Annotated in this window: 105 protein-coding genes (2 of these 105 running past the window's edge); 70 read left to right on the forward strand and 35 right to left on the reverse strand. The window is 60.8% G+C overall.

Annotated features, from left to right (window positions below; translation table 11 throughout):
- The 3 genes from LOY31_RS05280 to LOY31_RS05290 all read left to right on the forward strand — a co-directional run.
- Positions 1-329, forward strand: partial view of a transporter substrate-binding domain-containing protein gene (locus LOY31_RS05280; protein ID WP_085609147.1) — the final stretch only. 1,042 nt of this gene lie to the left of the window's left edge; only the last 329 of its 1,371 coding nucleotides appear in the window; its start codon lies beyond the left edge, outside the window; its stop codon occupies positions 327-329.
- Between the two features lie 118 nt (positions 330-447).
- Entirely contained in the window at positions 448-855 is a 408-nt protein-coding gene (locus tag LOY31_RS05285; protein ID WP_258712940.1) for a DNA-binding protein, read from the forward strand.
- A gap of 164 nt (positions 856-1,019) precedes the next feature.
- The gene (locus tag LOY31_RS05290) at positions 1,020-1,301 is read left to right on the forward strand and encodes a DUF3509 domain-containing protein (RefSeq protein WP_007954641.1); all 282 of its coding nucleotides are present in this window, start codon (positions 1,020-1,022) and stop codon (positions 1,299-1,301) included.
- A gap of 175 nt (positions 1,302-1,476) precedes the next feature.
- Here the strand turns inward: LOY31_RS05290 and LOY31_RS05295 are convergent, their stop codons facing one another.
- Positions 1,477-2,370 (reverse strand): TIGR02285 family protein, encoded by an 894-nt coding sequence (locus tag LOY31_RS05295; RefSeq protein WP_258712941.1) that lies wholly within the window; start codon positions 2,368-2,370, stop codon positions 1,477-1,479.
- A 13-nt stretch (positions 2,371-2,383) separates the two neighbouring features.
- On the reverse strand, positions 2,384-3,583 hold the full coding sequence (locus LOY31_RS05300; RefSeq protein WP_085609149.1) for a CaiB/BaiF CoA-transferase family protein: 1,200 nt from the start codon (positions 3,581-3,583) through the stop codon (positions 2,384-2,386).
- 146 nt (positions 3,584-3,729) lie between these two features.
- Here LOY31_RS05300 and LOY31_RS05305 point away from each other — a divergent pair, with 146 nt between their 5' ends.
- From LOY31_RS05305 to LOY31_RS05320, 4 genes are all read left to right on the forward strand, one after another.
- A complete protein-coding gene (locus LOY31_RS05305) occupies positions 3,730-4,272 on the forward strand; it encodes a YaeQ family protein (RefSeq protein WP_011332624.1) in 543 nt (180 codons plus the stop codon).
- Positions 4,273-4,326: 54 nt separating this feature from the next.
- Complete coding sequence (gene recJ, locus LOY31_RS05310; RefSeq protein ID WP_221532939.1) at positions 4,327-6,036, forward strand: single-stranded-DNA-specific exonuclease RecJ; 1,710 nt, start codon at positions 4,327-4,329, stop codon at positions 6,034-6,036.
- A 231-nt stretch (positions 6,037-6,267) separates the two neighbouring features.
- Positions 6,268-7,374, forward strand: a complete 1,107-nt coding sequence (locus LOY31_RS05315) for an NADH:flavin oxidoreductase/NADH oxidase (RefSeq protein WP_085609151.1) — start codon at positions 6,268-6,270, stop codon at positions 7,372-7,374.
- 91 nt (positions 7,375-7,465) lie between these two features.
- Complete coding sequence (locus LOY31_RS05320; protein WP_221532938.1) at positions 7,466-7,999, forward strand: GNAT family N-acetyltransferase; 534 nt, start codon at positions 7,466-7,468, stop codon at positions 7,997-7,999.
- 12 nt (positions 8,000-8,011) lie between these two features.
- Here the strand turns inward: LOY31_RS05320 and LOY31_RS05325 are convergent, their stop codons facing one another.
- A complete protein-coding gene (locus LOY31_RS05325; RefSeq protein ID WP_221532937.1) occupies positions 8,012-9,640 on the reverse strand; it encodes a glucan biosynthesis protein D in 1,629 nt (542 codons plus the stop codon).
- Positions 9,641-10,043: 403 nt separating this feature from the next.
- On the opposite strand from LOY31_RS05325, the gene LOY31_RS05330 reads away from it, so the two are divergent.
- Positions 10,044-10,229 carry a hypothetical protein gene (locus LOY31_RS05330; protein ID WP_007954656.1) on the forward strand — a complete coding sequence of 62 codons (186 nt, stop codon included), beginning with the start codon at positions 10,044-10,046 and terminating at the stop codon, positions 10,227-10,229.
- A 10-nt stretch (positions 10,230-10,239) separates the two neighbouring features.
- Here the strand turns inward: LOY31_RS05330 and LOY31_RS05335 are convergent, their stop codons facing one another.
- Both LOY31_RS05335 and LOY31_RS05340 read right to left on the reverse strand, forming a co-directional pair.
- Complete coding sequence (locus LOY31_RS05335) at positions 10,240-10,443, reverse strand: hypothetical protein (RefSeq protein WP_085609154.1); 204 nt, start codon at positions 10,441-10,443, stop codon at positions 10,240-10,242.
- A 99-nt stretch (positions 10,444-10,542) separates the two neighbouring features.
- Entirely contained in the window at positions 10,543-11,049 is a 507-nt protein-coding gene (locus LOY31_RS05340) for a Bro-N domain-containing protein (RefSeq protein WP_221532948.1), read from the reverse strand.
- A 488-nt stretch (positions 11,050-11,537) separates the two neighbouring features.
- On the opposite strand from LOY31_RS05340, the gene LOY31_RS05345 reads away from it, so the two are divergent.
- Complete coding sequence (locus LOY31_RS05345; protein WP_221532936.1) at positions 11,538-12,119, forward strand: ComF family protein; 582 nt, start codon at positions 11,538-11,540, stop codon at positions 12,117-12,119.
- Between the two features lie 5 nt (positions 12,120-12,124).
- Entirely contained in the window at positions 12,125-12,682 is a 558-nt protein-coding gene (locus tag LOY31_RS05350) for a hypothetical protein (protein WP_085609157.1), read from the forward strand.
- A gap of 58 nt (positions 12,683-12,740) precedes the next feature.
- Here LOY31_RS05350 and LOY31_RS05355 read toward each other — a convergent pair whose 3' ends face one another.
- The 8 genes from LOY31_RS05355 to LOY31_RS05390 form a co-directional block, all read right to left on the reverse strand.
- Positions 12,741-14,225 carry an APC family permease gene (locus tag LOY31_RS05355; protein ID WP_085609158.1) on the reverse strand — a complete coding sequence of 495 codons (1,485 nt, stop codon included), beginning with the start codon at positions 14,223-14,225 and terminating at the stop codon, positions 12,741-12,743.
- A 144-nt stretch (positions 14,226-14,369) separates the two neighbouring features.
- Entirely contained in the window at positions 14,370-15,794 is a 1,425-nt protein-coding gene (locus LOY31_RS05360; protein ID WP_007954662.1) for a gamma-aminobutyraldehyde dehydrogenase, read from the reverse strand.
- Positions 15,795-15,965: 171 nt separating this feature from the next.
- Entirely contained in the window at positions 15,966-16,790 is an 825-nt protein-coding gene (locus LOY31_RS05365) for an ABC transporter permease (RefSeq protein WP_085609159.1), read from the reverse strand.
- Positions 16,780-17,715, reverse strand: a complete 936-nt coding sequence (locus LOY31_RS05370) for an ABC transporter permease (protein WP_127797030.1) — start codon at positions 17,713-17,715, stop codon at positions 16,780-16,782. Before LOY31_RS05370 ends, LOY31_RS05365 begins: the two co-directional genes overlap by 11 nt.
- A 1-nt stretch (position 17,716) precedes the next feature.
- Positions 17,717-18,754, reverse strand: coding sequence for an ABC transporter ATP-binding protein (locus LOY31_RS05375; protein WP_221532935.1), 1,038 nt, complete (start codon positions 18,752-18,754; stop codon positions 17,717-17,719).
- Between the two features lie 216 nt (positions 18,755-18,970).
- Positions 18,971-20,122: a putative ABC transporter substrate-binding protein YdcS gene (gene ydcS / locus LOY31_RS05380; protein ID WP_221532934.1), complete on the reverse strand. Its 1,152-nt coding sequence runs from the start codon at positions 20,120-20,122 to the stop codon at positions 18,971-18,973.
- An 82-nt stretch (positions 20,123-20,204) separates the two neighbouring features.
- On the reverse strand, positions 20,205-21,692 hold the full coding sequence (locus tag LOY31_RS05385; RefSeq protein WP_258712942.1) for a gamma-aminobutyraldehyde dehydrogenase: 1,488 nt from the start codon (positions 21,690-21,692) through the stop codon (positions 20,205-20,207).
- Between the two features lie 99 nt (positions 21,693-21,791).
- Positions 21,792-22,706: a LysR family transcriptional regulator gene (locus LOY31_RS05390; protein WP_007954670.1), complete on the reverse strand. Its 915-nt coding sequence runs from the start codon at positions 22,704-22,706 to the stop codon at positions 21,792-21,794.
- Between the two features lie 176 nt (positions 22,707-22,882).
- Here LOY31_RS05390 and LOY31_RS05395 point away from each other — a divergent pair, with 176 nt between their 5' ends.
- The 15 genes from LOY31_RS05395 (at position 22,883) to LOY31_RS05465 (ending at position 39,351) form a co-directional block, all read left to right on the forward strand.
- Positions 22,883-23,605, forward strand: coding sequence for a tellurite resistance TerB family protein (locus tag LOY31_RS05395; protein ID WP_085609164.1), 723 nt, complete (start codon positions 22,883-22,885; stop codon positions 23,603-23,605).
- A gap of 259 nt (positions 23,606-23,864) precedes the next feature.
- A complete protein-coding gene (locus LOY31_RS05400; protein ID WP_085609165.1) occupies positions 23,865-25,487 on the forward strand; it encodes a methyl-accepting chemotaxis protein in 1,623 nt (540 codons plus the stop codon).
- Entirely contained in the window at positions 25,487-26,023 is a 537-nt protein-coding gene (locus LOY31_RS05405) for a chemotaxis protein CheW (protein ID WP_085748077.1), read from the forward strand. The genes LOY31_RS05400 and LOY31_RS05405 overlap by 1 nt, the downstream gene beginning before the upstream one ends.
- Positions 26,020-27,297, forward strand: a complete 1,278-nt coding sequence (locus LOY31_RS05410) for a protein-glutamate O-methyltransferase CheR (protein WP_221532933.1) — start codon at positions 26,020-26,022, stop codon at positions 27,295-27,297. The genes LOY31_RS05405 and LOY31_RS05410 overlap by 4 nt, the downstream gene beginning before the upstream one ends.
- The gene (locus LOY31_RS05415) at positions 27,294-27,977 is read left to right on the forward strand and encodes a chemotaxis protein CheW (RefSeq protein WP_127797036.1); all 684 of its coding nucleotides are present in this window, start codon (positions 27,294-27,296) and stop codon (positions 27,975-27,977) included. The genes LOY31_RS05410 and LOY31_RS05415 overlap by 4 nt, the downstream gene beginning before the upstream one ends.
- Complete coding sequence (locus tag LOY31_RS05420; RefSeq protein WP_221532932.1) at positions 27,974-30,265, forward strand: hybrid sensor histidine kinase/response regulator; 2,292 nt, start codon at positions 27,974-27,976, stop codon at positions 30,263-30,265. Before LOY31_RS05415 ends, LOY31_RS05420 begins: the two co-directional genes overlap by 4 nt.
- Complete coding sequence (locus tag LOY31_RS05425) at positions 30,262-31,272, forward strand: chemotaxis response regulator protein-glutamate methylesterase (RefSeq protein ID WP_007954689.1); 1,011 nt, start codon at positions 30,262-30,264, stop codon at positions 31,270-31,272. The genes LOY31_RS05420 and LOY31_RS05425 overlap by 4 nt, the downstream gene beginning before the upstream one ends.
- A gap of 48 nt (positions 31,273-31,320) precedes the next feature.
- A complete protein-coding gene (locus tag LOY31_RS05430; protein WP_258712943.1) occupies positions 31,321-32,322 on the forward strand; it encodes a PleD family two-component system response regulator in 1,002 nt (333 codons plus the stop codon).
- Positions 32,323-32,428: 106 nt separating this feature from the next.
- Positions 32,429-33,524, forward strand: a protein-coding gene (gene prfB, locus LOY31_RS05435) for a peptide chain release factor 2 (protein WP_102621447.1) whose coding sequence is annotated in 2 segments (ribosomal slippage) — positions 32,429-32,500 and positions 32,502-33,524 — 1,095 coding nt in all. Because the reading frame shifts where the segments join, the coding sequence is not laid out codon by codon here.
- A 69-nt stretch (positions 33,525-33,593) separates the two neighbouring features.
- Positions 33,594-35,096, forward strand: coding sequence for a lysine--tRNA ligase (gene lysS / locus LOY31_RS05440; protein WP_221532931.1), 1,503 nt, complete (start codon positions 33,594-33,596; stop codon positions 35,094-35,096).
- Positions 35,097-35,214: 118 nt separating this feature from the next.
- Positions 35,215-35,919, forward strand: coding sequence for a TetR/AcrR family transcriptional regulator (locus LOY31_RS05445; protein ID WP_011332647.1), 705 nt, complete (start codon positions 35,215-35,217; stop codon positions 35,917-35,919).
- 145 nt (positions 35,920-36,064) lie between these two features.
- Positions 36,065-36,619 carry a hypothetical protein gene (locus LOY31_RS05450; RefSeq protein WP_258712944.1) on the forward strand — a complete coding sequence of 185 codons (555 nt, stop codon included), beginning with the start codon at positions 36,065-36,067 and terminating at the stop codon, positions 36,617-36,619.
- 33 nt (positions 36,620-36,652) lie between these two features.
- Complete coding sequence (locus tag LOY31_RS05455; RefSeq protein ID WP_129974054.1) at positions 36,653-37,930, forward strand: flavohemoglobin expression-modulating QEGLA motif protein; 1,278 nt, start codon at positions 36,653-36,655, stop codon at positions 37,928-37,930.
- Positions 37,931-38,110: 180 nt separating this feature from the next.
- Positions 38,111-39,025, forward strand: coding sequence for an alpha/beta hydrolase (locus LOY31_RS05460; protein ID WP_258712945.1), 915 nt, complete (start codon positions 38,111-38,113; stop codon positions 39,023-39,025).
- Positions 39,022-39,351, forward strand: a complete 330-nt coding sequence (locus LOY31_RS05465) for a hypothetical protein (protein WP_085609172.1) — start codon at positions 39,022-39,024, stop codon at positions 39,349-39,351. Before LOY31_RS05460 ends, LOY31_RS05465 begins: the two co-directional genes overlap by 4 nt.
- A 67-nt stretch (positions 39,352-39,418) precedes the next feature.
- On the opposite strand, the gene LOY31_RS05470 is transcribed toward LOY31_RS05465, so the two are convergent.
- The 3 genes from LOY31_RS05470 to LOY31_RS05480 form a co-directional block, all read right to left on the reverse strand.
- Positions 39,419-40,213 carry an OmpA family protein gene (locus LOY31_RS05470; protein ID WP_085609173.1) on the reverse strand — a complete coding sequence of 265 codons (795 nt, stop codon included), beginning with the start codon at positions 40,211-40,213 and terminating at the stop codon, positions 39,419-39,421.
- Positions 40,214-40,268: 55 nt separating this feature from the next.
- Entirely contained in the window at positions 40,269-40,673 is a 405-nt protein-coding gene (locus LOY31_RS05475; RefSeq protein ID WP_007954708.1) for a DUF4398 domain-containing protein, read from the reverse strand.
- 377 nt (positions 40,674-41,050) lie between these two features.
- The gene (locus LOY31_RS05480; RefSeq protein WP_011332654.1) at positions 41,051-41,395 is read right to left on the reverse strand and encodes a hypothetical protein; all 345 of its coding nucleotides are present in this window, start codon (positions 41,393-41,395) and stop codon (positions 41,051-41,053) included.
- A 214-nt stretch (positions 41,396-41,609) separates the two neighbouring features.
- Here LOY31_RS05480 and ppc point away from each other — a divergent pair, with 214 nt between their 5' ends.
- The 7 genes from ppc to LOY31_RS05515 all read left to right on the forward strand — a co-directional run bounded on the left by ppc (position 41,610) and on the right by LOY31_RS05515 (position 48,921).
- Positions 41,610-44,240, forward strand: a complete 2,631-nt coding sequence (gene ppc, locus LOY31_RS05485) for a phosphoenolpyruvate carboxylase (RefSeq protein WP_258712946.1) — start codon at positions 41,610-41,612, stop codon at positions 44,238-44,240.
- Positions 44,241-44,528: 288 nt separating this feature from the next.
- Complete coding sequence (gene adk, locus LOY31_RS05490) at positions 44,529-45,179, forward strand: adenylate kinase (RefSeq protein WP_085609174.1); 651 nt, start codon at positions 44,529-44,531, stop codon at positions 45,177-45,179.
- Positions 45,180-45,273: 94 nt separating this feature from the next.
- Positions 45,274-45,948 (forward strand): tRNA (adenosine(37)-N6)-threonylcarbamoyltransferase complex dimerization subunit type 1 TsaB, encoded by a 675-nt coding sequence (tsaB, locus tag LOY31_RS05495; protein ID WP_007954718.1) that lies wholly within the window; start codon positions 45,274-45,276, stop codon positions 45,946-45,948.
- Positions 45,949-46,203: 255 nt separating this feature from the next.
- Positions 46,204-46,512 carry a hypothetical protein gene (locus tag LOY31_RS05500; RefSeq protein ID WP_007954720.1) on the forward strand — a complete coding sequence of 103 codons (309 nt, stop codon included), beginning with the start codon at positions 46,204-46,206 and terminating at the stop codon, positions 46,510-46,512.
- Entirely contained in the window at positions 46,512-47,372 is an 861-nt protein-coding gene (locus LOY31_RS05505; RefSeq protein ID WP_258712947.1) for a DUF72 domain-containing protein, read from the forward strand. Before LOY31_RS05500 ends, LOY31_RS05505 begins: the two co-directional genes overlap by 1 nt.
- Before the next feature lie 32 nt (positions 47,373-47,404).
- Positions 47,405-48,226 carry an oxaloacetate decarboxylase gene (locus tag LOY31_RS05510; protein ID WP_221532926.1) on the forward strand — a complete coding sequence of 274 codons (822 nt, stop codon included), beginning with the start codon at positions 47,405-47,407 and terminating at the stop codon, positions 48,224-48,226.
- Between the two features lie 2 nt (positions 48,227-48,228).
- Positions 48,229-48,921: an extensin family protein gene (locus LOY31_RS05515; RefSeq protein WP_258712948.1), complete on the forward strand. Its 693-nt coding sequence runs from the start codon at positions 48,229-48,231 to the stop codon at positions 48,919-48,921.
- A gap of 4 nt (positions 48,922-48,925) precedes the next feature.
- Here the strand turns inward: LOY31_RS05515 and LOY31_RS05520 are convergent, their stop codons facing one another.
- Positions 48,926-49,540, reverse strand: a complete 615-nt coding sequence (locus LOY31_RS05520; RefSeq protein ID WP_115076694.1) for an energy transducer TonB — start codon at positions 49,538-49,540, stop codon at positions 48,926-48,928.
- A gap of 93 nt (positions 49,541-49,633) precedes the next feature.
- Here LOY31_RS05520 and LOY31_RS05525 point away from each other — a divergent pair, with 93 nt between their 5' ends.
- Positions 49,634-50,416, forward strand: coding sequence for a class I SAM-dependent methyltransferase (locus tag LOY31_RS05525; RefSeq protein ID WP_129974048.1), 783 nt, complete (start codon positions 49,634-49,636; stop codon positions 50,414-50,416).
- Positions 50,417-50,461: 45 nt separating this feature from the next.
- Here LOY31_RS05525 and LOY31_RS05530 read toward each other — a convergent pair whose 3' ends face one another.
- Positions 50,462-51,097: a TetR/AcrR family transcriptional regulator gene (locus tag LOY31_RS05530; RefSeq protein WP_085609178.1), complete on the reverse strand. Its 636-nt coding sequence runs from the start codon at positions 51,095-51,097 to the stop codon at positions 50,462-50,464.
- 94 nt (positions 51,098-51,191) lie between these two features.
- Between LOY31_RS05530 and LOY31_RS05535 the strand changes: the two genes are divergently transcribed.
- From LOY31_RS05535 to LOY31_RS05545, 3 genes are all read left to right on the forward strand, one after another.
- The gene (locus LOY31_RS05535) at positions 51,192-52,292 is read left to right on the forward strand and encodes an efflux RND transporter periplasmic adaptor subunit (RefSeq protein ID WP_007954740.1); all 1,101 of its coding nucleotides are present in this window, start codon (positions 51,192-51,194) and stop codon (positions 52,290-52,292) included.
- A gap of 6 nt (positions 52,293-52,298) precedes the next feature.
- Complete coding sequence (locus LOY31_RS05540) at positions 52,299-55,367, forward strand: efflux RND transporter permease subunit (RefSeq protein ID WP_258712949.1); 3,069 nt, start codon at positions 52,299-52,301, stop codon at positions 55,365-55,367.
- Between the two features lie 503 nt (positions 55,368-55,870).
- Positions 55,871-57,265: a Fic family protein gene (locus LOY31_RS05545; protein ID WP_258712950.1), complete on the forward strand. Its 1,395-nt coding sequence runs from the start codon at positions 55,871-55,873 to the stop codon at positions 57,263-57,265.
- On the opposite strand, the gene LOY31_RS05550 is transcribed toward LOY31_RS05545, so the two are convergent.
- From LOY31_RS05550 to plsB, 3 genes are read right to left on the reverse strand one after another with little or no spacing between them, the layout of a single operon-like run.
- Positions 57,262-57,951, reverse strand: a complete 690-nt coding sequence (locus tag LOY31_RS05550) for a DUF4197 domain-containing protein (protein WP_129974044.1) — start codon at positions 57,949-57,951, stop codon at positions 57,262-57,264. The two genes, LOY31_RS05545 and LOY31_RS05550, sit on opposite strands and share 4 nt — an antisense overlap.
- Before the next feature lie 24 nt (positions 57,952-57,975).
- Entirely contained in the window at positions 57,976-58,374 is a 399-nt protein-coding gene (locus LOY31_RS05555; RefSeq protein ID WP_085605193.1) for a YbaY family lipoprotein, read from the reverse strand.
- Positions 58,375-58,425: 51 nt separating this feature from the next.
- On the reverse strand, positions 58,426-60,930 hold the full coding sequence (gene plsB / locus LOY31_RS05560; protein WP_258712951.1) for a glycerol-3-phosphate 1-O-acyltransferase PlsB: 2,505 nt from the start codon (positions 60,928-60,930) through the stop codon (positions 58,426-58,428).
- A 237-nt stretch (positions 60,931-61,167) separates the two neighbouring features.
- Here plsB and LOY31_RS05565 point away from each other — a divergent pair, with 237 nt between their 5' ends.
- Positions 61,168-61,377 (forward strand): cold shock domain-containing protein, encoded by a 210-nt coding sequence (locus tag LOY31_RS05565; RefSeq protein WP_007954750.1) that lies wholly within the window; start codon positions 61,168-61,170, stop codon positions 61,375-61,377.
- A gap of 132 nt (positions 61,378-61,509) precedes the next feature.
- Here the strand turns inward: LOY31_RS05565 and LOY31_RS05570 are convergent, their stop codons facing one another.
- The 4 genes from LOY31_RS05570 to LOY31_RS05585 all read right to left on the reverse strand — a co-directional run bounded on the left by LOY31_RS05570 (position 61,510) and on the right by LOY31_RS05585 (position 66,612).
- Positions 61,510-61,887 carry a hypothetical protein gene (locus tag LOY31_RS05570; protein WP_221532921.1) on the reverse strand — a complete coding sequence of 126 codons (378 nt, stop codon included), beginning with the start codon at positions 61,885-61,887 and terminating at the stop codon, positions 61,510-61,512.
- Between the two features lie 75 nt (positions 61,888-61,962).
- Positions 61,963-62,772 (reverse strand): putative RNA methyltransferase, encoded by an 810-nt coding sequence (locus LOY31_RS05575; RefSeq protein WP_007954754.1) that lies wholly within the window; start codon positions 62,770-62,772, stop codon positions 61,963-61,965.
- Positions 62,772-63,923, reverse strand: coding sequence for a succinyl-diaminopimelate desuccinylase (gene dapE, locus LOY31_RS05580; protein ID WP_085605201.1), 1,152 nt, complete (start codon positions 63,921-63,923; stop codon positions 62,772-62,774). The genes LOY31_RS05575 and dapE overlap by 1 nt, the downstream gene beginning before the upstream one ends.
- 97 nt (positions 63,924-64,020) lie before the next feature.
- The gene (locus LOY31_RS05585) at positions 64,021-66,612 is read right to left on the reverse strand and encodes a glycosyltransferase (RefSeq protein ID WP_074691288.1); all 2,592 of its coding nucleotides are present in this window, start codon (positions 66,610-66,612) and stop codon (positions 64,021-64,023) included.
- Between the two features lie 274 nt (positions 66,613-66,886).
- Between LOY31_RS05585 and tcdA the strand changes: the two genes are divergently transcribed.
- Entirely contained in the window at positions 66,887-67,705 is an 819-nt protein-coding gene (gene tcdA / locus LOY31_RS05590) for a tRNA cyclic N6-threonylcarbamoyladenosine(37) synthase TcdA (protein WP_039769652.1), read from the forward strand.
- A gap of 135 nt (positions 67,706-67,840) precedes the next feature.
- Here the strand turns inward: tcdA and LOY31_RS05595 are convergent, their stop codons facing one another.
- The 4 genes from LOY31_RS05595 to LOY31_RS05610 form a co-directional block, all read right to left on the reverse strand.
- Entirely contained in the window at positions 67,841-68,248 is a 408-nt protein-coding gene (locus LOY31_RS05595) for a SufE family protein (RefSeq protein WP_258712952.1), read from the reverse strand.
- Positions 68,245-69,450 (reverse strand): aminotransferase class V-fold PLP-dependent enzyme, encoded by a 1,206-nt coding sequence (locus tag LOY31_RS05600; RefSeq protein ID WP_258712953.1) that lies wholly within the window; start codon positions 69,448-69,450, stop codon positions 68,245-68,247. The genes LOY31_RS05595 and LOY31_RS05600 overlap by 4 nt, the downstream gene beginning before the upstream one ends.
- 148 nt (positions 69,451-69,598) lie before the next feature.
- Positions 69,599-70,633 carry a 2,3,4,5-tetrahydropyridine-2,6-dicarboxylate N-succinyltransferase gene (gene dapD, locus LOY31_RS05605; RefSeq protein WP_258712954.1) on the reverse strand — a complete coding sequence of 345 codons (1,035 nt, stop codon included), beginning with the start codon at positions 70,631-70,633 and terminating at the stop codon, positions 69,599-69,601.
- Positions 70,634-70,664: 31 nt separating this feature from the next.
- Entirely contained in the window at positions 70,665-71,027 is a 363-nt protein-coding gene (locus LOY31_RS05610) for an ArsC family reductase (protein ID WP_221532918.1), read from the reverse strand.
- A gap of 182 nt (positions 71,028-71,209) precedes the next feature.
- Here LOY31_RS05610 and LOY31_RS05615 point away from each other — a divergent pair, with 182 nt between their 5' ends.
- Positions 71,210-72,841 (forward strand): Na+/H+ antiporter, encoded by a 1,632-nt coding sequence (locus tag LOY31_RS05615; RefSeq protein WP_258712955.1) that lies wholly within the window; start codon positions 71,210-71,212, stop codon positions 72,839-72,841.
- 8 nt (positions 72,842-72,849) lie between these two features.
- Here LOY31_RS05615 and LOY31_RS05620 read toward each other — a convergent pair whose 3' ends face one another.
- The 4 genes from LOY31_RS05620 to map all read right to left on the reverse strand — a co-directional run bounded on the left by LOY31_RS05620 (position 72,850) and on the right by map (position 78,514).
- Positions 72,850-73,578 carry a M12 family metallopeptidase gene (locus tag LOY31_RS05620; protein ID WP_221532917.1) on the reverse strand — a complete coding sequence of 243 codons (729 nt, stop codon included), beginning with the start codon at positions 73,576-73,578 and terminating at the stop codon, positions 72,850-72,852.
- A gap of 167 nt (positions 73,579-73,745) precedes the next feature.
- Complete coding sequence (gene dapC / locus LOY31_RS05625; RefSeq protein WP_258712956.1) at positions 73,746-74,945, reverse strand: succinyldiaminopimelate transaminase; 1,200 nt, start codon at positions 74,943-74,945, stop codon at positions 73,746-73,748.
- Between the two features lie 43 nt (positions 74,946-74,988).
- Complete coding sequence (locus tag LOY31_RS05630) at positions 74,989-77,691, reverse strand: [protein-PII] uridylyltransferase (protein WP_007954768.1); 2,703 nt, start codon at positions 77,689-77,691, stop codon at positions 74,989-74,991.
- Positions 77,692-77,731: 40 nt separating this feature from the next.
- Positions 77,732-78,514, reverse strand: coding sequence for a type I methionyl aminopeptidase (gene map, locus LOY31_RS05635; protein ID WP_039769663.1), 783 nt, complete (start codon positions 78,512-78,514; stop codon positions 77,732-77,734).
- A 375-nt stretch (positions 78,515-78,889) separates the two neighbouring features.
- Between map and rpsB the strand changes: the two genes are divergently transcribed.
- From rpsB to ispD, 23 genes are all read left to right on the forward strand, one after another.
- On the forward strand, positions 78,890-79,627 hold the full coding sequence (gene rpsB, locus LOY31_RS05640; protein ID WP_008052780.1) for a 30S ribosomal protein S2: 738 nt from the start codon (positions 78,890-78,892) through the stop codon (positions 79,625-79,627).
- A 190-nt stretch (positions 79,628-79,817) separates the two neighbouring features.
- Positions 79,818-80,681 (forward strand): translation elongation factor Ts, encoded by an 864-nt coding sequence (gene tsf, locus LOY31_RS05645; RefSeq protein ID WP_011332682.1) that lies wholly within the window; start codon positions 79,818-79,820, stop codon positions 80,679-80,681.
- 211 nt (positions 80,682-80,892) lie between these two features.
- Positions 80,893-81,636: a UMP kinase gene (gene pyrH, locus LOY31_RS05650; protein ID WP_003222124.1), complete on the forward strand. Its 744-nt coding sequence runs from the start codon at positions 80,893-80,895 to the stop codon at positions 81,634-81,636.
- On the forward strand, positions 81,633-82,190 hold the full coding sequence (gene frr, locus LOY31_RS05655) for a ribosome recycling factor (RefSeq protein ID WP_007954771.1): 558 nt from the start codon (positions 81,633-81,635) through the stop codon (positions 82,188-82,190). Before pyrH ends, frr begins: the two co-directional genes overlap by 4 nt.
- 14 nt (positions 82,191-82,204) lie before the next feature.
- On the forward strand, positions 82,205-82,960 hold the full coding sequence (gene uppS / locus LOY31_RS05660; RefSeq protein WP_007954779.1) for a polyprenyl diphosphate synthase: 756 nt from the start codon (positions 82,205-82,207) through the stop codon (positions 82,958-82,960).
- The gene (locus LOY31_RS05665) at positions 82,960-83,766 is read left to right on the forward strand and encodes a phosphatidate cytidylyltransferase (RefSeq protein WP_007954781.1); all 807 of its coding nucleotides are present in this window, start codon (positions 82,960-82,962) and stop codon (positions 83,764-83,766) included. The genes uppS and LOY31_RS05665 overlap by 1 nt, the downstream gene beginning before the upstream one ends.
- Positions 83,763-84,953, forward strand: coding sequence for a 1-deoxy-D-xylulose-5-phosphate reductoisomerase (gene ispC / locus LOY31_RS05670; protein WP_085605215.1), 1,191 nt, complete (start codon positions 83,763-83,765; stop codon positions 84,951-84,953). Before LOY31_RS05665 ends, ispC begins: the two co-directional genes overlap by 4 nt.
- A gap of 53 nt (positions 84,954-85,006) precedes the next feature.
- A complete protein-coding gene (gene rseP / locus LOY31_RS05675) occupies positions 85,007-86,359 on the forward strand; it encodes a sigma E protease regulator RseP (RefSeq protein WP_258712957.1) in 1,353 nt (450 codons plus the stop codon).
- Positions 86,360-86,433: 74 nt separating this feature from the next.
- On the forward strand, positions 86,434-88,809 hold the full coding sequence (bamA, locus tag LOY31_RS05680; protein WP_007954787.1) for an outer membrane protein assembly factor BamA: 2,376 nt from the start codon (positions 86,434-86,436) through the stop codon (positions 88,807-88,809).
- 45 nt (positions 88,810-88,854) lie between these two features.
- Complete coding sequence (locus LOY31_RS05685) at positions 88,855-89,358, forward strand: OmpH family outer membrane protein (RefSeq protein WP_003222140.1); 504 nt, start codon at positions 88,855-88,857, stop codon at positions 89,356-89,358.
- A 3-nt stretch (positions 89,359-89,361) separates the two neighbouring features.
- Positions 89,362-90,417, forward strand: a complete 1,056-nt coding sequence (gene lpxD, locus LOY31_RS05690) for a UDP-3-O-(3-hydroxymyristoyl)glucosamine N-acyltransferase (RefSeq protein ID WP_085605219.1) — start codon at positions 89,362-89,364, stop codon at positions 90,415-90,417.
- 105 nt (positions 90,418-90,522) lie between these two features.
- Positions 90,523-90,963: a 3-hydroxyacyl-ACP dehydratase FabZ gene (gene fabZ / locus LOY31_RS05695; RefSeq protein ID WP_003222142.1), complete on the forward strand. Its 441-nt coding sequence runs from the start codon at positions 90,523-90,525 to the stop codon at positions 90,961-90,963.
- A complete protein-coding gene (gene lpxA / locus LOY31_RS05700; RefSeq protein ID WP_007954792.1) occupies positions 90,960-91,736 on the forward strand; it encodes an acyl-ACP--UDP-N-acetylglucosamine O-acyltransferase in 777 nt (258 codons plus the stop codon). Before fabZ ends, lpxA begins: the two co-directional genes overlap by 4 nt.
- Positions 91,737-91,738: 2 nt before the next feature.
- Complete coding sequence (gene lpxB, locus LOY31_RS05705; protein WP_011332691.1) at positions 91,739-92,869, forward strand: lipid-A-disaccharide synthase; 1,131 nt, start codon at positions 91,739-91,741, stop codon at positions 92,867-92,869.
- A gap of 11 nt (positions 92,870-92,880) precedes the next feature.
- On the forward strand, positions 92,881-93,507 hold the full coding sequence (rnhB, locus tag LOY31_RS05710; protein ID WP_007954798.1) for a ribonuclease HII: 627 nt from the start codon (positions 92,881-92,883) through the stop codon (positions 93,505-93,507).
- A 76-nt stretch (positions 93,508-93,583) separates the two neighbouring features.
- A complete protein-coding gene (gene dnaE, locus LOY31_RS05715; RefSeq protein ID WP_258712958.1) occupies positions 93,584-97,105 on the forward strand; it encodes a DNA polymerase III subunit alpha in 3,522 nt (1,173 codons plus the stop codon).
- Positions 97,106-97,244: 139 nt separating this feature from the next.
- Positions 97,245-98,192 (forward strand): acetyl-CoA carboxylase carboxyltransferase subunit alpha, encoded by a 948-nt coding sequence (locus LOY31_RS05720; RefSeq protein ID WP_007954801.1) that lies wholly within the window; start codon positions 97,245-97,247, stop codon positions 98,190-98,192.
- A gap of 146 nt (positions 98,193-98,338) precedes the next feature.
- The gene (gene tilS / locus LOY31_RS05725) at positions 98,339-99,667 is read left to right on the forward strand and encodes a tRNA lysidine(34) synthetase TilS (protein ID WP_258712959.1); all 1,329 of its coding nucleotides are present in this window, start codon (positions 98,339-98,341) and stop codon (positions 99,665-99,667) included.
- Between the two features lie 274 nt (positions 99,668-99,941).
- Positions 99,942-101,573, forward strand: a complete 1,632-nt coding sequence (locus tag LOY31_RS05730; protein WP_007954805.1) for a CTP synthase — start codon at positions 99,942-99,944, stop codon at positions 101,571-101,573.
- Positions 101,574-101,578: 5 nt separating this feature from the next.
- Positions 101,579-102,424 carry a 3-deoxy-8-phosphooctulonate synthase gene (kdsA, locus tag LOY31_RS05735; protein WP_007954807.1) on the forward strand — a complete coding sequence of 282 codons (846 nt, stop codon included), beginning with the start codon at positions 101,579-101,581 and terminating at the stop codon, positions 102,422-102,424.
- Positions 102,425-102,580: 156 nt separating this feature from the next.
- Entirely contained in the window at positions 102,581-103,870 is a 1,290-nt protein-coding gene (gene eno, locus LOY31_RS05740; protein ID WP_007954808.1) for a phosphopyruvate hydratase, read from the forward strand.
- 171 nt (positions 103,871-104,041) lie between these two features.
- Positions 104,042-104,320 (forward strand): cell division protein FtsB, encoded by a 279-nt coding sequence (ftsB, locus tag LOY31_RS05745; RefSeq protein ID WP_003222158.1) that lies wholly within the window; start codon positions 104,042-104,044, stop codon positions 104,318-104,320.
- Positions 104,317-105,024: a 2-C-methyl-D-erythritol 4-phosphate cytidylyltransferase gene (ispD, locus tag LOY31_RS05750; RefSeq protein ID WP_085605225.1), complete on the forward strand. Its 708-nt coding sequence runs from the start codon at positions 104,317-104,319 to the stop codon at positions 105,022-105,024. The genes ftsB and ispD overlap by 4 nt, the downstream gene beginning before the upstream one ends.
- On the opposite strand, the gene LOY31_RS05755 is transcribed toward ispD, so the two are convergent.
- Positions 105,021-105,917 carry a LysR substrate-binding domain-containing protein gene (locus LOY31_RS05755; protein WP_007954817.1) on the reverse strand — a complete coding sequence of 299 codons (897 nt, stop codon included), beginning with the start codon at positions 105,915-105,917 and terminating at the stop codon, positions 105,021-105,023. The genes ispD and LOY31_RS05755 overlap by 4 nt on opposite strands.
- A gap of 115 nt (positions 105,918-106,032) precedes the next feature.
- Here LOY31_RS05755 and LOY31_RS05760 point away from each other — a divergent pair, with 115 nt between their 5' ends.
- The 8 genes from LOY31_RS05760 (at position 106,033) to rpoS (ending at position 113,239) form a co-directional block, all read left to right on the forward strand.
- Positions 106,033-107,145, forward strand: coding sequence for an S-(hydroxymethyl)glutathione dehydrogenase/class III alcohol dehydrogenase (locus LOY31_RS05760; protein ID WP_007954819.1), 1,113 nt, complete (start codon positions 106,033-106,035; stop codon positions 107,143-107,145).
- A gap of 55 nt (positions 107,146-107,200) precedes the next feature.
- Positions 107,201-108,046 carry an S-formylglutathione hydrolase gene (fghA, locus tag LOY31_RS05765; RefSeq protein ID WP_258712960.1) on the forward strand — a complete coding sequence of 282 codons (846 nt, stop codon included), beginning with the start codon at positions 107,201-107,203 and terminating at the stop codon, positions 108,044-108,046.
- A gap of 43 nt (positions 108,047-108,089) precedes the next feature.
- On the forward strand, positions 108,090-108,563 hold the full coding sequence (gene ispF / locus LOY31_RS05770; RefSeq protein ID WP_007954821.1) for a 2-C-methyl-D-erythritol 2,4-cyclodiphosphate synthase: 474 nt from the start codon (positions 108,090-108,092) through the stop codon (positions 108,561-108,563).
- Positions 108,560-109,618, forward strand: coding sequence for a tRNA pseudouridine(13) synthase TruD (gene truD / locus LOY31_RS05775; RefSeq protein ID WP_011332702.1), 1,059 nt, complete (start codon positions 108,560-108,562; stop codon positions 109,616-109,618). Before ispF ends, truD begins: the two co-directional genes overlap by 4 nt.
- Entirely contained in the window at positions 109,606-110,355 is a 750-nt protein-coding gene (surE, locus tag LOY31_RS05780) for a 5'/3'-nucleotidase SurE (RefSeq protein ID WP_258712961.1), read from the forward strand. Before truD ends, surE begins: the two co-directional genes overlap by 13 nt.
- A gap of 41 nt (positions 110,356-110,396) precedes the next feature.
- On the forward strand, positions 110,397-111,032 hold the full coding sequence (locus LOY31_RS05785; protein WP_170844894.1) for a protein-L-isoaspartate(D-aspartate) O-methyltransferase: 636 nt from the start codon (positions 110,397-110,399) through the stop codon (positions 111,030-111,032).
- Between the two features lie 211 nt (positions 111,033-111,243).
- Entirely contained in the window at positions 111,244-112,125 is an 882-nt protein-coding gene (locus LOY31_RS05790) for a peptidoglycan DD-metalloendopeptidase family protein (protein ID WP_085605229.1), read from the forward strand.
- A gap of 106 nt (positions 112,126-112,231) precedes the next feature.
- Positions 112,232-113,239, forward strand: a complete 1,008-nt coding sequence (gene rpoS, locus LOY31_RS05795; protein WP_007954831.1) for an RNA polymerase sigma factor RpoS — start codon at positions 112,232-112,234, stop codon at positions 113,237-113,239.
- A gap of 489 nt (positions 113,240-113,728) precedes the next feature.
- On the opposite strand, the gene fdxA is transcribed toward rpoS, so the two are convergent.
- On the reverse strand, positions 113,729-113,961 hold the 3' portion of the coding sequence (fdxA, locus tag LOY31_RS05800; RefSeq protein WP_007908827.1) for a ferredoxin FdxA. The gene runs 91 nt beyond the window's last position; 233 of the gene's 324 nt are visible here — the last part of the coding sequence; its start codon lies off the right edge, out of view; it ends in the stop codon at positions 113,729-113,731.

The raw sequence follows: 113,961 nt of genomic DNA on the forward strand, positions 1-113,961 counted from the left end.
ATCTGCAGGGCCGGTTGATCATGTGCAACCGCAGTTATGAAGATGCGCTGTCGGTCCGGCTGGAGCAGGTGCAGGGCCGGATGCTGTTCGAATTCGATGCACTGCCACAGGCCACGGCATTGATGCTGCATGACGAATTCATGGCGCAACTGGGTACGCGTAAAACACGCTTCAGCAAGCGGCAACTGATGTTCAAGAGCGGGCCCCGTCAGATCTATCAATGGACGGTGCCGTTTTACAGTGTCGATGGAAAACTGCGCGGCCTGCTCGGGGGCTGGACGGACATCACCGAGCGGCGGAAGGAGAGCGGGTGTCGATGTCTGCATTAAAGATGGGAAAAGTCCTATAAAACGCGGCTACTTTTCTGATGGGAGGCTTAGGACGAACACCCTAGAGTGACAAGCCACTGCGGCGTGAATCCGCGATTGTCGTTCCAGAGGTCGTCCCATGCGCTCGCTCAAGATCCTGATTCTCGAACCCAACCCGTTCCAGTTGATGGCGTTGCACCAGATGCTCAACGCCATCGGTATCTACGATGTGCTGACCGCGCCGTCGCTGGGTTCGGCAAAGCGTTCACTGGAGCGCCGCGGGGCTGTCGACATCGCCGTGTGCAATCCACAGTTGCAGAGCGGCGACGGGTTGGCGCTGATCCGGCATCTGGCCGACCGGCAAGCAGCGCGGGCACTGATTATGGTGGGGGCTGTGGCGCCCGCCATGCTGGATGATCTGGAAACCTTGCTGGGCGAGCACCGGATCACCTTGCTGGGGCGTCTGCACACGCCGGTCTCGGCGGTATTGATGAGGGCGTTGCTGGACACCTACATGACCATCCCCCGGCATTCCGTCGACGCTTGAGCCCCATGGTTATTTTTCTGTCATCTTCACCATGCATGCTCCGATAGGCCGGTGACGCTCCGGGAGAGGCCGGCGACGAGCAGAACTTTCCTCTCGGGCCGGTGGTCATTTACTGTGAACACGCCCCAGACACTGTGTTTTCGGACTATTGAGTGGAGATCGAGATGGAAAGTATCAGTCTATTGCTCGGTGAGGCTCTGAGCCCGTATCAGGTGACGTTGACCCCTCGCGGTCGCCACGGCGAATGCCTGGTGACCTTGAAGAACGGCAGCGGCGCGATCGTGGTGGAGCGCGAATTCAATCAGGCGCAATTGAGCGACAAGCGCCAACTGACGGATGTGGTCGACGGCCTGCACCGTGACATCCTGATTGCCGAAGGCCGGCTGGAACCCTGTGTGATCGCCGCGTTGCGAAACGCAGCCCTCGACAAGCACCCGTCCCTCTGAAAACTGATTTTTCAATTGTGGGAACCTTCCTGCATCCCGATCAGTCAGACCCCGTAACAGCAGGATCAAGCATTGTGCTCCGGTGCTTGTCGCTTGCTGCTACGGGTCTTTGATACAGACCACGTTTAACCCCGAGTCGTCTCCCCACTTCTCGGGGTTTCTTTTTGCCCGGATTTCACTGCGCGGCTTGCTGCTCGAAGAAAATCCGTGCCTGTTCCAGATAGTCCTGGCGCCGCTCGGGGTCGAGCCAGTCGGCGTAGAGCTGGTTGAGGTGGTCGTGGGGCAGGGTGCGCAACAGTTGGTTGATCTCCGTGATCGCCTGCCGGCCCGCCGTGGTGTCGGTGCAGCCGACATGGCCCGAGAGGTACTTGCCCGTGCCGCGAATCGGGAAGAACAGCAGTTCGTCTTCGGCGATCTCGGCCTGGCGCGCCTGGTAACGGATTTCCGGCCAGTAACCCAACACCACCTGCAAACGCCCCAGACGCTGCATCGACAGCAGGCTGCTGAGCGCATCGTTGCCGTAGTGAGGCGTCAGCGCGCCGCTTGGTGCCTGCTGCAGCAATGTATCGATGTACTCGCCATAACTGCGTTCCGCCACCACTCCGACTTTTCGCTCGCCGTTGGCCAGAAACGCCGACAGATCGACTTCGTCCTCGACCAGAAAAGGCTCCAGCACTTCGCGATCTCTCTGACGCACCACCAGACCATTGCTGACCGCGCGAAACGCGGGAATGGAGAACGCAATCCACTGGGCGCGTTCCTTGTTCCAGATCAGCGACGGATCGCAGGCGAAGGGATGCTCATGAAGCATTTGAATGCCGCGGGCGCGATTGACCCGCATCAAGGTGTGGTCGTATTGCGGCATGCCGGCAATCAGCATCGGCATCAATTGATCGATAACGCCCTGGCCCTTTTTCGGGCCTTCGAAGATCGTCAGCGGCGGCAGGTCGCGCAACAGCCAGATCAACGTCGGTTTGGCCTGCGCCCACGCCGGCAGCATCAGCAGAAATAGCAGGCCGAACAACCGCCAGGTCCACCAATGGTGGGCGCGGTTCGAGGCCGAGGGCATCAGGCGCTTCAGCTCAGATGGCTCCGTCTTCGCGCAGCCGGGCGATCTGCTTCTCGTCGTAGCCAAGATCGTGGAGTACCTGCGCATTATGTTCACCGAGCTGCGGTCCGACCCATTCGGACGTGCCGGGTGTATCAGAGAGTTTCGGCACGATGCCCGGCATCTTGAAGGGTTTGCCGTCCGGCAGTTTGGCGTGCAGGAACATTTCCCGGGCCAGGTACTGCGGATCGTTGAACATATCTTCGGCACTGAAGATCCGGCTGGCGGGCACTTCGGCCTGGTTCAGCAGATCCAGCACGGTTTGCAGCGGCAGCGAATTCACCCAGCGGTCGATCACCCCATACAACTCGTCACGACGGCTGTCGCGCCCGTCATTGCTGGCCAGCGCCGGGTCATTGGCCAGATCTTCACGGCCGATGATCAGCATGAAGCGCTTGAAGATCGCATCGCCGTTGGCGCCGATCTGCACGTGTTTGCCGTCGGCGCTGGTGTGGATCGAGGAGGGCGTGATGCCCGGCATGATGTTGCCGGTACGCTCGCGAATGAAGCCGAACACATCGAACTCCGGCACCATGCTTTCCATCATGGCGAAGATCGCTTCGTACAACGCCACATCGACCACTTGGCCGAGACCGCCGTTGACCTCGCGATGACGCAAAGCCATCAACGCACCGATCACGCCCCACAGGGCGGCAATCGAATCGCCGATGGAAATTCCGGTGCGCACCGGTGGCCGGTCTTCGAAACCGGTGATGTAGCGCAGGCCACCCATGGATTCGCCGACCGCGCCGAACCCAGGCTGATCCTTCATCGGACCGGTCTGGCCGAAACCGGACAGGCGCACCATCACCAGTTTCGGGTTCAGTGCGTGCAGGGTTTCCCAGCTCAGGCCCAGTTTTTCCAGGACGCCGGGGCGGAAGTTCTCGATCAGGATGTCGGCTTCGCCCAGCAGTTTTTTCAGGATCGCCAGGCCATCGGGGTGTTTCAGGTTCAGCGTCAGGGACTTTTTGTTGCGTGCCTGGACGAACCACCACAGCGAGGTGCCTTCGTACAACTTGCGCCATTTGCGCAGCGGATCCCCGCCGTCCGGCGACTCGATCTTGATCACTTCGGCGCCGAACTCGCCGCAGATGCGCGAGGCAAACGGCCCGGCAATCAAAGTACCCAATTCAATGACTTTCAGACCGCTGAGCGGTTTGTTGGCGAACGGCATGCGAGATCCTGTAGGACAAGGCTGAGCAGATACAGCGTTTTAACATAGCCGGCTGTCAGTCGCGCAAGGTTGATCGCCATCAATTCGTGGATTGCCTACAGCATCGGTTAGACTTGCCGACTTTCCTCGTATCAAGAAGCCCGTTCATGGCCCAGCCGTCCACTACCTACAAATTCGAACTGAATCTCACCGATCTCGACCGCAGCGTCTACGAGAACGTGAAGCAGACCATCGCCCGTCACCCTTCGGAAACCGAAGAACGCATGACCGTACGCCTGTTGGCCTACGCGCTCTGGTACAACGAGCAACTGTCGTTCGGTCGTGGTCTGTCGGACGTGGATGAACCTGCGCTGTGGGAAAAGAGCCTGGATGACCGTGTCCTGCACTGGATCGAAGTCGGCCAGCCGGACGCGGATCGCCTGACCTGGTGCTCCCGTCGCACGGAACGCACCAGCCTGCTGGCCTACGGCAGCCTGCGTGTCTGGGAAGGCAAGGTGATCCCGGCGATCAAGAACCTGAAGAACGTCAATATTGCCGCTGTTCCTCAGGAAGTGCTGGAAACCCTGGCCAAGGACATGCCTCGCGTCATCAAGTGGGACGTGATGATCAGCGAAGGCACGATCTTCGTCACTGATGATCGTGGCCAGCACGAAGTCCAGCTCACCTGGCTGCAAGGCGAGCGCGGCTAAGTCCGCGTTACTCCCGAAAAATCCCACGTATTCAAGAGAAGCTTCTGTCACCCCATGCGTATCGATCCTCGCCCGTTGCCCGCCACTCTGCCGTTTCTCGGTGAACTGCCACCGCTGCTGACCCGCCTGTATGCGGCGCGGGGCGTGCAGTCCGAGGCGGAGCTGGACAAGAGCCTGGCGCGGCTGATTCCGTTCCAGCAGCTCAAAGGGATCGATGCGGCGGTGGACCTTCTGGTGACGGCGCTGGAGCAGCGTCAGCGGATCCTGATCGTCGGCGACTTCGACGCCGACGGCGCGACGGCCAGCACCGTGGGCGTGCTCGGTTTGCGCTTGTTGGGCGCGGCGCACGTCGATTATCTGGTGCCGAACCGTTTCGAATACGGCTACGGCCTGACCCCGGAAATCGTCGAAGTCGCGATGACCCGCGAGCCGCAACTGTTGATCACCGTCGACAACGGTATTTCCAGCGTGGAAGGTGTGGCGGCTGCGAAACGTCACGGTCTGAAGGTCTTGATCACCGACCACCACTTGCCCGGCGATGAACTGCCGCAAGCCGATGCGCTAGTCAATCCGAACCAGCCCGGCTGCGAGTTCCCGAGCAAGGCGCTGGCCGGGGTCGGGGTGATTTTCTATGTGTTGATGGCGTTGCGCGCACGCCTGCGCAGCCTCGGCTGGTACGAGAGCAAGCCACAACCGAACATCGGCGAACTGCTGGATCTGGTGGCGCTGGGCAGCGTCGCCGACGTGGTGCCGCTGGATGCCAACAACCGGATTCTGGTGCACCAGGGCCTGGAACGAATTCGCGCCGGACGTGCGCGGCCGGGGATCAAGGCGATCCTTGAAGTGGCCAAGCGAGAGGCTTCGCGCATCACGTCTACCGACCTCGGTTTCATCGTCGGCCCGCGCCTGAACGCGGCGGGGCGTCTGGATGACATGAGCCTGGGCATCGAATGCCTGCTGACCCACGACGCTGCGCAGGCCCGGGAAATGGCCGCGCAACTGGACGGCATGAACCAGGATCGCAAATCCATCGAGCAGGGCATGCAGCGTGAGGCGCTGGCTCAGCTCAAGGACTTGCCGGTCGAGTCGATGCCGTTCGGGTTGTGCCTGTTCGATCCGGAATGGCATCAGGGTGTCATCGGTATTCTGGCGTCGCGGATGAAGGAGCGTTATTTCCGCCCGACCATCGCCTTCGCCGATGCCGGTGACGGTTTGCTAAAGGGCTCGGGGCGTTCGGTTCAGGGTTTCCACATCCGTGACGCGCTGAGCGTGGTCGCGGCGCAGCATCCGGATCTGATCAGCAAGTACGGCGGCCACGCGATGGCGGCCGGTCTGACCTTGCCGCAGGAGAATTTTCCATTGTTTGCCGAGGCCTTCGACGCCGAGGTGCGTAGGCAGCTTCGCGAAGAAGACCTGACCGGGCGCCTGCTGTCGGACGGCACGCTGGCAGTCGAGGAATTTCATCTGGAACTGGCCCGGGCCCTGCGTCACGCCGGGCCGTGGGGGCAGCATTTTCCCGAGCCGCTGTTTCACGGTGTGTTCCAGTTGGTCGAGCAGCGGGTGGTTGGCGAGCGGCACCTGAAAGTGGTGCTGAAAACCGAATGCGGTTCGGTGAAACTCGACGGTATCGCCTTCGGGATTGATCGCGATATCTGGCCGAACCCGACGATCAAATGGGTCGAACTGGCCTACAAACTCGATCTCAACGAGTTTCGCGGCAATGAGACCGTGCAGTTGATGATTGCCCACATCGAACCGCGTTAAGGGCTTAGCGCCCCTCTATTAAGGGGCGCAGTAGCCTTCAATTGTCCTGTTTCATTTCTGAACCCTCCCTCATCCCCGGATGTCGACTAGGCTCTAAGCACTGCTTGATTGGCCTTGTGACGTCTTGTCGAATTTTTTGCCCGCGGGGGCGGGTGCTGCACCTTTTTCCTGTCACTCGTCGACTTTTCAAACAGAACCCTGGAGCCTGCCCACTGATTTGAGAGGTGCCCCATGAGTCTGCTGCTTGAACCCTTTACCCTTCGCCAACTGACCCTGTCCAACCGCATCGCCGTGTCGCCCATGTGCCAGTACTCCAGCGTCGATGGCCTGGCCAACGACTGGCATCTGGTGCACCTCGGCAGCCGTGCCGTGGGGGGCGCTGGCCTGGTATTTACCGAAGCCACGGCGATCACGGCCGACGGGCGGATCACCGCCGAAGACCTGGGCCTGTGGAACGACGAACAGATCGCACCGCTGCAACGCATCACCCGTTTCATCAACGCGCAGGGCGCAGTGGCCGGCATTCAACTGGCCCACGCCGGGCGCAAGGCCAGCACCCATCGGCCGTGGATCGGCAAGCATGGCAGCGTCAAACCGGATGACGGCGGCTGGACGCCGGTGGGTCCTTCGCCGATTGCCTTTGACCCCCAACACACTCAACCGAAACAGCTGGATGAGAGCCAGATCGCCCAAGTCATTCAGGATTTCGTGGCCGCAGCCAAACGCGCGCTGACCGCCGGTTTCAGTGTGGTCGAGGTGCATGCGGCGCACGGTTATCTGTTGCACCAGTTTCTGTCGCCACTGAGTAATCAGCGCCGCGATCAATACGGTGGTTCGTTCGAAAATCGCATTCGTCTGGTGCTGCAAGTGACCGAGGCGGTACGCGCGGTGTGGCCGGAAGAACTGCCGGTGTTTGTGCGCCTGTCGGCCACCGATTGGGTTGAAGACGGGTGGAACCCCGATGAAACCGTGGAGCTTGCGCGACGCCTGAAAGCCTTGGGGGCCGACCTGATCGACGTGTCATCGGGCGGCACGGCAGTCAACGCTGAAATCCCCGTGGGGCCGGGTTATCAGACGCGTTTCGCCGAACGGGTGCGCAAGGAGTCAGGCATCGCCACCGGCACCGTGGGAATGATTACCGAGCCGGCCCAGGCCGAGCACATCCTGCGGACCTGTCAGGCCGACATCATCTTCCTCGCCCGCGAGCTGCTGCGTGATCCGTATTGGCCGCTGCATGCCGACGATGACCTGGGCGGACGCAAAGCGGTGTGGCCGGCGCAGTATCAACGTGCGACTCATCGGGATCAGCCGATTCACGAGTCTGATCTGCGGGATTGATTCCGACCGCTCGCAAAGCCTATAAAACCCGCCATTGAACCGGCGGGTTTTTTCTTGCCTGTCGTTTGGAATCGCAAAGGAGTGGATCGCAATGTTGATCGAGCGTGAGCTGGCTGAATCGGACTTGCCTTTGCTGGCGCTGATCGACCGCAGTGAACTGGTCGAGGAGTGTTATCGCGTGGAAAACGGTGAGCTGGTTCTGTATCCGGCGCGTTTCGACATGCGCGGATGGCCCGAAGGGGAAGCGGAGGAAAATGCGCGGGTATTGGAAAAATGCTGGCGCAGCGGCGGGTGGCTACACGGACTATTCAATGGAGAGACGTTGGTGGCGGCGGTGGTTGTGGATAACCGGGTTATTCACAATCAGGGTTTGAAGATGCGGCAATTGAAGTTTTTGCACATCAGCCGTGCCTGGCGCGGGCAGGGATTGGGCGGGCGGTTGTTCGCCTTGGCTTGCAAGCATGGCCGAGAGGTCGGCGCCGGGGCGTTGTACGTGTCGGCCACCGAGTCGCGCAATACCGTGGAGTTCTATCAGCGCCAGGGTTGCCGGTTGTTGGAACAACCGGATCCCGAGCTGTTTGATCTTGAACCCCACGATATCCACTTGTACTGCCCGTTGGCCTGACGGCTCAACGCATCAAGGGTATTTGCGCTTGTCCGGCGCTGGCGGGAAGTACTGGTACAGCCAGGTCTCGCTCAGCGTGCGGTCGTTGGTGCGGATGAACAGTCGTAGCTCAACTGGCTCAACGCTGTCATTGGTCGGGTACCAGTCGAACAGGATCCGGTAGCCCTTGATGTCATCCAGCACCAGCACGCTGAAATCCTGCACCTTGCCGTTGGAGCAGGTCACCACCGGTTCGATCCCGGTGCCCCGCGGCAGGCGATCCAGACCGCCACCCGTGAAGTCCACGGCAAAACGACGGGCCCAGACCGGCGGGTAATGCTCGCCCGGTGCCCAGCCTTCGACGAATCCACCCATGCCCGAACGGGTCGCATGCACCCGCGCCAGCGGCGTGCCGACCGGCGGCAGGGCGCTCCAGTAGAGCTTGTAGCCGTAGTTCAGCGAGTCGCCGGCGGCTACCGGTTTCTTCGGCGTCCAGAACGCAACAATGTTGTCGAGGGTTTCACCGGTTGTAGGAATTTCCAGCAGATCGATAGAGCCTTCGCCCCAGGCGGTTGTAGGTTCTACCCACAGGCTCGGACGCTTGCTGTACCAGTCGACGGTGTCCTGATAGTTGGCGAATTCGTGGTCGGTCTGCACCAGACCGAAACCTTTCGGATCGGTGTCGGCGAAGGCGTTGAATTGCAGGGTCGCCGGGTTGTTCAGCGGGCGGCAGATCCACTCGCCGTTGCCGCGCCACATGGCCAGACGATCCGAGTCATGGATTTGCGGGTGAATGGTGTCGCACATCCGGCGCTCGTGGGTGCCGCAGCTGAACATGCTGGTCATCGGGGCGATGCCCAGTTGTTCGATGGCAGTGCGGGCGTTGATGTGGGCGTCGACTTCCATCACCACGCGCTCGGCCTGGCAATCGATGTCGAAGCGATAGGCGCCGGTCGCGCTCGGCGAGTCGAGCAGGGCGTAGACCACAAAGCGGGTCGCGTTCTGATCCGGAGTTTCGAACCAGAACTTGGTGAAATCAGGGAATTCTTCGCGTTTCTTGGCGTAGGTGTCGACGGCCAGGCCACGGGCGGAGAGGCCATATTGGCCAGTGGCATCCACCGCGCGGAAGTAGCTGGCGCCGAGGAACGACACCACGTCATGCCGATCCAGTTCCGGTGCCTTGAACAGCTTGAAGCCGGCAAAACCCAGGTCGCCCTTGAGCTGCTGGGTGTCGACCGAAGTGTTTTCATAGTTGAACAGCTGAGGGCGGAAATGCACCTCGCGGGCCGTGCGGGTTTTCGGATCGACGCTGTACATGCGCACCGGCTGACGGAAACCCATGCCGACGTGGAAGAACTGCACATCGAGCTGACCCTTGTTCTCCTTCCACAGCGAATGCTCGCCGTCGTAGCGGATCGCGTTGAAGTTCTGCGGGGTCATGGTCGCCAGGGTCGGCGGCAGCACCTGTTTGGTGTCCTGATACGCGCTGCCGGCCAGTTGCTTGGCCTGGCGCTTCAGCGTCTCGAAGTCGAAGGCCTGGGCTTCACCGTCGGCGGCACCGCCAGAGGCGGCCCAGGCGCGTGCGGCGAGCAGGCCGGAAGCGGAAAGGCCGGTGTAAGCCGCAATGGCCATGGACGCTTTGAGCAAATTCCTGCGGTGCATAGATACAACCTGTCGTGGACAATCCCGCGCCGTTCCTGGCACGTACTGGATCAGAAATTACGGTTCGGACAAGCCTTCGGCCAAACGCTACGGACTAGTAACAGATGCCCGCTAGCTTAATCCGTTCGCTGATTTTGCAAAATTCATTGATAGCACCGCGACAGCGTCTCAATGAAACAAGACGTTACGGTTACTTATCCCACAGCCTTTTCTGATTTATAGGGCATATCTGCTTTTTTCGACTAATTACTCTAAAAACAGCTTTTCAGCGCCGATTTAATTTCTATTCTATGGGCATCGCCGGTCACGACCCATCCGACCGGCAGGGCTCAAATCGCTGCTTAAAGGAGCAGGGCGATGCGGTTTTCGAAAATTTCTGACGTACTGGAAAAGGACATCGTCCATGACAAAAGGACAAGGCATCACCGAAATGTTGGGCATCTTTCCCTGCCTCACCAACGTCCGGCGAAGACGCCGGCTCAGTCCTGACGAGCTGAAACTGGTGGAGCGTTACCGGGAGTTGTCGGAAAGCGACCGGATTGCGATGCGGTATCTGGTGGATGCGATGAGGAGTGTTTCGCGGTTTTGAAACAGGAGGTTCACCGTGAAAGCCATTTGGCTTTCACGGTGGCCAGATCAATCAACTTACCCGCGTCAGCATCGGCGATGCCGACATGGATTGCGTCCAGATGCTTGGCGACCGCGCATTGTTTGACGAATTTTTGCAGGTAGTCTTCAGCAAAACCCTCGTCGCTCGGGATGATTTCGAGAATGGGCGGCAGTGCAGGGATGGCGTTGTGCATCTGTTAGGGACTCGGTCAGAAATTGGTCGAGGTAGATGGTGAACATTGAAGGGGCGGGCTCTGGAGTCCGCCCCTTTTTCATTGGGCCAAGTGAGGCCGTCAGCTACATGTACCCGATACCTGATATGGCTGCTGACCGCGCACCAACTCCGGCATATCACGCCATTTCACCCAAGCCTGTTGTTGCCAGTGCAGCAGCGGCACGGTGACGCCCGCCCAATGCATCGAGCTCAGGCTCGGGCAGTTTTCCGCTGTTGCTGAGCTGGTTTCTCGCAAAATGGGAATCACCTCATTGCTCAGCCATTGGCGCAGATTGCGGTTTTCCGGGATGAAATGGTGGACGAGCAGCGCGTACATGCCGGATTCGCTGACCATCGGTGTCTCGACAACTTTGCCGTACTTGCGCAGGCGGACGATGCGGCGTTGGTCGGGGTCGAGTTTCAGGGTGACGCGTGGGTTCAAAGGATGGCCCATCATGCGGCCCAGATCCTGAGTGCAGAACCAGGCTTGGTGACCGAGTAGGAGGGCGTGGAGGAAGCGGTTGTGGCGGGTGAAGACCGTAGGGGTGAAGTGCGTCTGGGTCTCAGGTGAATTTTGCGCGTGCATAGTCAATTTCTACTCCATGTTGAAATGAGAGCCGCCACTAATCCTTCGACAGATTTGGGTGGCGAACCGCGCGGCGTTCGAAGTCGGAACATTCTCGATCAACATGGAAGCCGAGAGGCCCGCGCCACACGGTCCGCCATAACGCGAATCCGAAAGGCAAAAAAGCCTCGGTTTCTATGGAGGACGCAGTTGCGCCATGTTGATGATGTACCGGCTTCGACCCCGGGCCGCTGATTGGGCAGCGACGGGACAAAGCCTATCGGTCAGGCGCTAGCGGCGCCAAGTCTACGCTGTGGACGCGTAGCGTAGGAAATGTGGCTTCTTCTTGAAGCCTGCATCTGTAGGAAATTCCTGTTTTTGTATGGCGGTCAGCCAGACTGCACCTGAAGCGTGATTTTTCCTTTATTTATTTGAATCTCAGGCATCCCCCGGGTGCTCGGCCCTTGGTCTCAGGGCTTAAAGGATTTTTGTGAATAATGGAGAATTCAATGAAGGTGTCCCTCAAACAGATCAACGGCCCATGGGATCAGGGATGGGTGCTGGACAAGCACATGGTAAGTAGTACCTTTCTCGGCAACGATGATCGCGGACACCCCTGTTTCGATAATCAGCGCACAGAGATTGGTGAGGCGACATACCAGCTCAAATACCAGAAAGACTGGAATCAGGTCGGCCCGCTGGCCCAAGCGGTAGCGACAAATGTGTTCCCTATGTTGGATCAAGTAGGGTTTGTGCTGCCCATGCCAGCTTCAAATGTCCGGCAGCGACAACCGGTTACTGAGGTCGCTCTGGAGTTGGGACGAATTGTCGGGCGGCCGGTTTTCTCGGATTTGCTTCGAAAAGCGACTACGGGAAAGTCGCTCAAGGATCTGCACTCCAAAGCAGAAAAGGTTGCTGCGATTGGAAACAGTTTCAGCGTCAATGACGAAATTACGACAGAGGGATGCTGGAATGTTTTGGTCGTAGACGATTTGTTTGACAGCGGAGCGTCGATGGACGCGGCTTGTGCTGTCTTGCGTGAATATCCGAAGGTGGGGAAGATCTACGTAGCGGCGCTAACCTGGAAGTGAATTCAATGACGACTGTATTTATTGCTGGCTCTATCAACATCAAGAACCTTGATCCTAAGGTTAAGGAGCGTATCAGTAATATCGTTGCGTCTGAATTCGAGGTGGTCGTTGGTGATGCGGGTGGCGCCGATACCTCCATTCAGGAATATCTGCTGAGTCTCGAACGATCCAGAACCACTGTGTTCTGTAGCGGTCCAGCGCCGCGGAACAACCTCGGACAGTGGCCCGCCAGAACAGTGGACTCCAAACACTCCAAAGGATCGAGGGCCTTCTTCACCGAGAAAGACGTGGTGATGGCCGAAGCTGCTGACTACGGCTTGATGATATGGGATGCGAAGAGCACCGGTACGCTCAGCAACGTCATAGAACTGCTGTCGAGAAAGAAGAAGTCCCTTGTCTTCGTCAACAAGGAGAAGGAATTCAAAGTGGTGGGAGACGTCAATCAGCTCGAAGAGTTGATTGCATTCATGTCTGACCACGCCAAGCAAAAAGCCAACGAAAAAATCAAACTGTTCGATCGTATTTCCTCACTGAAATACGATCAGTCCGAGCTTTTCTTTTGATGTTTTGCGTCGGCTTTCTTGAACCCCGGCACTCTATCGGTGCCGGGGTCAAACGCTTTTAGCGACTAACTTTCCACGCATCCCCAGCCGGCGCCTTCCCATGGTCATACGGCTTGCCAATCCACATGTAAATCAACCCCAGCCCAATCACGATCGCCGTGCTCAGCACCATCGCGTAGTTGATGTACCACGCTGCATCCGGCGTGCGTGGCCAGGCCATGTTGATGATTGCGCCGACGCCGTACACCAGCGCGCCGATGTTCACCGGCCAGCCCCAGGCGCCGAGGGTGAATTTGCCGCTCGGTTTCCAGCCTTTGCTGCGGGCGTACAGGGCGGCGAGGACGATCATTTGAAACGCGAGGTAGATGCCGATGGCGGCGAAGCTGACGATGGTGGCCACGGCGTCTTGCAGGAAGAAGCCGAGGGCGATGATCAGGCCGGGCAGGACGCCGGACACGAACAGCGCAGCAACTGGCACTTGGGTCGTAGGAGAAATCTTTTTCAGCAGTCGGCTGCCGATGACCATTTCATCTCGAGCGTAGGAATACAGCAGACGACTCGCCGCCGCTTGCAGGCTGATGACGCAGGAGATGAAGGAAATCATTACCACACCCATCACCACTTTCGAACCGACCGGGCCGAACGCGTTGTTGAGGATGGTGGTGACTGGGTCCTTGTCGGTGCCGTTGATCACCGCTTGCATGTCCGGCACGGCGAGGATCAGTGCCAGGCAGGCGAACATCGCCGCGATGCCGCCGATGTAGATGGTCATGCGCATGGCCACCGGGATTTTCTTGCTCGGGTTCGGGGTTTCTTCGGCCACGTCGCCGCAGGCTTCGAAGCCGTAGTAGAGGAACATCCCCGCCAGCGAAGCGGTGAGGAATGCCGGCAGGTAGGAGCCGTCGACGCTGATGTCGAAGGTGTTGAACAGCACGCTGATTGGCTGGTGACGCTCGAAAATCAGCAGGTACACGCCGACGATCACCGCGCCCACCAGTTCGCAGAGGAAGCCGAACATAGCGATCCGCGCCAGCACTTTGGTGCCGCTGAGGTTCACCAGCGTGGCGAACAGCGTCAGCACCAGGGCGATGACGATGTTGGTGTTGTTGCTCGGCTCAAAACCCAGCATAGCCGCGAGGTACGGGCCGGCGCCGACCGCAACAGCGGCGATGGTCACGCACAGGGCGATGGAGTAGATCCAGCCGACCATCCACGCCCATTTCTTGCCCACCAGGCGACGTGCCCAAGGATAAACGCCACCGGAAATCGGGAACTGCGAAACCACTTCGCCGAAGATCAGGCACACCAGCAATTGCCCGCAACCGACCAGCAAATAGGCCCAGAACATCGGTGGCCCGCCGGCGGCCAGGCACAGGCCGAACAGGGTATAAACCCCTACGACCGGTGACAGATAAGTGAAGCCCAGCGCGAAGTTTTCCCACAGGCTCATGCTGCGGTTGAAGTTGGAGGTGTAGCCCAGTTGGCGCAGTTGTTCGGCATCGCTGTCGGCAACGGCGGCTGAGAGATCGGGTGATGCACTCATGTGTGTTTGCTCCGTGAAATCGGCAGATTTCGGATGGCCGAAGCCGTGGCGGTGCTTGGTGAGCGCCGCCCGGATCGGTAGTTATTGTTTTGAATGCCTGGTGATGCGGATGACCGGTTTCTGCCTTGAAGCCGGGGGATGCCTTTAGTGCTTGAACATCACATGCCGAACCGTGGTGTAGTCCTCCAGTCCGTACATGGACATGTCCTTGCCGTAGCCGGACAGTTTCTGACCGCCATGAGGCATTTCGCTGACAAGCATGAAGTGCGTATTCACCCAGGTGCAGCCGTACTGCAACCGAGCGGACAGTCGATGCGCACGTCCTACATCCGCCGTCCACACCGAGGACGCCAGGCCGTAGTCCGAATCGTTGGCCCATTCCAGCGCCTGCGCCTCATCGGTGAACTTGGTCACCGACACCACCGGCCCGAACACTTCGCGGCGGACGATTTCGTCGTCCTGCTGGGCGTCGGCCAGCACGGTCGGCTCGAAGAAGAAACCGTTGCCGTCCACCGCCTTGCCGCCAGTGATCAAGCGAATGTGCGGTTGCGCCACAGCGCGTTCGACAAACCCGGCCACGCGGTCGCGATGCTGGGCGGTGATCAGCGGCCCGAGTTCCGTGGACGGATCATCTTGCAACCCGTACTTGATGCTGCTGACCGCCGCGCCGAGCTTCTCGACGAACTTGTCGTAGATGCCTTGCTGGGCGTAGATCCGGCAGGCGGCGGTGCAGTCCTGGCCGGCGTTGTAGAAACCGAAGGTACGAATGCCTTCGACTGCCGCGTCGATGTCGGCGTCGTCGAAGATGATTACCGGCGCCTTGCCGCCCAGTTCCATGTGCATGCGTTTGACGCTGTCGGCGGTGCTGGAAATGATGTTCGAACCAGTGGCGATGGAGCCGGTCAGCGAGACCATGCGCACTTTCGGATGGGTCACCAGTGGACTGCCTACGCTCGGCCCACGCCCGAACACCAGATTGAGTACACCGGCCGGGAAAATATCTGACGCCAGTTCGGCCAGACGCAATGCGGTCAGCGGGGTTTGTTCCGACGGCTTGAGCACCACGGTATTACCGGCGGCGAGGGCCGGGGCGATTTTCCAGGCGACCATCATCAGCGGGTAGTTCCACGGCGCGATAGAGGCGATTACGCCCACCGGGTCGCGGCGGATCATTGAGGTGTGGCCGGGCAGGTATTCGCCGCCGGCCGAACCGCTCATGCAACGGCTGGCGCCAGCGAAGAAACGGAACACGTCGGCAATCGCCGGGATCTCGTCATTCAGCGCGGCGCTGTAGGGTTTGCCGCAGTTGTCCGATTCCAGTTTCGCCAGCTCTTCGCCATGTGCTTCGATGGCGTCGGCGAGTTTGAGCAGCAGCAGCGAACGGTCTTTTGGCGTGGTCTGCGACCATTCGGCGAAGGCACTGTCGGCGGCGCGCACGGCGGCATCGACCTGGGCCTCGGTGGCCTCGTTGATTTCCACCAGCACTTCGCCACGCGCCGGGTTGAGCACCGGTTGCGCCGGGCCTTCGCCGTTGACCAGTTGGCCGTTGATCAAGAGTTTGGTTTGCATGTTGTTGTCCTCTTCGAAGCAATTGTTATTTTTCTGAAGAAACCGGGTTCCATTGTGGGAGCGGGCTTGCTCGCGAAAGCGGTGGGTCAGCCGACATCAATGCGGAATGTGATGACCTCTTCGCGAGCAAGCCCGCTCCCACATTTCGATCCGGTTTCTTCAGTTATTCGGTTATTTACCGCCGCTGCCTGCGACGCTCTCGCCACCCCGGGTCAGGTAGTAGGCGCCGAGGATCGGCAGCATGGTCACCAGCATCACGAGCATCGCCACGACGTTGGTCACCGGCACGTCCCGTGGGCGGCTCAGTTGATTGAGCAACCACAGCGGCAAGGTGCGTTCATGGCCGGCGGTGAAAGTGGTGACGATGATTTCGTCGAACGACAGCGCAAATGCGAGCATGCCGCCGGCGAGCAACGCCGAGCCGAGGTTCGGCAGGATGATGTAGCGGAAGGTCTGCCAGCCGTCGGCGCCGAGGTCCATCGACGCCTCGATCAGGCTGTGCGAGGTACGGCGCAAACGGGCGATGACGTTGTTGTAGACGATCACCACGCAGAAGGTCGCGTGGCCGACGATGATGGTGAACATCCCCGGCTCGATCCCCAGCGTCTTGAAGGTCGCCAGCAGCGCGATCCCGGTGATGATCCCCGGCAGTGCGATGGGCAGGATCAGCATCAGCGAAATGCCCTGTTTGCCGAAGAAGTCCCGGCGGTACAGCGCCGCCGAAGCGAGGGTGCCGAGCACCATCGCAATCAACGTGGCGATGGCCGCAATCTGCAACGACAGCTTGATCGCTTCCAGCACATCCGGCCGGGAAAACGCCACGCTGAACCAGTGCAGCGTGAAGCCTTTCGGTGGAAAGCTGAACGCCGCGTCTTCGGTGTTGAAGGCGTAGAGGAAGATGATCAGGATCGGGAAGTGCAGAAACACCAGCCCGCCCCAGGCTGCGATGCGCAGACCGATAGAAGCACGCCCTTGTGATGAAGAGTCAGAGTGCATCGAAGGCCCCCAGTCGTTTGACGATGGACAGGTAGATGGCGATCAGCACGATCGGCACCAGCGTGAACGCCGCAGCCATGGGCATGTTGCCGATCGCACCCTGTTGCGCGTAAACCATGCTGCCGACGAAGTAGCCCGGCGGGCCCACCAGTTGCGGCACGATGAAGTCGCCCAACGTCAGCGAGAACGTGAAGATCGAACCGGCCGCAATCCCCGGCACCGACAGCGGCAGAATCACCTGCATGAAGGTCTGGCGCGGCTTGGCCCCGAGGTCGGCGGAGGCTTGCAGCAACGACGGCGGAAGGCGTTCCAGCGAGGCCTGGATCGGCAGGATCATGAACGGCAGCCAGATGTAGACGAACACCATGAACCGCCCCAGATGCGAGGTCGACAAGGTGCTGCCGCCGACCCCGGGAATCCCCAGAATGAACTGCAGAACCGGCTCCAGCCCCAGGTGCTGAACGAACCACTGCGCCACGCCGCCCTTGGCCAGCAGCAGCGTCCAGGCGTAGGCCTTGACGATGTAACTGGCCCACATCGGCATCATCACCGCGATGTAGAAAAACGCCTTGGTCTTGCCGGTGGTGTAGCGCGCCATGTAGTAGGCAATCGGGAACGCGACGATGGCGCTGGCGATCGACACCACGACGGCCATGCTCAGGGTGCGCAGGATGATGTCGAAATTCGACGGCTGAAACAGCGCGGCGAAATTGGCCAGGGTCAGGTCCGGGGTGACTGCCATCGTGAAATCGTCGAAGGTGTAGAAACCTTGCCACAGCAACATCAACAGCGAGCCGAGATAGATCGCGCCGAACCACAGCAGCGGCGGTATCAGCAGCATCGACAGATACAGGTTCGGCTTGCGATAGAGCAGGTTGGAAAACCTGCGCAACGGCGCCGATTGAGGGAGGGCGAGGGCGGTCATGTCACACCCCGCTCGCAACGGTGTCGTGCAGCGGAATCATCGCTTCCCGCGCCCAGCGCGCACTGATGCGCTGACCGGTCTGGTGCTGCGCGCTGCTGTCGATCCACTGATTATTGGCCTGGCTGATGCTCAGGGTCTGGCCGTTTTCCAGGGTCAGTTCATAGCGGGTGGCGCTGCCTTGATACTGGATATCATGCAGCAGGCCGGTGACTTCGATCTCATGGCTGGCCAGCGGGCCTTCGGCGAAACGCACGTGTTCAGGGCGGATCGAAAACGGCTGCGGATGGCCGCTGAGCTGACGCGCCAGATCGCCGCGAATCACGTTCGAAGTGCCGACGAATTCAGCGACAAACGTGGTGGTGGGTTTCATGTACAGATTGCGCGGGGTGTCGACCTGTTCGATGCGGCCCTTGTTGAACACGGCCACGCGGTCGGACATCGAAAGCGCTTCGGTCTGGTCGTGGGTGACGAAGATGAAGGTGATGCCGAGCTGGCGTTGCAGCTTCTTCAGTTCGCTCTGCATCTGTTCGCGCAGCTTCAGGTCGAGGGCGCCCAGCGGCTCGTCGAGCAACAGCACACGCGGACGATTGACCAGGGCGCGGGCGAGGGCGACACGTTGGCGCTGACCGCCGGACAACTGCACCGGTTTGCGGGCGCCGTAGCCACCGAGGGCGACCATGTCCAACGCTTCTTCGGCGCGTTTGTGGCGCTCGGTTTTGCTTACGCCTTTGACCTTCAGGCCGTAGGCAACGTTGTCCAGCACGTTCATGTGCGGGAACAGCGCGTAATCCTGAAACACCGTGTTTACGTCGCGTTGATAGGGCGGCAGACCGGCGGCTTCGGCGCCGTGAATGCGGATCGAGCCAGCGCTCGGTTGCTCGAACCCGGCGATCAGGCGCAGACACGTGGTCTTGCCCGAACCGGAAGGGCCGAGCATGGAAAAGAACTCGCCGTCCTGGATGTCGATGGAAACCCGGTCAACGGCTTTCACTTCGCCGAACTGCCGGGAAACGTTGGTGAACTGGACTGCAAGCGTCATGGTGCGGTGCTCCGAAAAGGCGAGGGTCGTCGCAGCGGCCCTGCCTGGACTTCTGAAAAACAGTATTCGAATTGATCGTTCCCACGCTCTGCGTGGGAATGCAGCCCGTGACGCTCTGCGTCAGCTCATGCGAATGGACGCGGAGCGTCCGGTGATGCATTCCCACGCGGACGGTTCGACGCCTCGACGTGGGAACGATCGGGCTAGAGCGGCGTGTCAGCGACCGCCCATAATCGCAATGTAGTCCTGCGTCCACCGGCTATAAGGCACAAACTTCCCACCCTCAGCCTGCGGTGTTTTCCAGAAGGCGATCTTGTCGAACTGATCGAACCCGTTGGTCTTGCAGCCTTCAGCGCCGAGCAATTCACTGCCCTGACACGCCGCCGGAACCGCCGGCAACGAGCCAAACCACGCCGCCACATCACCCTGGACTTTCGGCTGCAGCGACCAGTCCATCCACTTGTACGCGCAGTTCGGGTGCTTGGCCTCGGCGTGCAGCATGGTGGTGTCGGCCCAACCGGTGGCGCCTTCTTTCGGTACGGTCGACGCGATCGGCTGTTTCTCGTTGATCAGGCCGTTTACCTGATACGGCCAGGCGCTGGACGCGACCACGCCTTCGTTCTTGAAGTCGCTCATCTGCACCGTGGTGTCGTGCCAGTAGCGGTGAATCAGCTTCTGCTGGGCGCGCAACAGTTCCAGCACAGCCTTGTACTGATCTTCAGTGAGTTGATACGGATCCTTGATCCCCAGCTCAGGCTTGGTGGATTTCAGGTACAGCGCCGCGTCGGCGATGTAGATCGGGCCGTCGTAGGCTTGCACGCGGCCCTTGTTCGGCTTGCCGTCAGGCAGGTTCTGCGCGTCGAACACCACGTTCCAGCTGGTCGGCGCAGTCTTGAACACGTTGGTGTTGTACATCAGCACATTCGGGCCCCACTGGTACGGGGTGCCGTAGGTCTGATTGCTGACCACGTACCACGGCGCGTCTTTCAGGCGCGGGTCGAGAGATTTCCAGTTCGGGATCAACGCGGTGTTGATCGGCTGCACACGCTTGCCGACGATCAACCGCAACGAGGCATCGCCCGACGCTGTCACCAGGTCGTAACCGCCCTTGGCCATCAGACTGACCATTTCGTCAGAGGTGGCGGCAGTTTTCACATTGACCTTGCAGCCGGTTTCCTTCTCGAAACCGGTCACCCAGTCGTAGGCCTTGTCGCTTTCACCGCGTTCGATGTAGCCGGGCCAGGCGACGATATCCAGCTGGCCTTCGCCGGCGCCGACGGCTTTCAGCGGCTCGGCGGCCTGCAGGCTGGCGCTGGCCAGCAGGGCCGTGGTGATTGCACTGAGCAGTGCGGTCTTGTGCACGAACATGGTGAACCCTCTTCTTCAAATTATGGTCGGGGCAGTTGTGAACGCGGTGAAGCATGCCGTGGTCGGCTTGTTATTAGCGTAGTCAGAGATGCTGGCCGTGGCGGGCCATGATGTGCCGCACCACGCTGTAGTCCTGTAGCGAATCGCTGGATAAGTCTTTGCCGTAACCGGAGCGTTTCAGCCCGCCGTGGGGCATTTCGCTGACCAGCATGAAATGGCTGTTGATCCAGGTGCAGCCGTATTGCAGGCGCGCGGCGACTTGCATCGCCTTGTCCAGGTTCTGCGTCCACACCGACGAGGCGAGGCCGTATTCCGAGTCGTTGGCCCAGTCCACCGCTTGCGCCAGTTCATCGAAGCGGGTCACGGTCACCACCGGGCCGAACACTTCGCGCTGGACGATTTCATCGCTCTGTTTGCAACCGGCCAGCAGGGTTGGCTGATAGAAGAACCCGGCACCGGAATGCACGGCCGCACCGGTCACTCGTTCGATGTGCGGCTGACCGAGGGCGCGCTCGACGAAACTGGCCACGCGGTCGCGCTGGCGGGTACTGATCAGCGGGCCGATTTCGTTATCCGCATCGCGTTTGCCGGCGAAGCGCAGGCTGCTGACCGCCGCACCGAGTTCGGCCACCAACTTGTCGTGAATCCCCGCCTGGGCGTAGATCCGGCAAGCCGCCGTGCAGTCCTGCCCGGCGTTGTAATAGCCATAAGTGCGCACGCCCTCGACCACGGCTTTAATGTCGGCGTCGTTGCACACGATCACCGGGGCCTTGCCGCCGAGTTCGAGGTGGGTGCGCTTGAGGGTTTTGGCGGCGGCCTGGAGGATTTTCTGGCCGGTGACGATATCGCCGGTCAGCGACACCATGCGCACTTTCGGATGGCCAACCAGGTGACTGCCGACGCCTTCGCCGCCACCGCAGACAATGTTGATCACCCCGCGCGGCAAGATTTCGGCCAGCGCTGGCGCCAGCGCCAGAATCGACAGCGGCGTGTGCTCGGACGGCTTGAACACCAGTGTATTGCCGGCGGCGAGGGCCGGGGCGATCTTCCACGCGGCCATCATGATCGGGTAGTTCCACGGCGCAATTGAGGCGACGACGCCAATCGGGTCGCGGCGCACCATGCTCGTGTAGCCCGGCACGTATTCGCCGCTGAGCTGGCCGGTCTGGCAGCGCACGGCGCCGGCGAAGAAGCGGAATACATCGACGGTGGCGGTCAAATCGTCCTGACGCGCCAGGTGCAGCGGCTTGCCGCAGTTCAGGGCTTCGAGGCGGGCGAGGTGGTCGGCGTGTTTTTCGATGGCGTTGGCGATTTCCAGCAGCAGGTTCGAGCGTTGTTGCGGGGTGGTGCGCGACCACTCGGCAAAGGCGCGGTGGGCGGCGAGGATGGCGGCTTCGACTTGCTCGGTGCTGGCTTCGGCGATCTGGGTCAGGACTTCGCCGGTGGCCGGGTTGAGGATCGGCTCGACAAAACCCTGACCGGCGACCAGTTCGCCGTCGATCAGCAACGCGGTGTGCATGTGGGTCTGCGCGCCAGCCATTTTCCGTGATCTCTTTTCTTGTATGGCCATGTTGCTCCCTGTTCCGGGAGCCGACCGTCTTATAGATGCAGCAAGACTAGTGCGCGGCTCCGGGGTCGACAAATTCTAAATACTGAAGGTGGCATTCGATTAAATAGATGGCTTGCGTCCGCCGTGCGGCTGTTCGCGAGCAACGGTCAGGAAGGGATCGACCAGCGCGGGGCGGGCGGTGCCGCGACGCCAGGCCAGGCCGACGTCGAGGGTCTGGTTGAGGTCGGCAATCGGCCGGGCTTCGATGATGTCGCCTTCCAATGACCATGGGCGGTAGGTCATGTCGGGTTGGATCGAGACGCCGAGACCCGCCGCTACCAGGCTTCGCACTGCCTCGGTGGACGCGGTTCTTAGGGTGATCTTCGGTTGCAGTCCCGCGCCGCGCCACAGGCGTTGGGCGTTGCGATCCATCTCGTCGACGTTCAGTTGAATCAGCGGCTCCCGGGCGACATCGGCGAGGTTGATGCTGTCGTGTTCCAGCAGCGGATGTTGGGCCGGCAACCACAGCCGGTGCGGCGAGTGGGTCAGCACTTCGGTCTGCAGGGCGTGGCGGTCTTCGAGGTTGGAGAGGATCAGCACACCGACATCGATCTCGCCGCTGACCAGCAGATGCTCGATGTACGGCCGTTCATCCTCCATCACGCGGATCTCGACATTGGGGTAGGCGCGCTGGAAACGGGTGAGCAAATCCGCCAGGTAATAACCGGCCACCAGACTGGTCACCCCGACGATCAACTGCCCGGCGACCTGATCGGTGCTCTGTTGCAGGCTGCGTTTGGCGTTGTCCACGGTCGCCAGAATCAGGTGCGCCTGGCGCAGGAACTGGTGTCCCTGATGGGTAAGCGTCATGCCCTTGGCGTGGCGATTGAACAGGCTGACGCCGATTTCTTCCTCCAGTTGCTGGATAGCCAGGGTCAGGGTCGATTGGGAAATGAACGCGGTTTGCGCGGCGGCGGAGATCGAGCCGGTCTCGGCCACGGCGATGAAATGGCGGATCTGACGCAAGGTCATCATGGAAGGATTACCCGGTGGGCGGTTTTTATAGATTGCCTCGAGTGTATATCTATTTTTACGAAGGGCTGCTGTGGTTCAGGCAACATCTGGAAGCACACTTGCGCCCAAGTGACGGGCACTTTCGAACTAGGCTGAAGGCCTTATTGATCCGGATAACCCCTGTTTGGAGACGGAACATGAACACCCGTGGATTGCTCGATCAACTCCTCAAGTCCGGCCAGGATCTGCTGCAGAACAAGGCGGGCGGGGCGCAGAACAAACCGGCGGCCGGTGGTCTGGGCGGCTTGCTGGGCGGATCTTCCAGTAATGGCGCACTCGGTGGTTTGCTGTCAGGCGCAGGCGGCGGTGCTTTGGCGGCCGGCGCCATGGGCCTGCTGCTGGGCAGCAAAAAGGCCCGCAAGGTTGGCGGTAAAGTCGCCCTCTACGGTGGCCTCGCCGCACTGGGCGTGATCGCCTACAAAGCCTACGGCAACTGGAACGCCCAGAAAGGCACCGCCCCACAAAGCGAGCCGCAAACCCTTGATCGCCTGCCACCCGCCCAGGTCGAACAACACAGCCAGGCCATCCTCAAGGCCCTGGTCGCCGCCGCCAAGGCCGACGGCCACATCGACGACCGCGAACGCCAATTGATCGAAGGCGAATTCACCAGACTCGACAACGATCAGGAGCTCAAACACTGGCTCCACGCCGAACTCAACAAACCCCTCGACCCCACCGACGTCGCCCGCGCGGCGAGCACGCCGGAAATGGCCGCCGAAATGTACGTGGCGAGCGTGATGATGGTGGATGAGGAAAACTTCATGGAGAAGAGCTATCTGGATGAACTGGCGCGGCAGTTGAAGCTGGAGCCGGGGTTGAAGGTGGAGCTGGAGAAGCAGGTCCGTGTAGCTACCCAGTGAAGCCGCTGTCAGCGATATCAGAACCCGCGATCCCGCACAGGATGGCGGGTTCTTTCGTTGCGGCAGTTGAAATGGCCAATCCATCGCCCCTTTTTGCCATTGCGTCACTGGCACGCTGACCGCTGATTGCCGGAAAGTCCCAGTCCAGAGCCCATCGCGTTTCATGACCGAAAGGCCTGAGCGCGGCAAACCGTCTTATAAATGAAACACCGCCCTCAGCTATACTCCCCCGCATTTCGACCCGCCCCGAGGACTGACTGTGAAGAACTGGACGTTGCGCCAACGCATTTTGGCGAGCTTTGCGGTGATTATCGCCATCATGCTGCTGATGGTGGTCGTCTCGTATTCGCGGCTGCTGAAGATCGAAGCCAGTGAAAACAGCGTCCGTGACGACGCGATTCCCGGCGTCTATTACAGCTCGATGATTCGTGGCGCGTGGGTCGACAGTTATCTGCAGACCCAGGAGTTGCTCGGCCTCAAGCAGGGCGAGGGCATCAGCACTGAAGATGCGGCGGACTACAAGGCGTTCGAAACCCGCTTGCAGGAGCAGATGGCCAACTACCGCAGCACTATGGCGACGGATGAAGACCGTAACGAATTCGCTGCTTTCGAGAAGTATCACGACGCTTACATGCAGATCCAGAACTCGGTTCTGGACCTGCACAAGCGCAATCTGGAAGCCGATGCGGTCAAGCTGTTCAATGAGAAACTGACGCCGACCTGGTACAGCGGCCGGATGAAACTCAACGACATCATTGGCGAGAACAAGAAAGTCGCCGATCAGGCCATGGCCAACATTGACGAAGCGGTATCGGCGGCCAAGGTCAGCATGTTCATCTCGTTGCTGATCGCCGTGCTGGCGGCCGGCCTCTGCGGTCTGCTGCTGATGCGCGCGATCATGGCGCCGATGAACCGCATCGTGCAGATCCTCGACATCATGCGCACCGGCGATCTGAGCAGCCGCCTGAACCTCGACCGCAAGGACGAGTTCGGCGCCGTGGAAACCGGCTTCAACGACATGATGACCGAGCTCACTTCGCTGGTGTCCCAGGCCCAGCGCTCGTCGGTGCAGGTCACCACGTCGGTGACCGAGATCGCCGCTACGTCCAAGCAACAACAGGCGACCGCCACCGAAACCGCCGCCACCACGACTGAAATCGGCGCGACGTCCCGCGAGATCGCGGCGACCTCCCGTGATCTGGTGCGTACCATGACCGAAGTCTCCACCGCCGCCGATCAGGCCTCGGTGCTGGCCGGTTCCGGGCAGCAAGGCCTGGCGCGCATGGAAGACACCATGCACTCGGTGATGGGCGCGGCGGATCTGGTGAACGCCAAACTGGCGATCCTCAACGAGAAGGCCGGCAACATCAATCAGGTGGTCGTGACCATCGTCAAGGTCGCCGACCAGACCAACCTGCTGTCCCTGAACGCCGCGATCGAAGCGGAGAAGGCCGGTGAATACGGTCGCGGTTTCGCCGTGGTCGCCACTGAAGTTCGGCGTCTGGCGGATCAGACCGCTGTCGCGACTTACGACATCGAACAGATGGTCCGCGAGATCCAGTCGGCGGTGTCCGCCGGGGTGATGGGCATGGACAAGTTCTCCGAGGAAGTGCGTCGCGGCATGGCCGAAGTGCAGCAGGTCGGCGAGCAGCTGTCGCAGATCATCCATCAAGTGCAGGCGCTGGCGCCGCGGGTGTTGATGGTCAACGAGGGCATGCAGGCCCAGGCCACCGGTGCCGAGCAGATCAACCACGCGCTGGTGCAGCTGGGTGATGCCAGCAGCCAGACGGTCGAGTCGTTGCGTCAGGCCAGTTTCGCCATCGACGAACTGAGCCAGGTGGCCGTGGGCCTGCGCAGCGGCGTTTCGCGATTCAAAGTCTGATGAGCGAAATCACCGCCAAACGCAGCGCTGCACCGGTGGCGAAGCAGGCGTTGTTCCTGCTGTTTCGCATCGGCAGCGAACGCTACGCCTTGCGTGCCACGGAAGTGGCCGAAGTGCTGCCGCGCCTGCCGTTGAAGCCGATTGCCCGGGCGCCGCACTGGGTGGCGGGAGTGTTTGCCTATCGCGGCACGGTGGTGCCGGTGATCGACCTCAGTGCCCTGACCTTCGGCCATCCTGCGGAAGCGCGCACCAGCACGCGACTGGTGCTGGTGCATTACCGCGCGGATGACTCGCAACCCTCGCAATGGCTGGGCCTGATCCTCGAACAGGCCACCGATACCCTGCGTTGCAACCCGGATGATTTTCAGCCGTACGGCCTCGACAATCGTCAGGCGCCGTACCTCGGCCCGGTGCGTGAAGACGCGCAAGGGCTGGTGCAGTGGGTGCGGGTCAACGACTTGCTTGACGAGTCGGTGCGTACGCTGTTGTTCCCGACACCGCCGCTGGACCCGGCGCGGCTTGAGGAGCAGCCATGAGCAGCGACCAGCGCTTCTTCGACTTCCTCAAGGAACGCATCGGCCTTGACGTCGCCTCGGTCGGGCCGGCGATCATCGAGCGGGCCGTGCGCCAGCGCATCACCCTGTCGCAAACGGTGAATGCCGATGAGTACTGGCAGACGCTGCAAGGCTCGCGGGATGAACAGCAGGCGCTGATCGAAGCGGTGATCGTCCCCGAGACCTGGTTTTTCCGTTACCCGGAATCCTTCGCCACCCTCGGCAAACTGGCGCGCAAACGTCTGGGCGAACTGAACAACATGCGTGCGCTGCGCATCCTCAGCCTGCCGTGTTCCACCGGGGAAGAACCCTATTCGATTGCCATGGCCTTGCTCGATGCGGGCCTCAAGCCCCATCAATTCAAAGTCGATGGCATGGACGTCAGCCCCTTGTCAGTGGACAAGGCGCGGCGCGCGCTATACGGCAAGAACTCATTTCGCGGCCAGGAACTGGACTTTCGTGAGCGGCATTTTTTCGCCGAGAACGAAGGCTATCGGGTGAATGAAATTGTCCGCGAGCAGGTGCGCCTGCATGTCGGCAACGTGCTTGATCCTTCATTGCTGGTCAACGAGCCGCCGTTCGATTTCGTGTTCTGCCGCAACCTGCTGATCTATTTCGATCAGCCAACCCAACAGCAGGTGTTCGCAGTGCTGAAGCGCCTGACCCATGTCGATGGCGTGCTGTTTATCGGCCCGGCCGAGGGCAGCCTGCTCGGGCGGTTGGGCATGCGTTCGATCGGGATTCCGCAGTCATTCGCCTTCAGTCGTCATAGCGAGCCGCAGCTCGAACCGTTGCCGATGCCGACCGCGATTCCGGTGCCGTTGCCTGTGCGCCAACCGGTGCGCAGCACGCCACCGCCGCCGGTGCGCAATCGTCCGTTTGCTGGCGTGACGCCGATGCCGGCGACAGCTAAAAGCACTAATCCCGACGCCGCGACGTTGCTGGCCAACATCGCCGCCCTGGCCAACGAAGGCAAAAGTGCCGAGGCCCGGGCCGCGTGCGAACAGTATTTGCGCAGTCATGAGCCGGTGGCCCAGGTGTTTTACTGGCTCGGCCTGCTGAGCGATGTCGCCGGCAGCGCCCTCGAAGCCCAGGGCTTTTACCGCAAGGCGCTGTACCTCGAACCGCAACACCCCGAAGCCTTGATGCACCTGGCTGCATTGCTGCAGGCCCAGGGCGACACGGCCGGCGCCAGACGATTGCAGGAGCGCGCCGCCCGCAGCGACCGCACCGCCGACAGTGAGCGTAAACGATGATCCCGTCCGACACCTTGAACGTCACCCACGAAGACGCCCGGGCCATCGACGATTGCTGGAATCGCATCGGCATCCACGGCGACAAGTCCTGTCCGCTGCTGGGCGAGCACATCCATTGCCGCAATTGCTCGGTGTATTCCGCCGCGGCCACGCGTTTGCTCGACCGCTATGCGTTGCAGCAGGATGAGCGTGATCCGGTGGCGACCCAGGTCGAAGCCGAGCTGAAGACCCGTTCGCTATTGATGTTCCGCCTCGGCGAAGAATGGCTCGGCCTGGCCACCCGCAGTCTGGTGGAGGTTGCGCCGTTGCAGGCGATTCACTCGCTGCCGCACCAGCGCTCCCGAGCCTTGCTCGGCGTGGCGAACGTGCGCGGTGCGCTGGTGGCGTGTCTGTCGCTGGTCGAACTGCTCGACCTCGACAGCAACGTAGCCCCGGCGACCGGCGCGCGAATCATGCCGCGCATGCTGATCATCTCGGCCCAGGGCGGGCCGGTGGTGGTGCCGGTGGACGAAGTCGACGGGATTCACGCCATCGACGAGCGAATCCTCGATGCCGCGTCACGTTCCGGCGCACAGGCCAGCGCCAAATACACCCGAGGCGTGCTGCCTTTCAAAGGTCGCAGCCTGCGTTGGCTGGATGAAGAACAGCTGTTGTCCGCCGTGTCCCGGAGCCTCACATGACCCCCGAGCAAATGCGCGACGCCTCCTTGCTCGAGCTGTTCAGCCTCGAAGCCGAAGCCCAGACCCAGGTGCTCAGCGCCGGGCTGCTGGCGCTGGAGCGCAACCCGACCCAGGCCGATCAGCTCGAGTCGTGCATGCGTGCGGCGCACTCGCTGAAAGGCGCGGCGCGGATCGTCGGCATCGACAGCGGCGTCAGCGTCGCCCATGTGATGGAAGATTGTCTGGTCAGCGCTCAGGAAGGGCGGTTGTTCCTGCGCCCGGAACATATAGACGCGTTGTTGCAGGGCACCGATTTGCTGATGCGCATCGCCACCCCGGCCAATGGCCCGCAGCCGGCGGACATCGAGGCTTACGTGGCGTTGATGGGCGGTTTGCTCGATCCGACGGCACCGGCCGTGGTGCCCGCCGCTCCGAGTGCTCCAGTGATGGCGGAGTTGCAGCTTCAGCCGCCGGTGGTTGAACCAACCCCGGTTGAAATTCCCGTTGAGGTTGCCGAGCCGGAACCCGCGCCGCGCAAGAGCAAGCGCACCACCGAAGGTGGCGAGCGAGTGCTGCGGGTCACCGCCGAACGCCTGAACAGCCTGCTCGATCTGTCGAGCAAGTCCCTGGTGGAAACTCAGCGCCTCAAACCGCACCTGGCCACCATGCAGCGTCTCAAGCGCATGCAGAACAACGGCCTGCGAGCGCTGGAAAGTCTTAACGTTCATCTCAAGGAACACGCCCTGAGCCTTGAGGCTCAAGAGGCACTGGAAGACGCGCGGCGTTTGCTCGCCGAATCCCAGCAACTGCTGGCAGAGAAAAACGCCGAACTCGACGAGTTTGCCTGGCAAGCGAGTCAGCGCGCGCAAGTGCTCTATGACACCGCGCTGGCCTGCCGCATGCGACCGTTCGCCGATGTGCTGTCCGGGCAGGTGCGGATGGTGCGCGACCTCGGTCGCAGTCTCGGCAAGCAGGTGCGGCTGGAGATCGAGGGTGAGAAGACTCAGGTCGACCGCGATGTGCTGGAAAAACTCGAAGCACCGCTCACGCACCTGCTGCGCAACGCGGTCGATCACGGCATCGAAACCCCGGAAGAACGCCTGCTCAAAGGCAAGTCCGAAGAAGGCCTGATCCGTCTGCGTGCTTCGCATCAGGCCGGTCTGCTAGTGCTGGAATTGAGCGACGACGGCAACGGTGTGGATCTGGAGAAGGTCCGCCGCAGCATCGTTGAACGCCAGTTGTCGCCAGCGGAAACCGCCGCTCAGTTGAGTGAAGAAGAACTGCTGACTTTCCTTTTTCTGCCGGGTTTCAGCCTGCGCGACAAAGTCACCGAAGTGTCCGGCCGTGGCGTCGGCCTCGACGCCGTTCAGCACATGGTCCGCCAGTTGCGCGGTGCGGTGGTGCTGGAGCAGACGGCGGGCGAGGGCAGTCGCTTCCATCTGGAAGTGCCGCTGACCCTGTCGGTGGTACGTAGCCTGGTGGTGGAAGTCGGCGACGAGGCCTACGCGTTCCCGCTGGCGCACATCGAGCGCATGTGCGATCTGGCGCCGGAGGACATCGTGCAGGTCGAAGGGCGCCAGCATTTCTGGCACGAAGGCCGACATGTCGGTCTGGTCGCGGCCAGTCAGTTGTTGCAACGTCCGGCCAGTCAGAACAGCGGCGATACGCTGAAAGTCGTGGTGATCCGCGAGCGCGATGCAATCTACGGCGTGGCGGTCGAGCGCTTCATCGGCGAGCGCACGCTGGTGGTGCTGCCGCTGGACGAGCGGCTGGGCAAGGTGCAGGACATTTCCGCCGGTGCCTTGCTCGACGATGGCTCGGTGGTGCTGATCGTCGACGTCGAAGACATGCTGCGTTCGGTGGACAAACTGCTCAACACCGGGCGTCTGGAGCGCATCGCGCGTCACGGCCATCAGGCCGCAGAAGCCGCGCGCAAACGGATTCTGGTGGTCGACGATTCGCTGACCGTGCGCGAGTTGCAACGCAAGCTGCTGCTCAATCGCGGCTACGACGTGGCCGTCGCGGTGGACGGCATGGACGGCTGGAACGCCCTGCGCTCAGAGAACTTCGATCTGCTGATCACCGACATCGACATGCCGCGCATGGACGGCATCGAACTGGTCTCGCTGCTGCGCCGCGACAACCGTCTGCAATCGCTGCCGGTGATGGTGGTGTCGTACAAGGATCGCGAGGAAGATCGCCGCCGTGGACTGGACGCCGGCGCCGACTATTATCTGGCCAAGGCCAGTTTTCATGACGACGCCCTGCTCGACGCGGTGGTTGAGCTCATCGGAGGAGCGCGGGCATGAAGATCGCAATCGTCAACGACATGCCTCTGGCGGTGGAGGCCCTGCGTCGTGCGCTGGCCTTCGAGCCGGCGCATCAGGTGGTGTGGGTCGCCAGCAACGGCGCCGAAGCGGTGCGCCTGTGCGCGGAAAACACTCCGGACCTGATCCTGATGGACCTGATCATGCCGGTGATGGACGGCGTCGAGGCCACCCGCCGGATCATGGCCGAGAGCCCGTGCGCGATCGTCATCGTCACCGTGGACCGCCAGCAGAACGTGCACCGGGTGTTCGAAGCCATGGGCCACGGCGCGCTGGATGTTGTCGACACCCCGGCCATCGGCGGTGGCAATCCTCAGGAAGCAGCGGCGCCGCTGCTGCGCAAGATCCTCAATATCGGCTGGCTGATCGGCGAGAAAACCGCCCGCTCGCGCCCGGCACCTGCGACACCACGCAGTACCGCCTCGCGCCAGCGACTGGTGGCGATCGGTTCTTCGGCCGGTGGCCCGGCGGCGCTGGAGGTCTTGCTCAAAGGCCTGCCACGCCACTTTTCGGCGGCCATCGTGCTGGTGCAGCATGTCGACCAGGTGTTTGCCGCCGGCATGGCCGAATGGCTGGCCAGCGCCAGCGGCCTGGATGTGCGTCTGGCCCGCGAAGGCGAACCGCCGCAGGCCGGCGCGGTGCTGCTGGCCGGCACCAACCACCATATTCGCTTGCTCAAGAACGGCACGCTGGCCTACACCGCCGAGCCGGTCAACGAGATCTACCGCCCCTCGATCGACGTGTTTTTCGAAAGCGTTGCCAATTACTGGAACGGTGACGCAGTAGGGGTTTTATTGACAGGGATGGGACGCGACGGGGCTCAAGGGCTTAAGCTCATGCGCCAACAGGGTTACCTGACCATCGCGCAGGATCAGCAGAGCAGTGCGGTGTACGGCATGCCCAAGGCTGCCGCAGCCATCGACGCGGCCGTAGAAATCCGTCCACTGGAAAAGATAGCGCCACGATTGCTGGAGATTTTCCCCAAATGAACACATCCATCCGCAATCCTGGCCCCCGCAGCACTCAGGTGACCGCCCATGAATGACTTACAGATCGATGACATCAAAACCGACGAGAACGCCGCCATGGTGTTGTTGGTGGACGATCAGGCGATGATCGGCGAAGCCGTGCGCCGTGGGCTGTCGAATGAAGAGAACATCGACTTCCACTTCTGCTCCGACCCGCATCAGGCCGTGGCCCACGCGGTGCGGATCAAGCCGACCGTGATCCTGCAGGATCTGGTGATGCCCGGCCTCGACGGCCTGAGCCTGGTGCGCGAGTACCGCAATCACCCGGCGACCAAGGACATTCCGATCATCGTCCTGTCGACCAAGGAAGACCCGCTGATCAAGAGCGCGGCGTTCTCCGCCGGGGCCAACGATTACCTGGTGAAACTGCCGGACAACATCGAGCTGGTGGCGCGTATCCGCTATCACTCGCGCTCCTACATGACGTTGCTGCAACGGGACGCGGCCTACCGCGCGTTGCGGGTCAGCCAGCAGCAATTGCTCGATACCAACCTCGTCCTGCAACGCCTGATGAACTCCGACGGCCTGACCGGATTGTCCAACCGCCGGCACTTCGACGAATACCTGGAACTGGAATGGCGCCGCTCGCTGCGCGACCAGAGCCAGTTGTCGCTGCTGATGATCGACGTCGATTACTTCAAGTCCTACAACGACACCTTCGGCCACGTCGAAGGCGACGAGGCCTTGCGCAAGGTCGCCACGGCGATCCGCGAGGCCAGTGCCCGGCCGTCCGATCTGCCGGCGCGTTATGGCGGCGAAGAATTTGCGCTGGTGCTGCCCAACACCTCGCCGGGCGGGGCCCGACTGTTGGCGGAAAAGCTGCGCCAGACGGTCGCGGCGCTGAAGATTCCGCACAATGCCCCCGCTGAAGGCTCGAGCCTGACCATCAGCATCGGCCTGGCAACCATGGTGCCGGAGTCGGGCAGCGACTGCCGGCTGCTGATCTCGGCGGCGGACCGCGGCCTGTACCTGGCCAAGAACAACGGGCGCAATCAGGTGGGGATCGAATGAACCATCAGGTTCATTCGCCTCAAGAGCCGCCAGACGGGCTGCCGTGACAGCTTGATTACGTTATACTCGCCGGCTTTCAAAAGTTCGCCAACGAGTGCTGCCCGTCATGGAAATCAACCCGATCCTGAACACCATCAAGGACCTGTCCGAGCGCTCCGAAACTATTCGGGGGTATCTTTGACTACGATCAAAAGCATGAGCGTCTGATCGAAGTCAATCGCGAGCTTGAAGATCCTGCAGTCTGGAACAAACCTGAATACGCCCAGGAACTGGGCCGCGAGCGCGCTGCGCTGGCGCAGATCGTCGATACCCTCGACGAACTGAACGGTGGCCTGGCCGATTGCCGCGAGCTGCTGGACATGGCCGTTGAAGAGAACGACGAGGGCGCGGTCAACGACGTCGTCGAAGTCCTTCAAGGTCTCGAAGAGTCCCTGTCCAAGCTCGAATTCCGCCGTATGTTCAGCCACGAGATGGACCCGAACAACGCCTACCTGGACATCCAGGCCGGTTCCGGCGGCACCGAAGCCCAGGACTGGGCCAACATCCTGCTGCGCATGTACCTGCGCTGGGCCGACAAACGCGGTTTCGACGCGACCATCATGGAGCTGTCGGCCGGTGAAGTCGCCGGGATCAAGGGTGCGACCGTGCACATCAAGGGCGAATACGCCTTTGGCTGGCTGCGTACCGAGATCGGCGTGCACCGTCTCGTGCGCAAGAGCCCGTTCGACTCCGGCAACCGTCGCCACACCTCGTTCTCCGCGGTTTTCGTCTCGCCAGAGATCGACGACAAGGTGGAAATCGAAATCAACCCGGCAGACCTGCGGATCGACACCTATCGTTCCTCCGGTGCCGGTGGTCAGCACGTAAACACCACCGACTCGGCCGTACGTATCACCCACGTACCGACCAACACCGTGGTGAGCTGCCAGAACGAACGTTCCCAGCACGCCAACAAGGACACCGCCATGAAAATGCTGCGGGCCAAGTTGTACGAGCAGGAAATGCAGAAGCGCAACGCGGCGTCCCAGGCGCTGGAAGACACCAAGTCGGATATCGGCTGGGGTCACCAGATCCGTTCGTACGTGCTCGATGCGTCGCGGATCAAGGATCTGCGCACCAACATCGAACGCAGTGACTGCGACAAGGTGCTCGACGGCGACATCGACGAATACCTGGAAGCCAGCCTGAAATCGGGCCTGTAAGCTTTCACCCGACCTCAAGTCCCCCGTCATCGGCGGGGGCAACGAACCTGTGATGGAATATTTAAAGACATGAGCGACCAACAACTCGACCCGCAAGCCCTGCAACAGGAAGAAAACTCCCTGATCGCCCTGCGCAAGGAAAAGCTTGCTGCCGAGCGCGCCAAGGGCAATGCCTTCCCGAACGACTTCCGCCGCGAAAACTACTGCGAAGCACTGCAGAAACAGTACGCGGACAAGACCAAGGAAGAGCTGGCAGAGGCTGCGATCCCGGTCAAGGTTGCAGGTCGCATCATGCTCAACCGTGGCTCGTTCATGGTGATCCAGGACATGACCGGTCGCATCCAGGTCTACGTCAACCGCAAGACCCTGTCCGAAGAAACCCTGGCCGCGGTGAAAACCTGGGACATGGGCGACATCATCGCCGCCGAAGGCACCCTGGCCCGTTCCGGCAAGGGCGACCTGTACGTCGAGATGACCAGCGTGCGCCTGCTGACCAAATCCCTGCGCCCGCTGCCGGACAAGCACCACGGCCTGACCGACACCGAACAGCGCTACCGTCAGCGCTACGTTGACCTGATCGTCAACGAAGACGTGCGTCAGACTTTCCGCGTCCGTTCGCAAGTGATCGCGCACATCCGCAGCTTCCTGATGAAGCGCGACTTCCTCGAAGTCGAAACGCCGATGCTGCAGACCATTCCTGGCGGCGCCGCAGCCAAACCGTTCGAAACCCACCACAACGCGCTGGACATGGAAATGTTCCTGCGTATCGCGCCGGAGCTGTACCTCAAGCGTCTGGTGGTTGGCGGCTTCGAAAAAGTGTTCGAGATCAACCGCAACTTCCGTAACGAAGGCGTTTCGACTCGTCACAACCCTGAATTCACCATGTTGGAGTTCTACCAGGCTTACGCCGACTACGAAGACAACATGGACCTGACCGAAGAACTGTTCCGCGAACTGGCGCAGCTGGTTCTGGGCAGCACCGACGTGCCGTACGGCGACAAGGTGTTCCACTTCGGCGAGCCGTTCGTGCGCCTGTCGGTGTTCGACTCGATCCTCAAGTACAACCCCGATCTGACCGCCGATGACCTGAACGACATCGACAAGGCGCGCGCCATCGCCAAGAAGGCCGGCGCCAAGGTGCTGGGCTTCGAAGGTCTGGGCAAGCTGCAGGTGATGATTTTCGAAGAGCTGGTCGAGCACAAGCTGGAACAGCCGCACTTCATTACCCAGTATCCGTTCGAAGTGTCGCCGCTGGCCCGTCGCAACGACGACAACCCGAACGTCACCGACCGCTTCGAGCTGTTCATCGGCGGCCGTGAAATCGCCAACGCCTACTCCGAGCTGAACGACGCGGAAGACCAGGCCGAGCGCTTCATGGCGCAGGTGGCCGACAAGGACGCCGGCGACGACGAAGCCATGCACTACGACGCCGACTTCGTTCGTGCGCTGGAGTACGGCATGCCGCCAACGGCCGGCGAAGGTATCGGCATCGACCGTCTGGTGATGCTGCTGACCAACTCCCCGTCGATCCGCGACGTGATCCTGTTCCCGCACATGCGGCCACAAGCGTAAGTGTTTCAATAAAAAAGCCGCCTGAAATGGGCGGCTTTTTATTGCCTGTCTGGTACAAACGTATCAAATGGTTAATTTTGAAGAAAACAACAGAGGTATGCCTGTCGTGATCGGTGCAATGGCTCAAGAGGGTGCAGCGGGAATCGCCACTGCGGTCGCTGAAAGTGTTCAGTACCAGGGCCGCAAGGCCAGCCGGCAGGGCAGTGAACAGCGTCGACAGGACATTCTCGATGCGGCGATGCGCATTGTCGTACGCGACGGCGTGCGGGCCGTGCGTCACCGGGCGGTGGCGGCCGAGGCCGGTGTGCCGCTGTCGGCCACCACGTATTACTTCAAGGACATCGATGACCTGCTCACCGATACCTTCGCCCAGTACGTCGAACGCAGTGCGGCCTACATGGCCAAGCTGTGGATCAACAACGAAGGCCTGCTGCGCGAGATGGTGGTCAGCGGTGACGGCAGCCCGGAGTCGCGTTCGCAACTGGCCGACGATATCGCGCGGTTGATGGCCGATTACGTGCACCGGCAACTGGTCAACCGTCGCGAGCATTTGATGGCCGAGCAGGCGTTCCGTCAGGAAGCACTGCTCAACCCGCGTCTGGCGGAACTGGTGCGTTCCCACCAGCAGATTCTGTTGCAGGGCACCTGCCAGTTGTTCCAGGTATTGGGCTCGCGCGAGCCACAGCAGGATGCCAAGGTGTTGACGGCGATTATCGGACGGATGGAATATCAGGGCCTGCTCAACGACGCCGAGCCTTTGGCCGAAGAGGACATGCTCGGCATTCTGACGCGCTATATGCACCTGGTACTCGCGTCGGTGTAATTCTCGACCCTGATCGTTCCCACGCTCTGCGTGGGAATGCATACCGTGACGCTCTGCGTCACAGTGGACGCGGAGCGTCCATGGCGGCATTCCCACGCGGAGCGTAGGAACGATCAGAAGAAACGGGTGTTCAAGGGAGTGTCGAATGAAAGCCTGGCGTGGCGTGCTGATCGCCTTGTCGTTCCTGCTGCTCAGCGGATGTCTGGTGACCTTCAAGGAGCCGCTGCCCGCCAGTGAACCGGCGCCCAAGGGCCTGCTCGGCCAATGGTCGAGCACCAATGCCTGGGGCGAGCCGATGAATCTGGAGCTGACGCGCCTGGGCAACGATCGCTATCAGGCGGTTGCGTACTTCAAAGCCAAACCCCGCGAGCGTGAAGCCTATCCGTTCACGGTGTCGCGCCACGGCAACCGCTGGTATCTGTCGGCGAAGGTGCCGGCGCAATACGGCGGGCACTTCACCATCGCCGGCTTCGAGATCACCGACAAGCGCGAACTGGTGATCTACAACCTCGACCTCGAACAGATCAACCAGGCCATCGCCCAGAAGACCCTCGACGGCCAAGGCTTCCAGACCGATGACGGCGAGGGCGTGCAGATCGACAGCCCGCTTGAAAAGGTCTTTGCTTACCTCGACGACCCGGCCAATTCCGACGTTTTCGTCGAAGCGGCGCGCTATCAGCATCAGGCCAAGGCCAAATAATTCAGTTCGTCACGTTTTCTACAGGAGTTTCGGGTGGACGATTACCAGCAGACGATACGCATTCTGTCCGATCGCATAGTGCTGGCGCAGACGCCGATCCGCGTGCTCGACGCGGTCAAGTGGGACGAGAACATCCGCAAGGGGTTCCTCAAGGCCAAGGGCAAGGAATTGCCGGCGGTGGATCGCGACTACTACCTCAACCGGCCGCTGTCCTTCGATTCGAGCAAGGTCAAGCTGGAATTCCAGAACATCGAGCGCGACATCACCCGCCAGCTCGGCCAGTTCAACCCGGTCGGCCAGATCATGCGCCGCATGTGCAAGGAATACCGGATGGTGGTGCGCATGCTCGAAGCGCGCGGCACCGAGGATTTCGGCCTGATCTCCCAGGAACTGTACGGCGCCGCGTCCGACGCGTTCCACGCCGGTGACCCGACCCTGGCCGACCTCGGCCTGATGATGTCGGACTATCTGAACAACATCGACGGTCGTGGCGATCTGAAGGACGAACCGAAGACCCTTACCGCCAAGGACGCCGTTCACCTGTTGCAAACCCGCCTGAACAAGGTGTTCGGCGAGGCTGAAGAAACCATCCGCGTGTTCGAGTCCGACGGTATCGTCGCCGATGCGGCGGCGGGTGCCGACTACATCAAGATCCGCACCGACGCGATGTTCAACGACCGCGACGTGCGGGCGCTGGAGGTTCACGAAGGCCTGGTGCACGTCGGCACCACGCTCAACGGCTTGAACCAGCCGATCTGCACCTTCCTGTCCAAGGGCCCGCCCTCGTCGACGGTGACTCAGGAAGGCCTGGCGATCCTGATGGAAATCATCGCGTTCGCTTCCTACCCAAGCCGCCTGCGCAAACTGACCAACCGCACCCGCGCCATTCACATGGTCGAGGAGGGCGCGGATTTCCTGCAGATCTTCGAGTTCTTCCGCGAGCAGGGTTTCGAGATGGCGGAAAGCTACGGCAACGCCAGTCGGGTTTTCCGTGGATCGACGCCGACCGGTCTGCCATTCACCAAAGACTTGTCCTACCTCAAGGGCTTCATCATGGTTTACAACTACATTCAGTTGGCCGTGCGCAAGGGCAAGCTCGAACAGATCCCGCTGTTGTTCTGTGGCAAGACCACGCTTGAGGACATGCGAACCCTGCGTCAGCTGGTGGACGAAGGTCTGGTGGTGCCGCCCAAGTACCTGCCGGACCAGTTCCGCGACATGAATGCGCTGTCGGCGTGGATGTGCTTCTCCAACTTCCTCAATCACTTGAGCCTGGACCGGATCGAGGCGGATTACTCCAACATCCTGTAACAACACCGATTGGTCGTTCCCACGTTGATCGTTCCCACGCTCTGCGTGGGAATGCATCCCGTGACGCTCCGCGTCACAGTGGACGCGGAGCGTCCATGGCGGCATTCCCACGCGGACGGTTCGACGCCTCGACGTGGGAACGATCTAATTCCAACTCAAAATTTTGCGAGGTTTCACCGGATGAGAATCCTCGGCATCCTTTGCCTGCTCCTGACCCTCGGCGGTTGCAGCTCCTTGCTGTTCTATCCCGAGCCCGGTCAGATCTTCACCCCGGAAAAGGCCAAACTCGAATACCGCACCGTCACCCTGACCACCGCGGACGGCCTCAAGCTGAACGCCTGGTGGCTGCCGGCCAAGCCCGGGGTCGAGGTCAAGGGCACGGTGCTGCATCTGCACGGCAACGGCGGCAATCTGCCGATGCACCTGGGCGGAAGCTGGTGGCTGCCGAAAAACGGCTATCAAGTGCTGCTGGTGGACTATCGCGGTTACGGCTTGTCCGAGGGCGAACCGAGCCTGCCGGCGATCTATCAGGACATCGATGCCGCCTTCGCCTGGCTGGACAAGGCGCCTGAGGTCAAAGGCAAACCGCTGATCCTGCTCGGCCAGAGCTTGGGTGGTGCAATGGCCGTGCATTGGCTGGTGCAACATCCGGAAAGACAAAAACAGCTCAAGGCCCTGGTGCTCGACGGTGTGCCTGCCAGTTACCGCAGCGTCGGCCAATACGCCCTCAGCACTTCGTGGCTGACCTGGCCGTTTCAGGTGCCGCTGTCGTGGCTGGTGCCGGATCGCGACAGTGCGATCAACGCGATGCCGCAGCTCAACGGCGTGCCGAAACTGATCTTCCACAGCCTTGACGATCCGCTGGTGCCCCTTTCCAACGGCATCCGTCTGTATCAAGCTGCGCCGCCACCGCGCGTGCTGCAGCTGACCCGGGGCGGGCATGTGCAGACCTTCGGCGACCCGGTCTGGCGTCAGGTGATGCTGCGCTACCTCGACGACCCCGAACACTTCAACGGCCTGCGCCGCCTCGGCGAGATCCCGAATTATCCGACACCCCCGAATTCTGAAGACGAACCACCAGAGAGTCCGCAATGAGTGAAGAACGTAACGCCATCCCGCTGATCATCACCGGCATCTGCAGCATCCTCGGCACCGTCGGCGCCCTGTGGTACTACGGCTACCTGCACTTCGCCAAACCCGAGGATGCGTTGCTGCTCAACGAATTCACCATGCTCAAGACCATTCCCGGCGAAGACTACAAAGTCTCCCTGACCCCGGCGCCGCAAGTGGCGCAGTGCATCGATGGCGTGCTGGTGCTGTTCGACACCGAACAGAAAGGCCTGACCGGGGTGCTGGTCAACAGCCAGAAAAAGGCCGTGCGCTGCATGGGCCAGGAGACGCCGCAGAAGCTCGAAGAGTAAATCTGCGTCAGACAAAAAAGCCCCGCCTGATCACTCAGGCGGGGCTTTTCATTTACAGCTCAGCGAATCAGTGCGTGGTCGAGCTCACGGCCGAACGCGGTACCACTGGCTGGTTGTCGTTGGAAATGGTCACTTCCACCCGACGGTTCATGGCACGGCCCGAGACGGAGGTGTTATCCGCTACCGGGTATTCCTTGCCGTAACCCTGGGCAACGATGCGCGACGGATCGACGCCCATCTTGATCAGTGCAACCTGCACCGAAGTCGCGCGACGCTCGGACAGCGACTGGTTGTAGTTCGCGGTGCCGGTGCTGTCGGTGTAGCCCTCGACGATCACTTTGCGATCAGGGTTTTCCTGGAGGAACTGCGCCAGTTTGTTGATGTTCACCAGACCGCTGGATTTCAGGTCGGCCTTGTTGGTGGCGAACAGCACGTCACCGAAGGTCACCAAAGTACCGCGATCGGTCTGCTTGGCGTTGAGGCTGTCCTGCAGCTGCTTGATCTGCTGATCGCGAGCGTCCAGACGGGCCTGGGCACGTTGGGCGGCGGCGTTCTTCAGATTGGCTTCAGCGGTACGCAGGGCGATGGTCTGCTTGGCCACTTCCACGCGCTGGTTGGTCAGATAGGCCAGTTGGTCGACCTTGTGCTGGTCTTCCTTGTCCAGATAAGCCTTGTCGGCCTTGTCCAGGTAATCACTGGCATCCTTGGTTTCCAGCGCTGCCACTTTGCTAGCCTGCGGGTTGGCTTGCAGGCCGGCGTAGTTGGTGCGTGCCTGTTCCAGGTTCGGGTTCGGCGGCGTCGAGCAGGCAGCCAGGGCAACGCTTGCGGCCAGGAGAGCGGGGATCATCAGTTGTTTACGCATAATCGTTCGTCCTTTCTATCGATAAGAGTTTCAGCCTTGCGGTCGGGATGCGCGCTTACTGCACGGTGCGCTGACTTTCCTGACGCAGTTCCTGAACACCTTTCTGGGAATCCTTCACCGCTTGTTCGGCTTTCATCGCTTGAGCCTTGCGTTCAGCGACGCGGGCGTCCCACTCGGCCTGTTCGGACAATGTGCGAGCCTCGTCATACTTCTTGTCGTGCATGGCGATTTCGGCTTGTTTGAGTTTGTCCTGCGCTTGCTTCATCTCGACGGCGGCGAATTCGGTACCGCCGGCGCTGACCGCGCTGTTGACCGCCGATTGAGTCACGGCGTACTGCTCGGTCGGTGGATTGCCGGCGCAACCGGCCAGCACGAAGCTGGTGCCGATGGCGAGAGCGGCCAGTTTCAGACCGCGCAGGTGGGAGAACGAGGTTTGGGTCTTCATGGTCTTCAACTCCATTGGTTAACTCCTTGAAAGCTTCGAAATCCATCCTGGTAGCGGAGCCGCAACCGTCATGTGCAAGTGCGTTTTGAAACGCTCGTTCCAGGCGTGGTTACCTGTTCCGACCGAAGGCGTTTTTCAAAAGTTCAGAAAAGATGGCTCATCGCCAAAAAATATTCTGACCAATTGGACAAGGCTCTAAACCGGGAACTTTGACGGGGGAGAGTGGTACGCGCGGGGTAATCGCGGGGTAATAAAGCGTGCGTTTTTTGAGTCTGAACACAGTCAATGTGGGAGCGAGCTTGCTCGCGATAGCGATGGATCAGTCACCACTACAGTGCCTGACATACCGCTTTCGCGAGCAAGCTCGCTCCCACGTTTCGATTTTTGTTGTGTCAGTGTTTCTGCTTGCCGGCAGCCGCCGACAAGTCGTGCAGATGACGCCGCGACAACGCGAGAAAACGCGGGGTCGGGCCGACATCCTCATACAGCGGATCGCCTTCCTCGTCGGTGGCGACCACGGTCGAACCTTTCACATACGGCAGGCTCGCTTCGAACTCTTCGAGGGCGGCGCCGATCAACTCACCGAGCAATTCTTCGGCGTGACGTTTGGGGTACATCTCGGCGATCGCCGCCAGCCGTGCGGCAGCTTCCACATCCAGATGAATCGTGTAGCCGGTATCGGTCAGGCGACCCTTGGCGGTTTCTTCCCAATGCTGGGCGAGTTCACGGATTTTCATAAAAACCTCATGTCGCACCTGCTCATGGCAGGTCTTGGTGAGTGTCCGGCGTCAGCCGGCGGCAAGCCGTTGTGGGGCTTACACTTGAGACTAGCTTCAACCCTCAAGGTTTAAAGTCCCTTCGTCGTCTGCTTGTAAGAAGCGTCCCGGAGCGGCACTCTCTGTTCATCCACTCACTTGCGATCCGTCACCGATTACTGCTGGAGAGATGCTGATGACCGATATTGATGCACGCTTGCGCGAAGACGTTCACCTGCTCGGTGAACTGTTGGGCAACACCATTCGTGACCAGTACGGCGAGGCGTTTCTCGACAAGATCGAGCAGATTCGCAAGGGCGCCAAGGCCGACCGGCGCGGCTCGATGGACGCCGAACTCAGCGCCAGCCTCAATCAATTGAGCGAAGACGAACTGCTGCCGGTGGCGCGGGCCTTCAACCAGTTTCTCAATCTGGCGAACATCGCCGAGCAGTACCAGCTCATCCACCGCCGGGAAGAGACCCAGGCCGCGCCGTTCGAATCCCGCGTGCTGCCGGAACTGCTCGCCCGCCTGCGCAACGAAGGGCACAGCGCCGAATCCCTGGCCCGGCAATTGGCGCGGCTGGAAATCGAACTGGTACTGACCGCGCACCCGACCGAAGTAGCCCGCCGCACACTGATCCAGAAGTACGACGCGATTGCCGCGCAACTGGCAGCCCAGGATCATCGCGACTTGACCACGGCCGAACGCGAGCAGATCCACAACACCCTGCAACGTTTGATCGCCGAAGCCTGGCACACCGAAGAAATCCGCCGCACCCGGCCGACTCCGGTGGACGAAGCCAAGTGGGGTTTTGCGGTGATCGAACACTCGCTGTGGCAGGCGATTCCCAATCATATGCGCAAGGCCGATCAGGCGCTGTTTGCGGCCACCGGTTTGCGCTTGCCACTGGAAGCTGCGCCGATCCGCTTCGCTTCGTGGATGGGCGGCGACCGTGACGGCAACCCGAATGTGACAGCTGCCGTGACCCGCGAAGTGCTGTTGCTGGCGCGCTGGATGGCGGCGGATCTGTACCTGCGTGACGTCGATCACCTGGCGGCCGAACTGTCGATGCAGCAGGCCAGCGAAGCGCTCAAGGCTCGGGCCGGCGACAGTGCCGAGCCGTATCGTGCGGTGCTCAAGCAATTGCGCGAACGCCTGCGCGCCACGCGTAACTGGGCCCATGCGTCGCTGACCGCTACTACGCCGGCCCCGGCGGATGTGCTGCACAACAATCGCGACCTGCTCGATCCGCTGGAGCTGTGTTTCAACTCGCTGCACGAATGCGGCATGGGCGTGATCGCCGATGGGCCGTTGCTCGATTGCCTGCGTCGGGCCGTGACGTTCGGGCTGTTCCTGGTGCGCCTTGATGTGCGTCAGGATTCGTCCCGCCACAGCGCGGCCATGACCGAAATCACCGATTACCTCGGCCTCGGCAAATACGAGGAATGGGACGAAGAACAGCGCATCAGCTTCCTGACTCGCGAACTGCAAAACCGTCGGCCGTTGCTGCCGGCGCATTTCAAACCCTCGGCCGATACCGCCGAAGTGCTCGCCACCTGCAAGGAAATCGCCGCCGCGCCGGGCGCTTCGCTGGGCTCCTACGTGATCTCCATGGCGGGTGCCGCTTCCGATGTGCTCGCGGTGCAGTTGCTGCTCAAGGAATCCGGCGTACTGCGGCCGATGCGCGTGGTGCCGCTGTTCGAAACCCTCGCCGACCTCGACAACGCAGGACCTGTGATCGAACGTCTGTTGCTGCTGCCGGGTTACCGCGCGCGGCTGCAAGGCCCGCAGGAAGTGATGATCGGCTATTCCGACTCGGCCAAGGACGCCGGCACCACGGCGGCGGCCTGGGCGCAATACCGGGCGCAGGAACGGCTGGTGGAAATCTGCCGCGAGCAGCAAGTCGAACTGCTGCTGTTCCACGGTCGCGGTGGCACCGTGGGCCGTGGCGGCGGCCCGGCGCACGCGGCGATTCTGTCGCAGCCGCCGGGGTCGGTGGCCGGACGTTTCCGCACCACCGAGCAGGGGGAAATGATTCGATTCAAATTCGGCCTGCCGGACATCGCTGAACAAAACCTCAATCTGTATCTGGCTGCCGTGCTCGAAGCGACCCTGTTGCCACCGCCGCCACCGACGCCTGAATGGCGGCATCTGATGGATGAACTGGCCGCCGACGGTGTCGCCGCTTACCGTGCGGTGGTGCGGGAAAATCCGCAGTTCGTCGAGTATTTCCGCCAGTCGACGCCGGAGCAGGAGTTGGGCCGCTTGCCATTGGGCAGCCGTCCGGCCAAGCGCCGTGCGGGGGGCATCGAGAGCCTGCGGGCAATTCCGTGGATCTTCGGCTGGACCCAGACTCGCCTGATGCTGCCGGCCTGGCTCGGCTGGGAAACCGCGTTGAGCAAAGCGCTGGAACGCGGCGAAGGCGAATTGCTCGGGCAGATGCGCGAGCAGTGGCCGTTCTTCCGCACGCGCATCGACATGCTGGAGATGGTGCTGGCCAAGGCCGACGCCGATATCGCGCAGTCCTACGACGAGCGTCTGGTGGAGCCGGAGTTGCTGCCGTTGGGTGCGCACTTACGCGACCTATTGTCGCAGGCCTGTTCCGTTGTCCTCGGCCTGACCGGTCAGTCGCAGCTACTGGCACATAGCCCAGACACCCTGGAATTCATCCGCCTGCGCAACACCTACCTCGACCCGCTGCATCTATTGCAGGCCGAGTTGCTGGCGCGTTCACGGCAGCAGAATGTCGAGCAGGGCAGCCCGGTGGAACAGGCGTTGCTGGTGTCTGTGGCGGGGATTGCCGCCGGTTTGCGAAATACCGGCTAAGGTTTTCTGCGTGGGGCGGGGCACCCCGGGCGAACCTCGGGTGCCGTTTATTGGCCGTGGGAAAAATGCGGTCAGGCGACAGTTAATGATGGGGTTGCGACTTGGGGAACCGCGTCGCAAGGTCGCGGCGGGCGCCGGTTTCTCCGACTTTTGGCGTCTTGTGTGGGCGCAGCCTGCTGTGTATCTTGATCAGCCTTTGGCCGTTTGGGCGGCCACGACCCGTTTTATGAGATTGGCCCCACGAGGCGAATCCGTTGTTTTTTATATAAAAAATTGAGGAGCACATCGATGCGCGTCATTCTGCTGGGAGCTCCCGGGGCCGGTAAAGGTACTCAGGCTAAGTTCATCACCGAGAAATTCGGCATTCCGCAAATCTCCACCGGCGACATGCTGCGTGCTGCGGTCAAGGCCGGCACCGAGCTGGGCATCAAGGCCAAGAGCATCATGGATGCCGGCGGCCTGGTGTCGGATGACCTGATCATCGCGCTGGTCAAGGACCGTATCGCTCAGGCTGACTGCGCCAACGGTTTCCTGTTCGATGGCTTCCCGCGCACCATTCCTCAGGCTGAAGCGCTGGTGACTGCCGGTGTCGAGCTGGACGCCGTGGTCGAAATCGCCGTTGAAGACGAAGAAATCGTTCAGCGTATCGCCGGTCGTCGCGTTCACGAGGCCAGCGGCCGCGTTTACCACATCGTCTACAACCCGCCGAAACTGGCCGGCAAAGACGACATCACCGGCGAAGAGCTGGTACAGCGCAAGGACGACACCGAAGAAACCGTGCGTCATCGCCTGTCGGTCTACCATTCGCAGACCAAGCCGCTGGTGGAGTTCTACCAGAACCTGTCCGCAAAAAACGGTGGCAAGCCGAAGTACAGCCATATCCCTGGCGTCGGTTCGGTTGAAGCGATCACCGCCAAGGTGCTTGAAGCGCTGAGCTGAAAAACCTGATCCGCTGCATCATCCACGGCCCGCTTGCGGGCCGTAGTTGTTTATACTGGCGCACTTTTTCCCCACCTGATTTACGGACACATCGATGAGCACCTTGCTGGCCCTGGACACCGCGACTGAAGCTTGCTCCGTTGCCTTGCTGCATGACGGCAAGGTCACGAGCCATTACGAGGTGATCCCGCGCCTGCATGCGCAGAAACTGCTGCCGATGATCCAGCAACTGCTGGCCGACGCCGGCACCACCCTGCAAGCGGTGGACGCCATCGCTTTCGGCCGTGGCCCGGGCGCTTTCACCGGCGTGCGGATTGCCATCGGAGTGGTGCAGGGCCTGGCCTTTGCACTGGATCGCCCGGTGTTGCCGGTGTCGAACCTGGCCGTGCTGGCGCAACGGGCTTATCGCGAGCATGGCGTGAGCCAGGTCGCGGCTGCCATCGATGCGCGGATGGATGAGGTGTATTGGGGCTGCTACCGCGAGACGGCCGGGGAGATGCGTCTGGTCGGCGCCGAGGCGGTGCTGCCGCCGGAAGTCGCCGCATTGCCGGACGATGCTTCGGGTGACTGGTTCGGTGCCGGCACCGGCTGGGGTTATGGCGAGCGCATCGCTGTAAACCTGAGCGGTTCCGATGCCGGCATGCTGCCCCATGCCGAAGACTTGCTGACCTTGGCGCGATTTGCCTGGGAACGCGGTGAGGCGATTCCGGCAGACGACGCCCAGCCGGTTTATCTGCGCGACAAAGTCGCCACCCCGAAAGCCCGCTGATCCATGTGAGATCCTGTGGGAGCGAGCTTGCTCGCGAATGCGGTGGGTCAGTCACCATCAATGGTGACCATATCCATGTTTTCGCGAGCAAGCTCGCTCCCACAAGTTCAGTGATTGCCTCAACAAAGCCAATCGTCCGTTTCTAACCCCGCGCTTTAAACCTTTTGTCTTTTATGTGTTCTAGTTATCACTCGGCGATTTGCTAAGTCGGTCAGGTGCCGCTAAATTGCCATCATCGATACCGAGCATGACTTTATGCGTATAGACGGCGTTTCCACTCATTCCTACCCCATCAAGCGCAAGCCTCGCAAAGGCAATCCGGCGCTGGATGAGTCCGTCGACGATATCGACGGCGAGCTGGAATTCCCGACCGAAGAGCAATTGGCTGCCCGTGCCGCCAAAGCCACCGCGCAACGCCTGAGCAATCTGCCCGCCCGCCAACAAGACATGATTTATCACCGCGCGATGAAGAAAAGCGTGGCCATGGCCCTGGCCAGCTACCTGAGCACCGCCGGTTTTGTCGATTGGGATGCAGACGTGCTGGGCCTCGATCTGTACATCTGATGGATCTGCCTTACTACCTTGGTTGCCCGTCCTGGAGCGAAAACGCCTGGCGCGAGTATCTGTATCCGGTAGACGCCAGGACCTCGGATTTCCTCGGACTCTATTCCCAAGTATTCAACGCTGTTGAAGGCAACACGACCTTCTACGCCAGCCCGTCGCCGGCCACCGTGCAGCGCTGGGCCGAGGTGATGCCGGAGCACTTTCGTTTCACCGCCAAGTTCCCCGGTGACATCAGCCACAGCGGCGACTTGCGCGATCAACTGACCGCCGCCGAAACCTTCCTCCAGTTGCTCAAGCCGCTCGGTGAGCGTGTCTCGCCAATGTGGCTGCAACTGTCGAAAAGCTTCACACCGCATCGCTTGCCGGAGCTCGCCGCGTTCATCGATGCGCTGGATTGTCCGCTGGCGGTGGAAGTGCGGCACGAACAGTTTTTCGCCAAGGGTGAGAGTGAGCGTCTGCTCAACCGGCTGTTGCTGGATCGTGGCGTGGAGCGCATCTGTCTCGATCCGCGCGCCTTGTTCAGTTGCCTGTCCACCGAGTCGTCGGTGATCCACGCCCAATCGAAAAAGCCCCGCGTACCGACGCGTCCGGCAGCGTTCACGCAACTCCCGCAGGTGCGCTTCATCGGCCATCCGGAACTTGAGGCCAACGATCCGTTCCTGGTGCCGTGGGTGGCGAAAATCGCCGAGTGGATCGAAGAGGGCCGCACGCCGTACATCTTCCTGCACACCGCCGACAACCTCCTCGCGGCGAAGCTGGCGCAACGTTTTCACGCACAACTGATGCAACGTTTGCCTGGCCTGCGACCTTTGCCTGAGCTATACAGAGAACCCGCCGCCGAGCAACTTGGCCTGCTCTGAGGCGGATTCTTTTCCTGCCCAGGAGCCTGCCGATGGACGCTCAAGCCCGTAAAGCCGAAACTTTCAAAGCGCTGCACGAACGCCCCGGGATTTTCGTTATTCCCAATCCATGGGATGCCGGTTCCGCGAAGATGCTCGCCAGTCTCGGCTATCAGGCGCTGGCGACCACCAGCGCCGGTTATGCGTTCTCCCAGGGCAAGCCCGATGGCGGCCTGAGTCTCGACGATACGCTGGCCAATGTCCGGGCGATTGTTGCGGCCACCGATCTACCGGTGGCGGTGGATCTGGAAAACGGCTTCGCCGACGCCCCGGCCGAATCGGCGCAGAGTCTGATCCGCGCAGCCGAGGCGGGCGCCGTGGGCGGCTCGATCGAAGATGCCACCGGCCGGGAAGACTCGCCGATCTACTGCTTCGAACACGCGGTGGCGCGGATCGAAGCCGCTGTCGCTGCGGTGCGCACCTTGCCGTTTCCCTTCATGCTGACGGCCCGTGCGGAAAACTACCTGCACGGCAATCCCGATATCAACGACACCATCCGCCGCTTGCAGGCCTTTGCCGAAGCCGGCGCCGACGTGCTGTACGCGCCGGGCCTGCGCACCGCCGAAGAAGTTCTGGCGGTGGTGCGCGCGGTGGCGCCGAAACCGGTCAATGTGTTGATGTCCGGCGGCTTGAAACTGACCGTGCAGCAGCTCGAAGAAATGGGCGTGAAGCGGATCAGCACCGGTTCGGCGCTGGCACTGGCGGCGTTCGGCGAGTTTTTCCGCGCGGCTGAAGAAATCCAGCAGTCCGGCACGTTCACCTTTACCTCTCGTTCGATGCCGTACGCCAAGGCCAATCAATTCTTCAAGGGATGAGCATGGGGCGCTGGCTGCTGTTGGCGGGGCTGCTGATCATTGGTGGCGGGCTGATCGGCGTCTGGCGCGGTTGGCTCGATGTGCCGCCGCAGTGGAACCCGTGGGCGCCGCTGGACGTGCAGGCGACGCCCAACTGGCTCACGGGCTACAAGTTGATGCGCCTGCGCAGCGATCCGGCCTTGTGCGAGCAGGCATTGGGCAGCTCCGGCCTGCGGGTTTCGCCACAGGCCGACAGCCCCGATGCCAAATGCCCGTTGATCGGCGCCTTGCGCGTGCAGGGTGGCGGGGTGGGGCTCAGCAGCAGCTTTCTCGCCAGTTGCCCGTTGGCCGTGGCGTTTGCGATGTTCGAGCACCACACGCTGCAACCGGCGGCGCAGCAGGCCTACGGACAGTCAGTGGCGCGGGTCGATCACCTCGGCAGCTTCGCCTGCCGCAATGTCTACAACCGTGAGAACGGCGCGCTCAGCCGCCATGCCAGTGCCGATGCGCTGGACATCGCCGGCTTCCGCCTGGCGGATGGTCGTGCGATCAGCGTGCTCAAGGACTGGCCGAAGCAAAATCAGGACGCGCAGTTTCTACGTCAGGTGCGCGATGGCGCCTGCGAGGCGTTCAGTGTGGTGTTGAGTCCGGACTACAACACAGCCCATCGCAATCACTTTCATGTCGATGTCGGGCGCTGGAGCGTGTGTCGCTGAGGGATCAGGCGGCGATGCGCAGGTTCTGCTGAACGATTGGGCGCACCCAGCCGTTATCGAAGTCCAGGGCTTTCTGCTGCTCGACGATTTCTTCCGGCGGGAATGGCGGGTAAGGCTGCAGCAGGTCCAGGTCGAACTCGGCAATCGGCAGGTACAGCGGTTTTTTCTGCGGGGCAGGGCCCGGTTCCGGAATCGGCTGGCCGTTGTTGATCACGACAGGACGAACCCAGCTGCTGTCGAAATCCTGCTGCTTTTGCTGAGTCTTGATTTCTTCTGCCGGGAACGGAGGGTACGGCTCGGCCAGTGTCATGTCGATTTCGGCGATCGGCAGGAACAGCGGCTCCGGCGGACGCACCTCGGTTTCCACCACATCGCATTCACGCTGGCTGATGATGTGCGCGTGCAGTTCGCTGCCGACGGTCGGTTCTTCAGGACTTTCCAGATCAACCGGCGGGAAAGTGCCGCAGGCCGGCACCACATCACTCGATTGTTCGGCCAGTGCCTGGGCAAAGAAATCCTGCCACAGGTGGCTGACGCCGCCCAATGCTTGAGTGTTATGACGGCTGAAGTCGCCTGTGGGCGAAATGTAGCCAATCGATGTGGGAAGAATGCCTGACATTTTTTTCGGTTGACGCTCAGCTCTGGCAAAATGCGCGTTGATTGGGTTATCGGCGGATTTTGCCGATCCTTAACTTTTTTGAGCGTGTTTTCCATGATTGAGCAACCCGCGGCCTGCCGCATCCATGTCGAGGCCCTCGGCCCGACGTTCGAAGCGCAGGCCGAGCAGTGGGCGCAGCGCCTGAACCTGCCGTTGCAGGTGGCTGACGGCGAGTTTGCCCTGCAGGTCGGCGAGCAGGGTTTGCAGCTGCAACAGCTGGGGCCGGATGCGCCGGGGCCGGTGCGGGTCGACTTCGTCGAAGGTGGCGCGGCCCATCGCCGGTTGTACGGCGGCGGCAGCGGGCAGATGATCGCCAAGGCGGTCGGCATCGCCCAGGGCGTGCGTCCTCGGGTGCTGGATGCGACGGCGGGGCTCGGGAAAGATGCGTTCGTGCTGGCCAGTCTCGGCTGCGAGATGAGCCTGATCGAGCGCCAGCCATTGATCGGCGCCTTGCTGGAGGATGGTCTGGCCCGTGCGGCGGAAGACTTCGATGTGGCGCCGATCGTGGCGCGGATGAAGCTGCTCAAGGGCAACTCCATCGACGTGATGCGCAACTGGGAGGGCGAGCCGCCGCAGGTGATCTACCTCGATCCGATGTTCCCGCATCGTGAGAAAACCGCGCTGGTGAAGAAGGAGATGCGCCTGTTCCGCCCGCTGGTAGGCGATGATCCGGATGCACCGGCGTTGCTGGAAGCGGCGTTGGCACTGGCCACGCACCGGGTGGTGGTCAAGCGCCCGCGCAAGGCGCCGTGCATCGAAGGGCCGAAACCGAGTCATGCGCTGGATGGCAAATCCAGCCGTTATGACATCTACCCGAAGAAAGCGCTCAAGGCCTGAGCCGTCGCATAAGAAAATCCCACGCATGGCGTGGGATTTTTGTTTTCAGGGTCGAAAGGCCCGCATGAACAGCCCGACCACTTCCTGCACATGACTTTCCGCCGCCTCGTCGGTCAGCGGTTCACCGCAGCCGTACAACAGGCGGAAATTCCCCGCGCCCTTGATCAGGCAAAAGAAGTGCTCGGCGGCGTTGTGCGGGTTATCGATGCTCAGCACGCCGGTTTCGTGAATCCGCCGCAGCAACCGTTCCATCCCCTGCACCATGCGCTGCGGGCCGGCCTCGAAGAAGATCAGCGACAGCTTCGGATCCTGACTGCCCAGCGCCATGATCAAACGATGCAGGTTCACCGATTCATCGCTGTTGATCAGGTGGTGAAACCCTCGCGCAATGTTCAGCAACACATTTTCCACCGCGATGCCGTCCGGCAATTCGAAGAACAGCGGCGGCAATTGCTCCTCGCATTTGGCCACCACGGCGGCGGAGAACAGCGTCTCCTTGTCGTTGAAATGGCTGTAGACCGTCAGCTTCGACACCCCGGCCTCGGCGGCCACCGCGTCCATGCTGGTGTTGGCATAGCCATGACTCAGGAACAGGATTTTCGCCGCCTCGAGAATCGCCTGGCGTTTGGCCGGATCCTTCGGTCGGCCCGGGCCGTTTGGAGTGGAAAGATTGTTCGACATTCTTCGCTTTTAATACTGGACTGGTGAGTTTGCTATTAATAACATACCGGCCAGTATAATTATTCCAAGCCTCCTTAGCGAAAGGTCCTTCACCATGTTCCGCCATGCGTTGTCCTTTGCGGTGCCAGTCAGTCTGGCGTTTTTATTGTCGGCATGTGGCAAGGAAGAGGTGACGCAAGTCAGCGTGCGACCGGCCATGGTGGTGCAGCCAGAGCCTTCGGCGCAGGCGATGGAAAGTTATCCGGGCGAGGTTCGCGCCCGCTACGAACCCGATCTGGCGTTCCGCATCGGCGGCAAAGTCAGCCGACGACTGGTCGAGGAAGGCCAGCGCGTGAAGGCCGATCAACCACTCGCCGAACTCGATCCGCAGGATGTACGCCTGCAACTGGAAGCGACCCGGGCCCAGGTCGCGGCCGCCGAAGCCAACCTGAATCTGGTGCGCGCCGAGCGTGACCGCTACAAGACCCTGATGGAACGGCAGATGGTCAGCCGCTCGGCCTACGACAATGCCGAGAACCTCTACCGCTCCGGCGAAGCCCGCCTCAAACAGATCAAAGCCGAATTCAACGTCTCGACCAATCAGGCCAGTTACGCCGTGCTGCGTGCACCCCAGGATGGCGTGGTGGCCAAGCGTTCGGTGGAAGTCGGGCAAGTGGTCGCCGCCGGGCAAACCGTTTTCACCCTCGCCACTGACGGCGAGCGGGAAGTGCTGATCAGCCTGCCGGAGCAGAGTTTCGGCCGCTTCAAGGTCGGTCAGCCGGTCTCGGTGGAGCTGTGGACGCAACAGAACCAGCGCTTCGCCGGGCAGATCCGCGAGCTGTCGCCGGCCGCCGATCCGAAATCCCGCACCTTCGCCGCACGCATTTCATTCACCTCCGGCAAGGTCCCGGCAGAACTGGGCCAGAGCGCGCGGGTCTTCGTGCAGACCGCAGATGTCATCCCGCTGTCGGTGCCGCTCTCGGCGCTGACGGCCGAAAACGGCGCGACTTACGTCTGGGTCGTCAGCGCCAACAACACGTTGAAAAAGACCCCGGTGCGCACCGGCCCGTTCGGTGAGAAAACCGTGCCGGTGCTCGAAGGCCTGAACGCCAGCGACTGGGTGGTCGCCGCCGGCGTTCACGTGCTGCTGGAAGGGCAGCAGGTGCGTCCGGTGGATCGCTCCAACCGCGTGGTCAATCTGGCGGACAAGGAGTAATCCCCGATGGGTTTCAATCTTTCCGCCTGGGCGCTGCGCAATCGCCAGATCGTACTGTTCCTGATGCTTTTGCTGGCGATCGTCGGCGCCTTGTCCTACACCAAGCTCGGCCAGAGTGAAGACCCGCCGTTCACCTTCAAGGCGATGGTCATCCAGACCCGCTGGCCGGGCGCCACGGCGCAGGAAGTCTCGCGTCAGGTCACCGAGCGCATTGAAAAGAAGCTGATGGAAACCGGCGAGTACGAGCGGATTGTTTCGTTCTCGCGCCCCGGTGAATCCCAGGTCACGTTCATCGCCCGCGACTCCATGCATTCGGTGGAGATTCCGGACCTCTGGTATCAGGTGCGCAAGAAGGTCAGCGACATTCGCCAGACCCTGCCGCCGGGGATTCAGGGGCCATTTTTCAACGATGAGTTCGGCACCACCTTCGGCAACATCTATGCGCTGACCGGTGACGGCTTCGACTACGCGGTGCTCAAGGATTACGCCGACCGCATCCAGATCCAGCTGCAACGGGTCAAGGATGTGGGCAAGGTCGACCTGCTCGGTTTGCAGGACGAGAAGATCTGGGTCGAATTGTCCAACGTCAAACTCGCCACCCTCGGCTTGCCGCTGGCAGCCGTGCAGCAGGCGTTGGAGGAACAGAACGCCGTGTCCACCGCCGGCTTCTTCGAAACCGGCAGTGAGCGATTGCAGCTACGGGTCTCGGGGAATTTTCAGACAGTCGACGAGATCAAGAACTTCCCGATCCGGGTCGGTGATCGTACGTTCCGCATCTCCGATGTCGCCGACGTGCGGCGCGGTTTCAACGATCCTCCGGCGCCGCGCATGCGCTTCATGGCCGAAGACGCCATCGGTCTTGCGGTGGCGATGAAGGACGGCGGCGACATTCTGGTGCTGGGCAAGGCTCTGGAAATCGAGTTCGCCCGCATTCAGAAAAACCTGCCGGCCGGCATGCAGTTGCGCAAAGTCTCCGACCAGCCCGCCGCAGTGAAAACCGGCGTGGGCGAGTTCGTCCAGGTGCTGGTCGAAGCGTTGGCCATCGTGTTGCTGGTGAGCTTCTTCTCCCTCGGCGTGCGCACCGGCATGGTGGTGGCGCTGACCATTCCATTGGTGCTGGCGATGACCTTCGCCTGCATGTATTACCTCGGCATCGGCCTGCACAAGATCTCCCTCGGCGCGCTGGTGCTGGCGCTGGGCTTGCTGGTGGACGACGCGATCATCGCCGTGGAAATGATGGCGATCAAAATGGAGCAGGGTTTCGACCGGATCAAGGCCGCCAGTTATGCCTGGACCAGCACCGCATTCCCGATGCTCACCGGTACGCTGATCACTGCCGCAGGCTTTCTGCCGATTGCCACGGCGCAGTCCGGCACCGGCGAATACACCCGCTCGATCTTCCAGGTGGTGACCATCGCCTTGCTCGCGTCCTGGGTAGCGGCCGTGGTGTTCGTGCCGTATCTGGGGGAAAAGCTCCTGCCGGATCTGGCGAAGATTCACGCAGCCAAACACGGTACGGCTGACGGTCAGACTGATCCTTATGGAACGCCGTTCTACCAACGAGTACGGCGTCTGGTGGAGTGGTGCGTACGTCGGCGCAAAACCGTGATCGTGCTCACCGTGCTGCTGTTCGTGGCGTCGGTGGCGTTGTTCCGGTTCGTACCGCAACAGTTCTTCCCGGCTTCCGGGCGACTGGAATTGATGGTCGATCTGAAGCTTGCCGAAGGCGCCTCGCTGGCCAATACCACGGGTGAGGTCAAACGCCTGGAAGCGATGCTCAAGGATCACGCCGGCATCGACAACTATGTCGCTTACGTCGGCACCGGTTCGCCACGTTTCTACCTGCCGTTGGATCAACAACTGCCGGCGGCGAGCTTCGCCCAGTTCGTCGTGTTGGCGAAAACCATCGAGGAGCGCGAAGCGCTGCGCACGTGGCTGATCGACACGTTGAACGAGCAGTTCCCGTCCCTGCGCTCGCGGGTCACGCGCCTGGAAAACGGCCCGCCGGTCGGTTACCCGGTGCAGTTCCGCGTCACCGGCGAGCACATCGAGGAAGTCCGTGCACTGGCCCGGAAAGTCGCAGCCAAAGTGCGCGAGAACCCGCATGTGGTGAACGTGCATCTGGACTGGGAAGAGCCGAGCAAGGTTGTGTACCTGAACATCGATCAGGATCGCGCCCGAGCGTTGGGTGTGAGCACGGCGAATCTGGCGAAATTCCTCCAGAGTTCGCTGACCGGTTCCAGCGTCAGCCAGTACCGCGAGGATAACGAACTGATCGAAATCCTCCTGCGCGGCACCGTGCACGAGCGCACCGAACTGTCGTTGCTGCCGAGTCTGGCGGTGCCGACCGACAACGGTCGCAGCGTCGCGCTGTCGCAGATTGCCACGCTGGAATATGGCTTCGAGGAAGGCATCATCTGGCACCGCAATCGCCTCCCGAACGTGACCGTGCGCGCGGACATTTACGGCAAGGAGCAACCGGCGACGCTGGTGAAGCAGATCATGCCGACACTTGATCCGATCCGCGCCGAATTGCCGGACGGCTATCTGCTGGATGTCGGCGGTACGGTGGAAGATTCGGAGCGTGGGCAGAAGTCGGTGAACGCCGGCGTGCCGATGTTCATTGTCGTGGTGCTGACGTTGCTGATGGTGCAGCTGCGCAGTTTCTCACGCACGGCGATGGTGTTTCTGACGGCGCCGCTGGGGTTGATCGGGGTGACGCTGTTTCTGCTGGTGTTCCGTCAGCCGTTCGGGTTTGTGGCGATGCTCGGGACGATCGCGCTGTCGGGGATGATCATGCGTAACTCGGTGATTCTGGTGGACCAGATCGAGCAGGATATTGCGGCAGGGCTCAGGCCCTGGCAGGCGATTATCGAGGCGACCGTGCGGCGGTTCCGGCCGATTGTGTTGACGGCTTTGGCGGCGGTGTTGGCGATGATTCCGCTTTCACGCAGTGTGTTTTTTGGGCCGATGGCGGTGGCGATTATGGGGGGGTTGATTGTGGCTACTGCTTTGACGCTTTTGTTTTTGCCGGCGTTGTATGCGGCTTGGTTCAGGGTTCGCAAGGAGGCTTGAGGCTGTTTGAGCGTGGCGGCCTTTGGGCCGACCATGCTCTGGGGGTTCTTTGTGAATATCCGTTTCTTCGGGTGCTGCCGCTGGCGGTTTCGCCCTTACGGCGAGTCCCTTTGGCAAACGCCCCAAAGGAACCAAAGGTCTGGGCCCCGGCGTTCGGCCCCTCGCTGGGGCTCGGGGTTCCTTCGTTCCGGGATTCATCCGGGGGCATCGCCTCCGGTTTGCTTCGCTGCACCTCCTCTCGATGTGTTCGACTTCGTCGAACGGCGCTACGCGCCTACCCCCGGATAAATCCCTCCACTCAGCCGGCCGAAGGGGCCGGCACGTCAGAAGCGTTACTCGAGCTAACGCTCATCGTGGTTTTTGTTGGCCGATACTGATTGTTGGTTTTGGTGTAGGAGGGGGTGTTCTCTCCTACATGTTTTTCAGACGGCTCCGATATTGAGTCGCTGTGTTGGCGGTGCTGTACTCGAGGCTGTTTTTCAGCCTTGTTTGAGTCAGCGTTGATGAAGAAACCGCCGGTATTGAAAGGTCGGGCCGATCCGGTCTTTGAGTTGTTGATGCGCGCGCCTCACAAGCAGCGTCTGGCGGATTATCTTGCGTTGCTCAAGCCGCTGGATGATCAGGGGCGGTATCTGCCGTTCGAGGATTTGCGGTATCGCTGGGCCAGCGGGTTGGATTCGCGTTTGTGTTGGGCGTTGGTCAAGAAGGCGCGGGTCGCTCAGTACATACAGCTTCTGCCTTTGGGGGAGCCGGCGCAGTGGGGGAAGTTTGTGCCGACACCCACCGCGCAGAAGGCCCTTTCAGTGGTTGATCGGCAAACCACGACGGCGTCGCTGGAGTACATGACCAGCCAGATAGGCGAGCGGGCGCATTTCAGTTATTTGCTTAACGATCTGATCGAGGATGAGGCGATCAGCAGCAGTCAGTTGGAGGGCGCCGCGACCACCACTCGAGTTGCCAAAGACATGCTCAAGCAGCGGCGTCAGCCGCGTACGCCGGATGAGCGGATGGTCATGGGAAATTACCGGATGATGAATTTCGCCTGGGAAAAACGTTACGAGCCATTGAGCGTGGAGTTGATAGCGTCAATTCATCGAGTTGGTGTCGAGGGCATTGATGACGAGCAGTACGACCCGGGGCTTTTCAGGACCAACGATGAAGTGGTGGTGCAGGACGGCGAAGGGAATACCGTGCACTCGCCACCGCCTGTGGCCGGACTGGTGAGGCGACTGGATTTGCTCTCGCAGTGGATCAATCAACCACAGGGTTCACCTCGGCAAAAAAACTACCTGCATCCGCTGATCAAGGCGATCACGCTGCACTTTGCCCTGGGTTACGAACATCCGTTTCGCGATGGCAACGGGCGAGTCGCCAGGGCGCTGTTTTACTGGTTCATGTTCAAGCATGAGTTTTCGGCGTTTCGCTATATCGCGATCAGTCTTTTACTGCGCAACGCGCCGGTGAAGTACGGGCGGTCGTATTTGCACAGCGAAGCCGATGAGCTCGATTTGACATACTTCATCGAGTTTCAGTGTTCGGTGATTCTGCGGGCGGTGGAGGGGTTTACCGATGTGTATCGCAAGAGTGTGGCGTACAGCGAAGACTTCGAGCACTGGCTGACCTGTTCGGGCTTTTTTGATCGGCTGACAGAGCGGCAACGAGCGATTTATCAGGTGGCCAGAAGCGGGGTGGCGAAGGAGTTCACGGCGGGGAACGTCAAGGAGCACCTTGGTTGTGCCTACAACACAGCGGTGTCGGCGTTGAGCGGGTTGGTTGAGCTGCAGGTTTTCGAGAAGAAGAAAATGGGGCGCGAGTGGGTGTACTTTTTACGTGTATCTGCTGGTGGCGGATTGAGTAACGGGAGTGAGACAGCTCACTCCCGTATCGTGTCGGCTTAGAGCGTACCAAACACTTTTTTCGCCAGACTCGTCGCAGCAGCGGCCGGGTTCTTGCGGATGGTTTCTTCCTGTTTGCCGATCATTTCGAACAGGCCGTTGAGCGCTTGTTCGGTCACGTAGCTTTCGATGTTGGCGCTCTTCGCATCCACCACGCCGAAGGTCGCGGCCTGGCCTGCGAAAGCGTTGTATTTCTGGGCAACGCCGACTTTGTCGGTTGCCTGTTTGACGATCGGCAGGAATTTGGTGCGGATCTGTTCGCGGCTGGATTTGTCCAGGTATTGGGTGGCGGAGTCGTTGCCGCCGCTGAGGATGCCTTTGGCGTCTTCCACGCTCATTTTCTTCACGGCGTCGACGAGGATCGGCTGGGCCTGGGTGACGGCGGTTTCCGCGGCCTTGTTCATGGCGGTTTCCAGTTCGTCGACCTGGGCGCCCATGCCGAAGGCTTTCATCTTGCCGGCGACTTTGCCGAGTTTGCCCGGCAGTTCGATCTTCACGTCCGGGTTGTTGCTGAAGCCGCCCGGGGTGCCGAGTTGTTTGACGGCCAGTTGCGCGCCCTGGGTCAGGGCGTCCTTGAGGCCGCCGGTGGCGTCGCCTTGCGACAGGTCGCTGAGGGACAGGGCCAGTGCGTTGGCGGAGATCATCAGGCCCGCGCACAGGCCGGCGAAGCGAAGGGTAGGGCGGAGCATGGCGTCTTCCTTGTTCGGAGAGGGTTAGCGGGCAGCGTCGACACGGATCTTCAGCGGCTGCGGATCCTTGCCATCAAGCTGCACGGCATGGTTTTCGGTGGTGATGAACATCAGCTCGCCGTTGACTTCGATGCGTGCGCTGACCGAGTAGCGGTGGCCGGGTTTGACCTGGGCCGGATCGTAGCTCAAGTGGAACGGCAGCGGCACCTGGCCTTTGACCGGGCCTTTCTGTTCGTCGAGTACCACGGCCGGAGCGTCGGCCAGCGATACGTCCTGCAGGCTCACGCTCAAGGTTGCACTGGGTGGCAGGGCGATGCGTTGCAGGTAGAACACTTCGCCGTCGAGGCTGACCTTGCCGGCCGGTGAGGTCGACTGGCAGGCGCTGAGCAGGGTGGCGGCGGCAAGCAGGGAAAGTTTTTTCATCGGAGATCTCCGTATCGAAGGCGCCAGAAGAAGCCTGGCGCCTGTAGGAATTTAGTCGCTTTGCACAGGGGCGGTGACCTGATCGGCCGCATCTTCGCTGCGATGCAGGGCCACCTGACGGATCGACAGGCGAATCTCCGCCGGCAGTACCCGTTTGGCCGCACCTTCGGCCAGTTCGCCGAGCAGTTCGTGGTAGCTCAACTTGCCGGCTTCGTCGCGACGCAGTACGTCGAGGTCGAGCATGGTCTGGATGAAGTGGCGGAACAGGCTCTTGTCGAAGAATTCCGGGGCGTTGAGGCCATGCAGGATCGACAGGCGCTGGGCCATGACCGTGCACAGGTCTTCCAGCTCTTCGGCGCTGATGGTGTTCTGGCCTGCGTTGAGCAGCAACGATACGGTCATGTAGAAGCGTTGCAGGGTCTGGGCGATGCTCTTCGACAGCAGGGTCAGCAGCACGAAATGCCGCGAGCTCGGTGCCGGGCGCAGGTAAACGTCTTTCTCGAAACGCAGCAGGCCTTGTTCGACGAACGCGTCCAGCCACTGATCGATCACCGCATCCAGTTCGTCCAGGGTCCAGCGGATGAACAGCTCCGATTGCAGGTACGGATACAGCGCGCGGGTGTAGCGCAGGATCTGTTCGCGGCTCATGCGCGATGCACTCTGGAAGAAACTCGCCAACAGCGCCGGCAGGGCGAAGATGTGCAGCACGTTGTTGCGGTAGTAGGTCATCAGGACGGCGTTCTGCTCGTCCAGGTACAGAATCTTGCCCAGCGCATCGTTCTGCTCGGACAGCAGATCCATGTCCTTCACATGCTCGATCAGCGCCCGGCCATCGCCTTCCGGCAAGGTGGTGTGCGGCGAGTACGGGACTTTGCGCAGCAGCGCCAGGTACAGATCCAGCACTCGCGCCATGGCTCGATCATCCAGCGCCAGTCGGGTGGTCGACAGCAGCGCCAGCGCCACCAGGTTGACCGGGTTGATCGCTGCGGCTTCGTTCAGGTGCTGCGCGACTTTCTCGCCGAGGCGGTTGGTGGTTTCGTTGAGCCAGGCCGGTTTGTACTGCGGGCCGAGTTCCTGCTGGCGCCAGTCCGGCTGTTCGCTGTCGAGGAATTCCGCGAGTTTGATCGGCTCGCCGAAGTTCACCGCCACTTGGCCGAAACGCTGCTTGAGTGCGCCGATGACTTTGAAGATGTCGAAGATCGATTCTTTCTTCTTGCTCGCGCCACGCAATTCACCGAGGTAGGTCCGGCCTTCGAGCACGCGCTCGTAACCGATGTACACCGGCACGAACACGATCGGCATCCGCGACGAACGCAGGAAGCTGCGCATGGTGATCGCCAGCATCCCGGTTTTCGGTTGCAGCATGCGCCCGGTACGCGAGCGCCCCCCTTCGACGAAGTACTCGACCGGGAAACCTTTGGTGAACAGGGTGTGCAGGTATTCGTTGAACACTGAGGTGTACAGCGGATTGCCCTTGAACGTGCGGCGCATGAAGAACGCACCGCCACGACGCAGCAGGCTGCCGATCACCGGCATGTTCAGGTTGATACCGGCGGCGATGTGCGGCGGGGTCAGGCCGTTGCGAAACAGCAGGTACGAAAGCAGCAGGTAGTCGATGTGGCTGCGGTGGCACGGCACGTAGATCACTTCGTGACCCTGGGCGACCTTCTGCACGCCTTCGATGTGGTTGACCTTGATCCCGTCGTAGATCTTGTTCCAGAACCAGCTCAGCACCACTTCCAGAAAACGGATCGCGGTGTAGGTGTAGTCCGAGGCGATCTCGTTGCCGTAGCGCAGGGCCTGGGCCTTGGCTTTTTCCGGGGAGATGTTTTCGCGCTCGGCTTCGTCGAGGATCGCTTGCTTGACCAGCGGCTGGTTGAGCAGGCCTTTGACCAGGTTACGGCGGTGGGAAATGTCCGGGCCGATCACCGCAGCTTTCAGATTGCGGAAGTGCACCCGCAGGATCCGCTGGGCCATGCGCACGGTGCGTTCGTGGCCCTTGTTGTGTTCGATCAGTTCGCGCAGGTGGATCGGTGCGGAGAATTGCACGCGGGTCTTGCGCCCCAGAATCATGATGCTCAGCAGGCGACGCAGACGCCCGGTGACCGCCCAGCTGTCGGCGAACAGCAGTTTCCACGGGCTGTTTTCGCTGTCCGGCGACTGGCCCCAGAACACGCTGACCGGAATGATCTGCGCGTCTTCGGCAGCGTTCTGGCTGAGGGCGCTGACCAGTCGGGTCAGGGTTGGTGGTGCGCCGCGCTTGTCCTGGCGACCGAGCCAGTCCGGGTCCGGCGTCAGGTAGAAGAACGCCGCCGGTTCGATCAGCGAACCCACGGATACCGGCAGCACCGGACGCGGCAGGCCGGCCTTGGTGCACTCGGTGTCGACCACCGCCAGATCAGTCAGCGATGGATTTTGCAGGACGTAGAACACCGGACGACTGCGGTCGAGGTTGAGGGTGAACGACGACTGGTTGATCGTCTCGGAGCGAACCCAGAGATACAACAGTCGGCGCAAGGTGCCAAACACAAGACGGCGGAACGGGGAACGGGTCATACGGCTTCTGCGTGAGTGGATAAACCGAGCGTTTGCTCGGGCGGTCGATAGTGTGCCGGATTCATGGAAAATCGGCAAAAAAGCGGCGAAGTAATCTCCTGTTGAGAGTTTTGCCGCCTGTCATATACTCGGCGATCTGTCGCCGGGGCCCTTTTATGGACGTCGGACGCAGGCTGACGTTCCTCAAAGGCTTTCCTGCGAAAAGCCTGTTCAATAATAAAAAAGGAGTATGAACAGATGGCAACACGTGAAACCGGCAACGTGAAGTGGTTCAACGACGCCAAGGGCTACGGCTTCATTCAGCGCGAAGACGGGGTGGACGTGTTCGTGCACTACCGCGCGATCCGCGGCGAAGGCCACCGTTCGCTGACCGAGGGTCAGCAGGTTGAATACGCGGTGGTGGAAGGGCAGAAGGGCTTGCAGGCTGAAGACGTTGTAGGCCTGTAATGATCGTTCCCACGCTCTGCGTGGGAATGCCTCAATGGACGCTCTGCGTCCGCTTTGGGACGCGGAGCGTCCCGGGCTGCATTCCCACGCGGAGCGTGGGAACGATCAACATTGGCATTGTGTTGCTGGTTTTTACGCAGTTTTCCAGGTGATCTCTTCTTCACCGTCTTCGCTGATGCGAATCCAGCGATCCGCCGTCTCTTCACCTTCTTCCTCGACCCACGTGCCTGGCGCGCAGCGCACTTCGACTTTCAGCGCGGCAAAGGCTGCGCGGGCGCAGGCGATGTCGTCGTCCCATGGGGTCGCATCGCTTTCCAGGTACAGGCTGTTCCACTTGCCCACGGCTTTCGGCAGCCAGGTCACCGGGATGTTGCCGGCCTTGCACTTGTAGGTCTGGCCTTTCTGTACCCAGTCGCTGCAAGGGCCGAGGGCGGCGCCCAGCCAGGCGGAAATGGCCTTGTGGTCGACGTCGGCGTCTTTCAGGTAAATCTCGATGTCCGGTTGGCGCATGGATGTCCTCACTGCGGGTCTGAAAAATCCATTCGCGGATTTAGCCGGCCCCGGGTCGTTGCCCGAGACCAAAAGTTATTGAAGAACGAAATAATCGTAGCGCATCGAGACAGTGGTCACGAACGGCTCGGGCTGTTCGATGACCGCCGCGCGGCGCTCGGCACTGGCGCGCCAGCCGTGGGGCGTCATCGCCAGCAGGTTGGCGCGATCCTCGGGCTTGTCCAGCGTCAATTTGAATTCCAGGGTTTCACTGTGCGCCAGCGCCATGCCTTCCGGCACCAGGGCCAAATGCTTGTCGTCGGTGTATTCGCGCACTTCGTCGTACAGGCGCTCGCGCAGTTCCATCAGATGGCCGCTGGTCGGGCCGACTTTCATCAGACCGCCGCCAACACTGAGCAGGCGCTTGGCCTCTTCCCAGTCCAGCGGACTGAAAACGCTGGCCAGAAACTGGCAGCTGCCGGAAGCCAGTGGCACCCGGGCCATGCTGGCGATCAACCAGGTCAGCGCCGGATTGCGTTTGCAGGCGCGTTTGACCGCTTCCTTCGAGATATCCAGCGCGTAACCGTCAGCATCGGGCAAAGCTTCGGCGATCTGCGCGGTGTAGTAACCCTCGCCGCAACCGATATCGACCCAGCGCGCCGGCGCATAACCCGCCGCCAGCTCCGCCAGACGCTTGGCCACCGGCGCGTAATGCCCGGCGTTCAGAAAGTCGCGGCGGGCCTCGACCATGGCCTGGTTGTCGCCGGGATCGCGGCTGTTTTTGTGCTGCACCGGCAGCAGGTTCAGGTAACCCTGGCGCGCGCGGTCGAAGCGGTGGCCGGCAGGGCAGACCACGCCGTTGTCCACCGCGTTCAGCGGTTCACTGCAGATCGGGCACGCAAGCATCAGGCGAGCAACTTGATCAGGGTCTGGTAGTAGATCTCGGTCAGCACGTCGAGATCGGCCGCCAGCACGCGCTCGTTGACCTGGTGGATGGTCGCGTTGACCGGGCCCAGTTCAACCACTTGCGTACCCATAGTCGCGATGAAACGACCGTCGGAGGTGCCGCCGCTGGTGGACGCCTTGGTCTCGCGACCGGTGATCTGCTTGATGCTCGACGACACCGCGTCGAGCAGCGCGCCCGGCTCGGTGAGAAACGGCAGACCGGACAGCGCCCAGTCGATGTGCCAGTCCAGACCGTGCTTGTCGAGGATGTCGGCGACGCGTTTCTGCAGACCTTCAACGGTCGATTCGGTGGAGAAGCGGAAGTTGAACAACGCCACCAGATCACCCGGAATCACGTTGGTCGCGCCGGTGCCGGAGTTGACGTTGGAAATCTGGAAACTGGTCGGCGGGAAGAAGTCGTTGCCGTGATCCCAATGCTCGGCGGCCAGTTCGGCCAGAGCCGGGGCAGCGAGGTGGATCGGGTTCTTCGCCAGGTGCGGATAGGCCACGTGGCCCTGCACGCCGCGCACGGTCAGTTTGGCGCCGAGGGAGCCGCGACGACCGTTTTTCACCACGTCGCCCACCAGCGTGGTGCTCGACGGTTCGCCGACGATGCACCAGTCCAGACGCTCGTTACGGGCTGCCAGACGCTCGACCACTGCCTTGGTGCCGTGATGCGCCGGGCCTTCTTCGTCGCTGGTGATCAGGAACGCAACCTTGCCTTTGTGATCCGGGTAGTCGGCGACAAAGCGCTCGGCCGCAACGGTCATCGAGGCCAGGCTGCCTTTCATGTCCGCAGCGCCACGACCGCAAAGCATGCCGTGTTCGTCGATCACCGCGTTGAACGGGTCGATCTGCCAGGCAGTCACCGGGCCGGTCGGCACCACGTCGGTGTGGCCGGCGAAGCACAGCACCGGGCCGTCGTCTTTGCCGTGAGTCGCCCAGAAGTTATCCACATCTTCGATGCGCATCGGTTCCAGCTGGAAACCGGCATCGCCCAGGCGCTGCATCATCTGCTTCTGGCAATCGGCGTCGACCGGCGTCACGGACGGACGGCGGATCAGGTCGATGGCGAGTTGGAGGGTCGGCGAAAGGTCGGCGTGGGCCGTCATGGAAAACTCCGAAAGCTGGGGGCAAGGCGCGCAAAATGGCGGTTATCTTAAAGCAAAACGGCGACCATTGGCCGCCGTTTAGTGCATCCGGAAGGATTTAGACCACCGGTGCCGGTTCAGGCGCCGCCGATGGTTTTGGCAGCGACGACAGGAACGCCATGATCAGCGCCGCCACGTACGGCAGCGACTGCACCAGCAGCATGGCCACCCAGAAGCGCATGTCGTTGCTCGGAATGCCTTGCACCAGGAAGATCCCCAGCGCGGCGCCCCACAACAGCAGCATGATGAACAGCTCTTCCCGGGCCTCGGAAATCGCCACCCAGAAGCCATGGTTGTCGGCGTTTTTCGGGGTGCGGAAGAACGGAATGCTGCTGGTGAAGAAGCCGTACAGCACCGCTTTGGCGATGGTATGCGACAACGCCAGGCCGGCCAGTGCCGCGCAGAACGCATCCTTGAGGTTCACGCCCACGGCGCGACGGTAGAGGAAGATGATCTTGCCGACCTTGAACACGAACAGCGCCAGCGGCGGGATCGCAAAGATCAGCAGCGGCGGATCGACTCGTTGCGGCACGATGATCATCGCCGCCGACCACAACAGCGCGCCGACGGTGAAGAAGATGTTCATGCCATCCGCGACCCACGGCAGCCAGCCCGCGAGGAAGTGGTAACGCTGGCCGCGAGTCAGCTCGGTGTCCTTGCCGCGCAGCAGGCTGCGGGTGTGGCGCTTGATGATCTGAATCGCACCGTAGGCCCAGCGGAAACGCTGCTTCTTGAAGTCGATGAAGGTGTCCGGCATCAGACCCTTGCCATAGCTGTCGTGGTAATACGCCGCCGACAGGCCTTTCTCGAATACCCGCAGACCGAGTTCGGCGTCTTCACAGATGCACCAGTCGGCCCAGCCCAGTTCTTCCAGAACCGAGCGACGGGTCATGGTCATGGTGCCGTGCTGGATGATCGCGTCGCGGTCGTTGCGGGTGACCATGCCGATATGGAAGAAGCCTTTGTATTCGGCGTAGCAGAGCTTCTTGAAGGTGCTCTCGTTCTGGTCGCGGTAATCCTGCGGCGACTGCACCACGGCGATTTTCGGGTCGGCGAAGTGCGGCACCATGTGCTTGAGCCAGTTCGGGTGCACGCAGTAGTCCGAGTCGATCACCGCGATCACTTCGGCATCCTTGGCGGTATGCGGGATCAGGTAGTTCAGCGCGCCGCCCTTGAAACCGGCCAGGGGCGAGACGTGGAAGAACTTGAAACGCGGGCCGAGGGTTTCGCAGTAGTCGCGCACCGGTTCCCAGACCGCCGGGTCCTTGGTGTTGTTGTCGATGATCAGGACTTCGAAGTCCGGATAGTCGAGGTTGGCCAGGGCGTTGAGGGTCTGTTTGACCATCTCCGGCGGCTCGTTGTAGCAGGGCACGTGGATCGAGACTTTCGGGCGGTAGTCCGAATCGCCGACCACCGGCAGGAATTCACGGCGACGCTTGTGAATCCATACCGCTTCGGCCAGTTCGTGGGCCTCGGTCAGCAACACGATGAACACCCCGAGCGCACCGAGCGCCAGCAGGAAGCCCACCGTCAGGCTGAACCACGTGCTGTATTGCTGGCTGTAGTCGTAACCGATCCACACCAGCACCGAACCGCAGAGGAATGCGATGAAGGTCAGGAAGGTACGGCCGCGCTGACGCAGGGCCGAGCCGTCGATCATCAGCAGGGTCAGCGACAACAGCGCCAGCACCACCGAGCCGATGGCCAGCACGCGCCATTGCGGGATCGCCACCACCGGGCCTTCGAAGTTGAATTTCTGTTGGCGCGCGGCGTTGAACACGCCCCAGTAAGCGCCGACCGAACCTTCGTCGCTGGCCTTCCACGGCTGGTCAAACGCTTCGATCACGAAGTAGTTGAAGCCCTGGCGGTTGAGTTTGTTGACCAGCGTGCGCAGGTAGATCGCCTGATCCGCCGGCGACGCATCGGCGCCACCACGCATGCGGCCGTTGCTCGGCCAGCCCACTTCGGACAGCAGCAGCGGTTTTTTCGGGAACATCTTTTTCAGGTCGCGGGCGCGGTCGAAAACGAACTGCCCGGCCTTGTCCACCGGAATGAATTCCCAGTAGGGCAGAACGTGGGCGGCGATCAGGTCGACGTGCTTGGCCAGCTCCGGGTGCTCTTCCCAGACGTGCCACTGTTCGGAGGTGGTCACCGGCACTTTCACCGCTGCGCGCACGCGGTCGAGCAGCACGCTGAGTTGTTCGGCGGTGATTTCCTTGCGGAAGATCGCTTCGTTACCGACGACTACGCGAACCACGCTGCGCGAAGTGTTGGCCAGTTCGATGGCGCGGGTGATTTCCCGCTCGTTGCGTTCCTGGTCGGGGCTGATCCAGATCCCCAATGTCACGCGCAGGCCGAACTCCTCAGCCAGTTTCGGGATGTCCTGCAGGGAGCCGTCGACCGAGTAGATGCGGATGTTGTCCGTCAGCTTGCTCATGATCTCCAGGTCGCGGCGCATTTCATCGTCGGACGGATACTGATCCTTCTGTGGGAACTGTCCCTGCTGGAACGGTGAATAGGAGAAACCGGAGATCTGCTCCGGCCAGTTCGGCGCGGAGACGGGGCGGTTGATCAGCGCCCAGAAACCGGTAAACAGGGCGGCGATTGCCAGAACCACCACCAGGTTGAGTCCAAATTTACGCGATGACATAGCTGTGTCGGGTTCCAAAGGCTGTGGAACGAAGGGTCGGCTGGTTGACGCCAGGAGGGCGCGCATCCTACACCGGCAGTTCGCCGAGTCCTACAAGAGACAGGGAAATGCCGGACGTTGGGCAATCCAACCTGACTTAAGTTCTTTCGTTTCAGCGTGTAAGACAAATCTTTGTTACGTGCAGCTTTAATTAAAGCAGGCGCGTTCGCCGTTCATAGCGCAAAGATGCTCTTGGCCGCCGACGGCCCTATAATGCGCGCCGGTTTTTAGGGTAATGGTCATGAGTACAGAAGATCCGCGGTTTGCAGGCATCGCCCGTTTGTATGGCATCGAGGGCCTCGAGCGCCTGCGTGCAGCCCATGTGGCGATTGTCGGCGTCGGCGGCGTCGGTTCCTGGGCGGCGGAAGCCATGGCCCGTTGCGGGGTGGGCGAGATTTCGCTGTTCGACCTCGACGACGTCTGCGTCAGCAACGCCAACCGGCAGCTGCATGCGCTGGACAGCACCGTCGGCAAACCTAAGGTCGAGGTGATGGCCGAGCGTCTGCGCGGGATCAACCCGGACTGCAAGGTGCACGCCGTGGCGGACTTCGTCACCCGCGACACCATGGCCGAATACATCACGCCGAACATCGACTGTGTGATCGACTGCATCGACGCAGTCAACGCCAAGGCCGCGCTGATCGCCTGGTGCAAGCGGCGCAAGATCCAGATCATCACCACCGGCGGTGCCGGCGGGCAGATTGATCCGACGCTGATTCAGGTTTGCGACCTCAACCGTACGTTCAACGATCCTCTGGCTTCGAAAGTGCGCTCGACGCTGCGTCGCGACTACGGTTTCTCGCGCACCGTGACCCGCCATTACAGCGTGCCGTGCGTGTTCTCCACGGAACAGCTGCGCTATCCGAAACCGGACGGCAGCATTTGCCTGCAGAAGAGTTTTGTCGGCGACGGTGTGAAGCTGGACTGCGCCGGCGGGTTTGGCGCGGTGATGATGGTGACGGCGACGTTCGGCATGGTCGCGGCGACCAAGGCGGTGGACAAGATTGTGGCGGGCGTTCGGCGCCCGGCGGATCGGGTCAAGCCGCAGGCCTGAAGTACATGACTGCGTGACCGATCGCCGATCGTTCCCACGCTCTGCGTGGGAATGCCTCATTGGACGCTCCGCGTCCGCTTCGGCATGGGACGCGGAGCGTCCCGGGCTGCATTCCCACGCAGAGCGTGGGAACGATCAGTCAGGGGCGAGTTCACGCATCCGCTGCAGCACGGCATTCAAGCCATTGCTGCGCGATGGCGACAACTGCCGCGACAGTCCCAGCTGATTGAACCAGTCCGGCAGATCAACCAACTGCAATTCGCTCGCGGTCAAACCGTTGACCCGCAACAGCAGCAACGCCACCAAACCGCGAATCATCCGCGCATCGCTGCTCGCCGCGAACTGCCAGTGGCCATCGCGCAACTCTCCAACCAGCCACACCTGGCTTTCACAGCCGTGCACCCGATTGGCGTCGCATTTGTCTGCATCGCTCAACGACGGCAGGCGATCACCAAACTGCATCAATAGCCGCGCCCGCTGTTCCCAGCCGGCGGCGTTCTGAAACGTTTGCAGCGCCTCGGCGGCTTCGACCGGCAGGCTCATCGCAACAACTCCAGCGCCTGATCCAGCGCTTCAAAGAAGCGCTCCAGATCCTCGGAATCGTTGTACAGCGCCAGCGACACACGGATCGCCCCGGCCAGTTCGAAACGCTTGAGCAGTGGCATCGCGCAGTGATGCCCGGCACGTACGGCGATGCCCTGTTCGGTCAGCAAGTGCGCCAGATCGGCGTTGTGCACGCCTTCGACGACAAAACTGGCCAGCGCCAGTTGCGGCTTGCCCAGCAGACGGATGCCGTTGCGGGCCGCGAGGCCACGTAACAGGTAATCGTGCAGTGCTGCTTCGTGGGCGGACACCGCGTCCTGATCCAGACCCGCGAGGTAGTCGAGAGTCGCACCAAGTCCGATCACACTGGCAATCGGCGGCGTTCCCGCCTCAAAGCCCAGTGGGGCAGGGCGGAAACGGGATTCGTGATAGTTGGCTTCCAGCACCATCTCGCCACCGAACTGCCAAGGGCGCAGTTGCTCCAGCGCTGCGTTGCGTCCGAACAGCACGCCGAGGCCATCGGGGCCGTACAGTTTGTGGCTGGAAAAAACGTAAAAGTCGCAACCTAGCGCCTGCACGTCATGCCGGCCGTGAACCACGCCTTGAGCGCCATCGACCACGGTCAGCGCGTTGTGCGCCTTGGCCATCGCCAGTAGCGCCGGCAACGGTTGCCAGGCGCCAAGCACGTTGGACAGCTGACTGACCGCCAGCAAGCGGGTGCGTGGGCCGATCAGGTGAACGGCGGCGGCGAGGTCGATCACGCCGTCATCGTCCAGCGGCAGGATCACCAGCTTCAGGTCGCGACGTTGCGCCAGTTGCTGCCACGGCAGCAGGTTGGCGTGATGCTCCAGGGCGCTGATGACAATTTCATCGCCCGGATGGAAAAGATGTTCCAGGCCATAGGCCAGGAGATTCAGCGCACTTGTGGCGCCGTGGGTGAAGATGATCTGCCCGCTGTCACCGGCATTCAGCCACTGGGCAACCTTCAGGCGGCTGTCCTCGAACGCCTGCGTGGCGTGGGCGCCGGGCAGATGCTGCGCACGATGCACGTTGGCCGCGCCATTGGCGTAGTAATGCGCCAGCGCGTCGAGCAGGGCCTGGGGTTTTTGCGTGGTGGCGGCGTTGTCCAGGTAAGTCTGGTCTTGCCGTTGCAGGGCGGCGATGGCCGGGAAATCGGCGCGCCAGGGGGAGGGAATCATCATCTGTTCAGCCCTGTGAACTTGGGCGGGTGTAAACCGAACCTTGTGGGAGCGGGCTTGCTCGCGAAAGCGTCGTGTCAGTCGAAATCAAGGGTGACTGACACACCGTCTTCGCGAGCAAGCCCGCTCCCACAGGAGGTCACAGCGGCGCTTAGTTGTGAGCGTGCAGCGCTTCGTTCAGTTCGATCGCCGATTTGTGGGTTTTGCATTCCACAGCGCCGGTTTCCGAATTGCGACGGAACAGCAGGTCAGTCTGACCTGCCAGATCACGGGCCTTGACCACTTTGACCAGGTTGTTGTGCTCGTCCAGCAGCGCCACCTTGGTGCCGGCGGTCACGTACAGGCCCGACTCGACGGTGTTACGGTCGCCCAACGGGATACCGATACCGGCGTTGGCGCCGATCAGGCAGCCTTCGCCGACCTTGATCACGATGTTGCCGCCGCCCGACAGGGTGCCCATGGTCGAGCAACCGCCGCCCAGGTCCGAACCCTTGCCGACGAATACGCCAGCGGAAACGCGGCCTTCGATCATGCCAGGGCCTTCGGTGCCGGCGTTGAAGTTGATGAAACCTTCGTGCATCACGGTGGTGCCTTCGCCCACGTAGGCGCCCAGGCGCAGACGTGCAGCGTCAGCGATACGCACGCCGGCCGGTACCACGTAGTCGGTCATTTTCGGGAACTTGTCCACCGAGAACACTTCCACCAGCTCGCCGCGCAGACGGGCTTCGAGTTGCAGCTCGGCCAGTTCGCTCAGGTCGATCGCGCCCTGGCTGGTCCAGGCCACGTTTGGCAGCAGCGGGAAGATCCCGGCCAGGCTCACGCCGTGCGGCTTGACCAGACGATGGGACAGCAGATGCAGCTTCAGATAAGCCTCAGGAGTCGAGGTCAGCTGAGTGTCTTCGGCCAGCAGGGTGGCGACCAGCGGCTTGTGGCTTTCGGCCAGACGGGTCAGCAACTTGCCTTGTACCGCGTCGATGCCTTTCACGGCTTCAGCCAGTTGCGCAGCTTGTGCGGTGGTGAAGGTGATGGCCTGGTTGCCTTCGGTGTAGCCGAGGATCGGTGCAACAGCGGCGACCAGTTCAGCCGAAGGATTCAACAGCGGCTGGGCGTAGAACACTTCCAGCCATGCGCCTTGACGGTTCTGGGTGCCGACGCCGAAGGCAATACTGAACAGGGAGTTGGACATGTGAATACCTCTACAAAAAGTGACGGGCTGCTTACTTGAGGGCGGCCGCGTAGATATCTGGCTTGAAGCCAATCAGGGTTCGGTCACCGAGATCGAGCACCGGGCGCTTGATCATCGAGGGTTGAGCGAGCATCAGTTCGATGGCTTTCGATTGGTCGAGATCGGCTTTGCGTTCGTCGTCGAGTTTGCGAAAGGTCGTGCCTGCGCGGTTCAACACCGTTTGCCAGCCATGCTCGTCGCACCATTGGGTCAGGTGCTCGCGGTCAATGCCGGCGGTCTTGTAATCGTGGAAGTCATAGCTGACAGCGTGTTCATCGAGCCAGGTGCGCGCCTTTTTCATGGTGTCGCAGGCTTTGATGCCGAAAAGGTGCAACGTTTTGCTTGAAATGGTCAAGGAATTGCCCCCTTTACAGGTGCTGGAAAAAAATGGTGTCGGATTATGCCATGACCAGACGGTTTCGCGGCGCCGAGGTTGCTATTGCTGTGGGCGCCTGCGACATAGGTGCAACGGTCAGCCACAGCCTAAGCGGCTAATATGGCAGTTCAACGCTGTCGATTGTCCGGGATTTCCGCTTTATGCAAACTGCTTATACCGTCCTGATCCTGCTGATGCTGGTCAGTGTCTCGCGCCTGGTGGGACGGGTGATTCCGCTGCCATTGCCGCTGGTACAGATCGCCGCTGGCGCCTTGCTGGCCTGGCCGACCCTCGGCCTGCACGTGGCCCTCGATCCCGAACTGTTCCTGTTTCTGTTCCTGCCGCCGCTGCTGTTTTCCGATGGCTGGCGCATGCCCAAGCGCGAATTGTGGCGCCTGCGCGGGCCGGTGCTGACGCTCGCGGTGGGGTTGGTGCTGTTTACCGTGGTCGGTGCCGGTTACTTCATTCATTGGCTGCTGCCGACAATTCCATTGCCGGTGGCCTTTGCGCTGGCGGCGGTGCTGTCGCCGACCGACGCCGTGGCGGTCTCGGCGATTTCGCAGAACCGCTTGCCCACACCGCTGATGCATATGTTGCAGGGCGAGGCGTTGATGAACGATGCCTCGGGTCTGGTGACGTTCAAGTTCGCCTTGGTTGCGGCGGTGACCGGCGCGTTTTCCCTGGCCAATGCCAGTCTGACCTTCGTGCTGGTCGCGGTCGGCGGGCTGGCAGTCGGCGTGGCGCTGAGCTGGCTGGTCGGAAGGTTGCGCGCCTGGATGATCGCGCGGGGCTGGGATGATCCGGCGACCCACGTGGTGTTCATGTTGCTGCTGCCATTCGCCGCTTACGTGCTGGCCGAACGGCTCGGCGCCTCGGGCATTCTTTCGGCAGTGGCAGCGGGGATGATGCAGAGCTGGCTCGACCTGCTGCCGCGCCAGACAAGCACCCGTTTGCTCAACCGCAGTGTGTGGTCGTTGCTGGAATTCGCCTTCAATGGCTTGATCTTCCTGCTGCTCGGTCTGCAACTGCCGGACATTATCAAGGCGGTGGTCAGTCACGAGACGTCATTGTGGCCGACGCTGTTCTACCGCTGCCTCGACGTGGTGGCGATTTTTCTGGCGCTGGTGCTGTTGCGTTTCATCTGGGTGCAGAGCATCTGGCGTCTGTCGGTGCTGCTGCGCCGTCTGCGTGGCAAAGGTGATCTGACACAAGTGCCGACCGCCCGTTCCTGCTGGTTGCTGACCGTCGGTGGCGTGCGCGGGGCGGTGACGCTGGCGGGCGTGATGTCGGTGCCGATGCTGATGGGCAGCGAGGCGTTCCCCGAGCGCGATCTGCTGATCTTCATCGCCGCCGGGGTGATCCTGTTGTCGCTGGTGGCGGCCTGTATTGCGCTGCCGTTGCTGTTGCGCGGCATCGAAAAGAGCCCGGACGACAAACGCCGGCAGGAAGTGCGCGACGCCTGGCGCAAGACTGCGGAAGCAGCGATTCATGCGCTGGAAACCGAAGAGGTCAACCCGCGGGACGCCGCGCAAGCCGCACTGGCAGCGGAGCTCAAGGCGCGGATCATGTCCGAGTATCGCCATCAACTGGAGGTGTTCAACGATTCGGCCGAAGCCCAGGCGCTGGCGTTCCAGATGGATCTGCTGGAGCGCCGTCTGCGGCTCAAGGCACTGCGCGCGCAACGCCTCGAGTTGTACAGCCTCAGCCGTCAGCACCAGATCGGTGATGACGTGCTGAGGGAAGTTTTGGGCGAGCTCGACTTGAGTGAGGCCAACCTGGGGCAGGTCAAATAGGCAAAGCGTTAACCGGGGTAGAGCAATCTCATCAGGCGTTTGTCTTTCTTGCTGATCGTGCGGTTGATCGGCACTTCCCAGTTGCCCACCGTCAAAGTGTTGGCCACGGGGTGGTGCATGATCGACCTGCGATCGTAGGCGGTGTAGATCGCGTCCAGCGTGTCGAAGGAGGCGAACAGGTTTCTGTCGACCTGCTCCTCGGTCAGCGGGTTCATCTCGCGATTTTTGTAGAACTCATACACCTTCGGTTTATCCCACGGAATCTTTGCCTGTGGGTGCTGATGTTCATGCAGCGCGCCCAGTGCATGCCCGAACTCGTGCATCACGATCACTTCGAAGTCCTGGTGATCCGGCTTTACGCCCAGGTTCATGGTCGGATAGTCCGGATGAATCAGCAGCGCATCGGTGCCGAGCATCGAACTGTTGTCGTTGTTTTTAGTGGCGATGCGGATGTCGCCCAGCAGGTCATCGACGAATTCGAACGTGAGGTTGATGTACGGCAACCACTGGCTGGCGGCGTCGATGATCTTCTTTTTGTGATCGGTATCGGGCGCATCCAGAAAGGCGATCTTCAGTGTGCGGCCATTGGCCCACAGTTTTGAGTAGTTGACGACGGAGCGCTTGCGGCGAGTGCCGGTCGCGGTGCCGGCATTGGCCGGATTTTCGTTGATGGCGGCTATATACGCCGCCTGATCGTCGGGCCATTGATTGAGTTGGCAATCGAGCAGTTCTGTCATTTTTCACTTCTTCCATGAAGTCAAAGGTCGGTTTTTAGTGATGCGCAGCGAACGGCGCCGCTCAAGACTAACGTCTGGCGCGCAGGGGAGCTGGGTAGAAAAGGAGGGGAACTGTTACGTGATATTTGATCGCCCGTGCCGGATTGCCCGGCACGGGCGTTCAGGCATTACTTGTGGCGCAAAACGAAATCGCGGATGCGTTCGGCAGCCTCGACGCATTCCACCAGCGGCGCAACCAGTGCCATGCGCACGCGCCCGGCGCCCGGGTTGACGCCATCGACGTCGCGGGACAGATACGAACCCGGCACCACGGTCACGTGTTCTTCGGCAAACAGATCCCGGCAGAACGCGGCATCGTCACCTTGCACATTCGGCCACAGGTAGAAGCTGCCATCCGGACGCTGCACGTCCATCACCGGGCTGAGGATCGCCAGCACGGCATCGAACTTCTCGCGATACAGCGCACGGTTGGCGCGTACGTGTACTTCGTCATTCCACGCGGCGACGCTGGCCAATTGGGTCTGAACCGGCATCGCGCAGCCGTGGTAGGTGCGGTACAGCAGGAAGCCCTTGAGGATGTCGGCGTCGCCGGCAACGAAACCGGAGCGCAGGCCCGGCAGGTTCGAGCGCTTGGACAGGCTGTGGAACACCACGCAGCGCTTGAAGTCCTTGCGACCCAGTTCGGCGCAGGCGCTGAGCAGGCCCGGCGGCGGAGTCTGTTCGTCGAAGTACAGTTCGCTGTAGCACTCGTCGGCGGCGATCACGAAGTCGTATTCGTCGGCCAGGGCGATCAGCTTTTTCAGCACGTCGACCGGAATCAGCGCGCCGGTCGGGTTGCCCGGCGAGCACAGGAACAGGATCTGGCAGCGTTTCCAGATGTCCGGCGAAACGGCGTCGAAATCCGGGTTGAAGCCGTTCTCGTCCAGGCATGGCAGGTAGTGCGGCTTGGCGCCGGCGAGGAACGCTGCGCCTTCGTAGATCTGATAGAACGGGTTCGGGCTGACGACCAGCGCGTCATCGCCACGGTTGACCACGGTCTGGGTGAAGGCGAACAGCGCTTCACGGGTGCCGTTGACCGGCAGCACGTTGCGCGCCGGGTCGATCCAGCCGCCCGGCACGCTGAAGCGACGCTCGCACCAGGCGGCGATGGCTTCGCGCAGGGCCGGAATCCCGAGGGTGGTCGGGTACACCGCCATCTGATCCAGATTGTTCGCCAAAGCCTCGGCGACAAAACTCGGCGAGCGATGCTTCGGTTCGCCGATGGACAGCGCGATCGGGCGCTTGTCCGGGTTTGGCGTGACGCTGCCGAGCAGGGCGCGGAGCTTTTCGAACGGGTAGGGCTGAAGCTGGGACAGAGCGTTGTTCATCGGTGCGGGATCTCGTGCAAAGCGGTTGAATCCGGGCGCGCAATCAAATGCTGATGCGCGACAGTTTGATATCGGGTTCCTGATTGACGCTCAGCTGTTCGACGATGGCATCCTGCAAACGGCTGCACAGCAGCGGGTCGGACAGCGGTTGATTGTGGGCGTCGGTGATGAAGAACACGTCTTCCACCCGCTCGCCCAGGGTGGCGATCTTGGCGTTCTGCAGCGACAGATCGAACTCGAGGAAAATCCCGCCGACCCGTGCCAGCAGGCCCGGGCGATCCGGTGCCGTGAGCTCCAGCACCGTTACCGGGCGCTGGGCGTCGTTGTGGATCGTCACCTGCGGGGCGAACGCGAAATGCTTGAGCTGGCGCGGCACCCGACGCTGGATGATCGTCGGGTAGTCGGCCGGGTTGCGCAGGGCTTCGGTCAGGCCGTCGCGAATCTGTTTGACGCGGACCGGATTGTCGCCGATCGAGTCGCCATCGGTGTCGAGCACGATGTAGGTGTCGAGGGTGAACTGGCTGCTGGACGTGATGACCCGGGCGTCGTGAATGTTCAGGTTGAGCTGGTCCATCGCGGCCACGGTCACGGCGAAGAAGTCGTGCTGGTCCGGCGCGTAGATGAAGATCTGCGTGCCGCCCTCGAATTCGCGCTGGGTGGTTTCCTTGATCAGCACCAGCGGACCGCCGTCGGCCGGTTGCTGGAGGATCGCGTCGGTGTGCCAGGCCACGTCGCCGGCGGTGTGGCGCAGGAAGTAGTCGTCGCCCAGTTGCGCCCACAATTGCTCGACGTCATCCGGATCGGTGCCGCCGCGTACCAGGATGTCCAGCGCCGCACTCTGGGTCTGGCGGATCTGCTCTTCGCGATCCACCGGATTCTCCAGGCCACGGCGCAGGGCGCGCTTGGTCTCGGTGTAGAGCTGGCGCAACAGGCTGGCGCGCCACGAGTTCCACAAGGTCGGGTTGGTCGCGTTGATGTCGGCCACGGTCAGCACGTACAGGTAGTCGAGACGGGTTTCGTCACCGACCGCCAGCGCAAAGTCATGAATCACCTGCGGGTCGGACAGGTCCTTGCGTTGGGCAGTGGTCGACATCACCAGGTGGTTCTGCACCAGCCACACGATCAGGCGGCTGTCCCACACCGGCAGTTGGTGACGCTGGCAGAACGCCTCGGCATCGACCGCGCCGATCTCCGAGTGATCGCCATGCCGGCCCTTGCCGATGTCGTGATACAGGCCCGCCATATAGATGAGTTCAGGTTTGGGCAGTTTGGCCATGAGCTTGGCGGCCAGCGGGAATTTCTCCGACACCTGGGTGTACTGCAACTTGCGCAGGTGTTTGATCAGATTCAGCGTGTGCGCATCGACCGTATAGATGTGGAACAGGTCGTGCTGCATCTGCCCGACGATAAAGCCGAACTCCGGCAGGTAGCGCCCGAGAATGCCGTAGCGGTTCATCCGCCGCAGGTTGCGGTGGATGCCGATCTTGCACTTGAACAGCTCGATGAACAGGCTGGTGTTGCGGATGTCGTTGCGGAAGTTGTCATCGATCAGGTGACGGTTTTCCCGCAGCAGACGAATGGTGTCGGCGCGCACACCTTTGATTTCCGGCTGCTGGGCCATCAGCACGAAGATCTCGAGCATGGCGAACGGCGTGCGGCGGAACACGTTGTCGTTGCGTGCCTCGATGTAGCCGTCGTGCAGCTGGAAGCGCGAGTTGATCGGCTGCGGCGGCGCTTCGTCTTCCGGAGCGAGGATGACTTCCTCGAAGTGCTGGATGATCAGGTCGCTGAGCTGGGCAATGCTCATCACCACCCGGAAATACTGCTGCATGAAGTTTTCGACGGCCTGTTTGGCGTCGTCACCTTCAAAGCCCAGCAGCCCGGCAATGGTGCGCTGGTGATCGAACAGCAGGCGGTCTTCGGAGCGACCGGCGAGCATGTGCAGGGCGTAACGCACCTTCCAGAGGAATTCTTGGGAGGACGCGAGCAAGGCGTTTTCGCTCTCGACCAAGAATCCTTCGCCGGCCAGGGCGCGCAGGTTCAGGGTGCCGTACTGACGACGGGCCACCCACAGAATCGTCTGAATATCCCGTAATCCGCCCGGCGAGCCTTTGACGTTGGGTTCCAGGTTGTATTCGGTGTCGTTGTACTTGTGGTGGCGGGCCTTCTGCTCGGCGCGCTTGGCCAGGAAGAAATCCTTGCTCGGCCACATGTGTGCGGTGCTGGTGACGTCGAGCATGCGCTGGCGCAGGCGCTCGGGGCCGCAGATGGTGCGGCTTTCCATCAGATTGGTGACCACCGTCAGGTCGGCGCGGGCCTCTTCGGCGCATTCGTCGACGGAGCGAACGCTCTGACCGACTTCCAGGCCGATGTCCCACAGCAGCGTCAGAAAACGCTCGATGGAATCGCGGAAAATTTCGTGGTCGGCGCTGTCCAGCAGGATCAGAAGGTCGATGTCGGAATAGGGGTGCAATTCGCCGCGGCCGTAGCCGCCGACCGCGACCAGCGCGATGTCGGCGTCTTCGCTCCAGTCGAACTGGTCCCAGGCTTTTTGCAGGATGTTGTCGACGAACCATGCCCGGTCTTCGATCAGTCGCCGGATGTCGCGACCGGCCCGAAAACGTGCATCGAGCACCTCGCGGGCCTGGCGGATCGCCTTCTTGAACGCCGCGATGGGACTCGCTTTCAGGGCCAGTTCAGCCTGGAACTGACCGCGGTCGAAGAGTTCGGGATCCACCTGCGGCATCGATTGGCTTTCCTTCTATAGGCTGGGAACGGTGTCTGGATCAGGCCGAGATGCGCGGGATGGTGTCGTCGCTGCGCAGGGTGAAAATCTCGTAGCCGGTGTCTGTGACAAGCAAAGTGTGTTCCCACTGTGCCGACAGCTTGCGATCCTTAGTGATCGCGGTCCAGCCGTCGCCCAGTACTTTGGTGTCGGCCTTGCCCTGGTTGATCATCGGCTCGATGGTGAAGGTCATGCCGGCCTTCAGTTCCATGCCGGTGCCGGCGCGGCCGTAGTGCAGGATCTGCGGCTCTTCGTGGAACACTTTGCCGATGCCGTGACCGCAGAACTCGCGCACCACCGAGAAGCCGTTCTTTTCAGCGTGCTTCTGGATGATTTCGCCGATGTCGCCGAGGCGGCAGCCGGGTTTGACGATTTCGATCGCCTTGTACATGCATTCCTGGGTGACCTGCGACAGGCGCTCGGCCCAGACCGGCACGGTACCGACGTGGAACATGCGGCTGGTGTCGCCGTGGTAACCGTCCTTGATCACGGTGACGTCGATGTTCAGGGTGTCGCCGTTTTTCAGCGGCTTGTCGTTCGGGATACCGTGGCAGACCACGTGGTTGATCGAGGTGCAGATCGACTTCGGGTAGCCCTTGTAGTTGAGCGGGGCAGGGATGGCCTGCTGCACGTTGACGATATAGTCGTGGCAGATCTGGTTCAGCTCATCGGTGGTCACGCCCGGCTTGACGTGCTCGGCAATCATTTCCAGCACATCGGCGGCCAGTTTGCCGGCGACACGCATGCCAGCGATGTCCTCGGGGGTTTTGAGGGTGACGGTCATACAGGCTCTCTCTGCGCTCGGCGGCGCTTTGCTGATACGAACAGGGGCGCGGCTGTTGATATGGCGGCCCCGAAAAACGCGATTCTAACAGACCAAAGGCGCAAATCCGCGCCTGCGTGCATCGCTTCTCTCTATACAATGCGGTGCATTGTCCCGATTCCAAGGGGCTGGCGCGCATGTCCCTGACGCGATTGCAGATTCCGGGTTCCGTTTGCGTCGTCCCTGTGGTATAAAATGCGCCGCTTTCCGGGGATAGCCCCGAGAGCATTAACCCACACACGTGTCGACACGATGGCCTGGGTGCCGTTGATCCTCGGATCAATGGTTGGTCATTGGGATACGTGGAGGCCCAACCCGACTTATCAAGGAACTATCATGTCCCAAGTCAACATGCGCGATATGCTGAAGGCCGGTGTGCACTTCGGTCACCAAACCCGTTACTGGAATCCGAAAATGGGTAAATACATTTTCGGCGCGCGTAACAAGATTCACATCATCAACCTTGAAAAAACCCTGCCAATGTTCAACGAAGCTCTGACTTTCGTAGAGCGTCTGGCCCAGGGCAAAAACAAGATTCTGTTCGTCGGCACCAAGCGTTCCGCTGGCAAGATCGTTGCTGAAGAAGCAGCACGTTGCGGTTCGCCGTACGTCGATCACCGCTGGTTGGGCGGCATGCTGACCAACTTCAAGACCATTCGTGCTTCCATCAAGCGTCTGCGTGACCTTGAAGTACAAGCCGAAGACGGTACTTTCGCCAAGCTGACCAAGAAAGAAGCGCTGATGCGCACTCGCGATCTTGAGAAGCTGGATCGCTCCCTGGGCGGCATCAAGGACATGGGCGGTCTGCCAGACGCACTGTTCGTGATCGACGTTGACCACGAGCGCATCGCGATCACCGAAGCCAACAAGCTGGGCATCCCGGTCATCGGCGTTGTCGATACCAACAGCAGCCCGGAAGGCGTTGACTACATCATCCCAGGCAACGATGACGCAATCCGCGCTATCCAGCTGTACATGGGTTCGATGGCTGACGCAGTCATCCGCGGTCGCAACAACGTTGCTGGCGGTACTGTAGAATTCGCAGCTGAAGAAACTCAGGCTGCAGCTGAGTAATTGACGCCCTGGCGTTGACTCAGTAAGCAAAAAGGGGGCTTGGCCCCCTTTTTGCCACCTCGAAAACCATTTGTCGGCAGCGCAGCTACAGCATCTGTAACGTGCAGCGGCTACAAGGTGGCTCGGGAAGAATTGAACGCCCGTTCGATCGGGTGGAATGGTTGAAAACCTATCCAAGAGGAATTTGAAAATGGCAGCAATTACTGCAGCGTTGGTCAAAGAACTGCGCGAGCGTACCGGCGAAGGCATGATGGATTGCAAGAAAGCCCTGGAAAAGGCTGGCGGCGACATCGAAAAAGCCATTGATGACATGCGTGCTTCGGGCGCGATCAAGGCTGCCAAGAAAGCTGGCAACGTTGCCGCTGAAGGCGCTATCGCCATCAAGGACGACGGCAAGGCTGCCGTTCTGATCGAAGTCAACTCGCAGACCGACTTCCTGGCTCTGCAGGACGACTTCAAAAACTTCGTTGCTGCCAGCGTTGACAAAGCATTCGCTGACAAGCTGACCGACGCAGCTCCGCTGATCGCTGCTCAAGAGGCCGCTCGCGAAGCACTGGTTGCCAAAGTAGGCGAGAACGTCAACATCCGTCGCCTGGTGCGCGTAGAAGGCGACGTAGTCGGCACCTACCTGCACGGCAACAAAATCGGTGTTGCTGTTGTCCTGAAAGGCGGCGACGTCGAGCTGGCCAAAGACATCGCAATGCACGTTGCTGCAAGCAACCCTGAGTTCCTGCTGCCTTCGCAAGTCTCCGATGAAGCGATCGAGCGTGAAAAAGCTGTGTTCCTGCAGCTGAACGAAGAAAAAATCAAAGGCAAGCCAGAAAACATTGTTGAGAACATGGTCAAAGGCCGTATCAGCAAGTTCCTGGCAGAAGCAAGCCTGGTTGAGCAGGCGTTCGTCAAGAACCCTGAAATCAAGGTTGGCGAGCTGGCCAAGAAAGGCGGCGCTGAAATCGTTTCCTTCACCTACTTCAAAGTAGGCGAAGGCATCGAGAAGCCGGTCGACAACTTCGCTGAAGAAGTTGCTGCTCAGCTGGCTGCCGCCAAGCAATAAGACGGTTTTTCAACTGTCGCCCGAAAGAGGCTGCCCGCTCACGCGCGCAGCCTCTTTTCAGATAGGGTTACCAATTTTTAATTGGTTTCCCCTTGGAACTGACTTACAAAGCCATGTTCCGATGGCGCTGAAGCAGCGCCAAGCTAGAGTGAACGCCAGCTGTAAACAGCTCGCAAAGAATTTTTAAAATACGCCGCAGGAGAGATTCGCAATGGCTCAGCAGGGCAGTGGTTATCAGGCTCGCTATAAACGCATTCTACTCAAGCTTAGCGGCGAGGCCCTGATGGGCTCGGAAGAGTTCGGGATCGATCCGAAGGTGCTGGATCGCATGGCGCTGGAAGTCGGCCAGCTGGTCGGCATCGGCGTCCAGGTCGGTCTGGTGATCGGTGGTGGCAACCTGTTCCGCGGTGAAGCGCTGAGCAAGGCCGGTATGGATCGGGTCACGGGCGACCACATGGGCATGCTGGCCACTGTGATGAACGCCCTGGCCATGCGCGACGCGCTGGAACGTGCCAATATCTCGGCCATCGTGATGTCGGCCATCTCCATGGTCGGTGTGACCGATCACTATGACCGTCGCAAGGCCATGCGCCACCTGAACTCCAAGGACGTGGTGATCTTCGCGGCCGGTACCGGCAATCCGTTCTTTACCACGGATTCGGCAGCCTGCCTGCGCGCCATTGAAATCGACGCTGATGTCGTGCTCAAGGCGACCAAGGTCGATGGCGTCTACACCGCTGACCCGTTCAAAGACCCGCATGCCGAGAAGTTCGATCATCTGACATACGATGAAGTACTGGATCGCAAGCTGGGTGTAATGGATCTGACGGCTATCTGCCTGTGCCGCGATCACAAGATGCCGCTGCGCGTATTTAACATGAACAAGCCCGGTGCCCTGCTGAACATTGTGCACGGCGGCGCAGAAGGGACTTTGATCGAGGAAGGCCAACAATGATCAACGAAATCAAGAAAGACGCCCAAGCGCGTATGCAGAAATCCCTGGAGTCTCTGAACCACGCGTTCGGCCAGATTCGTACCGGCAAGGCTCACCCGAGCATCCTCGGCAGTGTCATGGTGCCTTACTACGGCACCGACACCCCGCTGAGCGGCGTTGCCAACGTCACCGTGAAAGACTCGCGCACCCTGCAGGTCGTGGCGTTCGAGCGCAACATGCTCGCTGCCGTCGACAAGGCAATCCAGAGCGCCGGTCTGAACCTCAACCCGACCAACCTGGGTGAGTTGCTGTTGATCCCTATGCCGGCCCTCACCGAGGAAACGCGTAAAGGCTTCACCAAGCAGGCGCGTAGCGCTGCTGAAGACGCGCGTGTTGCCGTGCGCAATATTCGTCGTGATGCCTTGGGCGAGCTGAAGAAACTGGTCAAGGACAAGGAAATCAGCGAAGACGAAGAGCGTCGTGCCATCGCTGATATCGATAAGCTGACCAAAGAATCCGAGGCCCAGATCACCAAGGCCACGGACGAGAAAGAAAAAGACCTGATGGCCGTATAAGGGTCGAGTTTTAAATGGACAAGACCAAGCAGACTGCGCCGTCCGCGGTGCCGCGCCATGTCGCGATCATCATGGATGGCAATAATCGCTGGGCGAAAAAACGCTTCATGCCGGGTGTCGCCGGGCATAAAGCGGGCGTGGATGCTGTACGGGCGGTGATTGAGGTGTGTGCCGAGGCCAAGGTCGAGGTGCTCACCCTGTTCGCTTTTTCCAGTGAAAACTGGCAGCGCCCGGCCGATGAGGTCAGCGCCTTGATGGATCTGTTCTTCAAGGCGTTGCGTCGCGAGGCCAAGCGCCTGAACGACAACAACATCAGTCTGCGCATCATCGGTGACCGTACGCGGTTCCATCCGGAGCTTCAGGCAGCCATGCGTGAAGCCGAAGCGATGACCGCCGGTGCCAACCGTTTCATCCTGCAGATCGCCGCCAACTACGGTGGTCAGTGGGACATTGCGCAAGCGGCGCAGCGTCTGGCGCGCGAGGTTCAGGCCGGTCATCTGCGGCCGGAAGACATCACGCCGGATCTGCTGCAGACCTGTCTGGTCACCGGTGATCTGCCGTTGCCCGACTTGTGCATCCGCACCGGTGGCGAGCACCGCATCAGCAATTTCCTTTTGTGGCAGCTGGCTTACGCCGAGTTGTACTTCTCCGACCTGTTCTGGCCGGACTTCAAACACGAAGCCATGCGCAATGCGCTGGCCGATTTCGCTTTGCGCCAGCGTCGCTTCGGTAAAACGAGTGAGCAGGTTGAAGCTGGAGCCCGGGTTTAATGCTTAAACAACGCATCATCACTGCACTGATTCTGCTGCCGATCGCCCTGGGCGGTTTTTTCCTGCTCGAAGGCTCAGGTTTTGCCCTGTTCATCGGGCTGGTCGTGAGTCTGGGGGCCTGGGAATGGGCGCGTCTGGCTGGCTTCACCGCGCAGGCATTTCGTGTCGGCTACGCGGCAGTGGTCGCGCTGATGCTGTTCGTCATGTACATCCTGCCGGGGCTGGCGCCTTGGGTGCTGGGCGCTTCGGTGATCTGGTGGGCACTGGCGACGTGGCTGGTGTTGACGTACCCGCGTTCCAGCGAGCGTTGGTCCAGTGCCGCCAGCAAGCTGGTGATCGGTTTGCTGATTCTGTTGCCCGCCTGGCAAGGGCTGGTGCAGATCAAGCAATACCCGCTCGGCAACTGGCTGATCATGGCCGTGATGGTGCTGGTCTGGGGTGCTGATATCGGGGCGTATTTCTCCGGCCGCGCGTTCGGCAAGCGCAAGCTGGCGCCGCAAGTCAGTCCCGGCAAAAGCTGGGAAGGCGTGTATGGCGGTCTGGCGCTGAGTCTGGTCATCACCACCCTGGTCGCGCTGTTCCGTGACTGGACGGTGGCGCAACTTTTCAAAGGATTGATCGGCGCTGCGGTGATTGTCTTCATCTCGGTGGTGGGCGATCTGACCGAAAGCATGTTCAAGCGTCAGTCCGGCATCAAGGACAGCAGTAATCTGCTGCCCGGCCACGGTGGCGTGCTGGATCGCATCGACAGCCTGACGGCGGCGATTCCGGTCTTTGCGGTGCTGTTGTGGATGGCGGCGTCGTGAGTCGCCCACAACAGATTACCGTCCTGGGGGCGACCGGTTCGATCGGTCTGAGCACCCTGGATGTCATCGCCCGGCATCCGGAGCGTTATCAGGCTTTCGCCCTGAGCGGTTTTACCCGTCTGAGCGAACTGTTTGCCCTGTGTGTTCGCCATCTCCCGAAATTTGCGGTAGTGCCGGAAGCCGGCGCTGCCCGCAATCTGCAGGACGATTTGCGTGCGGCAGGCCTGTCGACGCAGGTGCTGGTTGGCGAGGAAGGCTTGTGTCAGGTCGCTGCTGCGCCCGAGGTGGATGCTGTCATGGCCGCCATCGTCGGCGCCGCCGGTCTGCGTCCGACCCTCGCGGCTGTCGAGGCGGGCAAGAAGATTCTTCTGGCCAACAAGGAAGCGCTGGTCATGTCCGGCGCCTTGTTCATGCAGGCCGTGCGCAAGAGTGGTTCGGTCCTGCTGCCGATCGACAGTGAGCACAACGCGATTTTCCAGTGCATGCCGCAGGACTTTGCTCGCGGGTTGAGCAAGGTTGGGGTCCGCCGGATTTTGCTGACAGCCTCTGGCGGCCCTTTCCGGCAGACGCCGATGGCCGAACTGGCGCATGTTTCACCTGACCAGGCGTGTGCACACCCGAACTGGTCGATGGGCCGCAAGATCTCGGTCGATTCGGCCAGCATGATGAACAAGGGGCTCGAGTTGATCGAGGCCTGCTGGTTGTTCGATGCCAAGCCTTCGCAAGTCGAAGTGGTGATCCATCCACAAAGCGTGATTCATTCGCTGGTCGATTACGTGGACGGCTCGGTGCTGGCGCAGTTGGGCAATCCCGACATGCGTACGCCGATTGCCAATGCTCTGGCCTGGCCTGAGCGCATCGATTCGGGCGTGGCGCCGCTGGATCTGTTCGCTGTTGCGCGCCTGGATTTCGAAGCCCCCGACGAAGAGCGCTTTCCGTGTCTGCGTCTGGCGCGCCAGGCGGCTGAGGCGGGAAATAGCGCCCCGGCCATGCTCAATGCGGCGAATGAAGTGGCGGTTGCCGCGTTTCTCGACGGACGGGTTCGCTACCTGGAAATCGCGAGTATCATCGAGGAAGTCTTGAACCTCGAGCCTGTGGTGGCCCTGGACAATCTCGATGCGGTGTTCACCGCTGACGCGACTGCCCGGACATTGGCCGGACAGTGGTTGAGTCGTCACGGCCGATAGGTCTTGCAACACATGGCTTCACGCGGCACTGGACAGGATTGCGGAGAAAGTAGATGAGCGCGCTCTATATGATTGCCGGCACCCTGATCGCTCTGGGTGTGCTGGTCACCTTTCACGAATTCGGCCATTTCTGGGTCGCGCGTCGCTGTGGCGTCAAGGTTTTGCGTTTCTCCGTGGGCTTCGGCATGCCGCTGCTGCGCTGGCATGACAAGCAGGGTACCGAGTTCGTGGTCGCGGCCATTCCGCTGGGTGGTTACGTCAAGATGCTCGATGAGCGCGAAGGCGAAGTACCGGCCGATCAGCTCCATCAGTCATTCAATCGCAAGTCTGTTCGTCAGCGTATCGCCATTGTAGCGGCCGGCCCTGTGGCCAACTTTCTGCTCGCGCTGGTGTTCTTCTGGGTGCTGGCCATGCTCGGCAGCGAGCAGATTCGCCCGGTCATCGGTTCGGTGGAGTCCGGCAGCATCGCCGCAACGGCCGGACTGAGCGCCGGCCAGGAGATCGTCGCGATCGATGGTGAGCCGACCTCGGGCTGGGCTGCGGTCAACCTGCAACTGGTGCGACGTCTCGGGGAAAGCGGTTCCTTGCAGGTACTGGTGCGCGAGCAGGGCTCTACGGCGGATACGCCTCGTGAACTGGCACTCGATAAATGGCTCAAGGGGGCTGACGAGCCGGATCCGATTCGCTCTCTCGGCATTCGCCCTTGGCGCCCGGCATTGCCGCCGGTGCTGGCCGAGCTCGACCCGAAAGGTCCGGCCCAGGCAGCCGGGCTGAAAACCGGCGATCGTCTGCTGACGCTGGATGGCAAGGCGCTGGATGACTGGCAGCAAGTAGTCGACACCGTTCGTACGCGTCCTGATACCAAAATCGTGCTGCGCGTCGAGCGCGACGGTGTTCAAATCGACGTCCCTGTGACACTGGCCGCGCGTGGCGATAAAAAGTCTCCAAGCGGTTATCTGGGGGCGGGTGTTAAGGCTGTCGACTGGCCGCCGGAAATGACCCGCGAGGTCAGTTACGGGCCTTTGGCGGCAATTGGCGAGGGTGCCCGTCGCACCTGGACCATGAGCGTCCTGACGCTGGATTCACTGAAGAAAATGCTCTTCGGCGAGCTCTCGGTAAAAAACTTGAGTGGACCGATAACCATTGCTAAAGTGGCGGGCGCTTCTGCCCAGTCGGGCGTCGCTGATTTCCTGAATTTCCTTGCTTATCTGAGTATTAGCCTGGGGGTTCTGAATTTGCTGCCCATTCCTGTACTGGATGGGGGGCATTTGTTGTTTTATCTGATCGAGTGGGCGCGTGGTCGTCCCTTGTCGGATCGGGTGCAAGGTTGGGGGATACAGATCGGTATCAGTTTGGTGGTCGGGGTGATGTTGCTTGCTCTGGTCAACGATCTGGGTCGACTGTAACGCTTCGCTGAATTGCGAATCTGCCGCATTTTGCGGCAGTTTGTTTATTGCCAGTTGGAATAAGAAAGGACTTCATGAAACGTCTGCTGCTAACTGCGGTTCTCACCGTATTGATGATCGCCGAAGTTCACGCCGAGTCCTTCACTATCTCTGATATTCGCGTCAATGGCCTCCAGCGGGTCTCCGCGGGTAGCGTCTTTGGTGCCTTGCCGTTGAACGTCGGCGAGCAGGCGGATGATCGTCGCCTGGTGGAATCCACTCGTGCGTTGTTCAAAACCGGTTTCTTTCAAGATATCCAGCTGGGCCGCGAAGGCAACGTTCTGGTGATCACGGTCGTCGAACGTCCATCGGTCGCGAGCATCGAGATCGAAGGCAACAAGGCGATCTCCACCGAAGACCTGATGAAAGGCCTCAAGCAATCCGGTCTGGCCGAAGGCGAGATCTTCCAGCGCGCGACCCTCGAGGGCGTGCGTAACGAGCTGCAACGTCAATACGTTGCACAAGGTCGTTACTCGGCTACCGTCGATACCGAAGTGGTCTCGCAGCCGCGCAACCGTGTCGGCCTGAAAGTGAAGATCAACGAAGGCACCGTCGCTGCCATTCAGCACATCAACGTGGTTGGCAACACGGTTTTCCCCGAGGAAGACCTGACCGACCTGTTCGAACTGAAAACCACCAACTGGCTGTCGTTCTTCAAGAACGACGACAAGTACGCCCGTGAAAAACTGTCCGGTGACCTGGAGCGTCTGCGTTCCTACTACCTGGACCGCGGCTATATCAACATGGATATCGCTTCGACCCAGGTGTCCATCACCCCGGACAAGAAGCACGTCTACATCACCGTCAACGTCAACGAAGGCGAGAAGTACACCGTTCGTGACGTCAAGCTCAGCGGTGACCTGAAGGTTCCTGAAGATCAGGTCAAGTCCCTGTTGCTGGTGCAGAAAGGCCAGGTGTTCTCGCGCAAGCTGATGACCACCACCTCCGAGCTGATCACCCGTCGTCTGGGTAACGAGGGTTACACCTTCGCCAACGTCAACGGCGTGCCACAACCGCACGACGAAGATCACACCGTCGATATCCTGTTTGCTGTCGATCCGGGCAAGCGTGCCTACGTCAACCGCATCAACTTCCGTGGCAACACCAAGTCCGAGGACGAAGTGCTGCGTCGTGAAATGCGTCAGATGGAAGGTGGCTGGGCTTCGACCTACCTGATCGACCAGTCCAAGACCCGTCTGGAGCGTCTGGGCTTCTTCAAGGAAGTCAACGTCGAGACTCCGGCCGTGCCAGGTGTCGATGACCAGGTTGACGTGAACTACAGCGTTGAAGAGCAGGCTTCCGGTTCGATCACCGCCAGCGTCGGTTTCGCCCAGAGTGCCGGTCTGATCCTCGGTGGTTCGATCACCCAGAACAACTTCCTCGGTACCGGTAACCGCGTCAGCGTCGGCCTGACCCGCAGCGAATACCAGAGCCGCTACAACTTCGGTTACGTTGACCCCTACTGGACCGCCGATGGCGTGAGCCTGGGTTACAACGCCTTCTACCGCACCACCGACTACAAAGACCTCGACGTCGACGTAGCGAGCTATGCGGTAGACAGCCTGGGCGCCGGCGTGAATGTGGGCTACCCGATCAGCGAGACTTCGCGTCTGACCTTCGGCCTGTCCGTTCAACAGGATGAGATCAAGACCGGTACCTACACCGTTGACGAGATTTTCGACTTCGTTAACAAAGAAGGCGACAAGTACCTGAACTTCAAGGCCTCGGCCGGCTGGTCCGAGTCCACCTTGAACAAGGGTGTATTGCCGACCCGTGGTCGCTCCCAGAGCCTGACGCTGGAAACCACCGTTCCAGGCAGTGATCTGTCGTTCTACAAACTTGATTACCGTGGTCAGCTGTTCCAGCCGATCAGCGAAAACTACACCCTGCGCCTGCACACCGAACTGGGTTATGGCGACGGTTACGGTTCGACCGACGGCTTGCCGTTCTATGAAAACTACTATGCTGGTGGTTTCAACTCGGTTCGTGGCTTCAAGGACAGCACCCTGGGCCCGCGCAGTACGCCGAGCCGAGGCACCAACCCGGGCACATTGGCTGACCCGGACCAGGATCCGCTGCCGTTCGGCGGTAACGTCCTGATCCAGGGCGGTGTCGAGGTTCTGTTCCCGCTGCCGTTCGTCAAGGATCAGCGTTCCCTGCGTACTTCGGTATTCTGGGATGTCGGTAACGTATTCGACTCCAAGTGTTCCGATACTACGAACGCCAACGGTACTAAATCGAACACTCAGTGCAACGACATCAGCCTCAGCAACATGGCCAGCTCCGTCGGTGTCGGCGTGACCTGGGTTACCGCACTGGGCCCGCTGAGTTTTGCACTGGCGATGCCGATCAAGAAACCGGATGACGCTGAAACTCAAGTGTTCCAATTCTCCCTCGGCCAGACGTTCTAAGCGTCTGACCCAAGATAACGACAATGGATTTTGTAGGAGTGCATCGTGCGTAAGTTGACTCAATTGGTTCTCCTGGCCTCCGTACTGGTGGCAGGCCCGGCATTTGCCGACATGAAAATCGCCGTTCTGAACTATCAGATGGCTCTGCTGGAATCCGACGCGGCCAAGAAGTACGCCGTGGATGCCGAGAAGAAGTTCGGCCCGCAACTGACCAAACTCAAGACCCTGGAAAGCAGCGCCAAGGGCATTCAGGATCGTCTGATGGCCGGTGGCGACAAGATGCAGCAAGGCGAGCGCGAGCGTCTGGAGCTTGAGTTCAAGCAAAAGGCTCGTGACTTCCAGTTCCAGTCCAAGGAGCTGAACGAAGCCAAGGCTGTTGCCGACCGCGAAATGCTGAAGCAACTGAAGCCGAAACTGGATAGCGCAGTGGAAGAAGTCATCAAGAAAGGTGGTTTTGACCTGGTGTTCGAGCGTGGCGCAGTGATCGATGTCAAACCTCAGTACGACATCACGCGCCAGGTTATCGAGCGCATGAATCAGCTGAAGTAACCCATGACCGTGACCATCAAGCTCGGCCAGTTGGCCGAGTTCCTCGGCGCCACCCTGAGTGGCGACCCCGAGAAGCAAATTACTGGGCTAGCCACCTTGCAGGAGGCTGGCCCAGCTCAGTTGAGCTTTCTGGCAAACCCCCAATACCGTAAATACCTGGCAGGCTCGCAAGCTGCAGCCCTGTTGCTCAAGGCTGCCGACGCGGAAGGTTATGCCGGTGATGCGCTGGTGGTGCCGGATCCTTACCTGGCTTACGCACGCATTTCCCATCTGTTCGATCCGAAGCCCAAGGCAACTGCCGGCGTTCATCCGACGGCGGTGATCGCCGAGGATGCCGTGGTCGATCCGAGTGCCAGTGTTGGTCCCTTCGTGGTGATCGAAGCCGGTGCCCGAATCGGTGCAGGCGTGACACTTGGCGCGCATTGCGTCGTCGGTGAGCGCAGTGAAATTGGCGAGGGCGGCTGGCTGGCCCCGCGGGTCACGCTGTATCACGATGTGCGGATCGGCAAGCGTGTGGTGATCCAGTCCGGGGCCGTGCTCGGCGGTGAAGGCTTCGGCTTTGCCAACGAGAAGGGCATCTGGCAGAAAATTGCCCAGATCGGTGGCGTGACCATCGGCGACGATGTGGAGATTGGCGTGAATACCGCCATCGACCGCGGTGCGTTGGCCGATACCGTGATCGGTAACGGCGTGAAGCTCGACAACCAGATTCAGATCGCCCACAACGTGCAGGTCGGTGACCATACCGCCATGGCAGCGTGCGTGGGGATTTCCGGCAGCACCAAGATTGGCAAGCACTGCATGCTCGCCGGGGGTGTTGGCCTGGTCGGGCACATCGATATTTGCGACAACGTATTCCTGACCGGGATGACCATGGTGACCCACTCGATTACCGAGCCGGGTGCCTATTCTTCCGGCACAGCCATGCAACCTGCGGCCGAATGGCGCAAAAGCGCGGCCCGTATTCGTCAGCTCGATGACATCGCGCGACGTTTGAAACAGCTGGAAAAGCGGTCCGGGGAAGTGACCCCCGACGGTAATGCTTCATCTGAAGGCTGATACCATTTCCATATCAAGTGTGCACAGCCTCTGGACTGCCTCCTTGATTTGCTAGAGGAGTGCGCGTCAGTCGCGCTCCCAATCTTTACATAGGCTTCCCCCGAAATGATGGACATCAACGAGATTCGCGAATACCTGCCTCACCGTTACCCGTTCCTGCTGGTGGACCGGGTAGTGGAGCTGGATACTGAAGGCAAGCGCATTCGCGCCTACAAGAATGTCAGCATCAACGAACCGTTCTTCAATGGTCACTTCCCTGCGCATCCGATCATGCCGGGCGTGCTGATCATCGAAGCCATGGCTCAGGCTGCCGGGATCCTCGGTTTCAAGATGCTTGACGTGAAACCGGCCGACGGCACGCTTTACTACTTCGTCGGCTCCGACAAGCTGCGCTTCCGCCAGCCGGTGCTGCCGGGTGATCAGTTGATCCTCGAAGCCAAGTTCATCAGCTGCAAGCGTCAGATCTGGAAGTTCGAATGCCAGGCTTCGGTCGATGGCAAACCGGTCTGCTCGGCTGAAATCATCTGTGCGGAACGCAAGCTATGAGTTTGATTGACCCTCGCGCAATCATCGATCCGTCGGCCGTCCTGGCTGATGGCGTCGAGGTCGGCCCGTGGTCGATCATCGGTGCAGGTGTGGAAATCGGCGAGGGTACGGTCATCGGGCCACACGTGATCCTCAAAGGTCCGACCCGTATCGGCAAGCACAACCGCATCTACCAGTTTTCCTCGGTAGGCGAAGATACGCCGGACCTGAAATACAAGGGCGAAGAAACCCGCCTGGTGATCGGTGACCACAACGTCATCCGCGAAGGCGTGACGATTCACCGTGGCACCGTTCAGGATCGTTCCGAAACGACCCTGGGTGATCACAACCTGATCATGGCCTATGCCCACATCGGACATGACAGCGTCATCGGCAACCACTGCATCCTGGTCAACAACACTGCGTTGGCCGGCCATGTGCACGTTGATGACTGGGCGATCCTGTCCGGTTTCACCCTGGTGCATCAGTATTGCCACATTGGCGCCCACAGCTTTTCCGGCATGGGCACGGCGATCGGCAAGGACGTTCCGGCGTTCGTCACCGTATTCGGCAACCCGGCCGAAGCGCGCAGCATGAACTTCGAGGGCATGCGCCGTCGCGGTTTCAGCGAAGACGCCATTCACGCCCTGCGCCGTGCGTACAAAACGGTGTATCGCCAGGGCCTCACCGTCGAACAGGCGCTGGCCGAACTGGCCGAGCCGTCTGCACAGTTCCCGGAAGTCGCGATGTTCCGTGACTCCATCCAGTCGTCGACCCGCGGCATCACCCGCTGACCATGGCCAATCTGCGTATTGCGCTGGTGGCGGGGGAGGCTTCCGGTGACATTCTGGGCGCCGGTCTGATGCGTGCCCTCAAGGCACAGCATCCTGCGGTGGAGTTCATTGGTGTCGGCGGCCCGCTGATGCAGGCCGAAGGCCTGACCTCCTATTTTCCGATGGAGCGTCTGTCGGTCATGGGGCTGGTGGAAGTTCTCGGTCGGTTGCGTGAATTGCTCAAGCGCCGCAAGGACCTGATCGCCACGCTTATCGCTGAAAAGCCGGATGTCTTCATCGGCATCGATGCGCCGGATTTCAACCTCAATATCGAACTCAAGCTGCGTCAGGCCGGGATCAAGACCGTGCACTACGTCAGCCCTTCGGTGTGGGCATGGCGGCAGAAGCGGGTGCTGAAGATCCGCGAAGGCTGCGACCTGATGCTCACGCTGTTGCCGTTCGAAGCCAGATTCTACGAAGAGAAGGGCGTACCGGTGCGGTTCGTCGGCCACACGCTGGCCGACACCATTCCACTGGAGGCCGATCGCGCCGCTGCGCGGGCCGAACTCGGTCTGCCGGACGGCCCGCTGGTGGCTTTGATGCCCGGCAGCCGGGGCGGCGAAGTCAGTCGTCTGGGTGCGCTGTTCCTTGATACCGCCCAACGCCTGCGGGCCATGCGCCCGGGCGTGCGTTTCGTCATACCGTGCGCCAACCCCGAGCGCCGTGCCCAGCTCGAAGAGCTGCTGGCCGGCCGCGACCTGCCGGTGACTCTGCTCGATGGCAAATCCCATCTGGCCCTGGCGGCGTGCAATGCGGTCCTGATCGCGTCGGGTACGGCGACCCTGGAAGCGCTGCTGTACAAGCGCCCGATGGTCGTGGCTTATCGCCTTGCGCCGCTGACGTTCTGGATTCTCAAGCGCATGGTCAAGAGCCCGTACGTGTCCCTGCCGAACCTGTTGGCCCAGCGATTGCTGGTCCCGGAATTGTTGCAGGATGATGCCACGGTCGAGGCGCTCGCCCAGACCTTGTCGCCGTTGATCGACGGTGGCGAAGAACAGACCCGCGGTTTCGACGAAATTCATCGCACTCTGCGCCTGGACGCTTCCAATCAGGCGGCTGACGCCGTTCTGAACCTGATCGGGCAAACACGATGAGCAAGACAAGCATGCAGATGGGCCTGGATTTCACCCTGGTCGCCGAAGTCGAAGAACTGGTGGCCGGTGTCGATGAAGTCGGGCGCGGCCCGTTGTGCGGCGCGGTCGTCACCGCAGCGGTGATCCTCGATCCGAACCGGCCGATTCTCGGTCTCAACGACTCGAAGAAACTCACCGAAGCCAAGCGCGAAAAGCTCTACGACGAAATCTGCGAGAAGGCGCTCAGCTGGTGCATCGCCCGCGCCGAAGTCGAAGAAATCGACGAATTGAACATCCTTCACGCCACCATGCTGGCGATGCAGCGCGCCGTCGCTGGCCTGCACATCCAGCCGAAACTGGCGATGATCGACGGCAACCGCTGCCCGAAACTGCCGATGCGTTCCGAAGCGGTGGTCAAGGGCGACAGCAAGGTCCCGGCCATTGCAGCGGCCTCGATTCTGGCCAAGGTCAGCCGCGACCGCGAGATGGCGGCGTTCGAATTGATCTACCCGGGTTACGGCATCGGCGGCCACAAAGGCTACCCGACGCCCGTTCATCTGGAAGCGCTGGTGCGTCTCGGGCCGACGCCGATTCACCGGCGTTCCTTTGCCCCGGTTCGGCAGGCTTATGAAGCGCTGGAAGGTCTCGCGCAGGTTTAGCGGCGAGGCTGATGTTTTGTTCGGGGCCCGGTACAATCCGGGCCTTGTTGTCTCTATGTAACTGGACAGGATCACTATGCCGGCTTCATTCGTTCATCTACGCCTGCACACTGAATACTCCCTGGTCGACGGGCTGGTGCGGATCAAGCCGCTGGTCAAGGCCCTGACCGGCATGGGCATGCCGGCCGTTGCGGTGACCGACCAGAACAACATGTGTTCGCTGGTCAAATTCTATAAAAACACCATGGGCGCGGGGATCAAGCCGATCTGCGGCGCCGACCTGTGGCTGTCGAACAAGGACCCGGATGGTCCGTTGAGCCGCCTCAGCCTGCTGGTCATGAATGCCCAGGGCTATCGCAACCTGACCGAGCTGATTTCCCGTGGCTTCATCGAAGGTCAGCGCAACGGCATGATCATCATCGAGCGTGAATGGGTCGCCGAGGCCAACGAGGGCCTGATCATGCTGTCCGCCGCCAAAGAAGGCGAGATCGGTATGGCCATGATCGGCGGCAACCCTGCCGAGGCCGAAACCCTGGCGCGCGAATGGATGGCGGTGTTCCCGGATCGTTTCTATCTGGAAGTCCAGCGCACCAACCGTCCGAATGACGAAGAACAGCTGCACGGCGCCGTGGCCCTGGCCGACAAGCTTGGCGCACCACTGGTCGCCACCAACGATGTGCGCTTCATCAAGCAGGAAGACTTCGCCGCTCACGAAACCCGCGTCTGCATCGGTGAGGGCCGGGCCCTCGACGATCCGCGGCGTTCGAAGAACTACAGCGATCAGCAGTACCTGAAAAGCGCCGAAGAAATGGCCGAGCTGTTCAGCGACCTGCCGGATGCGATCGAGAACACCGTCGAGATCGCCAAGCGCTGCAACATCGACGTGAAGCTGGGCAAGCACTTCCTGCCCGACTATCCGATTCCCGATGGCATGACCATCGACGAGTATTTCCGCAAGGTGTCGTTCGACGGTCTGGAAGATCGCCTCAGCGTGCTGCTGCCCAAGGACACCACCGAAGACTACGAGGCCAAGCGTCAGGTCTACGTCGACCGGCTGAATTTCGAGCTGGATATCATCATCCAGATGGGGTTCCCCGGTTACTTCCTGATCGTGATGGACTTTATCCAGTGGGCCAAGAACAACGGTGTGCCGGTTGGCCCTGGCCGGGGGTCGGGTGCCGGATCGCTGGTGGCCTATGTGCAGAAGATCACCGACCTCGACCCGCTGGAATATGACCTGCTGTTCGAACGTTTCCTTAACCCGGAACGGGTATCGATGCCCGACTTCGACGTCGACTTCTGCATGGACGGTCGCGACCGGGTAATCGATTACGTGGCCGAAAAATACGGCCGTAACGCCGTAAGCCAGATCATCACCTTCGGTTCCATGGCGGCGAAGGCTGTGGTTCGCGACGTGGCTCGGGCCCAGGGCAAGTCGTTCGGCCTGGCGGATCGCCTGTCGAAGATGATTCCGTTCGAAGTCGGCATGACTTTGGAAAAAGCCTACGAGCAGGAAGAAATCCTGCGCGACTTCATCAAGGTCGATGAAGAAGCGGCGGAAATCTGGGAGATGGCGCGCAAGCTCGAAGGCGTGGTGCGTAACGTCGGTAAACACGCCGGTGGTGTAGTCATCGCGCCGACCAAGCTGACCGACTTCTCGCCGATCTATTGCGACGAGGCCGGCGACGGTCTGGTGACCCAGTTCGACAAGGACGACGTTGAGGCGGCCGGTCTGGTGAAGTTCGACTTCCTCGGCCTGCGGACCCTGACGATCATCGACTGGGCGCTGAAAACCATCAACCGCGACCGCGCGAAGGTCAACGAGCCGCCGCTGGACATCGCGTTCATCCCGCTGGATGACAAACCGACTTATCAGTTGCTGCAAAAGGCCGAAACCACCGCGGTGTTCCAGCTTGAATCCCGTGGCATGAAAGAGCTGATCAAAAAGCTCAAGCCCGACTGCCTCGAAGACTTGATCGCACTGGTAGCCCTGTTCCGTCCGGGCCCGCTGCAGTCCGGCATGGTGGATGACTTCATCAACCGTAAGCACGGTCGCGCAGAACTTGCGTATCCGCACCCGGATTACCAGTACGAAGGTTTGCAGCCGGTGCTGGCGCCGACCTACGGCATCATCCTGTATCAGGAACAGGTGATGCAGATCGCCCAGGTCATGGCCGGTTACACCCTCGGTGGTGCGGACATGCTGCGTCGGGCGATGGGCAAGAAGAAACCCGAGGAAATGGCCAAGCAGCGCGGCGGTTTCATTGAGGGTTGCGCGTCGAACAATATCGACGCGGATCTGGCCGGTAACATTTTTGACCTGGTAGAGAAATTCGCCGGTTACGGCTTCAACAAATCCCACTCCGCCGCCTACGGCCTGGTGTCGTACCAGACTGCCTGGCTGAAGGCTCACTACCCGGCGCCATTCATGGCCGCGGTACTGTCGGCGGACATGCACAACACCGACAAGGTCGTGACCTTGATCGAGGAAGTGCGCACGATGAAGCTGCGCCTCGATGCGCCGGACGTGAACACTTCGGAGTTCAAGTTTACGGTGAACGACGAAGGCCGCATCGTGTATGGCCTGGGTGCGATCAAAGGCGTCGGCGAAGGCCCGGTGGAAGCAATCATCGAGGCCCGTCAGGCCGGTCCGTTCAAGGATTTGTTCGACTTCTGCGCCCGGGTCGACCTCAAACGCATCAACAAGCGCACGCTGGACGGTCTGATCCGCAGCGGCGCGCTGGATCGCCTCGGCCCGTACTTCCATGACGAGCAAAAGGCCTATCAGGCCAACATCGACCGCAACCGCGCCGTGCTGCTGGCGGCGATGGAAGAGGCGATCAAGTCGGCCGAGCAGACCGCGCGCACCCGTGACAGCGGTCACGCCGACCTGTTCGGTGGGCTGTTCGTCGAGGAAGACGCGGACGTTTATGCAATCCACCGCAAGGCGAAAGAGCTGACCCTCAAGGAGCGGCTCAAAGGTGAAAAAGACACCTTGGGCCTGTACCTGACCGGTCACCCGATTGACGAGTACGAAGGTGAAATCCGCCGTTTCGCCCGTCAGCGCATCATCGACCTGAAACCGGCCCGGGACACCCAGACCGTGGCGGGGATGATCATCGCCCTGCGGGTGATGAAGAACAAAAAGGGCGACAAGATGGGCTTCATCACCCTCGACGACCGCTCCGGGCGGATCGAGGCGTCGCTGTTCGCCGATGCGTTCCACTCCGCGCAATCGCTGCTTCAGACCGATGCGATGGTGGTGGTCGAAGGCGAGGTCAGCAACGATGACTTCTCCGGCGGCCTGCGCCTGCGGGTCAAGCGGGTGATGAGCATGGAAGATGCGCGCACCAACCTGGCCGAGAGCCTGCGCCTGAAGTTGCAGACCCAGGACCTGAAAGGCGATCAGCTACGCTGGTTGGGGGATTTGCTCAAGCGTCATCGCGGGGCGTGCCCGATCACCATGGAATACACCAGCCCCGATGCGAAGACCTTGCTGCAGTTCGGCGAGACCTGGCGGATCGACCCGGCGGATGCCTTGATTCAAGCCCTGCGTGACCAGTTCGGGCGAGACAACGTCTTCCTCCAATACCGTTGACCGGCAGGTGCCATCAAAGCGCCTGCCCACAACCTGAATTTTTAATCTCGACCTCAGCGCGCCTCTCCCTTAAGGTAGGGCGCGAATAGACAACCGGCCGGCCCAAGCTCATTTGGGACACGACCCAAGACGGACGCCTATGAACCCGAATTTTCTAGATTTCGAACAGCCGATCGCCGACCTGCAAGCCAAGATCGAAGAGTTGCGCTTGGTCGGTAATGACAATTCGCTGAATATCGGCGATGAGATCTCCCGCCTGCAGGACAAGAGCAAGACGCTGACCGAAGACATCTTCGGCAAGCTGACCAGCTGGCAGATCGCACGTCTGGCGCGTCACCCGAAACGTCCTTACACCCTGGACTACATCGACCACATCTTCACCGAGTTCGACGAACTGCACGGTGACCGTCACTTCTCCGACGACGCGGCCATTGTGGGCGGCGTGGCACGTCTGGAAGACCAGCCAGTGATGGTGATCGGTCACCAGAAGGGTCGTGAAGTGCGTGAAAAGGTACGCCGCAACTTCGGCATGCCGCGTCCGGAAGGCTACCGCAAGGCTTGCCGCCTGATGGAAATGGCCGAGCGCTTCAAGATGCCGATCCTGACCTTCATCGACACCCCGGGTGCCTACCCTGGCATCGACGCTGAAGAGCGCAACCAGAGCGAGGCGATTGCCTGGAACCTGCGCGTCATGGCTCGCCTGAAAACCCCGATCATCGCCACCGTGATTGGTGAAGGTGGTTCCGGCGGTGCACTGGCGATTGGCGTGTGCGACCAGCTGAACATGCTGCAGTACTCCACCTACGCGGTGATTTCGCCGGAAGGTTGCGCTTCGATTCTGTGGAAAACCGCAGAGAAGGCGCCGGATGCTGCTGAAGCGATGGGCATCACCGCCGAGCGTCTGAAAGGCCTGGGTATCGTCGACAAGGTGATCGGCGAGCCTCTGGGCGGCGCCCACCGTGATCCGGCCGCTGCCGCTGCATCGATCCGCGCCGAGCTGAGCTCGCAACTGGCGATGTTGAAGAAGTTCGACAACGAAGCGCTGCTCAAGCGTCGTTACGATCGTCTGATGAGCTACGGTCTCTAAGTCGAGCCGTTTCGGCCAACGATGCAAAACACTGTGGGAGCGGGCTTGCCCGCGAATGCGATGTAACATTCAACGACTGTGTTGGCTGTTTCACCGCTTTCGCGAGCAAGCCCGCTCCCACATTTGGTTTGTGAAAAGGTAGAAAAATGGGTCAGCCCTCGATTGATTTGCCTTCCAGGCTTCTGCGCAATCTCAAGCCCTGGCTCGGTGCTTCCCATTGGCGCATCGCCTTCTCCGGTGGGCTCGATTCCACCGTTCTGCTGCACCTTCTGGCCAGTCTCGCCAAAACCCGATCCATTCCGGCGCTAAGCGCCATCCATGTTCATCACGGCCTTCAAGCTGCGGCCGACGCGTGGCCGGCGCATTGTCAGGCTATTTGCGATGAGCTGGCGGTGCCGTTGCAAGTGGTACGTGTACAGGTGCAGCCGGGGGCGAGTGTCGAGCGGGCGGCGCGGGATGCGCGTTATGCAGCGTTCAGTGCAGCGACTCAGTCCAATGATGTGCTGTTGACCGGTCAGCACCGTGACGATCAGGCTGAAACGCTGTTGTTTCGTCTGCTGCGTGGCGCCGGCGTGCGTGGATTGTCTGGAATGCCGGTTATGCGAGCACTGGGGCAGGGCAGTCTGGTGCGGCCGTTGCTCGACGTCACGCGTGCGGAGCTGGAAGCCTATGCGCAGAGCCATGGCCTGCGTTGGGTCGAGGACCCGTCGAATCAGGATCGGCAGTTCTCACGCAACTATCTGCGCCATCAGGTCATGCCGCTGCTGACCGGTCGCTGGCCGCAGGCGCACGCCAGCATGGCTCGCAGTGCGGCGCATTTGCGTGAGGCGCAAGGCTTGCTCGATGAGCTGGCGCAAATCGATCTGACTACAGCGAACTTGCCCGGCGAGTTCGAGTGGTCGGGATTGCCCTCACTGGAGTTCGCGGCGATTGCGGGCTTATCTGATGCCCGTCAGCGAAACGCGCTCAGTCACTGGCTTGAACCTTTGACCCGACTGCCGGATACCGACCATTGGTCGGGTTGGGCGGATCTGCGTGATGCCGGCAACGATGCCTCTCCTGTCTGGCGTCTGGCGGATGGCGAGTTGCATCGAAGCGCCGGTCGCTTGTGGTGGCTCAGCGGGCAATGGTTACGCGCACCGGTGGTCAGCGGCGACTGGCATGACCTGTCGTCAGCGCTACGCTTGCCCGATAACGGACGTGTCATGTTCAGCGGTCAGACTCCCGCCGGGCCGCTGCACATCCGCTACCGGCAGGGCGGCGAGGTGATGCATCTGGCGGATCGCGGCCATCGCGATCTCAAGCGCCTGCTCAATGAGCGCGCGGTGCCGGGCTTCGTGCGTGGCAGATTGCCGCTGCTGTTTCGCGGTGAAGAATTGCTCGCCGTGGCGAACCTGCCGGGGCTCGACGGCAATGCGCTGGAAGGCTGGCGATTGCATTGGCAGCCTTTGGACGAAGATCAAGGTTTGAGATGAAGGGGGCATTCCGGTAGACTACGCTCCCTTCTTGATACAACTTCTGTGGATTCGCCTGAATTGCAGGAGTTGCCGATTACCAAGCAGTCTTTGCTGGGCGATTCCAAAAAATGTGTAGCGAGCAACGTACCGGTGTTTTCACTTCCGGTCTGTCCCAACGCGGCGGTTTTTTTGAAAGGTGCACTGTGATTAATGCAGGTGATCGGGGGCTTCGGCCTTCCTTCGCTTTCCCCGGCGGCTCGGACCGCTTTAACGCAGACTTCTAGGGTTTTTCATGACGCGCTACATATTCGTCACGGGCGGTGTTGTTTCTTCTTTGGGGAAAGGCATTGCATCGGCTTCATTGGCGGCCATCCTGGAGGCGCGGGGGCTTAAGGTCACCATGCTGAAGCTGGATCCGTACATCAACGTCGACCCGGGCACCATGAGCCCGTTCCAGCACGGTGAAGTGTTCGTCACCCACGACGGCGCCGAGACCGACCTGGACCTGGGCCATTACGAGCGGTTCATCCGCACGACCATGACCCAGAACAACAACTTCACCACCGGCCGTGTCTACGAGCACGTGCTGCGCAAAGAGCGCCGTGGTGACTACCTGGGTGCAACCATCCAGGTGATTCCGCACATCACCGACGAAATCAAGCGTCGCATCATCAAGGGTGCCGGCGATGCCGACGTGGCCCTGGTGGAAATCGGCGGTACCGTTGGCGACATCGAGTCGCAACCGTTCCTCGAAGCCATCCGCCAGCTGCGTGTGGAAGTCGGTTCCAAGCGCGCGATGCTGATGCACCTGACCCTGGTTCCGTACATCGCCACTGCGGGCGAGACCAAGACCAAGCCGACCCAGCACTCCGTGAAGGAACTGCGTTCGATCGGTCTGCAGCCAGACGTGCTGATCTGCCGCTCCGACCATCCGGTGGATGTGTCGTCGCGTCGCAAGATCGCGCTGTTCACCAACGTTGAAGAGCGTGCGGTGATCTCCCTGGAAGACGTCGACACCATCTACAAGATCCCGGCCGTGCTGCACGCTCAGGGTCTGGACGATTTCGTCGTCGAGCGTTTCGGCCTGCAATGCAATGGCGCCGACCTGTCCGAGTGGGAAAAGGTCGTTGATGCCAAGCTGAACCCGGAGCACGAAGTCACCATCGCGATGGTCGGCAAGTACATGGAGCTGCTGGACGCCTACAAGTCGCTGATCGAAGCGATGAGTCACGCCGGCATCACCAACCGTACCAAAGTCAACCTGCGCTACATCGATTCCGAAGACATCGAGAACCAGGGCACTGCGCTGCTGGAAGGTGTCGACGCGATCCTCGTACCGGGCGGCTTCGGTCTGCGTGGCGTGGAAGGCAAGATCACTGCCGTTCAGTACGCTCGCGAAAACAAGGTTCCGTACCTGGGCATCTGCCTGGGCATGCAAGTGGCGGTCATCGAGTTCGCCCGTAACGTGCTGGGCTGGAAAGACGCCAACTCCACCGAGTTCGATCGTGCCAGCGGCCATCCGGTTGTCGGTCTGATCACCGAGTGGGAAGACGCTACCGGTGCAGTCGAAACCCGTACCGAAGCGTCTGATCTGGGCGGCACCATGCGCCTCGGCGCTCAGGAATGCCTGCTCGAAGCCGGCTCCAAGGTGCACGACTGCTACGGCAAGGATGTGATTGTCGAGCGTCACCGTCACCGTTACGAAGTGAACAACAACCTGCTGCCGCAAATCATCGAAGCCGGCCTGAAAATCTCCGGTCGCTCTTCCGATGCTGCGCTGGTTGAAGTGGTCGAAGCCCCGGATCATCCATGGTTCGTCGCTTGCCAGTTCCACCCAGAGTTCACCTCGACGCCACGCGATGGCCATCCGCTGTTCAGCGGCTTCGTCAAAGCGGCATTGGCTCAACACCAGAAGAAGGCGTAACCCCGATGGCACAGAAGATCATCCGCGTCGGCGACATCGAGATTGCCAACGACAAACCCATGGTGCTGTTCGGCGGCATGAACGTGCTGGAAAGCCGTGACATGGCCATGCAGGTTTGCGAAGAGTACGTGAAGGTCACCGAAAAGCTCGGCATCCCTTACGTTTTCAAGGCCAGCTTCGACAAGGCCAACCGTTCTTCTGTGACCTCCTATCGCGGTCCTGGCCTGGAAGAGGGCATGCGCATCTTCCAGGACATCAAACAAGCCTTCGGCGTGCCGATCATCACCGACGTCCACGAGCCTGACCAGGCCGCGGTCGTCGCTGAGGTCTGCGACATCATCCAGCTGCCGGCCTTCCTGTCGCGCCAGACCGATCTGGTCGTCGCGATGGCCAAGACCAACGCTGTGATCAACATCAAGAAAGCCCAGTTCCTCGCGCCTCAGGAAATGAAACACATCCTGAACAAGTGCGTGGAAGCGGGTAACGATCAGTTGATCCTCTGCGAGCGCGGTTCGAGCTTCGGCTACAACAACCTCGTGGTCGACATGCTCGGCTTCGGCATCATGAAGCAGTTCGAGTACCCGGTATTCTTCGACGTGACCCATTCGCTGCAAATGCCTGGCGGTCGTTCCGACTCCGCCGGCGGTCGCCGCGCCCAGGTCACCGACCTGGCCAAGGCTGGCATGAGCCAGTCGCTGGCGGGCCTGTTCCTCGAAGCGCACCCGGATCCGGACAACGCCAAATGCGACGGCCCTTGCGCCTTGCGTCTGGACAAACTGGAGCCATTCCTGGCCCAGCTCAAAGCCCTGGACGAACTGGTGAAGAGTTTTCCGACGGTAGAAACCGCGTAAACCTCAATTCTCCGGTAAAGTACCGCACGATTTGTCGCTCATGCCCTCGGGTATGAGCGTTGTCGTCTGCAAGCTGCCCGCTGCACACCACTTGCCGACGGTAAAAAGATTTCCTCTAGCTGCGTCGTTTTCGTCAACTTTGGAGTGTTTACAACAATGGCAAAAATCGTCGACATCAAAGGTCGTGAAGTTCTCGACTCCCGTGGCAATCCCACCGTGGAAGCGGACGTGCTTCTCGACAACGGCATCATCGGCAGCGCTTGCGCGCCGTCCGGTGCATCCACTGGCTCGCGTGAAGCGCTCGAGCTGCGTGATGGCGACAAGAGCCGTTACTTGGGCAAGGGCGTGCTCAAGGCGGTAGCCAACATCAACGGTCCGATCCGCGATCTGCTGCTGGGCACCGACCCAAGCGACCAGAAAGCGCTGGATCACGCGATGATCAAGCTGGACGGTACCGAAAACAAAGCGACCCTGGGCGCCAACGCCATCCTCGCCGTGTCCCTGGCTGCGGCCAAGGCAGCTGCACAGGATCAGGACCTGCCGCTGTACGCTCATATCGCCAACCTGAACGGCACCCCGGGTGTGTACTCGATGCCGGTTCCGATGATGAACATCATCAACGGTGGCGAACACGCCGACAACAACGTCGACATCCAGGAATTCATGGTTCAGCCGGTTGGCGCCAAGTCTTTCTCGGAAGGTCTGCGCATGGGCACCGAGATTTTCCATCACCTGAAAGCTGTGCTGAAGGCCCGTGGCCTGAGCACTGCTGTTGGTGACGAAGGCGGTTTCGCGCCGAACCTGGCTTCCAACGAAGACGCACTGAAAGTGATCTCCGAAGCTGTTGCCAACGCCGGTTACAAGCTGGGCACCGACGTGACCCTGGCTCTGGACTGCGCGGCCAGCGAGTTCTTCGAAGACGGCAAGTACAACCTGTCCGGCGAAGGCCAGGTGTTCACCGCTGAAGGTTTCGCCGACTACCTGAAAGGTCTGACCGAGCGTTACCCGATCATCTCGATCGAAGACGGTCTGGACGAGTCCGACTGGGCTGGCTGGAAGATCCTCACCGACAAGATCGGCGAGAAGACCCAACTGGTAGGCGACGACCTGTTCGTGACCAACACCAAGATTCTGAAAGAAGGCATCGATAAAAAGATCGCCAACTCGATCCTGATCAAGTTCAACCAGATCGGCACCCTGACTGAAACCCTGGAAGCCATCCAGATGGCCAAGGCTGCCGGTTACACCGCCGTGATCTCGCACCGTTCGGGCGAAACCGAAGATTCGACCATTGCCGACCTGGCTGTGGGTACTTCGGCTGGCCAGATCAAGACCGGTTCGCTGTGCCGTTCCGACCGCGTTTCCAAGTACAACCAACTGCTGCGTATCGAAGAGCAGTTGAATGGCAAGGCCAAGTACAACGGTCGCAGCGAGTTTCGCGGCTGAGCAGTAAATGATAGAAAGACACCGGATTGTGTCGGAAAAGTCGTGACAGCGATGGATTTGCCACTAATCTGATGCCTTATATGCACAAGCCTGGATATTCCAGGCTTCGTGCTATCAGATGCTTCAAAGTTTTGGCGTGGCTGTCTTTTTTCACTGGATACCTGATATTCGATGCGCAGTCCTTACTGGTTGTTTCTCGTTTTGCTCTTGCTGCTGGCCGGTCTGCAGTACCGCCTGTGGGTGGGCAATGGCAGTCTGGCGCAAGTCGCCGAACTGAATCAGCAGATTGCTGATCAACACGCCGAGAACGAAGCCCTGCTGGAGCGCAACCGGGTGATGGACGCCGAGGTCAGCGAGTTGAAGAAAGGCATGGAGACCGTTGAAGAGCGGGCTCGTCACGAACTGGGCATGGTCAAGGACGGCGAAACCCTTTACCAGTTGGCCCAATGATCGATTCCCTGCCGGCCTTCTGGGCCGTGATTCCTGCCGCGGGCGTCGGTGCCCGTATGGCCGCGGACCGTCCCAAGCAATACCTGCAACTGGGCGGGCGCACAATTCTCGAACACAGCCTCGGCTGTTTCCTCGATCACCCGAGCCTGAAGGGCCTGGTGGTCAGTCTTGCCGTCGATGATCCCTATTGGCCGAACCTGGCCAGCGCCAGCGATCCGCGAATTCAGCGTGTTGACGGTGGTGCCGAACGTTCCGGCTCGGTGCTCAACGCCTTGCTTCATCTGCATGCCCAAGGTGCCGACGACGAGGACTGGGTGCTGGTGCACGATGCGGCACGGCCCAATCTGAGCCGTGACGATCTCGACAAATTGCTCGCTGAGCTGGCGAACGATCCGGTCGGCGGCCTGTTGGCCGTGCCAGCGAAGGACACCTTGAAACGGGTCGACAAGCACGGTCGGGTGGTGGAAACCGTCGATCGCAGTGTGATCTGGCAAGCCTATACGCCGCAGATGTTCCGCCTCGGTGCGCTGCACCGGGCTTTGGCCGACAGTCTGGTGGCGGATGCAGTGATCACCGATGAAGCCTCGGCGATGGAGTGGGCCGGCATGGCGCCGCGCCTGATCGAAGGCCGTGCGGATAACCTGAAAGTCACCCGCCCCGAAGACCTCGAATGGTTGCGTCAGCGCTGGACCAATCGTCGTTAAATCCGGTACTCCGGCCGTTCGGCCAAACCTTCCTTGAGAAAATCCACCAGTTTGCGCACCTTCGGCGACAAGTGCCGTTGCTGCGGATACAGCGCCCACACCGCCGTATTCGGCGGTTGATGCGCCTCCAGCAAAGAAATCAACGCACCGCTGTGCAGATGCTCCAGCACGTAATAGTCCGGCAACTGACACAAGCCGACACCTTGTAGTGCCGCATCGAGCACCGCTTGCCCACTGTTGCAGCGCCAGTTTCCCTGTACCCGCTGGGAAAATTCCCGCCCGTTTTGTTCAAGCTGCCAGATGTCCGAACTGCCGATCAGGCAATTGTGTCGTCCCAGTTCCGACAAACTGTGTGGGCGTCCGTACCGTTCAAGGTAGGAAGGCGATGCACACAGATACATGCGCCGCGGTGCCAGGCGAGTCGCCACCAAACGGGAATCCTGAAGGCGCCCAAGACGAATCGCCAGGTCCAGGCCTTCATGCACAAGATCGAGTTGCCGGTTAGTCAGTTCAATATCGATGCGCAGTTGCGGGTAATGCCCCATGAACCGGGTCACCAGCGGCACGATGAAGCGTTCGCCATACGCCACGGCGCAGGTCATGCGCAGCATGCCTTTGGGTTCGCTGGTCAGGTCGCCGACTGCGCGCAACGCTTCTTCGCGACCATCCTGCAGACGCTGGCAATGTTGCAGGAAGGTCTGGCCGGCTTCGGTAAGCGTGACGCGCCGGGTGCTGCGATACAGCAGTCGCGTTTGCAAACGCTCTTCCAGTCGTACGATTTGTCGACTGATGTGCGAGGAAGAAACGCCCAGGCGTTCGGCAGCGGCAGTGAACTGGCTGCATTCGGCAACGGCGACGAACTCGTCGATACCTTCCCAGCGGTTTTCAGACATCGGGATTATCCCTGTATGGCAATAATGTTTTGCTTTTGTCCGGATTATTCATCAAGCAGCGCTGGACTACACTCCCTGTCTGGTTTTTATTCAATGGATTCACTGGAGAGTCAGCATGATCAAGTCGCGCGCCGCCGTTGCCTTCGAGGCCAAGAAGCCGCTGGAAATCGTAGAAGTCGATGTCGCCATGCCCAAGGCCGGTGAAGTGTTGCTGCGCGTGGTGGCTTCCGGGGTTTGCCACACTGACGCTTACACCCTGTCCGGCGCTGACCCGGAAGGTATCTTCCCGTCGATCCTCGGCCATGAAGGCGGCGCCATCGTCGAAGCGATCGGCGAAGGCGTGACCTCGGTGGCCGTCGGCGACCACGTGATTCCGCTGTACACCCCGGAATGTGGCCAGTGCAAATTCTGTAAGTCGGGCAAGACCAACCTGTGTCAGGCCATTCGCGCCACTCAGGGCAAGGGCCTGATGCCGGACGGTACTTCGCGCTTTTCCTACAAGGGACAAACGATTTTCCACTACATGGGTACTTCGACGTTCTCCGAGTACACCGTGCTGCCGGAAATCTCCGTGGCCAAGATCTCCAAGGATGCGCCGCTGGAAAAGGTCTGCCTGCTCGGTTGCGGCGTGACTACCGGTATCGGCGCAGTGATCAACACCGCCAAGGTCAAACCAGGTGACACCGTGGCCATCTTCGGTCTCGGCGGCATCGGTCTGTCTGCCGTGATTGGCGCGGTGAAAGCCAAGGCCTCGCGCATCATCGCCATCGACATCAACCCGGCCAAGTTCGAAATCGCCAAGCAACTGGGTGCGACCGACTGCGTGAACCCGAAAGACTTCGATCGTCCGATCCAGGAAGTGATCGTCGACATGACCGATGGCGGCGTCGATTTCTCCTTCGAATGCATCGGCAACGTGCAACTGATGCGCGCAGCCCTCGAGTGCTGCCATAAAGGCTGGGGCGAGTCGGTCATCATCGGTGTGGCCGGTGCCGGCCAGGAAATCGCTACCCGTCCGTTCCAGTTGGTCACCGGCCGCGTCTGGCGTGGTTCGGCGTTCGGTGGCGTGCGTGGCCGTACCGAATTGCCAAGCTACGTCGACATGGCGCAAAGCGGCGAAATCCCGCTGGATACTTTCATCACTCACACCATGGGCCTGGAAGACATCAACAAAGCCTTCGACCTGATGCACGAAGGCAAGAGCATTCGCACCGTCATTCATTTCTGATCAATCGCGATGCCACGGCTGCCGATGTGCAGCCGTGGCTGCGTAGGAGTCCTACATGAGTCTGGAAAACATCTCCTGTCAGAAAAGTTTCGGCGGTTGGCACAAGCGCTATCGCCATCGTTCCGAAGTGCTGGGTTGCGACATGGTGTTTGCCGTGTATCTGCCGCCGCAGGCAGAGCAGGGCGGCAAGTTGCCGGTGCTGTACTGGCTGTCGGGCCTGACCTGCACGGACGAGAACTTCATGCAGAAGGCCGGCGCGATGCGCATGGCGGCAGAGCTCGGCCTGATCATCGTGGCGCCGGACACCAGCCCCCGTGGTCCGGATATCCCGGGCGATCCTGATGGCGCCTGGGATTTCGGCCTCGGTGCCGGGTTTTATCTGAATGCCACGCAGGAACCGTGGTCGCGGCACTATCGGATGCATGACTATGTCGTGCAGGAATTGCCTTCACTGGTTGAAGCGCATTTCCCGGCGTCGGACAAGCGCAGCATCAGCGGCCATTCCATGGGCGGTCACGGTGCGCTGGTCTGTGCGTTGCGCAATCCGGGTCGTTACCAGTCGGTTTCGGCGTTTTCGCCAATCAACAATCCGATCGACTGCCCGTGGGGCCAGAAGGCATTCACCCGCTATCTGGGCGAAGACCGTTCGAAGTGGCGCGAGTGGGATGCCTGTGCACTGATCGCCGAAGCGGACGAGAAACTGCCACTGCTGGTCGATCAGGGTGATCGCGACGATTTCCTCGCCACCCAACTCAAACCGGAAGCCCTGCAACAAGCGGCAAAACAAGCGGGTCATCCGCTCACGTTGCGCCTGCAACCGGGCTACGACCACAGCTATTTCTTCATCGCGAGCTTCATTGACGACCACTTGCAGCATCACGCACGCGCCCTGAAGGGTTAATGCAGGTAGAATCACGCCCTGACAAAATTCGGGGCGTTTTTTTATGCGTATTGGCCACGGCTATGATGTGCACCGTTTCGCTGAAGGCGATTTCATTACTCTGGGCGGCGTGCGAATCGCACACGGCTTCGGGCTGCTCGCTCACTCCGACGGTGACGTCCTGCTGCATGCCTTGAGTGACGCCTTGCTCGGTGCCGCTGCGCTGGGCGATATCGGCAAGCATTTCCCGGACACCGACCCGCAATTCAAGGGTGCTGACAGCCGAGTGCTGCTGCGTCACGTGGTCAGTCTGATCCACGCCAAAGGCTGGAAGGTCGGCAACGTCGACAACACCATCGTTGCCCAGGCACCGAAGATGGCCCCTCATATCGAATCGATGCGCGCGCTGATTGCCGCGGATCTGCAAGTAGAACTGGATCAAGTGAACGTGAAAGCCACCACCACCGAGAAGCTTGGCTTCGTCGGTCGCGAAGAAGGCATCGCCGTGCATTCCGTTGCGTTGTTGCTGCGCGCATGAACGAACTGCAACTGCTCGGCCCGCGGGCCTATGGTGACGCCCTCGGCACCGCGGTACTGAAAGCCATCGCCGAAGATTTCCAGGTCGATGAAGTCCTCGACATTCCGTTCAGCGGTGACGGCGAGCACCTGTGGATCTGGGTGGAAAAGCGCGGCCTGAATACTGAAGAAGCCGCGCGCCGTATCGCCAAGGCCGCCGGTGTGCCGCTGCGTACGGTGAGCTATGCCGGGCTCAAGGATCGTCAGGCGCTGACCCGTCAGTGGTTCAGCGTGCAACTCCCGGGCAAGGCCGATCCGGATCTGTCGGCGGCGGAAAACGACACGCTGAAAATCCTCAAGACCACCCGCCACAAGCGCAAGCTGCAGCGCGGTGCGCATTCGGCCAACGGTTTCACCCTGCGCCTGACCCAGTTCAATGGCGACAAGGCTGCCATCGACGAGCGTCTGCAACTGATCGCCAAACAAGGCATCCCGAATTACTTCGGCGCCCAGCGTTTTGGCCATGACGGCGGCAACGTCGTCGATGCCCGTTCGTGGGCCGCGCGCAAGGCACTGCCGGAACAACGCAATGTGCGTTCACGCCTGCTGTCGACCGCGCGCAGTTTTCTGTTCAATCAGGTGCTCGCGGCGCGGGTCGCCGATGGCACCTGGCAGCGTGCCCAGGTCGGCGATCTGCTGGCGTTTACCGACAGCCGCAGCTTTTTCCCGGCCGGTGAGGCCGAGTGCAGCGACCCGCGCCTGGCGATTCTCGACCTGCATCCGACCGGCCCGCAGTGGGGCGAAGGTGACTCGCCGGCGGCCGGGGTTGTCCATGATCTGGAGCAGGGAATTGCCGCACGCGAGGCGGATCTGCGCGATTGGTTGATTAATGCCGGTATGAGCCACGAACGTCGCATCCTGCGGCTGCCCATTGGCGGGTTGACGTGGCATTATCCCGAGCCTGACATTCTGCAACTGGAATTCGTCCTCCCGGCCGGATGCTTCGCCACCGTATTGGTGCGCGAACTCGTTGATCTGGTGCCGGTGGGGCAGACGGACAGCCCATGCGTATTCTGATTTCTAACGACGATGGGGTGACTGCGCCCGGTCTTGCCGCGCTTTATGCTGCGCTGGCGGATTACACCGAGTGCGTGGTTATCGCCCCGGAACAGGACAAGAGCGGTGCCAGCAGCTCGCTGACACTCGACCGTCCGCTGCATCCGCAATACCTGGCCAACGGCTTTATCAGCCTCAATGGCACACCGACCGATTGCGTCCATCTGGGGCTCAACGGGTTGCTCGAACGCGAGCCGGACATGGTGGTTTCGGGTATCAACCTGGGCGCCAACCTGGGTGATGACGTGCTGTATTCCGGAACGGTGGCAGCCGCCCTCGAGGGCCGCTTTCTCGAGCGCCCGTCGTTTGCCTTCTCGCTGGTTTCGCGCCAGGTCGACAACCTGCCCACGGCTGCCTACTTTGCGCGCAAACTGGTCGAGGCCCACGCCGGGCTCGATCTGCCACCGCGCACGGTGTTGAACGTGAACATTCCGAATCTGCCGATCGATCACATTCGCGGCATTCAACTGACCCGTCTCGGCCATCGCGCCCTTGCGGCGGCACCGATGAAAGTCGTGGACCCGCGCGGCAAGGCCGGTTACTGGATCGCAGCGGCAGGTGATGCGGAAGACGGCGGGCCGGGCACCGATTTCCATGCCGTGATGCAAGGTTACGTATCCATCACTCCGTTGCAGCTCGATCGCACCTTCAATGATGCCTTCAGAAGTCTCGACGGCTGGCTGGAGGGGCTCAACTGATGGCTCGTGAACAAGACGACAGGCTGCGCAGCGGCATCGGGATGACGTCCCAACGAACCCGTGAGCGCCTGATCCAGCGTCTGTACGAAGAGGGCGTTTCCAACGCCAGCGTGCTGGAAGTGATCCGCCGCACCCCGCGACACCTGTTCGTCGATGAAGCGCTGGCGCACCGTGCCTATGAAGACACCGCGCTGCCGATCGGCAACAACCAGACCATTTCCCAGCCTTATATGGTGGCGCGCATGAGCGAGCTGCTGCTGGAGGCCGGGCCGCTGGATAAGGTGCTGGAGATCGGCACGGGTTCCGGTTACCAGACGGCGGTGCTGTCGCAACTGGTCGAGCGGGTGTTCTCGGTGGAGCGCATCAAGGTGCTGCAGGATCGGGCCAAGGAACGCCTGGTCGAGCTCAACTTGCGCAACGTGGTGTTTCGTTGGGGCGATGGCTGGGAAGGCTGGCCGGCGCTGGCGCCGTATAACGGCATCATCGTCACGGCGGTGGCGACCGATGTGCCTCAGGCTCTGCTTGATCAACTGGCACCGGGCGGGCGGATGGTGATCCCGGTCGGCTCCGGTGAAGTGCAGCAATTGATGCTGATCGTGCGCGAAGAAAACGGCTTCTCCCGACACGTTCTCGGGGCGGTGCGTTTCGTGCCATTGCTCAACGGTCCGCTGGCCTGAGCATTTGTTCGGGACCGCTGAATTCCTGTCGAACGCGCCTGTCTTACAGCGGCAGCGAATGTTTAAACAGGATGGATCGTCTACAAGCAAACGTGTGCGCCGGGCGATAGCGCTTCTATAAAGGTAAAGCCGGTTGCGCCCGTTATACTTGCGAAGTTTCATGCCGGAATCGGCATTCCACATTTTTCAGCCACCACAAAGGGAGCGGCGGGTGAGTCTCACAGTCATTGCGCAGCGTATGGGTAACACGAGCTTTCAGCGCCTGGTGACTGGCCTTGTCTTGAGCACCTTGCTGGTCGGTTGCTCCAGCACAAAATCGAACAACGTTCGGGTCGTCGATCGCAACAATGCGGTGGCCCAGCGTCCGGTCGTGACGACCGGGCAGTATGTAGTCCGTCCGGGCGATACTTTGTTTTCCATCGCTTTTCGCTACGGCTGGGACTACAAAGCCCTCGCCGCCCGGAACAATATTCCTACGCCATACACGATCCATCCGGGTCAGACGATTCGCTTCGATGGCCGCACCGGTTCAACGTCGACGGCGGTCGTCACCAACTCCGGTTCCTCAGCGTCTTCGTCCAGCAAAACCACGGTTATCCGGCGCCAGGCAAATGGCACGACAACGACCACAACCACGGGTTCGGGCGCGGCTTCCACTACGGTTGTACCGTCCGTCGCCAACAAGCAAACACCCGCTCCGCTGCCTCCACCGGGCCCGGCCCCGACCGGCTGGGGATGGCCATCTAATGGCATTCTGATTGGTAAATTCTCTTCAAACGGTAGTTTGAATAAAGGAATTGATATCGCCGGAGATTTGGGACAGCCTGTTTTAGCTGCGTCTGATGGGACGGTGGTATACGCCGGGAGTGGCTTAAGGGGCTACGGCGAATTAGTCATCATCAAACACAGCGAAACCTACGTCAGTGCTTACGGACACAACCGTCGGCTGTTGGTACGGGAGGGACAGCAGGTCAAGGTCGGACAGACAATTGCCGAAATGGGGTCAACGGGTACAGACCGGGTGAAACTGCATTTTGAGATTCGCCGACAAGGTAAACCTGTAGATCCGCTGCAGTTCCTGCCAAGACGTTGATTTGCAGACCAGCCTGTTCCGTCGCGTAGAGGGGACAGGCTCCAGCGTTGCCAAGGATGAAGGCGTCGCTTGAGCTTGGGGTCGAACTCACCAAAGGACTATAACAATGGCTCTCAGTAAAGAAGTGCCGGAGTTTGACATCGACGATGAGGTTCTCCTGATGGAGACCGGCATCGATTCGGATTCGATGTCGAATGATGAAGGGGCTGCTCCACCTTCCGTTCGTGCCAAATCCAAACACTCCGCTTCACTTAAACAACACAAGTACATCGATTACACTCGGGCACTCGATGCCACGCAGCTGTACCTCAACGAAATCGGCTTTTCCCCACTGCTCTCCCCGGAAGAAGAAGTTCATTTTGCGCGCTTGTCGCAAAGTGGCGATCCTGCCGGGCGCAAGCGCATGATCGAAAGTAACCTGCGGCTGGTGGTCAAAATCGCCCGGCGTTACGTCAATCGGGGGCTGTCGCTGCTGGATCTGATCGAAGAGGGAAACCTCGGACTGATCCGCGCGGTGGAAAAGTTCGATCCCGAGCGCGGCTTCCGCTTCTCGACCTACGCGACCTGGTGGATTCGTCAGACCATCGAACGCGCAATCATGAATCAGACCCGGACCATCCGGTTGCCGATCCATGTGGTCAAGGAGCTCAACGTGTACCTGCGGGCTGCACGGGAGCTGACGCAAAAGCTCGACCACGAACCTTCACCCGAAGAAATCGCCAACCTGCTGGAAAAACCGGTGGGCGAGGTCAAGCGCATGCTGGGCCTGAACGAGCGGGTTTCTTCGGTCGACGTCTCGCTGGGTCCGGATTCGGATAAAACCCTGCTGGACACCCTGACGGATGACCGTCCGACCGATCCGTGCGAACTGCTGCAGGATGACGACCTTTCGCAGAGCATCGATCAATGGCTCTCGGAACTGACCGACAAGCAACGCGAGGTGGTCGTGCGCCGCTTCGGCCTGCGCGGCCACGAGAGCAGCACGCTGGAAGATGTAGGCCTGGAGATCGGCCTGACCCGGGAACGGGTGAGACAGATCCAGGTGGAAGGCCTCAAGCGCCTTCGGGAAATTCTCGAGAAAAACGGCCTGTCGAGCGAGTCGCTGTTTCAATAAGCCACCCGCATGACCGCTATGCAGAAAGCCCCGACTGGTTCGGGGCTTTTTGTTGACGCACTGAAAGCGCGGATACGTTCCCAGCTTGTAGGTTTGCGTTGTAAGCCTTTGCTGACTGTATCGTAAGTGTTCGTTATTTTTACACTGCCGCTGAAGGCGATTACGCTCGTTGTTGATTTATAACTTAATGATTTATATGGTTATTTTTTAATGTGAAGGGCTTATGACAACAGGTTCGTGCGCTGGAGGCCGGTTGCCCCCGGCGGGGAAATCTCTAGTATCTGGGTTGTGTCGACGGATAGACACGCCCTTCAGGGAAGAGGGGAACGGACATCGCAGGAAGCGATTCATCAGGACGATGAAAAGGAACACAGGGAATAGGGAAAAAATGTGGGCGGGTCAAACCGCCCCTTTTTTTGCCTGAAGAAAAGCAAAACCCGGAAAAGCAAAAAGGCCCGCGAGGGGCCTTTTCTTCAAACGCGGGACAGATCAGCGTTCGAGGTCTTTGATCTTGCCTTTGACGCCATCCCACTCTTCGGCATCCGGCAGCGATTCTTTCTTCTCGGTGATGTTCGGCCAGATTTCGGCCAGCTCAACGTTCAGCTGAATGAACTCCTGCATCTCTTCCGGAACTTCGTCCTCGGAGAAAATGGCTACGGCCGGGCATTCCGGTTCGCACAGGGCGCAGTCGATGCACTCATCCGGGTGAATCACCAGGAAGT

The organism is Pseudomonas sp. B21-021, assembly GCF_024749205.1.
Classification (GTDB): Bacteria; Pseudomonadota; Gammaproteobacteria; order Pseudomonadales; family Pseudomonadaceae; genus Aquipseudomonas; species Aquipseudomonas paraglycinae.

Excerpts from the sequence above, each read along its gene's own strand:
- LOY31_RS05285 (WP_258712940.1), top strand. The coding sequence starts at position 448 with ATGCGCTCGCTCAAGATCCTGATTCTCGAACCCAACCCGTTCCAGTTG.
- LOY31_RS05290 (WP_007954641.1), top strand. The coding sequence starts at position 1,020 with ATGGAAAGTATCAGTCTATTGCTCGGTGAGGCTCTGAGCCCGTATCAG.
- LOY31_RS05295 (WP_258712941.1), bottom strand. The coding sequence starts at position 2,370 with ATGCCCTCGGCCTCGAACCGCGCCCACCATTGGTGGACCTGGCGGTTG.
- LOY31_RS05300 (WP_085609149.1), bottom strand. The coding sequence starts at position 3,583 with ATGCCGTTCGCCAACAAACCGCTCAGCGGTCTGAAAGTCATTGAATTG.
- LOY31_RS05305 (WP_011332624.1), top strand. The coding sequence starts at position 3,730 with ATGGCCCAGCCGTCCACTACCTACAAATTCGAACTGAATCTCACCGAT.
- recJ (WP_221532939.1), top strand. The coding sequence starts at position 4,327 with ATGCGTATCGATCCTCGCCCGTTGCCCGCCACTCTGCCGTTTCTCGGT.
- LOY31_RS05315 (WP_085609151.1), top strand. The coding sequence starts at position 6,268 with ATGAGTCTGCTGCTTGAACCCTTTACCCTTCGCCAACTGACCCTGTCC.
- LOY31_RS05320 (WP_221532938.1), top strand. The coding sequence starts at position 7,466 with ATGTTGATCGAGCGTGAGCTGGCTGAATCGGACTTGCCTTTGCTGGCG.
- LOY31_RS05325 (WP_221532937.1), bottom strand. The coding sequence starts at position 9,640 with ATGCACCGCAGGAATTTGCTCAAAGCGTCCATGGCCATTGCGGCTTAC.
- LOY31_RS05330 (WP_007954656.1), top strand. The coding sequence starts at position 10,044 with ATGACAAAAGGACAAGGCATCACCGAAATGTTGGGCATCTTTCCCTGC.
- LOY31_RS05335 (WP_085609154.1), bottom strand. The coding sequence starts at position 10,443 with ATGCACAACGCCATCCCTGCACTGCCGCCCATTCTCGAAATCATCCCG.
- LOY31_RS05340 (WP_221532948.1), bottom strand. The coding sequence starts at position 11,049 with ATGCACGCGCAAAATTCACCTGAGACCCAGACGCACTTCACCCCTACG.
- LOY31_RS05345 (WP_221532936.1), top strand. The coding sequence starts at position 11,538 with ATGAAGGTGTCCCTCAAACAGATCAACGGCCCATGGGATCAGGGATGG.
- LOY31_RS05350 (WP_085609157.1), top strand. The coding sequence starts at position 12,125 with ATGACGACTGTATTTATTGCTGGCTCTATCAACATCAAGAACCTTGAT.
- LOY31_RS05355 (WP_085609158.1), bottom strand. The coding sequence starts at position 14,225 with ATGAGTGCATCACCCGATCTCTCAGCCGCCGTTGCCGACAGCGATGCC.
- LOY31_RS05360 (WP_007954662.1), bottom strand. The coding sequence starts at position 15,794 with ATGCAAACCAAACTCTTGATCAACGGCCAACTGGTCAACGGCGAAGGC.
- LOY31_RS05365 (WP_085609159.1), bottom strand. The coding sequence starts at position 16,790 with ATGCACTCTGACTCTTCATCACAAGGGCGTGCTTCTATCGGTCTGCGC.
- LOY31_RS05370 (WP_127797030.1), bottom strand. The coding sequence starts at position 17,715 with ATGACCGCCCTCGCCCTCCCTCAATCGGCGCCGTTGCGCAGGTTTTCC.
- LOY31_RS05375 (WP_221532935.1), bottom strand. The coding sequence starts at position 18,754 with ATGACGCTTGCAGTCCAGTTCACCAACGTTTCCCGGCAGTTCGGCGAA.
- ydcS (WP_221532934.1), bottom strand. The coding sequence starts at position 20,122 with ATGTTCGTGCACAAGACCGCACTGCTCAGTGCAATCACCACGGCCCTG.
- LOY31_RS05385 (WP_258712942.1), bottom strand. The coding sequence starts at position 21,692 with ATGGCCATACAAGAAAAGAGATCACGGAAAATGGCTGGCGCGCAGACC.
- LOY31_RS05390 (WP_007954670.1), bottom strand. The coding sequence starts at position 22,706 with ATGATGACCTTGCGTCAGATCCGCCATTTCATCGCCGTGGCCGAGACC.
- LOY31_RS05395 (WP_085609164.1), top strand. The coding sequence starts at position 22,883 with ATGAACACCCGTGGATTGCTCGATCAACTCCTCAAGTCCGGCCAGGAT.
- LOY31_RS05405 (WP_085748077.1), top strand. The coding sequence starts at position 25,487 with ATGAGCGAAATCACCGCCAAACGCAGCGCTGCACCGGTGGCGAAGCAG.
- LOY31_RS05410 (WP_221532933.1), top strand. The coding sequence starts at position 26,020 with ATGAGCAGCGACCAGCGCTTCTTCGACTTCCTCAAGGAACGCATCGGC.
- LOY31_RS05415 (WP_127797036.1), top strand. The coding sequence starts at position 27,294 with ATGATCCCGTCCGACACCTTGAACGTCACCCACGAAGACGCCCGGGCC.
- LOY31_RS05420 (WP_221532932.1), top strand. The coding sequence starts at position 27,974 with ATGACCCCCGAGCAAATGCGCGACGCCTCCTTGCTCGAGCTGTTCAGC.
- LOY31_RS05425 (WP_007954689.1), top strand. The coding sequence starts at position 30,262 with ATGAAGATCGCAATCGTCAACGACATGCCTCTGGCGGTGGAGGCCCTG.
- LOY31_RS05430 (WP_258712943.1), top strand. The coding sequence starts at position 31,321 with ATGAATGACTTACAGATCGATGACATCAAAACCGACGAGAACGCCGCC.
- lysS (WP_221532931.1), top strand. The coding sequence starts at position 33,594 with ATGAGCGACCAACAACTCGACCCGCAAGCCCTGCAACAGGAAGAAAAC.
- LOY31_RS05445 (WP_011332647.1), top strand. The coding sequence starts at position 35,215 with ATGGCTCAAGAGGGTGCAGCGGGAATCGCCACTGCGGTCGCTGAAAGT.
- LOY31_RS05450 (WP_258712944.1), top strand. The coding sequence starts at position 36,065 with ATGAAAGCCTGGCGTGGCGTGCTGATCGCCTTGTCGTTCCTGCTGCTC.
- LOY31_RS05460 (WP_258712945.1), top strand. The coding sequence starts at position 38,111 with ATGAGAATCCTCGGCATCCTTTGCCTGCTCCTGACCCTCGGCGGTTGC.
- LOY31_RS05465 (WP_085609172.1), top strand. The coding sequence starts at position 39,022 with ATGAGTGAAGAACGTAACGCCATCCCGCTGATCATCACCGGCATCTGC.
- LOY31_RS05470 (WP_085609173.1), bottom strand. The coding sequence starts at position 40,213 with ATGCGTAAACAACTGATGATCCCCGCTCTCCTGGCCGCAAGCGTTGCC.
- LOY31_RS05475 (WP_007954708.1), bottom strand. The coding sequence starts at position 40,673 with ATGGAGTTGAAGACCATGAAGACCCAAACCTCGTTCTCCCACCTGCGC.
- LOY31_RS05480 (WP_011332654.1), bottom strand. The coding sequence starts at position 41,395 with ATGAAAATCCGTGAACTCGCCCAGCATTGGGAAGAAACCGCCAAGGGT.
- ppc (WP_258712946.1), top strand. The coding sequence starts at position 41,610 with ATGACCGATATTGATGCACGCTTGCGCGAAGACGTTCACCTGCTCGGT.
- adk (WP_085609174.1), top strand. The coding sequence starts at position 44,529 with ATGCGCGTCATTCTGCTGGGAGCTCCCGGGGCCGGTAAAGGTACTCAG.
- tsaB (WP_007954718.1), top strand. The coding sequence starts at position 45,274 with ATGAGCACCTTGCTGGCCCTGGACACCGCGACTGAAGCTTGCTCCGTT.
- LOY31_RS05500 (WP_007954720.1), top strand. The coding sequence starts at position 46,204 with ATGCGTATAGACGGCGTTTCCACTCATTCCTACCCCATCAAGCGCAAG.
- LOY31_RS05505 (WP_258712947.1), top strand. The coding sequence starts at position 46,512 with ATGGATCTGCCTTACTACCTTGGTTGCCCGTCCTGGAGCGAAAACGCC.
- LOY31_RS05510 (WP_221532926.1), top strand. The coding sequence starts at position 47,405 with ATGGACGCTCAAGCCCGTAAAGCCGAAACTTTCAAAGCGCTGCACGAA.
- LOY31_RS05515 (WP_258712948.1), top strand. The coding sequence starts at position 48,229 with ATGGGGCGCTGGCTGCTGTTGGCGGGGCTGCTGATCATTGGTGGCGGG.
- LOY31_RS05520 (WP_115076694.1), bottom strand. The coding sequence starts at position 49,540 with ATGTCAGGCATTCTTCCCACATCGATTGGCTACATTTCGCCCACAGGC.
- LOY31_RS05525 (WP_129974048.1), top strand. The coding sequence starts at position 49,634 with ATGATTGAGCAACCCGCGGCCTGCCGCATCCATGTCGAGGCCCTCGGC.
- LOY31_RS05530 (WP_085609178.1), bottom strand. The coding sequence starts at position 51,097 with ATGTCGAACAATCTTTCCACTCCAAACGGCCCGGGCCGACCGAAGGAT.
- LOY31_RS05535 (WP_007954740.1), top strand. The coding sequence starts at position 51,192 with ATGTTCCGCCATGCGTTGTCCTTTGCGGTGCCAGTCAGTCTGGCGTTT.
- LOY31_RS05540 (WP_258712949.1), top strand. The coding sequence starts at position 52,299 with ATGGGTTTCAATCTTTCCGCCTGGGCGCTGCGCAATCGCCAGATCGTA.
- LOY31_RS05545 (WP_258712950.1), top strand. The coding sequence starts at position 55,871 with ATGAAGAAACCGCCGGTATTGAAAGGTCGGGCCGATCCGGTCTTTGAG.
- LOY31_RS05550 (WP_129974044.1), bottom strand. The coding sequence starts at position 57,951 with ATGCTCCGCCCTACCCTTCGCTTCGCCGGCCTGTGCGCGGGCCTGATG.
- LOY31_RS05555 (WP_085605193.1), bottom strand. The coding sequence starts at position 58,374 with ATGAAAAAACTTTCCCTGCTTGCCGCCGCCACCCTGCTCAGCGCCTGC.
- plsB (WP_258712951.1), bottom strand. The coding sequence starts at position 60,930 with ATGACCCGTTCCCCGTTCCGCCGTCTTGTGTTTGGCACCTTGCGCCGA.
- LOY31_RS05565 (WP_007954750.1), top strand. The coding sequence starts at position 61,168 with ATGGCAACACGTGAAACCGGCAACGTGAAGTGGTTCAACGACGCCAAG.
- LOY31_RS05570 (WP_221532921.1), bottom strand. The coding sequence starts at position 61,887 with ATGCGCCAACCGGACATCGAGATTTACCTGAAAGACGCCGACGTCGAC.
- LOY31_RS05575 (WP_007954754.1), bottom strand. The coding sequence starts at position 62,772 with ATGCTTGCGTGCCCGATCTGCAGTGAACCGCTGAACGCGGTGGACAAC.
- dapE (WP_085605201.1), bottom strand. The coding sequence starts at position 63,923 with ATGACGGCCCACGCCGACCTTTCGCCGACCCTCCAACTCGCCATCGAC.
- LOY31_RS05585 (WP_074691288.1), bottom strand. The coding sequence starts at position 66,612 with ATGTCATCGCGTAAATTTGGACTCAACCTGGTGGTGGTTCTGGCAATC.
- tcdA (WP_039769652.1), top strand. The coding sequence starts at position 66,887 with ATGGTCATGAGTACAGAAGATCCGCGGTTTGCAGGCATCGCCCGTTTG.
- LOY31_RS05595 (WP_258712952.1), bottom strand. The coding sequence starts at position 68,248 with ATGAGCCTGCCGGTCGAAGCCGCCGAGGCGCTGCAAACGTTTCAGAAC.
- LOY31_RS05600 (WP_258712953.1), bottom strand. The coding sequence starts at position 69,450 with ATGATGATTCCCTCCCCCTGGCGCGCCGATTTCCCGGCCATCGCCGCC.
- dapD (WP_258712954.1), bottom strand. The coding sequence starts at position 70,633 with ATGTCCAACTCCCTGTTCAGTATTGCCTTCGGCGTCGGCACCCAGAAC.
- LOY31_RS05615 (WP_258712955.1), top strand. The coding sequence starts at position 71,210 with ATGCAAACTGCTTATACCGTCCTGATCCTGCTGATGCTGGTCAGTGTC.
- LOY31_RS05620 (WP_221532917.1), bottom strand. The coding sequence starts at position 73,578 with ATGACAGAACTGCTCGATTGCCAACTCAATCAATGGCCCGACGATCAG.
- dapC (WP_258712956.1), bottom strand. The coding sequence starts at position 74,945 with ATGAACAACGCTCTGTCCCAGCTTCAGCCCTACCCGTTCGAAAAGCTC.
- LOY31_RS05630 (WP_007954768.1), bottom strand. The coding sequence starts at position 77,691 with ATGCCGCAGGTGGATCCCGAACTCTTCGACCGCGGTCAGTTCCAGGCT.
- map (WP_039769663.1), bottom strand. The coding sequence starts at position 78,514 with ATGACCGTCACCCTCAAAACCCCCGAGGACATCGCTGGCATGCGTGTC.
- rpsB (WP_008052780.1), top strand. The coding sequence starts at position 78,890 with ATGTCCCAAGTCAACATGCGCGATATGCTGAAGGCCGGTGTGCACTTC.
- tsf (WP_011332682.1), top strand. The coding sequence starts at position 79,818 with ATGGCAGCAATTACTGCAGCGTTGGTCAAAGAACTGCGCGAGCGTACC.
- pyrH (WP_003222124.1), top strand. The coding sequence starts at position 80,893 with ATGGCTCAGCAGGGCAGTGGTTATCAGGCTCGCTATAAACGCATTCTA.
- frr (WP_007954771.1), top strand. The coding sequence starts at position 81,633 with ATGATCAACGAAATCAAGAAAGACGCCCAAGCGCGTATGCAGAAATCC.
- uppS (WP_007954779.1), top strand. The coding sequence starts at position 82,205 with ATGGACAAGACCAAGCAGACTGCGCCGTCCGCGGTGCCGCGCCATGTC.
- LOY31_RS05665 (WP_007954781.1), top strand. The coding sequence starts at position 82,960 with ATGCTTAAACAACGCATCATCACTGCACTGATTCTGCTGCCGATCGCC.
- rseP (WP_258712957.1), top strand. The coding sequence starts at position 85,007 with ATGAGCGCGCTCTATATGATTGCCGGCACCCTGATCGCTCTGGGTGTG.
- bamA (WP_007954787.1), top strand. The coding sequence starts at position 86,434 with ATGAAACGTCTGCTGCTAACTGCGGTTCTCACCGTATTGATGATCGCC.
- lpxD (WP_085605219.1), top strand. The coding sequence starts at position 89,362 with ATGACCGTGACCATCAAGCTCGGCCAGTTGGCCGAGTTCCTCGGCGCC.
- fabZ (WP_003222142.1), top strand. The coding sequence starts at position 90,523 with ATGATGGACATCAACGAGATTCGCGAATACCTGCCTCACCGTTACCCG.
- lpxA (WP_007954792.1), top strand. The coding sequence starts at position 90,960 with ATGAGTTTGATTGACCCTCGCGCAATCATCGATCCGTCGGCCGTCCTG.
- lpxB (WP_011332691.1), top strand. The coding sequence starts at position 91,739 with ATGGCCAATCTGCGTATTGCGCTGGTGGCGGGGGAGGCTTCCGGTGAC.
- rnhB (WP_007954798.1), top strand. The coding sequence starts at position 92,881 with ATGCAGATGGGCCTGGATTTCACCCTGGTCGCCGAAGTCGAAGAACTG.
- dnaE (WP_258712958.1), top strand. The coding sequence starts at position 93,584 with ATGCCGGCTTCATTCGTTCATCTACGCCTGCACACTGAATACTCCCTG.
- LOY31_RS05720 (WP_007954801.1), top strand. The coding sequence starts at position 97,245 with ATGAACCCGAATTTTCTAGATTTCGAACAGCCGATCGCCGACCTGCAA.
- tilS (WP_258712959.1), top strand. The coding sequence starts at position 98,339 with ATGGGTCAGCCCTCGATTGATTTGCCTTCCAGGCTTCTGCGCAATCTC.
- LOY31_RS05730 (WP_007954805.1), top strand. The coding sequence starts at position 99,942 with ATGACGCGCTACATATTCGTCACGGGCGGTGTTGTTTCTTCTTTGGGG.
- kdsA (WP_007954807.1), top strand. The coding sequence starts at position 101,579 with ATGGCACAGAAGATCATCCGCGTCGGCGACATCGAGATTGCCAACGAC.
- eno (WP_007954808.1), top strand. The coding sequence starts at position 102,581 with ATGGCAAAAATCGTCGACATCAAAGGTCGTGAAGTTCTCGACTCCCGT.
- ftsB (WP_003222158.1), top strand. The coding sequence starts at position 104,042 with ATGCGCAGTCCTTACTGGTTGTTTCTCGTTTTGCTCTTGCTGCTGGCC.
- ispD (WP_085605225.1), top strand. The coding sequence starts at position 104,317 with ATGATCGATTCCCTGCCGGCCTTCTGGGCCGTGATTCCTGCCGCGGGC.
- LOY31_RS05755 (WP_007954817.1), bottom strand. The coding sequence starts at position 105,917 with ATGTCTGAAAACCGCTGGGAAGGTATCGACGAGTTCGTCGCCGTTGCC.
- LOY31_RS05760 (WP_007954819.1), top strand. The coding sequence starts at position 106,033 with ATGATCAAGTCGCGCGCCGCCGTTGCCTTCGAGGCCAAGAAGCCGCTG.
- fghA (WP_258712960.1), top strand. The coding sequence starts at position 107,201 with ATGAGTCTGGAAAACATCTCCTGTCAGAAAAGTTTCGGCGGTTGGCAC.
- ispF (WP_007954821.1), top strand. The coding sequence starts at position 108,090 with ATGCGTATTGGCCACGGCTATGATGTGCACCGTTTCGCTGAAGGCGAT.
- truD (WP_011332702.1), top strand. The coding sequence starts at position 108,560 with ATGAACGAACTGCAACTGCTCGGCCCGCGGGCCTATGGTGACGCCCTC.
- surE (WP_258712961.1), top strand. The coding sequence starts at position 109,606 with ATGCGTATTCTGATTTCTAACGACGATGGGGTGACTGCGCCCGGTCTT.
- LOY31_RS05785 (WP_170844894.1), top strand. The coding sequence starts at position 110,397 with ATGACGTCCCAACGAACCCGTGAGCGCCTGATCCAGCGTCTGTACGAA.
- rpoS (WP_007954831.1), top strand. The coding sequence starts at position 112,232 with ATGGCTCTCAGTAAAGAAGTGCCGGAGTTTGACATCGACGATGAGGTT.